Origin of the sequence: Nocardia sp. NPDC004654, from assembly GCF_040609595.1 — a bacterium.
In the GTDB taxonomy this organism is placed as follows: domain Bacteria; phylum Actinomycetota; class Actinomycetes; order Mycobacteriales; family Mycobacteriaceae; genus Nocardia.
In genome coordinates, this window is the sequence record NZ_JBEXKI010000006.1 from 107,073 (window position 1) to 221,521 (window position 114,449).

111 protein-coding genes and 4 pseudogenes (1 of these 115 only partly in view) are annotated in these 114,449 nt (G+C 69.1%); 60 read left to right on the forward strand and 55 right to left on the reverse strand.

The features are described from left to right. Positions 1–280 (reverse strand): hypothetical protein (locus ABZV58_RS20920; RefSeq protein WP_355001824.1); only part of this gene is annotated, 280 nt, incomplete at its 3' end. A gap of 159 nt (positions 281–439) precedes the next feature. On the opposite strand from ABZV58_RS20920, the gene ABZV58_RS20925 reads away from it, so the two are divergent. The 4 genes from ABZV58_RS20925 (at position 440) to ABZV58_RS20940 (ending at position 9,933) form a co-directional block, all read left to right on the forward strand. Continuing rightward, positions 440–4,204 carry an ABC transporter ATP-binding protein gene (locus ABZV58_RS20925; RefSeq protein WP_355001825.1) on the forward strand — a complete coding sequence of 1,255 codons (3,765 nt, stop codon included), beginning with the start codon at positions 440–442 and terminating at the stop codon, positions 4,202–4,204. 106 nt (positions 4,205–4,310) lie between these two features. Continuing rightward, positions 4,311–8,123: a multifunctional oxoglutarate decarboxylase/oxoglutarate dehydrogenase thiamine pyrophosphate-binding subunit/dihydrolipoyllysine-residue succinyltransferase subunit gene (locus ABZV58_RS20930; RefSeq protein ID WP_355001826.1), complete on the forward strand. Its 3,813-nt coding sequence runs from the start codon at positions 4,311–4,313 to the stop codon at positions 8,121–8,123. A gap of 271 nt (positions 8,124–8,394) precedes the next feature. Further along, a complete protein-coding gene (locus tag ABZV58_RS20935) occupies positions 8,395–8,901 on the forward strand; it encodes a TerD family protein (RefSeq protein ID WP_355001827.1) in 507 nt (168 codons plus the stop codon). After that, complete coding sequence (locus ABZV58_RS20940; RefSeq protein ID WP_355001828.1) at positions 8,902–9,933, forward strand: NAD-dependent epimerase/dehydratase family protein; 1,032 nt, start codon at positions 8,902–8,904, stop codon at positions 9,931–9,933. A 74-nt stretch (positions 9,934–10,007) separates the two neighbouring features. On the opposite strand, the gene ABZV58_RS20945 is transcribed toward ABZV58_RS20940, so the two are convergent. Beyond that, positions 10,008–10,640, reverse strand: coding sequence for a TetR/AcrR family transcriptional regulator (locus ABZV58_RS20945; protein WP_355001829.1), 633 nt, complete (start codon positions 10,638–10,640; stop codon positions 10,008–10,010). Between the two features lie 69 nt (positions 10,641–10,709). Here ABZV58_RS20945 and ABZV58_RS20950 point away from each other — a divergent pair, with 69 nt between their 5' ends. The 7 genes and pseudogenes from ABZV58_RS20950 (at position 10,710) to ABZV58_RS20980 (ending at position 18,246) form a co-directional block, all read left to right on the forward strand. Beyond that, a complete protein-coding gene (locus ABZV58_RS20950) occupies positions 10,710–12,233 on the forward strand; it encodes an NAD(P)/FAD-dependent oxidoreductase (RefSeq protein WP_355001830.1) in 1,524 nt (507 codons plus the stop codon). Between the two features lie 5 nt (positions 12,234–12,238). Beyond that, complete coding sequence (locus ABZV58_RS20955; protein WP_355001831.1) at positions 12,239–13,069, forward strand: SDR family oxidoreductase; 831 nt, start codon at positions 12,239–12,241, stop codon at positions 13,067–13,069. A gap of 5 nt (positions 13,070–13,074) precedes the next feature. After that, positions 13,075–13,991, forward strand: a pseudogene (locus tag ABZV58_RS20960) (alpha/beta hydrolase). Positions 13,992–14,117: 126 nt separating this feature from the next. Then, positions 14,118–15,911, forward strand: a complete 1,794-nt coding sequence (locus tag ABZV58_RS20965; RefSeq protein WP_355001832.1) for a long-chain fatty acid--CoA ligase — start codon at positions 14,118–14,120, stop codon at positions 15,909–15,911. A gap of 70 nt (positions 15,912–15,981) precedes the next feature. Then, positions 15,982–16,152 (forward strand): annotated as a pseudogene (locus tag ABZV58_RS20970) (ABATE domain-containing protein); the annotation flags it as partial. Positions 16,153–16,284: 132 nt separating this feature from the next. Continuing rightward, positions 16,285–16,359: pseudogene (locus tag ABZV58_RS20975) on the forward strand (CGNR zinc finger domain-containing protein); the annotation flags it as partial. A gap of 96 nt (positions 16,360–16,455) precedes the next feature. Continuing rightward, complete coding sequence (locus ABZV58_RS20980) at positions 16,456–18,246, forward strand: molybdopterin-dependent oxidoreductase (RefSeq protein ID WP_355001833.1); 1,791 nt, start codon at positions 16,456–16,458, stop codon at positions 18,244–18,246. Positions 18,247–18,419: 173 nt separating this feature from the next. On the opposite strand, the gene ABZV58_RS20985 is transcribed toward ABZV58_RS20980, so the two are convergent. The 3 genes from ABZV58_RS20985 to ABZV58_RS20995 all read right to left on the reverse strand — a co-directional run bounded on the left by ABZV58_RS20985 (position 18,420) and on the right by ABZV58_RS20995 (position 21,892). Next, positions 18,420–19,892, reverse strand: coding sequence for an MFS transporter (locus tag ABZV58_RS20985; RefSeq protein ID WP_355001834.1), 1,473 nt, complete (start codon positions 19,890–19,892; stop codon positions 18,420–18,422). A gap of 50 nt (positions 19,893–19,942) precedes the next feature. Continuing rightward, on the reverse strand, positions 19,943–20,623 hold the full coding sequence (locus ABZV58_RS20990; RefSeq protein WP_355001835.1) for a helix-turn-helix transcriptional regulator: 681 nt from the start codon (positions 20,621–20,623) through the stop codon (positions 19,943–19,945). Between the two features lie 369 nt (positions 20,624–20,992). After that, complete coding sequence (locus ABZV58_RS20995) at positions 20,993–21,892, reverse strand: glycine betaine ABC transporter substrate-binding protein (protein WP_355001836.1); 900 nt, start codon at positions 21,890–21,892, stop codon at positions 20,993–20,995. A gap of 177 nt (positions 21,893–22,069) precedes the next feature. On the opposite strand from ABZV58_RS20995, the gene ABZV58_RS21000 reads away from it, so the two are divergent. From ABZV58_RS21000 to ABZV58_RS21020, 5 genes are all read left to right on the forward strand, one after another. Beyond that, on the forward strand, positions 22,070–23,002 hold the full coding sequence (locus ABZV58_RS21000) for an ABC transporter substrate-binding protein (RefSeq protein ID WP_355002206.1): 933 nt from the start codon (positions 22,070–22,072) through the stop codon (positions 23,000–23,002). Between the two features lie 25 nt (positions 23,003–23,027). Next, complete coding sequence (locus tag ABZV58_RS21005) at positions 23,028–24,197, forward strand: ATP-binding cassette domain-containing protein (protein ID WP_355001837.1); 1,170 nt, start codon at positions 23,028–23,030, stop codon at positions 24,195–24,197. Positions 24,198–24,243: 46 nt separating this feature from the next. Then, complete coding sequence (locus tag ABZV58_RS21010) at positions 24,244–24,906, forward strand: ABC transporter permease subunit (protein ID WP_355001838.1); 663 nt, start codon at positions 24,244–24,246, stop codon at positions 24,904–24,906. After that, positions 24,903–25,607: an ABC transporter permease gene (locus tag ABZV58_RS21015; RefSeq protein WP_355001839.1), complete on the forward strand. Its 705-nt coding sequence runs from the start codon at positions 24,903–24,905 to the stop codon at positions 25,605–25,607. The genes ABZV58_RS21010 and ABZV58_RS21015 overlap by 4 nt, the downstream gene beginning before the upstream one ends. A 190-nt stretch (positions 25,608–25,797) precedes the next feature. Then, positions 25,798–26,223 carry a CBS domain-containing protein gene (locus tag ABZV58_RS21020; protein WP_355001840.1) on the forward strand — a complete coding sequence of 142 codons (426 nt, stop codon included), beginning with the start codon at positions 25,798–25,800 and terminating at the stop codon, positions 26,221–26,223. A gap of 115 nt (positions 26,224–26,338) precedes the next feature. Here ABZV58_RS21020 and ABZV58_RS21025 read toward each other — a convergent pair whose 3' ends face one another. The 4 genes from ABZV58_RS21025 to ABZV58_RS21040 form a co-directional block, all read right to left on the reverse strand. Continuing rightward, positions 26,339–27,526: an NADP-dependent malic enzyme gene (locus ABZV58_RS21025; RefSeq protein ID WP_355002207.1), complete on the reverse strand. Its 1,188-nt coding sequence runs from the start codon at positions 27,524–27,526 to the stop codon at positions 26,339–26,341. Positions 27,527–27,971: 445 nt separating this feature from the next. Further along, positions 27,972–29,651, reverse strand: coding sequence for an FAD-binding protein (locus tag ABZV58_RS21030; protein ID WP_355001841.1), 1,680 nt, complete (start codon positions 29,649–29,651; stop codon positions 27,972–27,974). 49 nt (positions 29,652–29,700) lie between these two features. Continuing rightward, positions 29,701–29,967 (reverse strand): hypothetical protein, encoded by a 267-nt coding sequence (locus tag ABZV58_RS21035; RefSeq protein ID WP_355001842.1) that lies wholly within the window; start codon positions 29,965–29,967, stop codon positions 29,701–29,703. Further along, a complete protein-coding gene (locus tag ABZV58_RS21040) occupies positions 29,964–30,818 on the reverse strand; it encodes a PHP domain-containing protein (RefSeq protein WP_355001843.1) in 855 nt (284 codons plus the stop codon). The genes ABZV58_RS21035 and ABZV58_RS21040 overlap by 4 nt, the downstream gene beginning before the upstream one ends. A gap of 101 nt (positions 30,819–30,919) precedes the next feature. Between ABZV58_RS21040 and ABZV58_RS21045 the strand changes: the two genes are divergently transcribed. Further along, the gene (locus ABZV58_RS21045; RefSeq protein WP_355002208.1) at positions 30,920–31,978 is read left to right on the forward strand and encodes a magnesium and cobalt transport protein CorA; all 1,059 of its coding nucleotides are present in this window, start codon (positions 30,920–30,922) and stop codon (positions 31,976–31,978) included. Positions 31,979–31,984: 6 nt separating this feature from the next. On the opposite strand, the gene ABZV58_RS21050 is transcribed toward ABZV58_RS21045, so the two are convergent. The 3 genes from ABZV58_RS21050 to ABZV58_RS21060 are packed head-to-tail and all read right to left on the reverse strand — an operon-like array spanning position 31,985 to position 34,028. Further along, positions 31,985–32,563, reverse strand: a complete 579-nt coding sequence (locus tag ABZV58_RS21050) for a suppressor of fused domain protein (RefSeq protein ID WP_355001844.1) — start codon at positions 32,561–32,563, stop codon at positions 31,985–31,987. A 4-nt stretch (positions 32,564–32,567) separates the two neighbouring features. Next, positions 32,568–33,059, reverse strand: coding sequence for a general stress protein (locus tag ABZV58_RS21055; protein WP_067788497.1), 492 nt, complete (start codon positions 33,057–33,059; stop codon positions 32,568–32,570). 12 nt (positions 33,060–33,071) lie between these two features. Beyond that, positions 33,072–34,028 carry a CoA ester lyase gene (locus ABZV58_RS21060; RefSeq protein ID WP_355001845.1) on the reverse strand — a complete coding sequence of 319 codons (957 nt, stop codon included), beginning with the start codon at positions 34,026–34,028 and terminating at the stop codon, positions 33,072–33,074. 26 nt (positions 34,029–34,054) lie between these two features. On the opposite strand from ABZV58_RS21060, the gene ABZV58_RS21065 reads away from it, so the two are divergent. The 9 genes and pseudogenes from ABZV58_RS21065 to ABZV58_RS21105 all read left to right on the forward strand — a co-directional run bounded on the left by ABZV58_RS21065 (position 34,055) and on the right by ABZV58_RS21105 (position 42,064). After that, on the forward strand, positions 34,055–35,338 hold the full coding sequence (locus tag ABZV58_RS21065) for a CBS domain-containing protein (protein WP_355001846.1): 1,284 nt from the start codon (positions 34,055–34,057) through the stop codon (positions 35,336–35,338). Continuing rightward, positions 35,331–35,957, forward strand: coding sequence for a DUF1003 domain-containing protein (locus tag ABZV58_RS21070; protein WP_355001847.1), 627 nt, complete (start codon positions 35,331–35,333; stop codon positions 35,955–35,957). Before ABZV58_RS21065 ends, ABZV58_RS21070 begins: the two co-directional genes overlap by 8 nt. A 359-nt stretch (positions 35,958–36,316) precedes the next feature. Further along, positions 36,317–37,582 (forward strand): lytic murein transglycosylase, encoded by a 1,266-nt coding sequence (locus tag ABZV58_RS21075; protein ID WP_355001848.1) that lies wholly within the window; start codon positions 36,317–36,319, stop codon positions 37,580–37,582. A 121-nt stretch (positions 37,583–37,703) separates the two neighbouring features. After that, entirely contained in the window at positions 37,704–38,543 is an 840-nt protein-coding gene (locus tag ABZV58_RS21080) for a lytic murein transglycosylase (protein WP_355001849.1), read from the forward strand. A gap of 19 nt (positions 38,544–38,562) precedes the next feature. After that, positions 38,563–39,699, forward strand: coding sequence for an Mrp/NBP35 family ATP-binding protein (locus ABZV58_RS21085; RefSeq protein ID WP_355001850.1), 1,137 nt, complete (start codon positions 38,563–38,565; stop codon positions 39,697–39,699). Positions 39,700–39,787: 88 nt separating this feature from the next. Then, positions 39,788–40,057: pseudogene (locus ABZV58_RS21090) on the forward strand (DivIVA domain-containing protein); the annotation flags it as partial. A gap of 257 nt (positions 40,058–40,314) precedes the next feature. Beyond that, positions 40,315–40,950 carry a DNA-3-methyladenine glycosylase I gene (locus ABZV58_RS21095; protein WP_355001851.1) on the forward strand — a complete coding sequence of 212 codons (636 nt, stop codon included), beginning with the start codon at positions 40,315–40,317 and terminating at the stop codon, positions 40,948–40,950. A 102-nt stretch (positions 40,951–41,052) separates the two neighbouring features. Beyond that, complete coding sequence (locus ABZV58_RS21100; RefSeq protein WP_011211259.1) at positions 41,053–41,220, forward strand: DUF3117 domain-containing protein; 168 nt, start codon at positions 41,053–41,055, stop codon at positions 41,218–41,220. Next, positions 41,207–42,064: a putative RNA methyltransferase gene (locus tag ABZV58_RS21105; RefSeq protein WP_355001852.1), complete on the forward strand. Its 858-nt coding sequence runs from the start codon at positions 41,207–41,209 to the stop codon at positions 42,062–42,064. Before ABZV58_RS21100 ends, ABZV58_RS21105 begins: the two co-directional genes overlap by 14 nt. A gap of 216 nt (positions 42,065–42,280) precedes the next feature. Here the strand turns inward: ABZV58_RS21105 and glgA are convergent, their stop codons facing one another. Beyond that, positions 42,281–43,450, reverse strand: coding sequence for a glycogen synthase (glgA, locus tag ABZV58_RS21110; protein ID WP_355002209.1), 1,170 nt, complete (start codon positions 43,448–43,450; stop codon positions 42,281–42,283). A gap of 137 nt (positions 43,451–43,587) precedes the next feature. On the opposite strand from glgA, the gene glgC reads away from it, so the two are divergent. After that, complete coding sequence (glgC, locus tag ABZV58_RS21115; RefSeq protein ID WP_355001853.1) at positions 43,588–44,802, forward strand: glucose-1-phosphate adenylyltransferase; 1,215 nt, start codon at positions 43,588–43,590, stop codon at positions 44,800–44,802. 12 nt (positions 44,803–44,814) lie between these two features. Here glgC and ABZV58_RS21120 read toward each other — a convergent pair whose 3' ends face one another. The 3 genes from ABZV58_RS21120 to ABZV58_RS21130 all read right to left on the reverse strand — a co-directional run bounded on the left by ABZV58_RS21120 (position 44,815) and on the right by ABZV58_RS21130 (position 46,234). Further along, positions 44,815–45,024: a hypothetical protein gene (locus ABZV58_RS21120; protein ID WP_355001854.1), complete on the reverse strand. Its 210-nt coding sequence runs from the start codon at positions 45,022–45,024 to the stop codon at positions 44,815–44,817. Positions 45,025–45,128: 104 nt separating this feature from the next. Then, positions 45,129–45,374: a hypothetical protein gene (locus ABZV58_RS21125; RefSeq protein WP_355001855.1), complete on the reverse strand. Its 246-nt coding sequence runs from the start codon at positions 45,372–45,374 to the stop codon at positions 45,129–45,131. A gap of 227 nt (positions 45,375–45,601) precedes the next feature. Beyond that, complete coding sequence (locus tag ABZV58_RS21130; protein ID WP_355001856.1) at positions 45,602–46,234, reverse strand: O-methyltransferase; 633 nt, start codon at positions 46,232–46,234, stop codon at positions 45,602–45,604. 342 nt (positions 46,235–46,576) lie between these two features. Here ABZV58_RS21130 and sigE point away from each other — a divergent pair, with 342 nt between their 5' ends. The 6 genes from sigE to ABZV58_RS21160 all read left to right on the forward strand — a co-directional run bounded on the left by sigE (position 46,577) and on the right by ABZV58_RS21160 (position 51,163). Continuing rightward, on the forward strand, positions 46,577–47,194 hold the full coding sequence (gene sigE, locus ABZV58_RS21135; RefSeq protein ID WP_355002210.1) for an RNA polymerase sigma factor SigE: 618 nt from the start codon (positions 46,577–46,579) through the stop codon (positions 47,192–47,194). Between the two features lie 58 nt (positions 47,195–47,252). Further along, positions 47,253–47,672, forward strand: a complete 420-nt coding sequence (locus ABZV58_RS21140; RefSeq protein ID WP_355001857.1) for a hypothetical protein — start codon at positions 47,253–47,255, stop codon at positions 47,670–47,672. Positions 47,673–47,682: 10 nt separating this feature from the next. After that, positions 47,683–49,245, forward strand: coding sequence for a trypsin-like peptidase domain-containing protein (locus tag ABZV58_RS21145; protein WP_355001858.1), 1,563 nt, complete (start codon positions 47,683–47,685; stop codon positions 49,243–49,245). Between the two features lie 33 nt (positions 49,246–49,278). Next, on the forward strand, positions 49,279–49,695 hold the full coding sequence (tatB, locus tag ABZV58_RS21150; protein ID WP_067788474.1) for a Sec-independent protein translocase protein TatB: 417 nt from the start codon (positions 49,279–49,281) through the stop codon (positions 49,693–49,695). 124 nt (positions 49,696–49,819) lie between these two features. After that, positions 49,820–50,677 carry a hypothetical protein gene (locus ABZV58_RS21155; protein WP_355001859.1) on the forward strand — a complete coding sequence of 286 codons (858 nt, stop codon included), beginning with the start codon at positions 49,820–49,822 and terminating at the stop codon, positions 50,675–50,677. A gap of 255 nt (positions 50,678–50,932) precedes the next feature. After that, positions 50,933–51,163, forward strand: coding sequence for a hypothetical protein (locus tag ABZV58_RS21160; protein WP_355001860.1), 231 nt, complete (start codon positions 50,933–50,935; stop codon positions 51,161–51,163). 1 nt (position 51,164) lies between these two features. Here the strand turns inward: ABZV58_RS21160 and ABZV58_RS21165 are convergent, their stop codons facing one another. The 4 genes from ABZV58_RS21165 to ABZV58_RS21180 all read right to left on the reverse strand — a co-directional run bounded on the left by ABZV58_RS21165 (position 51,165) and on the right by ABZV58_RS21180 (position 54,641). Beyond that, positions 51,165–52,103: a glucosyl-3-phosphoglycerate synthase gene (locus ABZV58_RS21165; RefSeq protein ID WP_355001861.1), complete on the reverse strand. Its 939-nt coding sequence runs from the start codon at positions 52,101–52,103 to the stop codon at positions 51,165–51,167. Next, the gene (folP, locus tag ABZV58_RS21170) at positions 52,100–52,984 is read right to left on the reverse strand and encodes a dihydropteroate synthase (RefSeq protein WP_355001862.1); all 885 of its coding nucleotides are present in this window, start codon (positions 52,982–52,984) and stop codon (positions 52,100–52,102) included. Before folP ends, ABZV58_RS21165 begins: the two co-directional genes overlap by 4 nt. A gap of 269 nt (positions 52,985–53,253) precedes the next feature. Next, positions 53,254–53,841 carry a TIGR00730 family Rossman fold protein gene (locus tag ABZV58_RS21175; protein ID WP_355001863.1) on the reverse strand — a complete coding sequence of 196 codons (588 nt, stop codon included), beginning with the start codon at positions 53,839–53,841 and terminating at the stop codon, positions 53,254–53,256. Next, on the reverse strand, positions 53,835–54,641 hold the full coding sequence (locus ABZV58_RS21180; protein ID WP_355001864.1) for a TIGR00730 family Rossman fold protein: 807 nt from the start codon (positions 54,639–54,641) through the stop codon (positions 53,835–53,837). The genes ABZV58_RS21175 and ABZV58_RS21180 overlap by 7 nt, the downstream gene beginning before the upstream one ends. A gap of 158 nt (positions 54,642–54,799) precedes the next feature. Here ABZV58_RS21180 and ABZV58_RS21185 point away from each other — a divergent pair, with 158 nt between their 5' ends. Next, positions 54,800–55,579: an SDR family oxidoreductase gene (locus ABZV58_RS21185; protein WP_355002211.1), complete on the forward strand. Its 780-nt coding sequence runs from the start codon at positions 54,800–54,802 to the stop codon at positions 55,577–55,579. Here the strand turns inward: ABZV58_RS21185 and dapE are convergent. Beyond that, positions 55,558–56,658 (reverse strand): succinyl-diaminopimelate desuccinylase, encoded by a 1,101-nt coding sequence (gene dapE / locus ABZV58_RS21190; RefSeq protein ID WP_355001865.1) that lies wholly within the window; start codon positions 56,656–56,658, stop codon positions 55,558–55,560. The genes ABZV58_RS21185 and dapE overlap by 22 nt on opposite strands. A gap of 87 nt (positions 56,659–56,745) precedes the next feature. Between dapE and dapD the strand changes: the two genes are divergently transcribed. Next, a complete protein-coding gene (dapD, locus tag ABZV58_RS21195) occupies positions 56,746–57,693 on the forward strand; it encodes a 2,3,4,5-tetrahydropyridine-2,6-dicarboxylate N-succinyltransferase (protein WP_355001866.1) in 948 nt (315 codons plus the stop codon). 190 nt (positions 57,694–57,883) lie between these two features. Here dapD and ABZV58_RS21200 read toward each other — a convergent pair whose 3' ends face one another. Together ABZV58_RS21200 and ABZV58_RS21205 are read right to left on the reverse strand one after the other, a co-directional pair. Continuing rightward, the gene (locus ABZV58_RS21200; protein WP_355001867.1) at positions 57,884–58,276 is read right to left on the reverse strand and encodes a PPOX class F420-dependent oxidoreductase; all 393 of its coding nucleotides are present in this window, start codon (positions 58,274–58,276) and stop codon (positions 57,884–57,886) included. Between the two features lie 41 nt (positions 58,277–58,317). Then, positions 58,318–59,745 carry an acyl-CoA synthetase gene (locus ABZV58_RS21205; protein ID WP_355001868.1) on the reverse strand — a complete coding sequence of 476 codons (1,428 nt, stop codon included), beginning with the start codon at positions 59,743–59,745 and terminating at the stop codon, positions 58,318–58,320. A 140-nt stretch (positions 59,746–59,885) separates the two neighbouring features. On the opposite strand from ABZV58_RS21205, the gene ABZV58_RS21210 reads away from it, so the two are divergent. Beyond that, the gene (locus ABZV58_RS21210) at positions 59,886–60,737 is read left to right on the forward strand and encodes an oxygenase MpaB family protein (protein WP_355001869.1); all 852 of its coding nucleotides are present in this window, start codon (positions 59,886–59,888) and stop codon (positions 60,735–60,737) included. Positions 60,738–60,905: 168 nt separating this feature from the next. Beyond that, positions 60,906–61,637, forward strand: coding sequence for a hypothetical protein (locus ABZV58_RS21215; RefSeq protein ID WP_355001870.1), 732 nt, complete (start codon positions 60,906–60,908; stop codon positions 61,635–61,637). A 33-nt stretch (positions 61,638–61,670) separates the two neighbouring features. Here the strand turns inward: ABZV58_RS21215 and ABZV58_RS21220 are convergent, their stop codons facing one another. Then, positions 61,671–62,303, reverse strand: coding sequence for a TetR/AcrR family transcriptional regulator (locus ABZV58_RS21220; protein ID WP_355001871.1), 633 nt, complete (start codon positions 62,301–62,303; stop codon positions 61,671–61,673). 196 nt (positions 62,304–62,499) lie between these two features. Between ABZV58_RS21220 and ABZV58_RS21225 the strand changes: the two genes are divergently transcribed. Continuing rightward, complete coding sequence (locus ABZV58_RS21225) at positions 62,500–63,369, forward strand: oxygenase MpaB family protein (RefSeq protein WP_355001872.1); 870 nt, start codon at positions 62,500–62,502, stop codon at positions 63,367–63,369. Positions 63,370–63,383: 14 nt separating this feature from the next. Here the strand turns inward: ABZV58_RS21225 and ABZV58_RS21230 are convergent, their stop codons facing one another. From ABZV58_RS21230 to ABZV58_RS21255, 6 genes are all read right to left on the reverse strand, one after another. Then, on the reverse strand, positions 63,384–64,352 hold the full coding sequence (locus ABZV58_RS21230; protein WP_355001873.1) for a proline dehydrogenase family protein: 969 nt from the start codon (positions 64,350–64,352) through the stop codon (positions 63,384–63,386). A gap of 64 nt (positions 64,353–64,416) precedes the next feature. Next, on the reverse strand, positions 64,417–66,051 hold the full coding sequence (gene pruA / locus ABZV58_RS21235) for an L-glutamate gamma-semialdehyde dehydrogenase (RefSeq protein WP_355001874.1): 1,635 nt from the start codon (positions 66,049–66,051) through the stop codon (positions 64,417–64,419). A gap of 59 nt (positions 66,052–66,110) precedes the next feature. Then, positions 66,111–67,724 (reverse strand): serine/threonine-protein kinase, encoded by a 1,614-nt coding sequence (locus tag ABZV58_RS21240; RefSeq protein ID WP_355001875.1) that lies wholly within the window; start codon positions 67,722–67,724, stop codon positions 66,111–66,113. A gap of 71 nt (positions 67,725–67,795) precedes the next feature. Further along, positions 67,796–68,905, reverse strand: a complete 1,110-nt coding sequence (dapC, locus tag ABZV58_RS21245) for a succinyldiaminopimelate transaminase (RefSeq protein WP_355001876.1) — start codon at positions 68,903–68,905, stop codon at positions 67,796–67,798. Positions 68,906–68,913: 8 nt separating this feature from the next. Further along, positions 68,914–69,234: a ferredoxin gene (gene fdxA / locus ABZV58_RS21250; RefSeq protein WP_011211287.1), complete on the reverse strand. Its 321-nt coding sequence runs from the start codon at positions 69,232–69,234 to the stop codon at positions 68,914–68,916. A gap of 233 nt (positions 69,235–69,467) precedes the next feature. Next, on the reverse strand, positions 69,468–72,062 hold the full coding sequence (locus ABZV58_RS21255) for a bifunctional FO biosynthesis protein CofGH (protein WP_355001877.1): 2,595 nt from the start codon (positions 72,060–72,062) through the stop codon (positions 69,468–69,470). 172 nt (positions 72,063–72,234) lie between these two features. Here ABZV58_RS21255 and ABZV58_RS21260 point away from each other — a divergent pair, with 172 nt between their 5' ends. From ABZV58_RS21260 to ABZV58_RS21270, 3 genes are all read left to right on the forward strand, one after another. Continuing rightward, a complete protein-coding gene (locus ABZV58_RS21260) occupies positions 72,235–72,732 on the forward strand; it encodes a PH domain-containing protein (RefSeq protein ID WP_355001878.1) in 498 nt (165 codons plus the stop codon). Positions 72,733–72,785: 53 nt separating this feature from the next. Continuing rightward, a complete protein-coding gene (locus ABZV58_RS21265; protein ID WP_355002212.1) occupies positions 72,786–74,420 on the forward strand; it encodes a PH domain-containing protein in 1,635 nt (544 codons plus the stop codon). 177 nt (positions 74,421–74,597) lie between these two features. Continuing rightward, positions 74,598–76,379 carry an amino acid permease gene (locus ABZV58_RS21270; protein WP_355002213.1) on the forward strand — a complete coding sequence of 594 codons (1,782 nt, stop codon included), beginning with the start codon at positions 74,598–74,600 and terminating at the stop codon, positions 76,377–76,379. Positions 76,380–76,651: 272 nt separating this feature from the next. Here the strand turns inward: ABZV58_RS21270 and ABZV58_RS21275 are convergent, their stop codons facing one another. The 5 genes from ABZV58_RS21275 to typA all read right to left on the reverse strand — a co-directional run bounded on the left by ABZV58_RS21275 (position 76,652) and on the right by typA (position 82,040). Beyond that, positions 76,652–77,134, reverse strand: coding sequence for a hypothetical protein (locus tag ABZV58_RS21275; protein WP_355001879.1), 483 nt, complete (start codon positions 77,132–77,134; stop codon positions 76,652–76,654). After that, entirely contained in the window at positions 77,131–77,289 is a 159-nt protein-coding gene (locus ABZV58_RS21280; protein ID WP_097245437.1) for a hypothetical protein, read from the reverse strand. Before ABZV58_RS21280 ends, ABZV58_RS21275 begins: the two co-directional genes overlap by 4 nt. Before the next feature lie 182 nt (positions 77,290–77,471). Beyond that, on the reverse strand, positions 77,472–78,362 hold the full coding sequence (gene mshB, locus ABZV58_RS21285) for an N-acetyl-1-D-myo-inositol-2-amino-2-deoxy-alpha-D-glucopyranoside deacetylase (protein WP_355001880.1): 891 nt from the start codon (positions 78,360–78,362) through the stop codon (positions 77,472–77,474). After that, on the reverse strand, positions 78,359–80,104 hold the full coding sequence (locus tag ABZV58_RS21290; RefSeq protein ID WP_355002214.1) for an ABC transporter family substrate-binding protein: 1,746 nt from the start codon (positions 80,102–80,104) through the stop codon (positions 78,359–78,361). The genes mshB and ABZV58_RS21290 overlap by 4 nt, the downstream gene beginning before the upstream one ends. Positions 80,105–80,141: 37 nt before the next feature. Further along, on the reverse strand, positions 80,142–82,040 hold the full coding sequence (gene typA, locus ABZV58_RS21295; protein WP_355001881.1) for a translational GTPase TypA: 1,899 nt from the start codon (positions 82,038–82,040) through the stop codon (positions 80,142–80,144). Between the two features lie 230 nt (positions 82,041–82,270). Here typA and ABZV58_RS21300 point away from each other — a divergent pair, with 230 nt between their 5' ends. Further along, positions 82,271–82,447, forward strand: coding sequence for a hypothetical protein (locus ABZV58_RS21300; RefSeq protein WP_097244929.1), 177 nt, complete (start codon positions 82,271–82,273; stop codon positions 82,445–82,447). 48 nt (positions 82,448–82,495) lie between these two features. Beyond that, positions 82,496–82,792, forward strand: coding sequence for a 4a-hydroxytetrahydrobiopterin dehydratase (locus ABZV58_RS21305; protein WP_355001882.1), 297 nt, complete (start codon positions 82,496–82,498; stop codon positions 82,790–82,792). A 188-nt stretch (positions 82,793–82,980) separates the two neighbouring features. On the opposite strand, the gene ABZV58_RS21310 is transcribed toward ABZV58_RS21305, so the two are convergent. Further along, positions 82,981–84,243, reverse strand: a complete 1,263-nt coding sequence (locus ABZV58_RS21310; RefSeq protein WP_355001883.1) for a mannosyltransferase — start codon at positions 84,241–84,243, stop codon at positions 82,981–82,983. A 326-nt stretch (positions 84,244–84,569) separates the two neighbouring features. Between ABZV58_RS21310 and ABZV58_RS21315 the strand changes: the two genes are divergently transcribed. Both ABZV58_RS21315 and ABZV58_RS21320 read left to right on the forward strand, forming a co-directional pair. Then, positions 84,570–85,352 carry a hypothetical protein gene (locus ABZV58_RS21315; protein ID WP_355001884.1) on the forward strand — a complete coding sequence of 261 codons (783 nt, stop codon included), beginning with the start codon at positions 84,570–84,572 and terminating at the stop codon, positions 85,350–85,352. 117 nt (positions 85,353–85,469) lie between these two features. After that, complete coding sequence (locus tag ABZV58_RS21320; RefSeq protein ID WP_355001885.1) at positions 85,470–85,826, forward strand: hypothetical protein; 357 nt, start codon at positions 85,470–85,472, stop codon at positions 85,824–85,826. Between the two features lie 19 nt (positions 85,827–85,845). On the opposite strand, the gene ABZV58_RS21325 is transcribed toward ABZV58_RS21320, so the two are convergent. From ABZV58_RS21325 to ABZV58_RS21340, 4 genes are all read right to left on the reverse strand, one after another. Beyond that, positions 85,846–86,559 carry a DUF1906 domain-containing protein gene (locus tag ABZV58_RS21325; RefSeq protein ID WP_355001886.1) on the reverse strand — a complete coding sequence of 238 codons (714 nt, stop codon included), beginning with the start codon at positions 86,557–86,559 and terminating at the stop codon, positions 85,846–85,848. Positions 86,560–86,723: 164 nt separating this feature from the next. Further along, a complete protein-coding gene (locus tag ABZV58_RS21330) occupies positions 86,724–87,860 on the reverse strand; it encodes a hypothetical protein (protein ID WP_355001887.1) in 1,137 nt (378 codons plus the stop codon). Between the two features lie 226 nt (positions 87,861–88,086). Then, entirely contained in the window at positions 88,087–88,686 is a 600-nt protein-coding gene (locus tag ABZV58_RS21335) for a CHAP domain-containing protein (RefSeq protein ID WP_355001888.1), read from the reverse strand. 33 nt (positions 88,687–88,719) lie between these two features. Beyond that, positions 88,720–89,376: a TIGR03086 family metal-binding protein gene (locus tag ABZV58_RS21340; RefSeq protein ID WP_355001889.1), complete on the reverse strand. Its 657-nt coding sequence runs from the start codon at positions 89,374–89,376 to the stop codon at positions 88,720–88,722. A gap of 86 nt (positions 89,377–89,462) precedes the next feature. Between ABZV58_RS21340 and ABZV58_RS21345 the strand changes: the two genes are divergently transcribed. Then, a complete protein-coding gene (locus tag ABZV58_RS21345; protein WP_355001890.1) occupies positions 89,463–90,452 on the forward strand; it encodes a WYL domain-containing protein in 990 nt (329 codons plus the stop codon). Positions 90,453–90,456: 4 nt separating this feature from the next. On the opposite strand, the gene ABZV58_RS21350 is transcribed toward ABZV58_RS21345, so the two are convergent. Next, positions 90,457–91,878: an MFS transporter gene (locus ABZV58_RS21350; RefSeq protein ID WP_355001891.1), complete on the reverse strand. Its 1,422-nt coding sequence runs from the start codon at positions 91,876–91,878 to the stop codon at positions 90,457–90,459. 75 nt (positions 91,879–91,953) lie between these two features. Between ABZV58_RS21350 and ABZV58_RS21355 the strand changes: the two genes are divergently transcribed. Together ABZV58_RS21355 and ABZV58_RS21360 are read left to right on the forward strand one after the other, a co-directional pair. Next, on the forward strand, positions 91,954–92,436 hold the full coding sequence (locus ABZV58_RS21355) for a MarR family transcriptional regulator (protein WP_355001892.1): 483 nt from the start codon (positions 91,954–91,956) through the stop codon (positions 92,434–92,436). A gap of 55 nt (positions 92,437–92,491) precedes the next feature. Beyond that, positions 92,492–92,833: a hypothetical protein gene (locus ABZV58_RS21360; protein ID WP_355001893.1), complete on the forward strand. Its 342-nt coding sequence runs from the start codon at positions 92,492–92,494 to the stop codon at positions 92,831–92,833. 4 nt (positions 92,834–92,837) lie between these two features. Here the strand turns inward: ABZV58_RS21360 and ABZV58_RS21365 are convergent, their stop codons facing one another. Next, positions 92,838–93,653 carry an AraC family transcriptional regulator gene (locus ABZV58_RS21365; protein ID WP_355001894.1) on the reverse strand — a complete coding sequence of 272 codons (816 nt, stop codon included), beginning with the start codon at positions 93,651–93,653 and terminating at the stop codon, positions 92,838–92,840. Between the two features lie 62 nt (positions 93,654–93,715). On the opposite strand from ABZV58_RS21365, the gene ABZV58_RS21370 reads away from it, so the two are divergent. The 3 genes from ABZV58_RS21370 to ABZV58_RS21380 all read left to right on the forward strand — a co-directional run bounded on the left by ABZV58_RS21370 (position 93,716) and on the right by ABZV58_RS21380 (position 96,690). Continuing rightward, positions 93,716–94,756 carry a DMT family transporter gene (locus ABZV58_RS21370; RefSeq protein ID WP_355001895.1) on the forward strand — a complete coding sequence of 347 codons (1,041 nt, stop codon included), beginning with the start codon at positions 93,716–93,718 and terminating at the stop codon, positions 94,754–94,756. A 414-nt stretch (positions 94,757–95,170) separates the two neighbouring features. Then, positions 95,171–95,728: a hypothetical protein gene (locus tag ABZV58_RS21375; RefSeq protein ID WP_355001896.1), complete on the forward strand. Its 558-nt coding sequence runs from the start codon at positions 95,171–95,173 to the stop codon at positions 95,726–95,728. Further along, on the forward strand, positions 95,725–96,690 hold the full coding sequence (locus tag ABZV58_RS21380; protein WP_355001897.1) for a hypothetical protein: 966 nt from the start codon (positions 95,725–95,727) through the stop codon (positions 96,688–96,690). Before ABZV58_RS21375 ends, ABZV58_RS21380 begins: the two co-directional genes overlap by 4 nt. Positions 96,691–96,699: 9 nt before the next feature. On the opposite strand, the gene ABZV58_RS21385 is transcribed toward ABZV58_RS21380, so the two are convergent. Beyond that, positions 96,700–97,293 carry an XRE family transcriptional regulator gene (locus ABZV58_RS21385; protein ID WP_355001898.1) on the reverse strand — a complete coding sequence of 198 codons (594 nt, stop codon included), beginning with the start codon at positions 97,291–97,293 and terminating at the stop codon, positions 96,700–96,702. A 79-nt stretch (positions 97,294–97,372) separates the two neighbouring features. Here ABZV58_RS21385 and ABZV58_RS21390 point away from each other — a divergent pair, with 79 nt between their 5' ends. Then, positions 97,373–98,437 carry an NAD(P)/FAD-dependent oxidoreductase gene (locus ABZV58_RS21390; RefSeq protein ID WP_355001899.1) on the forward strand — a complete coding sequence of 355 codons (1,065 nt, stop codon included), beginning with the start codon at positions 97,373–97,375 and terminating at the stop codon, positions 98,435–98,437. 17 nt (positions 98,438–98,454) lie between these two features. Then, a complete protein-coding gene (locus ABZV58_RS21395) occupies positions 98,455–99,066 on the forward strand; it encodes a methyltransferase domain-containing protein (protein WP_355001900.1) in 612 nt (203 codons plus the stop codon). A gap of 165 nt (positions 99,067–99,231) precedes the next feature. On the opposite strand, the gene ABZV58_RS21400 is transcribed toward ABZV58_RS21395, so the two are convergent. The 6 genes from ABZV58_RS21400 to ABZV58_RS21425 all read right to left on the reverse strand — a co-directional run bounded on the left by ABZV58_RS21400 (position 99,232) and on the right by ABZV58_RS21425 (position 103,401). Continuing rightward, positions 99,232–99,603 carry a hypothetical protein gene (locus ABZV58_RS21400; RefSeq protein ID WP_355001901.1) on the reverse strand — a complete coding sequence of 124 codons (372 nt, stop codon included), beginning with the start codon at positions 99,601–99,603 and terminating at the stop codon, positions 99,232–99,234. A 1-nt stretch (position 99,604) separates the two neighbouring features. Continuing rightward, positions 99,605–100,090 (reverse strand): roadblock/LC7 domain-containing protein, encoded by a 486-nt coding sequence (locus ABZV58_RS21405; RefSeq protein ID WP_355001902.1) that lies wholly within the window; start codon positions 100,088–100,090, stop codon positions 99,605–99,607. Further along, on the reverse strand, positions 100,087–101,082 hold the full coding sequence (locus ABZV58_RS21410; protein WP_355001903.1) for a hypothetical protein: 996 nt from the start codon (positions 101,080–101,082) through the stop codon (positions 100,087–100,089). Before ABZV58_RS21410 ends, ABZV58_RS21405 begins: the two co-directional genes overlap by 4 nt. Next, positions 101,072–101,464, reverse strand: a complete 393-nt coding sequence (locus ABZV58_RS21415; protein ID WP_355001904.1) for a hypothetical protein — start codon at positions 101,462–101,464, stop codon at positions 101,072–101,074. Before ABZV58_RS21415 ends, ABZV58_RS21410 begins: the two co-directional genes overlap by 11 nt. A gap of 989 nt (positions 101,465–102,453) precedes the next feature. Then, positions 102,454–102,930, reverse strand: a complete 477-nt coding sequence (locus ABZV58_RS21420) for a DUF488 domain-containing protein (RefSeq protein ID WP_355001905.1) — start codon at positions 102,928–102,930, stop codon at positions 102,454–102,456. A 75-nt stretch (positions 102,931–103,005) separates the two neighbouring features. After that, positions 103,006–103,401: a RidA family protein gene (locus tag ABZV58_RS21425; protein ID WP_355002215.1), complete on the reverse strand. Its 396-nt coding sequence runs from the start codon at positions 103,399–103,401 to the stop codon at positions 103,006–103,008. 135 nt (positions 103,402–103,536) lie between these two features. On the opposite strand from ABZV58_RS21425, the gene ABZV58_RS21430 reads away from it, so the two are divergent. The 4 genes from ABZV58_RS21430 (at position 103,537) to ABZV58_RS21445 (ending at position 105,905) form a co-directional block, all read left to right on the forward strand. Beyond that, positions 103,537–104,568: a WYL domain-containing protein gene (locus ABZV58_RS21430; RefSeq protein WP_355001906.1), complete on the forward strand. Its 1,032-nt coding sequence runs from the start codon at positions 103,537–103,539 to the stop codon at positions 104,566–104,568. Positions 104,569–104,741: 173 nt separating this feature from the next. Next, the gene (locus ABZV58_RS21435; RefSeq protein WP_355001907.1) at positions 104,742–105,209 is read left to right on the forward strand and encodes a hypothetical protein; all 468 of its coding nucleotides are present in this window, start codon (positions 104,742–104,744) and stop codon (positions 105,207–105,209) included. Between the two features lie 12 nt (positions 105,210–105,221). Continuing rightward, a complete protein-coding gene (locus tag ABZV58_RS21440) occupies positions 105,222–105,575 on the forward strand; it encodes a GNAT family N-acetyltransferase (RefSeq protein ID WP_355001908.1) in 354 nt (117 codons plus the stop codon). Positions 105,576–105,722: 147 nt separating this feature from the next. Continuing rightward, positions 105,723–105,905 carry a DUF6011 domain-containing protein gene (locus ABZV58_RS21445; RefSeq protein WP_141808942.1) on the forward strand — a complete coding sequence of 61 codons (183 nt, stop codon included), beginning with the start codon at positions 105,723–105,725 and terminating at the stop codon, positions 105,903–105,905. 92 nt (positions 105,906–105,997) lie between these two features. On the opposite strand, the gene ABZV58_RS21450 is transcribed toward ABZV58_RS21445, so the two are convergent. Then, entirely contained in the window at positions 105,998–106,228 is a 231-nt protein-coding gene (locus tag ABZV58_RS21450) for a Txe/YoeB family addiction module toxin (RefSeq protein WP_355001909.1), read from the reverse strand. A 988-nt stretch (positions 106,229–107,216) separates the two neighbouring features. Beyond that, on the reverse strand, positions 107,217–108,329 hold the full coding sequence (locus tag ABZV58_RS21455) for a MerR family transcriptional regulator (protein WP_355001910.1): 1,113 nt from the start codon (positions 108,327–108,329) through the stop codon (positions 107,217–107,219). On the opposite strand from ABZV58_RS21455, the gene acpM reads away from it, so the two are divergent. Then, entirely contained in the window at positions 108,295–108,600 is a 306-nt protein-coding gene (gene acpM, locus ABZV58_RS21460) for a meromycolate extension acyl carrier protein AcpM (protein ID WP_355001911.1), read from the forward strand. The two genes, ABZV58_RS21455 and acpM, sit on opposite strands and share 35 nt — an antisense overlap. Before the next feature lie 209 nt (positions 108,601–108,809). Here acpM and ABZV58_RS21465 read toward each other — a convergent pair whose 3' ends face one another. The 3 genes from ABZV58_RS21465 to ABZV58_RS21475 form a co-directional block, all read right to left on the reverse strand. After that, positions 108,810–109,418: a hypothetical protein gene (locus ABZV58_RS21465; RefSeq protein ID WP_355001912.1), complete on the reverse strand. Its 609-nt coding sequence runs from the start codon at positions 109,416–109,418 to the stop codon at positions 108,810–108,812. 392 nt (positions 109,419–109,810) lie between these two features. Then, a complete protein-coding gene (gene ychF / locus ABZV58_RS21470; protein WP_355001913.1) occupies positions 109,811–110,890 on the reverse strand; it encodes a redox-regulated ATPase YchF in 1,080 nt (359 codons plus the stop codon). Between the two features lie 252 nt (positions 110,891–111,142). Beyond that, positions 111,143–112,063 carry a zinc-binding dehydrogenase gene (locus ABZV58_RS21475; protein ID WP_355001914.1) on the reverse strand — a complete coding sequence of 307 codons (921 nt, stop codon included), beginning with the start codon at positions 112,061–112,063 and terminating at the stop codon, positions 111,143–111,145. Positions 112,064–112,237: 174 nt separating this feature from the next. Here ABZV58_RS21475 and ABZV58_RS21480 point away from each other — a divergent pair, with 174 nt between their 5' ends. Beyond that, on the forward strand, positions 112,238–113,074 hold the full coding sequence (locus ABZV58_RS21480) for a helix-turn-helix domain-containing protein (protein ID WP_355001915.1): 837 nt from the start codon (positions 112,238–112,240) through the stop codon (positions 113,072–113,074). Positions 113,075–113,084: 10 nt separating this feature from the next. Next, on the forward strand, positions 113,085–113,507 hold the full coding sequence (locus ABZV58_RS21485; RefSeq protein ID WP_355001916.1) for a VOC family protein: 423 nt from the start codon (positions 113,085–113,087) through the stop codon (positions 113,505–113,507). A gap of 11 nt (positions 113,508–113,518) precedes the next feature. On the opposite strand, the gene ABZV58_RS21490 is transcribed toward ABZV58_RS21485, so the two are convergent. Further along, positions 113,519–114,449, reverse strand: partial view of a carbohydrate ABC transporter permease gene (locus ABZV58_RS21490; protein WP_355001917.1) — the 3' portion only. It continues 56 nt past the right edge of the window; 931 of the gene's 987 nt are visible here — the last part of the coding sequence; its start codon lies beyond the right edge, outside the window; the stop codon is at positions 113,519–113,521.

Consider the following 114,449-nt stretch of genomic DNA (forward strand, 5'->3'; position numbering starts at 1 on the left):
CGTCGAGCCGCGAATCGATCCCGTCGAACCGCGAATCCATCCCGTCGAGCCGCGAATCGATCCCATCGAACCGCGAATCCATCCCGTCGAGCCGCGAATCGATCCCATCGAACCGCGAATCCATCCCGTCGAGCCGCATATCGATCTTGCCGAAGCGCTCGTCGACCTTGCGGAATCCCTCGTGTACCTGGCGTTGCAGTTCGCCGACCTGTTCGTAGACGTCATCGACGTCGTGCCTGAGCTGGTGAAAGCGTCGTGTGAAATCCCCCTGCGATGTCATAGCGGCGAGATTAGATCCGCGCTCGAGGACACGCCAAGACCGGTGGGCAGACTCCGGGAACAAGCGGTGTGTCGCCGCGCGTCGTTACCTTCGTAAGAAGTACCGCCTGCACACGCAGGCGTCCGGGGGAGTTCGAGAACAGGACGGTGAACAGCGCAATTGACTGAGCAGAGCACGGCGGGGCGGGGCTGGATACGTCGGCTGTGGGCCGAGAGCCGGTCGCATCCCGGCACCATCGCGGGTGTCGCGGCGGCGGTCCTGGCGGGCGCGCTGGTGGAGGTGGCCGCGCCGCTGCTCACCAAGCGCGCGGTCGACGCGGCCGGTGTCGGCGACACCGAGGTGATCGGCGTGATCGCGGCACTGCTCGCGCTGCTCGCCGCCGGGCGGTTCGCCGCGGCGTTCGGCAGGCGACTGCTCGCGGGCCGTCTCTCGCTCGACGTCCAGCACGGCCTTCGGGTGCGGTTGCTCGGATCGCTGCAGCGACTGGACGGCGCGGGTCAGGACGCGCTCCGCACCGGTCAGGTGGTCTCCCGTTCGATCACGGATCTGCAGCTGGTGCAGGGCCTGCTGGCGATGGTGCCGCTCTCCGGGATGGCGCTGTTGCAGTTCTTGCTCGCGGCCGGGGTGATGCTGTGGCTCTCGCCGCCGCTGGCGGTGGTCGCGCTGCTGGTGGTGCCCGGCATCGCCGCCGTGGTCTATCGGATGCGCCCGCGCCTTTTCGCGGCGACCTGGTCGGCCCAGCAGCGGGCCGCCGATCTGGCTCAGCACGTCGAGGAGACGGTCACCGGCGTGCGGGTGGTGAAGGGCTTCGGGCAGGAGGCCCGGATGGTCGATGTGCTGGAAGGGCACGGGCGCAAGCTCTACGCCGAACGCATGCGCGCGGCCTGGGTGGACGCCCGCTTCGCGCCGGTGGTCGCGGCGATACCGCAGGCCGGACTTGTCGGGGTGATCGCGTTCGGGGGCTGGCTGGCGCTGCACGGCTCCATCGGGCTCGGCACCTTCCTCGCCTTCGCCGCCTACGTGGCGACCATGACCTCGGCGACCCGCGCCATGTCCTCGGTGGTGATCCTGGCGCAGCTGACCCGCGCCGCCGCCGAGCGCGTCTTCCAGGTCATCGACTCCGCGCCGGTGATCGCCGATCCGCCCGTACCCGCCGCGCTGCCGGACGGCCCGCTCGGGATCGAGATGGATTCGCTCACTTTCGGATTCGATCCGGACCTGCCGATCCTGCGCGATCTCGACCTCACCGTGCGCCCCGGCGAGACGGTCGCGATCATCGGACCCGCCGGGTCGGGCAAGACGACGCTCTCGCTGCTGCTGCCGCGCTTCTACGCGCCCGACGCCGGGCACATCCGGCTCTTCGGCGACGGCCCCGACGCCGGGAAACCGGTCGACATCGCCGACGTGGCCGCCGCCGACCTGCGCGCCGCCGTCGGCGTGGTGTTCGACGATCCGTTCCTGTTCTCCGACACCATCGCCGCGAACATCGCCCTCGGCAGCCCGAGCGCCACCGACGCGGAGATCAGGCAGGCCGCCAAGCTGGCCGCCGCCGACGACTTCATCGGCGAACTGCCCGACGGATACGACACCGTCGTCGGCGAGCGCGGGCTCACCCTCTCCGGCGGCCAGCGGCAGCGCATCGCGCTGGCCAGGGTGCTGCTGGCCCGCCCGCGCATCCTGGTGCTGGACGACGCCACCTCCGCCGTGGACGCGGTCACCGAGGCCGCCATCTTCGACACCCTGCCCGACCGCGGCGGCCGCACCACGATCATCCTGGCGCACCGCGAGTCGACGCTCGCCCACGCCGACCGGGTCATCCGCCTGCCCGCGCCCGCTCACCGGCCGACCCCCGCGACGATCGAACCCGAGGAGCCGACGAGAACACCGCGCGCCACCGGGCGGGCGGGCGGCTTCGGCGCGGCGGCCGCGGACCTTGCCGAGACACCCGAACTGCGCCGGACCATCGAGGAACTCCCGCCCGCCACCGAGGAACCCGGCCTCGACGACCGCGCGCTGCGCGAACCCGACCCGGGCTTCCGCTTGACGCGGCTGATGCGCCCGGTGCGCTGGCTGGTGCTGACGGTGGTGAGCCTGCTCGCGCTCGACGCGCTCGTCGGCGTGGCCTTCCCGGCGCTGGTGCGCTACGCCATCGATACGGGTGTCAGCGCCGGACAATCCGACGCGCTCGTGCTGGCGGCGGTGCTCGGCGGCGGGCTGGTCGCGGCGGGCTTCGCGGTCGGCGCGGCGACCATCGTGCTCACCGCGCGCACCGGCGAACGCGTCCTCTACGGCCTGCGCGTGCGCAGTTACGCGCATCTGCAACGACTCGGGCTGGACTACTACGAGCGGGAACTGTCCGGCCGGATCATGACCAGGATGACCACCGACGTCGACGCGCTGTCGAGCTTCCTGCAGACCGGCGTGGCGACCACCCTCATCGGCGTGCTCACCTTGTTCGGCATCGCGGTGGCGCTGCTGGTCATCGATCTCTCCCTGGCCGTGGTCGCGCTGCTCGCCCTGCCGCCGCTGATCGTGGCGACGGTGATCTTCCGGCGCTTCTCCTCGACCGCCTACACGGTGTCGCGGGAACGCGTGTCGACGGTGAACGCCGATTTTCAGGAGAACGTCACCGGCCTGCGCGCGGTGCAGGCCAACCGGCACGAACCGCGCGCGGCGCGGCGGTTCGCCGAATACTCCGAGCGCTACCGCAACTCCAGGATGCGGGCGCAGCGAGCGATCGCGCTGTACTTCGCCTTCGTCATCGCCTGGGCCGACCTGGCGCTGGCCGCGGTGGTGTTCGTCGGCGCACGCGAGGTCGCCGTCGGCGCGACCAGCGCGGGCACGCTGGTCGCTTTCGTTCTGTATCTCCAGCTGCTGTTCGGTCCGATCCTGCAGCTGTCTCAAGTCTTCGACGGCTACCAGCAGGCCAGGGTCGGGCTGCGCCGCATCGGCGAGCTACTGCGCACGCGGTCCTCGATCGCCGCGGATCCGCCGGACGCGGTGGCGATCGCCGACGGTCTGCGCGGCGAGGTGGCGCTCGATCACGTGCGTTTCCGCTATCCCGGAACCGAGACTCCGGCACTGGACGATGTCGAGCTGCGCATTCCGGCCGGGTCCACGCTGGCGCTGGTCGGGCCGACGGGCGCGGGCAAATCGACGATCGTCAAGCTGCTCGCCCGCCTCTACGACCTGCCGCGGTCGTCCGGCGTCGCCGCTGTCACCGACGAGGCGGACACCGAACAACGCGATGCCGGGACCATCCGCGCGAAGTCCGACGCGGATGCGTCCGGCACAGCGACAAGCACCGGCGCGATCGTCGTCGACGACGTCGACCTCCGCGATTACCGCCTCGCCGATTACCGTTCCCGGCTCGGCATCGTCCCCCAAGAAGCTCACCTCTTCACCGGCGACGTCGCCAGCAACATTGCATTCGGACAACCATCCGCAACCCCGGAACAGATCCGCGACGCGGCGGCAGCGGTCGGTGCGACCGACATGATCGCGGCGCTACCCCTCGGACTGCGGCAACCGGTCGGCGAACGCGGGCGCGGACTGTCCGCCGGACAACGTCAGTTGATCGCCCTCGCCCGGGCCGAACTGGTCCGTCCGGACCTGTTGCTGCTGGACGAGGCCACCGCGACGCTCGATCCGGAAACCGAGTCGTCGGTGCTGGTAGCGAGCAGATCGCTGGCCCGAGGGCGCACCACGGTCGTCGTCGCGCACCGGCTCGGCACGGCCGCGCGAGCCGATCGGATCGCGGTCGTCGAGCGGGGCCGGATCACGGAATTCGGGACGCACGCCGACCTGGTCGCGGCGGGCGGAACCTATACCCGCCTCTGGGCGGCGGCCCGCGAAACGGGAGGAATATTCTCGGACCCGGACGAGTCTGCACAGAAGAGTTTGGGTCTGTCCGGTGGTGGGTAGCTTCGTCGATTTGCCGCTGGGCATATCCTCGACAGAGGGTCCATCGGCGCGCATCCGCTGATCCCCATGCCGGGCACGTCACAAACGTCGCAGCGCGAAGAACGAAATGAGGCGAACACCTGCTGTGAGCAGCTCAACTTCCCAGTTCGGACAGAACCAGTGGCTAGTCGACGAGATGTATCAGAAGTACAAGCAAGATCCATCATCCGTCGATGAGAGTTGGCACGAGTTCCTGGCCGACTACACCCCCGAAGCGAGCGGCGACGCCACGAACTCGCAGCCCACTGCGCCGACTCAGAACACTGCGCCGACCCAGACCGCTGCGCGCACCCAGACCGCCGCGCCGACCAAGAACTCCGCCCCGGCGCCCGCCCCGGCCGCGAAGCCCGCTCCGGCCGCCGCCAAGCCCGCGCCCGCTCCGGCTCCCGCCGCGAAGCCCGCGCCCGCCGCGAAGGCCACCGCCGCGCGCGCCCCCCAGACCACCCCGGCGCCGATCTCCAACGCCGCGCCGACCTCCGGCGGGCCGAAGCCCACCGAGGCCGCCGACGAGGCGAAGGTGCTACGCGGCGCCGCGGCCGCCGTCGCGAAGAACATGTCGGCGTCGCTGGCCATCCCGACCGCGACCTCGGTCCGCGCCATTCCGGCCAAGCTGATGATCGACAACCGTCTGGTCATCAACAACCACCTCGCTCGCACGCGCGGCGGCAAGATCTCCTTCACCCACCTGCTCGGCTACGCCATCGTGCAGGCGGTGAAGTCGTTCCCGAACATGAACCGGCACTTCGCCGAGATCGACGGCAAGCCGAACGCGGTCACCCCCGCGCACACCAACCTCGGCCTCGCCATCGACCTCCCCGGCAAGGACGGCAACCGCTCGCTGGTCGTGGCGGCCATCAAGGGCACCGAGGAAATGACCTTCGGTCAGTTCCACACCGCCTACGAGGACATCGTCCGGCGCGCCCGCGACGGCAAGCTGACCGCCGAGGACTTCTCCGGCGTCACCATCTCGCTGACCAACCCGGGCACCATCGGCACCGTGCACTCGGTGCCCCGCCTGATGAACGGTCAGGGCGCGATCATCGGCGCGGGCGCCATGGAGTACCCGGCCGAGTTCCAGGGCATGAGCGACGAGCGCATCGCGGACCTGGGCGTCGGCAAACTGATGACGCTGACCTCCACCTACGACCACCGCATCATCCAGGGCGCGGAGTCCGGTGATTTCCTGCGCACCATCCACCAGCTGCTGATCTCCGACGAGTTCTACGACGAGATCTTCCACGGCCTCGGCGTGCCGTACGAGCCGGTGCGCTGGCGCAAGGACATGAAGGAGCGCGGCGTCGACAAGAGCTCGCGCGTGCTCGAGCTGATCGCCGCCTACCGCAACCGCGGCCACCTCATGGCCGACACCGACCCGCTGCGCCTGATCAAGGACAAGTTCCGCAGCCACCCGGACCTGGACGTCACCCAGCACGGCCTCACCCTGTGGGACCTGGACCGCGAGTTCAACGTCGCGGGCTTCCACGGTCAGGAGCGGATGAAGCTGCGCGACGTGCTCTCGGTGCTGCGCGACGCGTACTGCCGCCACGTCGGCGTGGAGTACATGCACATCCTGGAGACCGACCAGCTGCAGTGGATCCAGGAGCGCGTCGAGCAGAAGCACGTCAAGCCGACCGTCGCCCAGCAGAAGTACATCCTGAACCGGCTGAACGCGGCGGAGGCCTTCGAGACCTTCCTGCAGACCAAGTACGTCGGCCAGAAGCGCTTCTCGCTGGAGGGCGCCGAGGCGGTCATCCCGATGATGGACGCCACCATCGACCAGTGCGCCGAGCACTCGCTCGACGAGGTCGTCATCGGCATGCCGCACCGCGGCCGCCTGAACGTGCTCGCCAACATCGTCGGCAAGCCGTACTCGAAGATCTTCACCGAGTTCGAGGGCAACATGAACCCGGCGGCCACGCACGGCTCCGGTGACGTGAAGTACCACCTCGGCGCGCGCGGCACCTACCTGCAGATGTTCGGCGACAACGAGATCGAGGTCTCGCTGACCGCCAACCCCTCGCACCTGGAGGCGGTCGACCCGGTGCTCGAGGGTCTGGTCCGCGCCAAGCAGGACCTGCTGGACAAGGGCGACGGCCCCGAGGGCTTCTCCGTCATGCCGCTGATGCTGCACGGTGACGCCGCGTTCGCGGGCCAGGGCGTGGTCGCCGAGACGCTGAACCTCTCGGGTCTGCGCGGCTACCGGGTCGGCGGCACCATCCACATCGTGGTGAACAACCAGATCGGCTTCACCACGGCACCGGAGAACAGCCGCTCCACCGAGTACTCCACCGACATCGCCAAGTTCATCGGCGCGCCGATCTTCCACGTGAACGGCGACGACCCGGAGGCTTGCGACTGGGTGGCGCGTCTCGCGGTCGACTTCCGCCAGAAGTTCCGCAAGGACGTGGTCATCGACCTGATCTGCTACCGCCGTCGCGGCCACAACGAGGGCGACGACCCGTCGATGACCCAGCCGTACATGTACGACGTCATCGACACCAAGCGCTCGGTGCGCAAGAGCTACACCGAGAGCCTGATCGGCCGTGGCGACATCTCCATGAAAGAGGCCGAGGACGCGCTGCGCGACTACCAGGGCCAGCTGGAGCGCGTGTTCAACGAGGTCCGCGAACTGGAGAAGTTCCCGCCGGGGCCGAGCGAGTCGGTCGAGGACGACCAGAAGGTGCCCGCGACCGTGCAGACCGCGGTCGACAAGGCCGTGCTGCAGCGCATCGGCGACGCCTTCCTCAACGTGCCCGACGGCTTCAACGTGCACCCGCGCGTCAAGCCGGTGCTGGAGAAGCGCCGCGAGATGGCCTACGAGGGCAAGGTCGACTGGGCCTTCGCCGAGCTGATGGCCTTCGGCACGCTGATCGACGAGGGCCGCGCCGTGCGCCTGACCGGTCAGGACTCCCGCCGCGGCACCTTCACCCAGCGGCACGCGGTGATCATCGACCGCAAGACCGCCGACGAGTACACCCCGCTGCACAACATCGGCAGCGAGAACCCGGGTTGGTTCGCGGTGCACGACTCGGCGCTGAGCGAATTCGCCGCCGTCGGTTTCGAATACGGCTACTCGCTGGGCAACCCGAACGCGTTGGTGCTCTGGGAGGCGCAGTTCGGTGACTTCGTCAACGGCGCGCAGTCCATCATCGACGAGTTCATCTCCTCCGGCGAGGCCAAGTGGGGCCAGCTCTCCGACGTGGTGCTGCTGCTGCCGCACGGCCACGAGGGTCAGGGTCCGGACCACACCTCCGGCCGCATCGAGCGCTTCCTGCAGTTGTGCGCCGAGGGCTCGATGACCGTCGCGGTGCCGTCCACCCCGGCGAACTACTTCCACCTGCTGCGCCGCCACGCGCACGACGGCATCCGTCGTCCGCTGATCGTCTTCACCCCGAAGTCGATGCTGCGCAACAAGGCCGTGGTGTCGGATCTCAAGGACTTCACCGAGTCCAAGTTCCACTCCGTGTTCGACGAGCCCACCTACGAGCAGGGCATCGGCGACCGCGGCAAGGTGAAGCGCGTGCTGATGACCAGCGGCAAGCTCTACTACGAGCTGGTCGCCGAGAAGACCAAGCAGAAGCGCGAGGACATCGCCATCGTGCGGATCGAGCAGCTCTACCCGCTGCCCAAGTTCCGCCTGAACGAAGCCCTCGAGGGGTACCCGAACGCGACCGACATCGCGTGGGTGCAGGAGGAACCGGCCAACCAGGGCGCCTGGCCCTTCTTCGGCCTCAACCTCCCCGAGCTGCTCCCCGAGCGCCTCGGCAAACTCCGTCGCATCTCCCGCCGCGCCATGTCGGCCCCGTCCTCGGGTTCGTCGAAGGTGCACGCCGTCGAGCAGGCGGAGATCGTCGCGGAGGCGTTCCTGCCCACCAGCTAACCCCCAGCTGCCTCGAACGCCGGGCGCGAAACCACTGGTTCCCAGTTGGTTTCGGCCCGGCGTTCGCCGTTTCCGGGTGCTGGGCGCGGCTTCGCTGGCGGGGGTGCGGGAATCATTTCTCTCGGCTCGATAGGAAATTGCGGGGCGACGCGGGTGGATGTGCCGACGGGACGGGGTCGCGGCTCATAGGGTGGGGGCGTTGCGCGCGTCGCGTGACGGAAGGGATTGGTGGAGCGTGGTTCCCGATGCGGGTGGGGGTTCCCTGGCCCTCGTGACGATGGGTATCGGCTGGGACGCGGCGGCCAAGCGGCGGTGGCTGCCCGGGAAACCGGCGGAGATCGATTTGAACGCGGCGGCATTGCTGTTCGCGAACGACGCGATCCTCGATGTGGTGTATCACGAGCAGCTGATGTCGCAGGACGGGTCGGTCCGCCATCTCGGCGACAGCACGAACGGCGAGGGGGACGGCGACGACGAGCTGATCACGATGGACCTGACCAGGATCGCGCCGCAGGTGAACACCGTGATCCTCCTGGTGACCTGCTACACCGGCCAGACCTTCGAGCAGATCGACAACGCCTACTGCCGGGTGATCGACGGCATGACCGAGACCGAGATCGCCCGCTACAACCTCAGCAAGCTGCACGCGCACACCGGCTTCCTCGCGGGCAAACTCGTTCGTTTCCAACAGGGTTGGGAGTTCCGCTCGATCGACGAGGAGATCCAGGCCGAGCATCCGGTCGAGGCGGTGCCACAACTCGCCCCGTTCCTCGTCTGAATGCGAATCCTCGTCACGGGCGCCAACGGCTACCTCGGCAGCGCCGTCGCCGGGTGGTTGCCACGCGACGGACACCAGGTCGTCGGACTGGCGCATCGCGAACAAGACCGTCTCCCAAAAGGATTGCCGATCCGGTTCGCCGATCTTCGTGAGCCGGAACGGCTTACGGCGGCCGTGCGGGATGTCGATGTCGTCTGTCACCTGGCCGGACTCACCCGCGCCAGGGAATCGGTCGCCGACCCGCTGCCGTACTTCCAAGTCAACGTCGGCGGCACCGTGGCGCTGCTCGACGCGATGGCACGGGCGGGCGTCGAGAAACTGGTGTTCGCGTCGACCGTCGCGATCTACGCCACCGATATCCAGCCGATGACCGAAGACCTCCCCGACGCACCGCCCCACCCGTACGCCGCGAGCAAGCAGGCGGCCGAATCCGCCATCGCCGCCCAGGCCGCGACCGGCCGCCTCGCCGCGATAGTCCTGCGCATGTCCAACATTGTCGGCGGCGCCGACACCGACCCCACCCGCCTGCTTCCCCGCCTGCGAGCCGTCGCGGCCGGGACCGGCGCCCGCCTCCCGGTCAACGGCGACGGCACCGCGACCCGCGACTACCTCCACATCGAGGACGCCGCCCGCGCCTTCACCGCCGCCCTCGCCCACCTCCCCGCCCCGGGCGCCTGCCACCGCTACAACATCGGCAGCGGAACCGGCACCAGCATCAACGACCTGATCGACCTCACCTCCCGCCTGACCGGCCGCCCCATCCCGGTCGACCACCACCCCGCCGCCCAGGAACCTCCCACCTTGATCGCCGACAACTCCCGCGCCGCAAGGGAACTCGGCTGGCGACCGACCTGGGATATCGATGCGATCGTGCGCGAGATGTGGGCCGATCGACCCGACGATCACCCAGCGCACGACGTCGATCCGGCTCGCCAGCGTTCAGCGCTCGATCAGCTCGCGGCCATGGACCACAACCCCTTCCTCACCGACGACGAAATCGCTGCCCGCGAGAACCGCGAGCGCCCGACTTAGCCGATCGCACGCGCCACCGACCGGTTCGGCTCCTCGAGCACACCCGTAGCGCAGCGTGGCGAACCCGAGTCCGCTCAGCCTCGGAGCGCGGAGGCCAGCTCCGGGCTCAACGCGAGCGCCAAGGTGAGCAGCGATTCCACCAGGAGTTCGACGAGTTCCTCGCGGCTGATCGGCTCCGTGCGCAACCAGGTGAGGGTGGTTTCCTCGACGAACGCGATCCATCCGCGCATGCCGAGCATCAGGCGCGGGTGGTCGGCGGGGTCGATGGGGGTCGGCGCCTCGGCGAGGATGATGCCGATGATGGCGTCACGGGTCTGGTCGACCAGCGGGACCAGGTCGGGGCTGACGCTGGTCGGGCCGCGCAACAGCGCGAGGTAGGACGTGCGGTTCTCGCTGACGTAGTCGACGTAGCGCTCGATCGAATCGCGCAGCATGTCGAAGATGCTCAGCGACCGGTCCGGCGCCACCCGCTCGAGCAGTTCGGCGTTCGCGTGCCGGACGACCTCGCGCTGAAAGTCCTGCTTGGTGGGGAAATAGTGGAACAGCAGACCGCGCGAGATCCCCGCCTGGGCCGCGATCTCGCTGACCGAGAGTTCCTCGATGGTGCGCTCGCCGAGCATCGTGGCGCCCAGCGCGAGTAGCTGTTGACGGCGTTCGTCCGGACTCAGCCGGGTCCGCTTGCCGTTCTCGCCGTGGCTCTTGCTCACGGACTCATGCTACTGAACGGAATTCAATTACTGTTGACTCACGCTCAATAAGCTCGTAGTCTCACTTACATGAGTCGCAAGGTTACAGACAAAGCTGTCGGCGACCGGTCCGTCCGCCACGCCAAGACGATCATCATCGGCAGCGGTTTCGCCGGTCTGGGTCTCGCCATCCGGCTGAGCCAGCAGGGCCGCAACGATTACCTGGTCCTGGAGCGCGGCAGCGATGTGGGCGGCACCTGGCGGGACAACACCTACCCCGGCGCCGCGTGCGACGTCCCCTCGCACCTGTACTCGTATTCCTTCGCACTCAATCCGAATTGGTCGCGCTCGTTCTCCCGGCAGGGCGAGATCCAGTCCTACATCCAGGGCGTCGCGAAGAAGCACAGCGTCCTCGACAAGCACATCTTCGACTGCGACGTGACCGGCGCCCGCTGGAACGACGACACCGCGCAGTGGGAAATCACCTCCAGCAAAGGCGATTTCACCGCCGACACCGTCGTCTCCGCGGTCGGCGCGCTCTGTGAGCCGAACCTGCCCGACATCAAGGGCATCAACACCTTCGAGGGCGAGATCTTCCACTCGGCCCGCTGGAACCACGACGCCGACCTGACCGGCAAGCGGGTCGCGATCATCGGCACCGGCGCCTCGGCGATCCAGATCGTGCCCTCGATCGCGCCGCGGGTCGCCTCGCTGGACGTCTACCAGCGGACCGCGCCGTGGCTGCTGCCCCGCATGGACCGGCCGTACCTGAAGGCCGAGCGGCTGGCGTTCAAGTATCTGCCCGGCGTGCAGCGGCTCTCCCGCGCGGCCATCTACGCCGCCCGCGAGACCCAGGTCGTCGGCCTCGCCAAATTCCCCGCGCTGATGCAGGGCTTCCAGCTGCTCGCGAAGGCGAAGTTGCAGTACGAGATCCGTGACCCCGAGCTGCGCAAGAAGGTCACGCCGGACTTCCGCATCGGCTGCAAGCGGATGCTGATCTCCAACGAGTACTACCCCGCGCTGAGCCGCGACAACGTCGACGTGGTCACCGACGGCATCCGCGAGGTCCGCGCGGGCTCGATCGTCACCAAGGACGGCACCGAGCGAGAGATCGACGCGCTGATCGTGGCCACCGGCTTCCATGTCACCGACTCGCCGACCTACGAGACCATCACCGGCAAGGACGGCCGGACGCTGAGCGAGGTCTTCGACGAGATCGGCCAGCAGGGCTACAAGGGCTCGACGATCGCCAACTTCCCCAACATGTTCTTCCTGCTCGGCCCGAACGTCGGCCTCGGCCACACCTCGATGGTGTACATGATCGAATCCCAGATCAACTACATCGCCGACGCGCTCGCCACCGTCGATCGCCTGGGTCTGCGCACCGTCGAAGTGCGCCGCGAAGTGCAGGACGCCTACAACAAGGACCTGCAGGCCAAGCTGAGCAAGACGGTGTGGAACACCGGCGGCTGCGCGAGCTGGTACCTGGACAAGCACGGCAACAATACGACGCTGTGGCCCGACTTCACCTTCCAATTCCGTAGGCTGACAAAGCATTTCGATGTCTCGGCCTACGCGACGACAACCGCGCCCGCCGATCTGAAAGCAGTGTGAAACCAGTGAGCAACGATGCTTACTTCCAGAACAAGGTCTGTGTCATCACCGGAGCCGGCTCCGGCATCGGCCGCGCGCTGGCCGAGAACCTGGCCAAGCGCGGCGCCAAGCTCGCGCTCTCCGACATCGACACCGACGGCCTCGCCGAGACCGTTCGCCGCTGCGAACAGCTCGGAGCCAAGGTCAAGTCGGATCGGCTCAACGTGGCCGAGCGCGAGGCGGTGCTGCTCTACGCCGACGCCGTGCAGGAGCACTTCGGCGTGGTGCACCAGGTCTACAACAACGCGGGCATCGCCTTCCACGGCGAGGTCCTCCGCTCGGAGTTCAAGGACATCGAGCGGATCATGGACGTCGACTTCTGGGGTGTCGTCAACGGAACAAAGGCGTTCCTGCCGATGCTCATCGAGTCCGGCGACGGGCACGTGATCAACGTGTCCAGCCTGTTCGGCCTGATCGCCGTGCCCGGCCAAAGCGCTTACAACTCGGCCAAATTCGCGGTGCGCGGCTTCACCGAGTCGCTACGCCAGGAGATGCTCGTCGCCAGGCATCCGGTGCGGGTGACCTGCGTGCACCCGGGCGGCATCAAGACCGCCGTGGCCCGCAACGCCACCTACGCCGAGGGCATCGACAGCAAGAACGCCGCGTCCATGTTCGACAAGAAGCTGGCCATCCACACCCCGGCGATGGCCGCGCAGACCATCACCGAGGGCGTGCGCAAGGGCCACGGCCGAGTGCTGATCGGCTGGGAGGCGAAGCTGCTCGATATGTTCGTGCGCGTCACGGCCTCCGGCTACCAGCGCATCGCCGCCGCGGTGAACCGGCCCTTCCTGCCCTGACGACCATGCGAGAGTTCGACATTCCGCTGCCCGTCGGCCGCGTGCTGCTGAAGCCGGTCTTCCGGATGATGCTGAACGCTCGGCTGCCGTTCACGGTGCAGCGCACGCTGATGGATCTCGGTGCGCCACTGCAATTGATGCCCTCGGGCGTCACGGTGCGCAAGACCCGGCTCGGCGCTCGTCCGGCCGAACTGCACATCGCCGACTCGACCAGCCCGACCACCGCCGTGCTCTACCTGCACGGCGGTGGTTACGCGGTCGGCTCGATGGCCACCCATCGCTCGCTGGCGGCGCGGCTGGCCCGCGACACCGGAAGCGCGGTGTACGTCATCGACTACCGGATGGCGCCGGAACACCCGTTCCCCACGGGCCTGGACGACGCGGTCGCCGCGTTCCTGGAGCTGGTGTCGGAGAAGAATTTCCGGCCCGATCAGATCGCCCTCGCGGGCGATTCGGCGGGCGGCGGCTTGAGCATGGCCACCGCGCAGCGGCTGATCGCCGAGCACGGGATGACACCCGCCGCGCTCGGCCTGATGCGCCGTGGACCGACCCCAACGAGATCCCCGATCGCGACGGCGACACGGTGATCAACAAGGCGTGGTCGCGCGCCTGCGCCGCCGCCTACCTCGGCGACGGCGACGGGAACGATCCCCGCTACGCGCCGCTGCGCGGAGTGCTGCACGGGCTGCCGCCGACCTACGTGCAGGTCGACGTCAGCGAGCTGCTGCACGCGCAGTGCGTCGCGCTGGTCGCGGCGCTGCGCGGCGCGGGCGTGCACGTGCGGTTCACCGAGAGCCGCGGGCTATGGCACGTCGCGCAACTGCAGGCCGGGCTGTTCCGGCCCGCCGCCGTCGCGCTGCGCGAACTATCCGATTTCCTGCGCGATGCCGTCCAACCGGTGTCGGCCAGCGACCTAGGATAAGACGACAAAAGGAGTCCTGGAAGTGTCGACCGATTACCGAGCAGCGAGATTTTCGGTGGTCGATGACACAGCCCGGCACAAGGTGTCGTAGATTACTGGCGAGTAAACCCACGTGGAAGGGCACTGATGCGAGAGTTCGAAGTCCCGGCTTCCTACACCATTCCGGATGACGCGAACAATTCCGACAACGTCTTCCGCCACGCCGAGCAGTCGCCGAACGCGGTGCTGTTCAACGTGCCGAATGGCAGCGGCGGGTGGCGCGACGTCACGGCGGCGGAGTTCGCCAAAACTGTCACCGGCGTGGCCAAGGGCATCATCGCCTCCGGCATCGAACTCGGCGACCGCGTCGCCATCATGGCCCCCACGCGTTACGAGTGGGCCGTACTCGACTTCGCCATCTGGGCCGCGGGCGGCTGCACCGTCGCGATCTACGACAGCTCCGCCGCCGAGCAGGCCAAGTGGATCCTGCAGGACTCGGCGACCAAGCTGCTCGTCGTCGACAACGACAAGCACCGCGCCACCATCGACGAGATCGAGGCGGGCTCGCTGCCCGATCTGAAGGAAACCCTGCAGATCGAGAAGGGCGCCGTCGACGAGCTGATCGCCCGCGGCGCCGAGCTGGACGACCAAGCCGTGCACGACCGCCGCGCGCAGGTCGGCGCGGCCTCGCCCGCCACCCTGATCTACACCTCGGGCACCACGGGCCGCCCCAAGGGCGTCATGCTCACCCACGCGAACCTCTACGCGGAGTCCAAGTCCGACCGGATCGCGCTGAAGCAGTACATCATCGAGGGCAGGAAGACCCTGATGTTCCTGCCGCTCGCGCACGTGTTCGCGCGCGCGGTGGCGCTGACGGCCTTCGACGCCAAGGTGATCGTCGCGCACACCTCCGACTGGTCCACCCTGGTCGACCAGTTCGGCAGCTACCGGCCGCACTTCATCCTCTCGGTGCCGCGCGTGTTCGAGAAGGTGTTCAACGCCTCCAAGCAGAAGGCGCACGACGGCGGCAAGGGCAAGATCTTCGACGCCGCCGCGGACACCGCCATCGCCTACAGCGAAGCGCTGGACAACGGCGGCCCTGGCCTCGTGCTCAAGCTCAAGCACGCGGTGTTCGACAAGCTGGTCTACAGCAAGCTGCGCGCGGCCCTCGGCGGGCAGTGCGAGGCGGCTGTCTCCGGCGGCGGCCCGCTGGGCGCGCGCCTCGGCCACTTCTTCCGCGGCGTCGGCGTGACCATCTACGAGGGCTACGGCCTCACCGAGACCACGGCCGCCATCACCGTGAACACCCCCGAGCACATCCGGGTCGGCTCCGTCGGCCGTCCGGTCGAGGGTCACGCGGCGAAGATCGCCGAGGACGGCGAGCTGCTGCTGCGCGGCTCCGTGGTGTTCGGCGGCTACTGGGGCAACGCCGAGGCCTCCGAGGAAGCCTTCGAGGACGGCTGGTTCAAGACCGGTGATCTCGGCGCCATCGACGCCGACGGCTTCGTGACCATTACCGGCCGCAAGAAGGAAATCATCGTCACCGCGGGCGGCAAGAACGTCTCCCCCGCGCTGCTCGAGGACTCGCTGCGGGCGCATCCGCTGATCAGCCAGGTGATGGTGGTCGGCGACGGCCAGCCGTTCATCGGCGCGCTGATCACCCTCGACCCGGAGGCGCTGCCCGGCTGGAAGGAAAGGCACGGGCTGCCCGCCGACACCGCGATCGAGAAGCTCATCGAGAACGTCGAGCTGGTCGCCGAGATCGACGCCGCGATCGCCGAGACCAACAAGAAGGTCTCGCACGCCGAGCAGATCAAGAAGATCCGCATCCTCGCGGTCGACTGGACCCAGGAGGGTGGCGAGCTCACCCCGAAGATGTCGCTCAAGCGCGCCGTCGTGATGAAGCAGTACGCCTCCGAAGTGGAGAAGATCTACAGCTGATCGGCTGATCGCCGAAGGGCGCTGTTCGCGGGTTCGTCTCGCGGACAGCGCCTTTCGCGTTTCGCAGCGTATTCACGAGGTACGCGACCACGTCGCGGCCGCTCTCGACGCGCTCCTGCATGGTGTCCGCCCGCCCGCCGACGCACTGCGCGCCCTCACCGCCGCCCAGTCCGCCGCCCCAGCCGTCCGCCGTCTGCACTGGGACGGCGCCGCGATCGTCGCTACCCCTCACCGGGCCGCCGCCTCCGCCGCGCGCCTGTCAGCGGTCCTCGCCGAAGCCGCGGCCGACCTCCTCACCGACTCCGCCCTCACCGAACTCGAGCGCTGCGAAGCCGACGACTGCGTACTCCTCTTCCTCCCCGCTCACCCCAAACGCCGCTGGTGCTCCCCCGACCGCTGCGGCAACCGCGTCCGCGTGGCGCGCTACTACCGCAAGCACAAGGAGTAAGCGGGGCTGGCGGGCCCGCCCGGTCGACGCGAGCGAAATCGTGGTCGGTGGACTTCGGGTCGGGCGCGGGCGGGGTGGGCGCAGTAGGCTCGCGGCATGGCCGTACTGCGGTGGCGGGTAGCTGCCGGGATACTGTCCGCCGGGTTGGCGCTCGGCGTGGCGGAGCTTGTCGCGGCGTTCATCAGGTCGGAGAGCGCGCCGATGTATGTGCTCGGCTCGACCGTGGTCGACCACACCCCCGACGGACTGCGCGAATGGGCGATCAGCACGTTCGGTACGGCCGACAAGACGGTGCTTTTCGTCTGCATGGGGATTGCCGCGGTTCTCGTCGCGGGTCTCGCGGGCGCACTCGAACGCGTCGATCGCGCGACAGGCTCCACGCTGCTCGTCTTCTTCGGCTTGGTCGCCGCCTTCCTCGCGGCCGAGCGCTACGGTTTTCTCGCCGCGATACCTACCGTAATCGGCGTGGCCGCAGGCGTTTACGCGCTCCGCGTGCTGACCGAGCAGATCGCTGACGCGTTTCCCGGCGCACCATCCGAAGTGTCCGCACCGGCCACGCCACCGTCCGGCCGCACGACTTCCCCATCACCGTTATCCCCTCAGGTTCACCCCGGCTCCACCGCGAGCATCGCATCCGAAACCTCTGGCGCACAGTCCGACTCGGATGCGCCCGAACGTGCCGATCGGTTGCAGGCACCGGGTTCGACGCGCAGCGATGCCGGAACCGCGGCTCACACGGACACCGCCGCGGCCGCGAGGGCCGACACCCCCGCCGACCCGCCCAGCGAAGCAGGGGACGGTTCCAGCCGCACAACGGGACCGCAGCGGCGGGATCTGTTGCGAGGGCTGGCTGTCACCGGGGGTGTGGCGGTGCTGGCCGGAGTGGGTGGGCGGTTGTTCGGAGCCCGGCGCGGGGATGTCTCCGCAGAGCGGGCGGCGGTGGTACTGCCGAGACCGACCGAGCCGGGGATCTCCTTGCTGCCCGACGCCGATCTGCGGGTGCCCGGGCTGACGCCGTACATCACCGCCAACGACGACTTCTATCGGATCGACACGGCGCTGTTCCTTCCGCAGGTGTCGATCGAGGACTGGTCGCTGCGCATCCACGGCATGGTGGACCGCGAAATCCGCATCGGCTGGGCGGATCTCGCGCGGCGGCCGGTCGTGGAGCGGCTGATCACGCTGGCCTGCGTTTCGAATCCGGTGAACGGCGATCTGATCGGGAACGCGCTGTGGCGCGGCTACCGCCTCGATGAGTTGCTCGCCGAGGCCGGTCCGCATGCCGACGCCGACATGGTGCTCTCCCGCAGCAAGGACGGCTGGACGGCGGGCTCCCCGCTGGCCGTGCTCACCGACGGCCGCGACACCCTGCTCGCGGTCGGCATGAACGGCGAACCGCTGCCGGTCTCCCACGGCTACCCGGCCCGGCTGGTGGTGCCCGGCCTCTACGGCTACGTCTCTGCCACCAAATGGGTGACCGAACTCGAGGTCACCCGGTTCGACCGCGCCACCGCGTACTGGACCCGCCGCGGCTGGTCGGCCCACGGCCCGATCAAGACCGGCACCCGCATCGACACACCGCGCGGCCGCGTTCGCCGACCACCCGGCCGCGTCCCCGTCGCGGGCGTGGCCTGGGCCCAGCACCGCGGCATCACCGCCGTCGAAGTCCAGATCGATGACGGCGACTGGCGCCCCGCCCGCCTGTCCACCGAACAGTCCATCGACACCTGGCGCCAATGGGTGTACGACTGGGACGCCACCCCCGGCACCCACACCCTCCGCGCCCGCGCCACCGACGGCACCGGCGAAACCCAAACCGCCGACCGCCGCGACGTCATCCCCGACGGCGCCACCGGCCACCCCACCCTGACGCTCACCATCGGCTGATCTTCGTGCTGGACCACCGCTGACCCAGTACCGGCCGCACGTCGTGCTGGAGCCGGGCGGGACCGAGATCATCGATATGCCCGTGCGTTTGAAGGTGGACTGGGAAGGACTTTCCGGGCTCGTACGTTGACCGCCGCATCTCGGAGTTCCGGGATGCGACGGTCAGCCGAGAGTCAGGCCTTGACAGTGTCGACCTTGGTGGGTTCGTCGGTGGGGGTGGCCGCGCCGTGGCGGATGAAGAGGGCCGAGGCCAAGACGCCGATCAGCAGGATGGCGGCGGGGAGGAGGATGGATTCGCTGAGAGCGGAGCTGAATTCGCCCAGGATCTGCGGGGGAATGGGGCCGTGGCCGACGCCTTCCGCGGTGGGCGCGCCGCCCGCGAGTCCGTTGGCGGACATGCGGGCCGCGATCAGGGCGCTGATGGCGGCGCTGCCGAGCACCGAACCGACCTGGCGGGTGGTGTTGTAGATGCCCGCGCCCGCGCCGGCCTGCTGAACGGGCAGGTTGTGGGTGGCGGTGGCGGCCAGCGGCGCCCAGATGCAGGCGTTGGCGAAACCGGCCACCGCGGCGGCCACCAGGAACCACGCGAGGTTCGAGTCCGGCGTCATGATCGCCGACCACCAGAAGATCGAGACCGCGAACAGCGCGAAGCCGAGGGTCGGCACGACGCGCGGGTGCAGCCGGTCGGCGAACTTGCCGACGAACGGCGCGAACACGCCGGTCACGATGGCCATGGGCGCGAACACCAGCGCCGACCTGGTCGGCGACATCTCCCGGACCGCCTGCAGATAGAAGTACGCGGGCACCATCACCGAGACGACCGTCGCACCCATCGCGGCGATGGCCACGTTCGACAGCGCGAAGTTGCGGTCACGGAACAGCGCGAGCGGCACCAGCGGCTCGCCGGTATTGCGCGCCTGGTTCAGCACGAACAGGCCGAGCACCACCAGACCCGCGCAGATCGTCAGCCAGATGCGGGCCGACCAGTCGTAAGTGTTGCCCTCCTGGATGCCGAACACGAGCAGAAACATGCCGACGCCGCTGAGCAGCACGCCGGGGATGTCGAACTTGTGCGGGTTCGTCGGCAGCGCGGGCACCAGCCACACCGCCAATACGAAGGCGATGATGCCGACCGGCACGTTGACGATGAAGATCCACTCCCAGCTCAGCCCATCGACCAGCACGCCGCCAAGGATCGGGCCGACCAGGGTGGCCAGACCCGCGACGCCGCCCCACAGACCCATGGCCGCGCCGCGCTTGTCCGGCGGGAAGGTGCGGGTGATCACCGCCATGGTCTGCGGCGTCATGAGCGCGGCGCCGAGGCCTTGCAGGGCGCGCGCCGCGATCAGCATGCCGACGGTGTGCGACAGCCCGCACCACAGCGAGGCGGCGGTGAAGACCGCGAGGCCGATCAGGTAGATGTTCTTGGGCCCGTAGCGATCACCGAGGCGGCCGGTGACCAGCAGCGGCACCGCGTAGGTCAGCAGGTAGGCGCTGGTGACCCAGATGACCTGGGAGATGTCGGCCTGGAGATCCCGCATGATCGCCGGGTTGGCGACCGCCACGATCGTCATGTCCAGCAGGATCATGAAGAAGCCGATCACCAGCGCCAACAGCGCCGGCCACGGATTGCGTTGGGTGGACATGGATTTCGTTCCTCTCCAGGAGGGTCGTCGGCTGCGGTCGGTCGTCGAGGTCACGGCGACCACCCAGTCGGGCGCCGCGGTGTGGGCGGCGGTGTCGGAGGGGTGCCGTCACCCCAGGGGTGTTCGGGCCCGTCGAGCCGTTCGCCGGTGCGCGGGTCGAACTCCTCCCACTCGAGTGCGCCGCCGGCGACTTCGTCGAGGAAGCCGACCAGCCACGCGTGCTCGGCCGCGACGGTGGCGCGCAGATAAGGCAGCACAATCCAGTAGCGGCGCGGCACCTCGTGGGCGCGGGCCCACTCGGCCATCGTGGCGAGGTCGGTGAGATCGTTCTCGAGGTGCGCGACGCGTTCGCGCACCAGCGCGAGCACCTCGTCCTTCGGCAGGTTGTGCGCTTCGCCCAGCGCGACGGGGAAGAGCGGGTATTCCCGGGTGGGATACCGCAGTATCTCGGCGATCCTGGCGCGCAGCGCCGCACGCCCGGACGCGGTGATCCGGTAGATGGTGCGCTCGGGGCGGTTGCCCGCGCGGTCGACGCCCTCGGCGCACACCAGTTCCTGGTCGGCCAGCCGGGCCACGGTGTGATAGAGCGAACCCGGCCGCAGCTTCACGACCAGGTTCTCGCCCCGCCGCAGCATCAGCTGATACATCTCGTACGGATGCATCGGCCGCTCCTCGACCAGCGCGAGCACCGAGACCGCCAACGCGGTCAACGTCGGACGTGCCTCGCCCATGTGATCACCTCCCGCTGGAATCCACCCGCCGCGCCGCGGGAGACGAGCCGCCGAACCTGAACGCGCACGGTAGTCGCGGGCTCCGACATGCTCCACACTGAATACTCCAGTTGGAATATACGGCCCGGAGCATTAGTGAGGCAAGAGTGTGAAACGCCAGTGAACGTGTGATCAGCGGCACCACATGGACGCGACTCGACTACCCGCCGCCGAGTCCGTCATGCCGAGCGGCGGAAGCGCGCGACACCCCGAGACAGCGGCGAACCGACCGATCCCAGCCGAAGCGACGTGACGAACGAAACCGGCGGTCCCGGCGAGCACGCCCGATAAGACACCGCGCACAGGACGACGACGGCGGCGGCGCGACGCCTACAATCCGTGCGCGTCCAACCAGGCTCGCGCGACTTCCCCCGCCGCAGCGCCGTCCCGAACCCGCCGGATCATGTCGACCAACTCGTCGGTCGTGAGCTCCCCCGCCACATAGTTCAACTTCCGAACGCGCTGATCGTCGAGCAGCCCCTTGCGGAACACCGGCACCACGTTCTCGGCGCGAACCGCGTAGTCGGCATCGGTCAACACCGTCAGCCCCTCGGTGACCGGGGCCGTCAGCGCGGACGGTCCACCGACCACGCCCGCTTGAATCGAATTGTCCAGCAGAGCGTTTCGCAGTGCCTCCGCATCGGCGAACGGCGTCTCCCCCGCGAAGTCGCACCCCGCCACCTGCGCCACCGCGGGACCACGCGACACATCCGGCGCGGGTGCCAGCCCGGCCCGCAGCTCCGCGCACCGCGGCACGAGCTCGGCGACCGAATCCACGTCGTCCCGACGCGCGGCCTCCGCCGTGACGAGCACCCGCGGCCGCAGATCGGTCCCGTCGGCCGGATCCGAGACGACCAAACCCTCCGGCAGCGAACGATTCAGATCCTTGACCACGTCGGAAGGTGTGCGCGCGGCGGACCCGCTGTTGTAGTGGGCCAGCAGCTCGCCGGTGTGCTCACCGACCAGCGCGACCCGACCGGCGTCGAGTGCGGCCAGATATTCGGCCCGCGCACCGAGATCCGGCAGCACGGCAACCGGCAGCCCGGTCCTGGACAGCGCACCGGCGTAGATCTCCGCGAGCACCCGCGATTCGACCGCGTCTCCCGCGCCGACCACGAAGGGCGGACCGGCATCGTCGTCTCCGCAGGATACGACCGTCGCCGCCGCGGCCGCGACGACCAGCACCCGGGCAAGCACCCGCCTCGACGCGGCCAGAACCACCGGCGACACCAACTCTCCGAAGACGACTACAGCCGACAGAAACACCCAGTTGCGGGCAGTATGGACAACCAGAATGTACCGGTGCCCGTCCGGCCAAGGCCGCACGCACCGTCCGCATCTGCCGGAAGGACTCCCGTGAAGACCACGATCACCCCCCTTGCCGGGCGATCGGCGCTGCGGCTCGCGCTGCGCGCCTCCCAGCTTTTCGCCGCCGCCACACTCCTCGCCGTCGGCATGATCCTGTCCGCCTGCGGCGATTCCGATCCGCTCGCCGCCGACGGCGACTGTGCGGGCGAGAGCTTGATCGTCGGCTCGGCGAACTTCCCGGAGTCCGAGACCGTGGCCCACGTGTACGCGGAGGTGCTGCGGATCAACGGCTTCCAAGTGGACACCCGGCTCAATATCGGCAGCCGCGAGGCCTACATTCCGGCGCTGCGCCAGTGCGCGATCTCGGTGATTCCCGAGTACACCGGGAACCTGTTGCAGTACCTGGACAACGACTCGACCGCGACCAGCGCCGCCGACGTCGAGGCCGCGCTGGCGGGCGCGCTCGGCGACCAGCTGGCCACCGCCGCACCGGCGCCCGGCCAGGACTCCGACGCGGTAGTGGTCACCGAGGCCACCGCCGAACGCTGGAACCTGCGCACCATCGCCGATCTCGCGGCGCATTCGGCCGAGGTGAAGTTCGGCGCGCCCGCGGAATTCCAGGAACGGCAGGGCGGCCTGCCCGGCCTGAAGGAGAACTACGGTCTCGACATCGCCGCGAACAACTTCGTCCCGATCGCCGACGGCGGCGGTCCGGCCACCGTGCGCGCGCTGGTGGAGGGGCAGGTGACCGCGGCCAACATCTTCACCACCTCCCCCGCGATCGCCGAGAACGATCTCGTGGTGCTGGAGGACCCGAAGCACAACTTCCCGGCGCAGAACGTGATTCCGCTGTTCAACTCCGCCAAGAAGTCCGACAAGGCCGTGGCCGCGCTCAACGCGGTCTCGGCAAAACTCACCACCGAGGAGCTGATCGAGCTGAACGAGGCCGTGTCGGGCAGCAGCAAGACCGAACCGGCGGCGGCCGCCAAGGCATGGGTCGCGGCGCAGGGGTTGAACACACCCGTCGGGTGAGCCCGCGGGTGAAGGGAGGGCAGCAGTGTCGGACATCGTGTTCCGCGGCGTCAGCAAGACCTATCCGGACGGCACGCACGCCGTCACCGACCTCGATCTGCACATCGAATCCGGCTCGTTCACCGTGTTCGTCGGACCGTCCGGCTGCGGCAAGACCACCTCGATGCGGATGATCAACCGGATGATCCAACCCACTGCGGGCACGATCACCGTTGCCGGACAAGACATCTCGACCGCGGATCCGGTCCGGCTCCGCCTCGGCATCGGTTACGTGATCCAGAGCGGCGGCCTGCTGCCGCACCGCACCGTGCTGGACAATGTCGCGACAGTTCCGGTGCTGCGCGGCGACTCGCGGCGGGCGGCGCGCAAGGCGGCGCTCGAAGTGCTGGACCGAGTGGGCCTGGACCGCGGCTTGGCCCGGCGCTACCCCGCGCAGCTCTCCGGCGGTCAGCAGCAGCGAGTCGGCGTGGCGCGGGCGCTGGCCGCCGACCCGCCGATCCTGCTGATGGACGAGCCGTTCAGCGCCGTCGACCCGGTGGTGCGCGCCGAGTTGCAAAGCGAAATGCGGCGGTTGCAAGCCGAATTGCACAAGACCATCGTGTTCGTCACCCACGACATCGACGAGGCCATCACCCTCGGCGACCGACTCGCGGTCTTCGGCCGCGCCGGCGTGCTCCAGCAGTACGATCCGCCGCAGCGCGTGCTCGCTGGTCCCGCAACGGATTTCGTCGCCGAGTTCGTTGGTCGCGATCGTGGTTATCGCGGTCTTTCCTTCCGCTCGGCCGACGACGTTCCGCTGCACGACATTCCGACCGCCACCGCGGGCGCGGTCGGCGCGCTGCGTCTGGAGCAGGGCGACTGGGTGCTCGTGGTGGACGAAGCGGTCAAGCCGCTCGGCTGGGTCGACGCGACCGCCGTCGAAGCGCGGCGGGCGGGCAGGCCGCTCGCGGACTGCATGTCGGCGGGCGGTTCGTTGTTCACCCCCACCGGCGACCTGCGTCAGGCGCTGGACGCCGCCATCTCCTCGCCATCCGGAATCGGTGTGGCCGTGGACGATTCCGGTCTGCTGCGGGGCGGCGTACTCGCCACCGAGGTGATCGCCCAGCTCGCCGAACAGCGCGGCGCGGAGGACGTCGAACGCCACCGGATCGCCAACGAGCAGGGGCTTTCCGACGGCGACGGGACCGGTTCGTGAACCGCGCCGACTTCGTCCCGGGTCCGGTCGAGGAGCGGGAGACCGCGTGCGATACCTGATCGACAACTTCTCCGAGATCCTCGAGATCACCAAGACGCACCTGTATCTCGCCTTGCTGCCCTTGCTGTTCAGTCTGGTGATCGCCATCCCGGCGGGCGCGGTGATCCGGCGAATCCCGTGGCTGCGGCGGATCACCGTCACCGCGGCGAGCCTGGCCTACACCGTGCCCTCGCTCGCGCTGTTCGTCATAATCCCTCCGCTGGTGGGCATTTCGGCGATCGACCCGTGGAACGTGATCATCGCGTTGACCATCTACTCGACCGCGCTGCTGGTCATCGCGGTGCCGGTGGCGCTGGACTCGGTGCCCGCCGCCGTGGTCGACGCCGCCGACGCCGTCGGATTCGGGCCGCTGCGGCGCACGCTGACCGTCGACATGCCTTTGGCCATACCGGTTTTCGTGTCGAACTTGCGCGTCGTGGTGGTCACCGATATCGCGATGGTCTCGGTCGGCGCGCTGATCGGCGTCGGCGGTCTCGGCAAGCTGTTCACCCAGGGCTATCAGCGCGACTACCCGGACGAGATCGTGGCGGGCATCATCGTGACGCTGGCGCTCGCGCTCGTCTTCGACCGGCTGGTGTACCTGCTCGGGCGCTGGGCGACGCCGTGGACCAGGGCCGACGGGCGAACCAGGCGAGGGGCGCGCGCGTGAACCTGTTCGTCGACGCTTGGCACTACTTCACCGACGGCGCCAACTGGGGCGGTCCCACCGGCATCGAATTCCGCTTGGCGCAACATCTTTGGTACACGCTGCTGGCCGTGGCCGGGTCCGCGCTGATCGCGGTGCCGCTGGGCCTCGTCATCGGCCATCGACGGCGGGGCGCCGCGGTGCTCGTCGGCTTCGCCAACGCGATGCGCGCGCTGCCCACCCTCGGCCTGCTCACCTTCCTGGTGCTGTTGCTCGGCCTCGGCCTGATTCCGCCGCTGCTCGCGCTGCTCACCGTCGGCATCCCGCCGCTGCTCGCCGGCGCGTACGCGGGCGTGGCCAACGTACCCGCCGACGTGGTCGACGCCTCGCGGGCTATGGGCATGACGGAGCGGCAGATCCTGTTCCGGGTGGAAGTCCCCAACGCCATGCCGATCGTGGTGAACGGCCTGCGCGGCGCCACCCTCCAGGTGGTGGCCACCGCGACGATCGCGGCGTACGTGAACCTCGGCGGGCTCGGCCGCTACATCTTCGACGGGCTCGGCCTGCACCGATACGACCGGGTGCTGGTGGGCGCGCTGCTGGTGGCCGCGCTGGCGATGCTGCTGGACGGGCTGCTCGCGCTCGTGGTCTGGGCGACGACGCCCGGGACCGGTCGGCTGCGCAGGACACCGGCCCAGGACGACGTGCCGCAAGCCGCACGGTGACGACCGCACTCCCGTAGCGAGCGCGGATAGACGCCTTGACCACGAGTGTGATCTAGGTCACGATGACTGTGGCCGTAGGAGTCGTCAGCCGTGCACGCGCTCGACGCGACTGTGGCACACCGTGTCGAGACCCTGCGCAACCTCGAGTCCTACGGGCACCCCAACCCGAGACAGGAGGATTGCCGTGAGCATGAACGCACCGATGAAGGCACGCGACATCATGCACGCCGATGCCACGTGTATCCCCGCGGACGAAACGCTCGACCGCGCCGCTCAACTGATGCGCAACCTGGACGTGGGCGCGCTGCCGATCTGCGAGAACGACCGCTTGGTCGGCATGGTGACCGATCGTGACATCGTCGTGCACTGCATCGCCGAGGGACACGATCCCGGCCGCGTCCGCGCCGGTGATCTCGCCAAGGGCACCCCGCGTTGGGTCGACGCCGACGCCGAACTGCGGCAGGTGCTGGACATGATGGAGCAGAACCAGATCAAGCGGCTGCCGGTCATCGAGAACAAGCGCCTCGTCGGCATGATCTGCGAATCAGACCTGGCCAGGAACGTCACCGACGCCCAGCTGGCCGAATTCATCTCGGCCGTTTCCGTGCCGCACTGACCGTCGCAGGATGCGGCAAACAACCACCGGGCGCAGACGACTAGCTGCGCGCAAAACGACGCAGGGCGCCTCGTTCGCCGTTGAACGGGGCGCCCTGTGATTGCGTAATCAGTTGTTACGCAACGCCCTCCGCACGCGCGGCGGCGGCGACGGCCTCGGCGACGGCCGGGGCGACCCGCGGGTCGAGCGGGCTGGGGACGATCTTGTCGGGGCCGAGTTCGTCGGCGACCACGCTCAGGATGGCGTCGGCGGCGGCGATCTTCATGCCCTCGGTGATGCGACGGGCGCCGGCGTCCAGCGCGCCCTTGAACACGCCGGGGAAGGCGAGCACGTTGTTGATCTGGTTCGGGAAGTCGCTACGGCCGGTCGCGACGATGGAGGCGTACTTGCGCGCCACGTCGGGGTGGATCTCCGGGTCCGGGTTGGACATGGCGAACACGATCGCCTCCGGCGCCATCGAGGCGATGAGTTCCTCGGCGATCAGGCCAGCGGAGAGCCCCAGGAACACGTCCGCGCCCGCGAGCGCCTCGGCGGCGCCGCCGGTGAGTCCGCGCGGGTTGGTGCGCTGGGCCAGGTCGGCCTTCACCTCGTTCAGGTCGGCGCGATCGCGGCTCACGACGCCCTTCGAGTCGAGCACGGTGACATCCTGCACACCCGCGGCGAGCAGGATGTTGGTGCACGCGATACCCGCCGCGCCCGCGCCAGACACCACGACCTTCAGACCGCTGATGTCACGTCCCTGCACGCGAGCCGCGCCGTTCAGGGCGGCGAGCACCACGATCGCGGTGCCGTGCTGGTCGTCGTGCATGACCGGGCAGTCGAGCGCCTCGATGACGCGCTTCTCGATCTCGAAGCAGCGCGGCGCGGAGATGTCCTCCAGGTTGACCGCACCGAAGCTGGGGCGCAGCCGGATCAGGGTCTCGACGATCTCGTCGACGTCCTTGGTGTCCAGCACGATCGGGATGGAGTCGAGTCCGGCGAACTTCTTGAACAGCGCGGCCTTGCCCTCCATCACCGGCAGCGAGGCGCGCGGGCCGATGTCACCGAGGCCGAGCACGGCGGTGCCGTCGCTGACCACGACCACCAGCCGGTCGGTCCAGGTGTATCGCTTGGCGAGCGTCTCGTCCTGAGCGATCGCGCGGCTGACCTGAGCGACGCCGGGCGTGTACGCGATGGAGAGGTCGCGCTGCGTCTCCAGCGGAGCCGAGAGCTCGACCGAGAGCTTGCCGCCGAGGTGTCCAGCGAAGATTTCGTCGTTGGTGATTTCGGACAAACTCGCGGTGGCATTCGGTGCGTCAGTCACAGGTGACACGATTTCACTCCTGCTCGGGTCGGGCTGAACCGGGGGACGGTTACCGCCGGGTATTTCGTAATAGGTGATTCATACCGCTCATCGAGTGCGCTGACCGGGACGTTTCGAGTCGGGATTGCGGTGTCGAAACCCGATGATCAGCTCGAGACGTGGCGCTGCACTGATCCGCAGAGCGGGAGCCGGACGGGTGGGTCCGGACGGAACATGCGGGGCGATCCTCGGGGCACAACGGTACGTTGCGCGGCTCGGAGCACCGTGATTCCCGAACCCGGCGGTGGCGTAGGAGGGGAATCCGACACATTCTGCCAGCCGGTCCGATGACTTGCCAAACCGGTGTGTCGGATCCCGGTTGCGCGTCATATTCCGAGGGTAGGTGGCTGTAATTACCCCGAAGTTAGGGGAAACTCGCATCCGCACATCAGGCGGCGGTGAGTTGTCATATCGCCAGACGGTCGGGCGGTGTGAGGTCCGGCCCCCGCTGGTCCGGGACGATCCGCGGGATCTCGGGCAGTCCCGGCGCGGGCTCCGAGCCGACCGGCACCTGGCCGCGCACGACGGACGGCGCGCGCACGATGGGCGCGGGCTCCGACGGTACTCGCCGCGATCGTTCGGCGCTCACCCAGACGCTGTCCATCCCACCCGACATCAAGTGGACTCGCCACTCGGCTCCCGCGTCGGGGTGGTCGGTGCGCCGGTGCATGCCGCGGGTCTCGGTGCGTGCCAGCGCGCTGTGCTTGGTCCATCTGGCCACCGCGAGCAGGGCCGCGGCCTGCCTGGCGCGCACCCGATCGGCGCCGATGCCGCCGAGGGCGTACGCCGCGCCGGGCCACATGCCGTCGAGTTCGGCGATGCTGTCCCGCAGGCTGCCCGCGCTGCGCCAATAACTACGGCGCAGCGGCAGCGTGTGCTCCTGAACCAGTCCGACGATCGCGCGCGGATCGATGCGCGCCCGCGCGGCGAGGCCCGCGCCGGGCACCGGACGCACCGCGCGCACCGGGCCCCTCTTCCGAGCGAAACGGGCGGCGCCCGCGCCCGCCCACACGCCGGACGCGATGGCCCACGCTCCGCTGTGACCGCCGATTCCGCTCACCGCGCCGGTGACCACCTCGCGACTCGTCGCGTCGCCCGCGCCGTACAGCCCCGCCACCGTGGTCGCGCAGTCCGGACCGGTGAGCGCCAGGCCGCCCGTTCCGCGCACCGTTCCCTCGAGCACCGCGTGCAGCGGCACCCGCCGGAATCGGTCGACCGCGCCCTGCCTGGCGAGCCAGTGGCGCGCCGTCTCCGGCACGTCCTCCAGCGCGGCGAACACCCGCCGCCCGTCGGCGATGGCCGCGAACGCCCCGTGCCGACCGCCCGCGACGACGTCGCCGTTCTCGTCGTAGAGCGTCCCGAGACGCAGCGCGAGACCCGAGGCGAAACTCGGATGAATGGCGGGTGTGAACGAATTCAGCGCGGGGCCGAGGGAATAGGCGCTGGAGAATTCCATGCCGGACAGTCGCGCGCCCACCTCGGCGGCGAGCAGCAGACCGTCGCCGGTGGCCACGTCGGTCCCCGCGCCACCCGAGAGGAACGCGCATCCGCCGGTGGCCACCACCACCGCGCCCGCGCGGATCGTCCAGGAACCGAAACCGTCGTTCTGCTGCACGCCCGCCGCACCCGCGATTACGCCGTCGCCGTCGCGCAGCAACTGCAACGCGGGATGGTGATCGAGGACGCGCACTCCCGCCTCGATCACGGTGCGGCGCATCCGGCGCAGGTATCCCGCGCCGTCCATGCGAACTCGCGGCGAGCCGCCGCGCGGGTCGTCGGGGAACCGGTAGCCCCAGCCGACCAGCTGTTCGATCCGCCGGTGCGTCTCGTCGAAAACCCGGTCGAGCCACTCCGGATCGCCGAGGTGTCCGCCGTCCGCGTGCGATCGGCGGACCGCCGCGTCCCTGGCCGCGCCGGGTGGGATGTTCCAGACCGTGGTGCTCCCGAACGCAGAAGGCCCGCTGCTTCCGCAACGGGCCTTGTCGACGAGCACCACCCTCGCCCCTCGGGCGGCAGCCGAGACGGCCGCCCAGGCTCCGGCGGGGCCGCCGCCGAGAACCAGCACATCCGTCTCGATCTCACTCACAAGAAAATGTTCGGCCACAATTCACCCGGCCGCAACCAGTACCGGACTATCAGCCCCACCACTGTGTCCAAAGCAATACACCGGTGACCAAGAAAACTACCGCGGACCCGAAAAAGGCGAGAAAACCCCGATGCCTATCCGAAAACATCTGCGCCGCAAGCACTGTCGCCGAGGCGATCAGATGCCAGGTTACCGATTCCGTGCCCGGGCCGGGGAAGCCGCGCTGCCCGCCGATCAACGCCGCGCCGACCACGACCAGCGTCAGCAACACCGTGCCCGCGGCGACCACGCCGCTGATCGCACGCAGATATCTCACGACGTGATCACGGGCACGCCCGTCGCCTTGCCCGCGAGCTCCTCGAATTGCGCTGGGTCGGTGGTGAATTCACCGAGACGGATGGTCTTGTTCGCGCCGTGGTAGTCCGACGAGCCGGTGGTGAGCAGGCCTAGTTCCTCGGCCAGGCCGGTGAGCACCGCGCGATCGGACGCGGAATGGTCGGGATGGTCGACCTCCAGGCCGCCGAGCCCGAGGGTGGCCAGCTCGCGGATGTCGTCGGTGGCGAGCAGCCGCCCCCGCTTGCGGGCCCTGGTGTGGGCGAGCACGCTGACCCCGCCCGCGCCCGCGATCATCTCGACGGCGCGGTGCAGCGGAGTGTCGGCCTTCTCCGCGTAGTACGGACCGCGCGGCGCGAGCAGCTCGGTGAAGGCGGCGTCCACGCTCGGCACCACACCCGCCTCGACCAACGCGCGCGCCAGGTGCGGCCGCCCAGCCGAGGGGCCCGCGGAGGCGAGCACCGCGTCCGGGTCGATGGGCAGTCCGTCGGCGGCCATCCGCTCGGCCATCGCGCGCAGCCGGTCCACCCGCTCGGCACGCAGCCGCTCGCGCTCCTCTGCGAAACCACGGTCGGTCGGATCGAAGAGGTAGGCGAGCAGATGCACCGGCACCGGCCAGCCGTCCTCACCGAGACCGACGCACGACATCTCCATTCCGCGTACCAGGGTCAGGCCCTTCGGTAGCGCGTCGACCGCCTCGGTCCATCCGGCCGTGGTGTCGTGATCGGTGATCGCGATCACGTCCAGACCGGCGGCCGCCGCGTTCCGCACCAGTTCGGCGGGGGTGTCGGTGCCGTCGGACGCGGTCGAATGGGTATGCAGGTCGATGCGCACGTCCTCCAGTCTTACAGTGCGTGATCCGCGGCGGGCACGGCAGCCGACGGCCTCGACCGGCCGCGGCCTCTACCATCGTCGTCGTGCCATCCATCCCGCCCATGCCGTCTTTCCGCGGGCAGGGCCGCGCGGCGATGCCGCGGCCGCGCATTCCGGTTCCCACCGCGCGCGCCATCGTCGACTGCGCCGTCTACGTCGACGGGCAGCGGCTGCCGGGGCGGTTCACCCACGCCGAGGCGCTGGCCGAAGTCCGCTCGCGCGGGACGGGCTTCGTGTGGCTCGGGCTGCACGATCCGGACGAGACGCAGATGGCCGATATCGCTTCCACCTTCGACCTGCATCCGCTCGCCGTCGAGGACGCGGTCAAGTCCCGCCAGCGGCCCAAGCTGGAACGCTACGACGACACGCTGTTCCTGGTGTTGCGCACGGTCTCCTATGTGCCGCACGAAATGGACAGCGTCAGCGAGATCGTCGAGACCGGCGACATCATGGTGTTCACCGGACCGGATTTCGCGGTGACAGTCCGGCACGGCGAGCACACCGGCCTCGCGGGGGTGCGCCGCGAACTCGAGGACCGCGCCGACCAGTTGAGCCACGGCCCGTACGCGGTGCTGCACACGGTGGCCGACCACGTCGTCGACTCCTACATCGAGGTGGCGGCGCTGGTGGAGAACGACATCGACGAGATGGAAGAGGCGGTCTTCACCCCGCGCGACCACGTCAGCATCGAGTCGATCTACCAGCTCAAGCGCGAAGTGGTGGAGTTGCGTCGCGCGGTGAACCCACTCGCCGCGCCGCTACGACTGCTGGCCCACAACCCGGATCTGCCGGTGCCCAAGGAGATTCGGCGCTACATGCGTGATGTGTCCGACCACCACACGACCGTCGCCGAGCGCATCTCCGATTTCGACGAATCGCTCAGCGAACTGGTCGGCGCCGCCATGGCCAAGATCACCATGCAGCAGAGCACCGACATGCGGAAGATCTCGGCATGGGTCGCCATCGCGGCGGTCCCGACCATGGTCGCGGGTGTCTACGGCATGAACTTCGACCACATGCCGGAACTGAGGTGGACCTACAGCTACGGCGTATGGTGGCTGCTGGTCCTGGCGGTGTGCATCGGACTGTTCATCACGTTCCGCCGCAACAACTGGCTCTGACCGCCGCTACAGCGTCGCCGCACCGCGACCCGGATCCCGCACGTCGATGCCCGCTTCGGTCCACGCGTCGCGCAGTGCCTGCGCACCGCGCACCCGCACCCAGGCCGCCTCGGTCGCGGTCACCGGCGTCACCGTCAGGTACTTGACCGGCTCGGCGGGCTCGGGCAGCACGATCTGCGGTATCTCGCTGTCGCCGAGCAGCGCCGCGGTGAACGTCGAGCCCTGCCACATCGGCTCCCCGAGATCGAGCAGCGCGTCGGCTTGCAGCACAACGCCTTCCACGGAGGGCGTGGCGACCAGGATGCCGAGTGCCTTGGGCAGCCCAGGCATCGCGGTGCCGGAGCGCAGCGTCAGCACCAGCTCCGCGCGCGGGCCGCGTATCGGATCGGCGTGCAGGTCACCGGGATCGCCCATCGGGTGGCGCGAGCCGCCGAGCGTCGCGTAGTGCACGACGTCGCCGTCGACGATGCGCAGGATCTCGATCGGCTCAAGCCCCAGGAACGTCACCGAGGCCGAATCCACGCCGCTTTCGGGCACGCCGTAGTGGTCGAGCACGCCGGTGCGGACCCTGTCCATCACGTTCATGCGTTCAGATCGCCAACCGCGCGAGCATGTCCCGCGCCTGCTCGGCCGACTTCGGGTCGCAGAGCACGTCGTAGCGACCGGCCACCAACTGCATGGTGGAGGCGAAATCGCGCTGACCCTTGGTGGCCGCGTACGGAATCGAGGTCGAGATGACGCCGAAGATGATGCCGCCGACCAGGCCGACCAGCAGCGGGCCGAACGCGCCGCTGGTGGTGAACAGGCTCAGCAGCAGGCCGAGGAAGAGGCCGAGCCACGCGCCGGAGACCACGCCGCCGCCGATCACTTTGCCCCAGTTCAGGCGGTAGAGAACCCGTTCGACCTGCATCAGGTCGACGCCGACGATCGTCACGTCCTGCACCGGGAACTGGTTGTCGGCCAGATAGTCGACCGCGCGCTGCGCCTCGGCGTAGGTCGGATAGGAGCCCACCGGCCAGCCCGACGGCGGGGTCGGCAACCCCTGGCGGGCGCGGTTCGTGTTCCCCAAGGGATTCGTCATGGCTCCATTCTGCTATTCCGAGCGGCCGTTCGGTGATGTGAAACGCGTGGTGCGCGTCATTCCGGCGGCGCGCCCCTTCTCGGCGATCACCTGGGCCATCTTGGCGCTGGCCTCGTCGATCATCTCGTCGCCGAGCATGACAGCGCCGCGCGCGCCGCCCGCGGCGGAGGTGTGGAAGGCGTAGGCGTCCAGGATTTCCTCGGCCCGGTCGTAGTCGGCCTGGCGCGGGCTGAAGATCTCATTGGCCGCGTCGATCTGGCCGGGGTGCAGCACCCACTTGCCGTCGAAGCCGAGCGCGGCGGTGCGCGCGGCGGCCCTGCGGAAACCGTCGACGTCGCGAATCTGCAAGTAGGGGCCATCGATCGCCTGGAGGCCGTGGGCGCGCGCGGCGAGCAGGATGGTCATCAGGATGTGGTGGTAGGCGTCGCCGGTGTCGTAACCCTCGGGCTGTTCACCGACCACCAGGGTGCGCATGTTGATGCTCGCCATGAAGTCGGCCGGGCCGAAGACCAGCGCCTGGACGCGCGGGCTCGCGGTCGCGATCTCATCGATATTGCGCAGGCCCATCGCGTTTTCCAGCTGCGGTTCGATGCCGATCCGCCCGACCTCCAACCCGTTGGCCTTCTCCACCTGGGTGAGCAGCAGATCCAGCGCGCGCACCTGGCCCGCGTCGGTGACCTTCGGCAGCAGGATCGCGTCGATGGCCCGGCCCGCGCCCTCGACGACCGTGATCACGTCGGAGTAGGTCCATTCGGTCGTCCAGTCGTTGACCCGCACCACGCGCAGCTGCGTGCCCCAGCCCGGCTGATTCAGCGCGGCCACGATATTGGCGCGGGCGGCGGCCTTGGCGACCGGCGCGACCGCGTCCTCCAGATCCAGGAAGACTTCGTCGACCGGCAGCCCCTTGGCCTTCTCGATCATCTTGGGGTTGCTGCCCGGCACGGCGAGCACCGATCGGCGCGGCTTCATGGAGCCTCCTGTCTAGTCTGGCAAGCATGGCAGCTACCAGGGTGTACGTCGCCAGGCTTGCCGGCCTGGCGGTGCTGGGACCGGACGGGGAGTCTATCGGCCGGGTCCGCGACGCGGTCGTGGCGATCCGCTACGACCGTCAGGTACCGCGCGTACACGGACTGGTCGTCGAATTGCCGAGCAGGCGCCGGATTTTCGTGCCGATGTTGCGGGTGACCACGATCGAACCGGGCAATGTCACGCTCAATACCGGCACCGTCAGCCTGCGCCGTTTCCAGCAACGACCTGGCGAGATGCTGGCGCTGGCGCAGATCGTGGATTCCAAGGTGCGGGTGGACGATCCGGATCTGCCCGACCTCGCGGGCGTCGACGTCTTCGTCGTCGATCTCGGCATCGAACTGACCAGGACCAGGGATTGGCGGGTCTCCCGGGTCGCGGTGCGCGGACACCGGCGCATCGGACGGCGGCGCACCGTGCACGTCGTCGACTGGACGACGGTGTCGGGTCTGACCCCGTACGAGATCGGCAGGCCGGGCCAGGACGTCACCCAGTTGCTCGAACAGTTCGAGGGCTTGCGGCCCGCCGACGTCGCGCACCTGCTGCGCGAGCTGCCGGAGAAGCGCCGCATCGAGGTGGCCGAGGCGCTGGACGACGAGCGACTGGCCGACGTGGTGCAGGAACTGCCCGACGACGATCAGGTCGACCTGCTCGGCCACCTCGAGGTGCGCCGCGCCGCCGACGTGCTCGAGGCGATGGACCCGGACGACGCGGCCGACCTGCTCGGCGAACTGCCGACGGGGGAACGTGAATCGCTGCTGGCGATGATGGATCCCGAGGAATCCGAGCCGGTGCGCAGGCTGCTCGCGCACTCCCCCGACACCGCGGGCGGGTTGATGACGACCAAGCCCGTGGTGCTGACGCCCTCGACCACGGTCGCGGAGGCGCTGGCCAGGGTGCGCAATCCGGACCTGACGCCCGCGCTCGCCTCGATGGTTTTCGTGGTCCGCCCGCCGACCGCCACGCCCACCGGGCCCTACCTAGGCTGCGTGCACATCCAGCAATTGCTGCGCGAACCGCCCGCGCATCTGGTCGGCGGCATCATCGATGCCGATCTCGCTCCGCTGCGCGCCGAGGTGCCGCTCTCCGCGGTGACCCGGTATTTCGCCACCTACAACCTGGTCTGCGGTCCGGTGGTGGACGACGAGAACCATCTGCTCGGCGCCGTCAGCGTCGACGACGTGCTCGACCATCTGCTGCCGGAGGACTGGCGCGAGGAAGAGCAGCACGAAGGAGTCGCGGCGCATGAGTGAGAAGAACCCGGCGGCGGGCGTCGGGAGAGTGGGGCCGGGCTCGGCGCGGCAGCGCTTGGAGACGCCGGTCGAGTCCCGTTTCCGATTCGACTGGGACGCCGAGGCATTGGCGCGCAGCTCCGAGCGGGTGGCCCGATTCCTGGGCACCGGACGCTATCTCGCGCTGCAGACGATCGTGGTGATCATCTGGATCCTGCTCAACGTCTTCGTCGTCGCGCTGCGCTGGGATCCGTACCCGTTCATCCTGTTGAATCTCGCGTTCTCCACGCAGGCCGCCTACGCGGCGCCGCTGATCCTGTTGGCGCAGAACCGTCAGGACAACCGCGATCGGGTGGCGCTGGAAGAGGACCGGATGCGCGCCGCACAGACCAAGGCGGACACCGAATTCCTCGCCCGCGAACTCGCAGCGCTCCGTATCGCGGTGGGCGAGGTGGCGACTCGTGACTATCTGCGCCGCGAATTGGAGGAGATGCGTGAGGTTCTCGACCGCATCGAGGAGGCGTCGGGCCAGGACGGCAACACGCCGCGTGAGTTGAAGTCCGGCAAGGCGAATCGCAAGAAAACCTCCGGTGGAAAGCAGTCCCAGGTTCAGGTTTCGCCGCCCGTTGCTGATGATTGACCGGAAATGCTCAACAACCTTCTGACCGCTGGGTAACCTGGACAACGTTGTCCTGAGCGGGCCGGGGTGTGGGATGTCCCGGACACCGCACCCATGACGTAGAGGATTGGTGTGGCCGAATGCGAGTTTCCGCTCCGATAACCATGTCGGCCCTCGTTGTCGCAGGTCTGGTCGCCTCCGGCTCGGCGCCCCACAACACGACCGCGAGTGCGCCGCCGCAGGCGCCGGAGGCGCGGCTCGCCGCGTCCAGCGGTCAGGGCGGCGCCGGCAACGGCACGGACACCGACCTAGAAGGCCCTCTGTCTCGGACAGTAGGTCTGTTGCCGGTCACACCGGAGACGCCCCGCAAACTTCGAGCAATGACTCCGCTGAAGGACGGGCTGCCGATGTTCGGTGGCACGATCCCCTTGCACGACGTCACGCTGCCCGCGGTCGGTGGGGCACTGGGCATTCCGGAGATCGTGCTCGCCGCGTACCGGAACGCGGAACTGGCGATGCAGTCCTCGATGCCGGGGTGCGGGTTGTCGTGGAACCTGCTCGCGGGGATCGGGCGGATCGAGTCCGGACACGCCGGAAGCGGTCGCACCGACGCGGCGGGCACGACGGTGACCCCGATCTTCGGACCGGCGCTGGACGGCACGTTGCCGGGCAACGAAGTCATCAAGGCCACGGACGGCGGATACGTGCGGGCGATCGGCCCCATGCAATTCCTGCCAGGGACTTGGAGTCTGTACGCCGCCGACGGCAACGGTGACGGAGTCTCCGACCCGCACAACGTCTTCGACGCCTCGCTTGGCGCGGGCAAGTACCTGTGCTCGGGCGGGTTGGACCTACGCGATCCCGCGCAAGAGCTACGGGCGGTGCTGCGCTACAACAACTCGATGTCCTACGCGGCCAACGTGTTGAGCTGGTCGACGGCCTACCGCACCGGCGGCCGACCGAGCCAGGTCACCATCTCGCCGGAGCTGGTTCCGCCCGGCTCGGCGCCGATCATCGCCGCGAACCCGGACATGAGCGCGGTCGAGAGGACCCTGCCGACCCCCACCTCGCCCGCGGACCAGCCTCCGTCGACGGCGCCCGCCGCGCCCGCCCCCGCGCCGGCCCAGGTGATGATCACGATCCCCGGCCTGCCGCCGATCCCGTGCGGAATCTTCTGCCCGCCACCGCCGCCGCCCGCCAACCCGTGCTCGCAGGTCGCGGTGCCCGCGCCGATGCCACGCCCCGGCGAGTCGGGACGTCCGCTCGGCCCGCGACAGGAATTCGGCGCCGATCCACTCGATCCGAACGACTCCGCGCTGGCCGAGGACCCTGCACGCGCCGAGGATCCCGCCCGGGCCGAGGCTCGGCAACCGCAGCCGTATCCGGCGTGCGCACCGCAGGTGCAGGCCCTGCCCGCGCCCATGCCGGATGCTCCCGCTCCCGCGCCCAACCCGGCGCAGCCGAATCCACCCGTCCAGCCGAACGCCCCCGAGCAGCCGAACACCCCGCAGCAGCCGAACCCGGAGCCGGAGGTCGCCACGACCCCCGAGCCCGCGCCCGCCGCGCCCGCCCCGACCGAACAGCCCGGCATCACACTGCCGTTCGGCATCGTGATCCCGCTGCCGCCCGCTCCGCCGCAGGGCTGAGACCAAACCCGAATCCAGATCACGAAGCAGTAACAAAAAGATCTCGAATACGGTAGCCTCTCCTTCGTCCACGAAGGGCTCGTCAGCGAGCCTTTGTGTAACCGAGGAGGGTCACCACACCGTGGGGCGTCACCGCAAGCAATCGCCTAACACCGTCAGGCGCGGCTCCGTAATCGCACTGACCGGATTGGTTCCCGCCGGATTCGTGGCCTGCGCCGCCGCATCCGATCTGGACTCCGATCAGGCCGCCGTTCAGCAGATCCCCGACGACCAGGACGCGCTCGCCGCCAAGCCCGTCGACTCGATCGAGTTGGTCGCGCACGCCATGGCCGAGCAGCGTTCCGTCGCCCCGCCAGTCGTGAAAACCGTTGCGCTGTCCGCCGATCGGACGAAGGCCGATCTGCCCGCCGGAGCGCTCGGCGTGCCGGGCGTCGCGATCGCCGCCTACCAGAACGCCGAGCGCACGCTGGACGCGGAGAACCCCACGTGCAACATGCCGTGGAACCTGCTCGCCGGCATCGGCCGCGTCGAGTCCACCCACGCGTTCGGCGGCAAGGCCGACACCGACGGCAATCCGCTCAGCCCGGTCTACGGCCCCGTGCTGGACGGCTCGCTCGCGGGCAACAACGTCATCCACGACAGCGACGACGGCGCCCTCGACGGACTCGGCGGCTACGACCGCGCGGTCGGCCCGATGCAGTTCCTGCCCGAGACCTGGAAGCGTTACGCCGCCGACGGCAACGGCGACGGCATCGCCGACCCGCAGAACCTCTACGACGCCGCGCTCACGGCGGGCAAGTACCTGTGCGCAGGCGGCTTGAACATGAGCGACCCGGCCCAGCAGTCCCGCGCAATCCTGCGCTACAACAACTCGATGGCCTACGTCGCCAACGTCATGGCGTGGGCGAATTCGTACGGCTCGGGGGTCGCACCGAAGCCCGCGCAGTTGCCTCGGATCTGACCCGCCTAAAATTTCCGTTATGCCAGTGGTAACGGAAACGGATGTACGGGGTGCGCTCGCGAAGGTCGACGACCCGGAGATCCGCAAACCGATCACCGAACTGGGCATGGTGAAAAGCGTCGCCATCGACGCCGAAAGCAATGTCCATGTCGAGGTCTACTTGACGACGGCGGGCTGCCCGCTGCGTACGGAGATCACCCAGCGGGTCACCAAGGCGGTGGCCGACGTCCCCGGTGTCGGCGCGATCTCCGTCGACCTCGACGTGATGAACGACGAGCAGCGCACCACCCTGCGCAAGCAGCTGCGCGGCGACTCCGCCGATCCGGTCATCCCGTTCGCCCAGCCGGGCTCGCTGACCCGCGTGTACGCGGTCGCGTCCGGCAAGGGCGGCGTCGGCAAGTCCTCGGTGACGGTCAATCTCGCGGCCGCCATGGCCGCGCGCGGCCTGTCCGTCGGCGTACTCGACGCCGACATCTACGGACACTCGGTGCCGCGCATGCTCGGCACCGACTCCCGGCCGACCCAGGTCGAGCGGATGATCATGCCGCCGGTCGCGCACGACGTGAAGGTCATCTCGATCGCCATGTTCACCCAGGGCAACACGCCCGTGGTGTGGCGCGGCCCGATGCTGCACCGCGCGCTGCAGCAGTTCCTCGCCGACGTGTTCTGGGGCGATCTGGACATCCTGCTGCTCGACCTGCCGCCGGGCACCGGTGACGTGGCCATCTCCATCGCCCAGCTGATCCCGAACGCGGAGATCCTGGTCGTCACCACCCCGCAGCTCGCGGCCGCCGAGGTCGCCGAGCGGGCGGGCTCGATCGCGCTGCAGACCCGGCAGCGGATCGCGGGTGTGGTGGAGAACATGTCCTGGCTGGACCTGCCGGACGGCAGCCGCATGGAGCTCTACGGCTCCGGCGGCGGGCAGACCGTCGCCGACAGCCTGTCCCGCGCGGTCGGCGCGACCGTCCCGCTGCTCGGTCAGATCCCGATCGAACAGAAGCTGCGCGAGGCGGGCGACGAAGGCACGCCGATCGTGCTGAGCGATCCGGACAGCGCGTCGGCCAAGGCGCTGATCGAGGTCGCCGACAAGCTCGCGGTGCGCCGCCGTGGGCTGGCCGGTATGTCGCTCGGCATCGACACCACGCGGCACCTGTAACCGCGCCTCCCGCGCCGCGTCGGTTCCGTCCTCGGGTTAGCGCTCGGTCGTGAACAAGCATGTCGGAGCGGCGGAATAAGCTCGTGTCATGCTCACGCTGCTGTTGTACGTGCTGATCGTCGGCCTGGTGGCCGCGGTGCTGTTCCTGCTCGCGAGTGCGGTCTTCGGGCGCGGGGAGGAACTCGGTCCGCTGCCCGAGGGCACGACGGCCACCGTGTTGCCCGCCGAGGGCATCACCGGCGCGGACGTGCGCGCGCTGCGGTTCCAGCAGGTGGTACGCGGCTACAAGGCGGGCGAGGTGGACTGGGCGTTGGCGAGGCTCGCCGCGCGCATCGACGAACTCCAGTTGCAACTGGCCCATGCCCGCGGTGAGACGCCGCGGATGAGCAAGGCGAGCGCGGAAGCGGCGGCGTCCCGTCAGGAGACCCCGGCACCGCATCGCGACACCGCGGATTCGGCGCGTCCCGACCCTGGGAATTCGGCGCGCCCCGACGCCGGGGGTTCCGCGCGTCTCGACGCCGGGAATTCCGCGCGTCCCGACGCGATGGTCACCTCCCGCGACGACACCGAGCGCACGGCGACGCCGTGGCCCGCGCCGAGCACCCGCGAACAGCCGTGACCGCCCCGCTCGCCGCCGACGGCAGGATCCGCTGCCCGTGGGCGGAGTCCTCTCAGCTCTACCGCGACTATCACGACTTCGAATGGGGCGAGCCGCTGCGCGGCCCCGACGCGATGTTCGAGCGGGTCTGCCTCGAGGCGTTCCAATCGGGTCTGTCGTGGATCACGATCCTGCGCAAGCGCCCGGCCTTCCGTGCCGCGTTCGCCGACTTCTCCATCGAGAGGGTCGCCGCGTTCGACGACGCCGATGTGGCCCGCCTGCTCGACGATCCCGGCATCGTCCGCAACCGCGCCAAGATCGAAGCCGCCATCGCCAACGCGCGCGCTGCCCGCGCGCTCGACCGCGGCCTCGACGAGTTGATCTGGTCGTTCGCGCCGCCGCCTCGACCGCGTCCGAAGATCATCGCCGACGTTCCCGCGACCAGTCCCGAATCCATCGCTCTGGCAAAAGAATTGAAGCGGCGCGGGTTCCGTTTCGTCGGACCGACCACCGCCTACGCGCTGATGCAAGCAACGGGAATGGTGGACGATCACCTGGCCGATTGCTGGGTCGGAAGTGACCCGCACAACACCGCCCGAGCGATCACATTTCGAACTCAGGTATCCGTCCACATCGGCGATAGGGAAGAATAGGACCGGTGTAGCTCGCCAAATACCGGTGAGCTACCTGGTTGGTGACAACTGTAGTTCCAAGAAAGTGCGCAGAAAACCGCGCAGATCTGGAGGGAGCAGAGGATGGCGGCCATGAAGCCCCGCACCGGGGACGGTCCCCTCGAGGCAACCAAGGAAGGGCGTGGAATCGTTATGCGGGTTCCACTCGAGGGTGGCGGGCGTCTGGTCGTCGAACTCACGCCGGATGAGGCAGCGGCGCTTGGTGACGAATTGAAGAGTGTCACCAGCTAGTCCCTCGGCACTCGCTGACGTGGCGGGTCTGCTGGCCTGCCCGGAATGCCGCCTCGGGCTCGAGGCGGTGGATCGGGCGCTGCGCTGCGACCGCGGCCACAATTTCGACATCGCCAAACAGGGCTATGTCAGCTTGCTGACCGGTGCGTCGACCAAAATGACCGGTGACACCGCGGCAATGCTGGACGCCCGCGCCGCTTTCCAGGGCGAGGGGCATTTCGCCCCGATCGCCGACGCGGTCGCCACCGCCGTCGGTCCGGTCGACGACCGGTCCGCGAGTCTGCTGGAAATCGGCGCGGGCACCGGCTATTACCTGGCCGCGGCCCTGGACGCCGCACCGAACGCCCGCGGCGTCGCCATCGACGTGGCCAAACCCGCCGCCCGCCGCTGCGCGCGCGCCCATCCTCGCGCCGCCGCGGTGCTCGCCGACGCCTGGCGCGGCCTGCCGGTCCGCGACGGCGTACTCACGGGAGTGCTCTCGGTGTTCGCGCCGCGCAATCCCGCCGAGGTGGCCAGGGTGCTCGACGCGGACGGCCGCTTCGTCGTCGCCGCGCCGACCGCGCGTCATCTCGGCGAGCTGATCGATCCGCTCGGCATGGTGACCGTCGACCCGGACAAGGACCGCCGCATCACCGAGGCGATGTCCGGGCTGTTCGAGCCGGTCGAGCGAGTCGCCGTGAAGTATTCGATGAAACTCGACCACGCGGCGGTGGCGCAGGTGGTCGGCATGGGTCCGTCCGCGCACCACGCGGAGAACGCGCGCGATCCGCGTCTCGCCACGCTGCCGGAGCAGCTCGAGGTCACCGCTTCGGTCACCGTGTCGACGTATCGCCCCCGCCGCTGACTTTCGGGCCCTGCTGGCAGGTGCTCTTGTGCCGCGACGGCGCTCGAGCAAGCCGTGCTCTCTCATCGCAGGTATTCGTCCAGAGAACCCCACCATAGGAAGGCTCACCTGCCCCTGCCGTGACGGCGCTCCAGCAGGCCATGCTCTCCCACCGCAGGTATCCGCCCGGAGAACCCCACCATAGGAAGGTTCACCCGCCTCCCCCGGGCGCGGCGTTCAGGGTTTGCGGACGTACTCGTACACCTCGACGGTCCGCTCGGCGATCCGCGACCAGTCGAATTCCGCGATCGCCCGCGCCCGGCCCGCCGCACCGAACTCGGCCGCCAGGATCGGATCGCCCGCGATCTCGTTGACCGCCGCCGCGAGGCCGCGCTCGTACTCCTCGGCCGCGCCCGCGTCGTAGTGCACGAGTCTGCCATTGCCGCCGTCGGCGACCACCTCGGGGATGCCGCCGACATCGGAGGCGACCACGGCGGTCGCGCACGCCATGGCCTCCAGGTTCACGATGCCGAGTGGCTCGTACACCGACGGGCAGACGAACACGCTCGCCGCCGCGAGGATCTGCCGGATCTGCTCGGTGGGCAGCATTTCCCGAACCCAGTGGACGTTCCCGCGCCGCCGCCGCAATTCGGCGACCGCCGCGGCCGTCTCGGCCTCCAGCTCCTTGGTGTCGGGCGCGCCCGCGCAGAGCACCAGCTGGATCTCCGGCTCGAACTCGCGCGCGGCGGCGAGCAGATGACCGACGCCCTTCTGCCGGGTGATGCGGCCGACGAAGGCGACGATCGGACGGTCGGTCCGTACGCCGAGTTCGTCCAGGATCTGCCGGTCGCCCTCGGCGGGCGGGCCGGGCCGCCACAGCGAGGCGTCGATGCCGTTGTGCACCACGTGGACCCGGCTCGGGTCGATCGCCGGGTAGGCGTCGAGCACGTCGTGGCGCATGCCCTCGCTCACCGCGATGACGGCGTCGGCGTGCTCCATGGCGTTGCGCTCCGACCACGAGGAGATGCGGTAGCCGCCGCCGAGCTGCTCGGCCTTCCACGGCCGCCGCGGCTCCAGCGAGTGCGCGGTGAGGATGTGCGGGATGCCGTAGAGGGTACCGGCCAGGTGCCCGGCCAGGCCGGTGTACCAGGTGTGCGAGTGCACCACGTCGACCTCGCCCGCCGCGTCGGCCATCCGCAGCTGCGCCGACATCATCTGCAGCGCGGCGTTGGCGGCGTAGAGCGTCGGATCCGATTGGTGCACCACGGCATCGGCGCGCTCGGCGCCCATGCAGTGCACGGTCACCTCGCAGAGCCGCCGCAATTCGGCGGTCAACTGGGTCACGTGTACGCCCGCGCCGCCGTACACCTCGGGTGGGTATTCGCGGGTCAACATCGCGACACGCAACCGGTCCTGGAAGCCCCCCGGCTCGCCGGATCCCGTTGCCGAGTGCCCGTCGTCCGTGCCGAAACTCACCGATCCAAACTAGACGCTCGGCTCGGCAGGGGCCACCCGCGGCCTGACGACACGGTAGTTTGGGCACTGTGAGGAGCCAGCCGCACGTACTCGGGATCGTGCTCGCCGGTGGCGAGGGCAAGCGCCTGTTTCCACTCACCGCCGACCGCGCCAAGCCGGCGGTCCCGTTCGGGGGCGCGTACCGGCTCATCGACTTCGTGCTCAGCAACCTGGTGAACGCGGGCTTCCTTCGCCTGTGCGTACTCACCCAATACAAGTCGCATTCGCTGGACCGGCACATCTCGCAGACCTGGCGGCTCTCGGGTTTCGCCGGCGAGTACATCACGCCGGTGCCCGCCCAGCAGCGCCTCGGCCCGCGCTGGTACACCGGCAGCGCCGACGCGATCATGCAGTCGCTGAACCTGATCTACGACGAGGACCCGGACTACATCGTGGTCTTCGGCGCCGACCACGTGTACCGGATGGACCCGGAGCAGATGGTCTCCCACCACATCGATTCCGGCGCGGGCGTCACCGTGGCGGGCATCCGGGTGCCGCGCAGCGAGGCGAGCGCGTTCGGCTGCATCGATTCCGACGAGTCCGGCCGCATCACCCAGTTCCTGGAGAAGCCCGCCCATCCGCCGGGCACGCCGGACGACCCGAACGTGACCTTCGCGTCGATGGGCAACTACGTCTTCACCACCAAGGTGCTCGTCGACTCGATCCGCGCCGACGCGGACAACTCCGATTCCGACCACGACATGGGCGGCGACATCATTCCCGCGCTGGTCGCGGCGGGTCAGGCCGCGGTATACGACTTCGCCGACAACGAGGTGCCCGGCGCGACCGAGCGCGACCGCGGCTACTGGCGCGACGTCGGGACCATCGACGCCTTCTACGACGCGCACATGGATCTGGTCTCGGTGCACCCGGTGTTCAACCTCTACAACAAGCACTGGCCGATCCGCGGCGCCGCCGAGAACCTGCCGCCCGCCAAGTTCGCCCAGGGCGGCCTCGCCCAGGAGTGCATCGTGGGCGCCGGCAGCATCCTGTCCGCCGCGACGGTGCGCAATTCCGTGCTGAGTTCCAACGTGATGGTCGACGACGGCGCCACCGTCGAGGGCAGCGTGCTGATGCCCGGCGTGCGCATCGGCAGGGGCGCGGTGGTGCGCCACGCCATTCTGGACAAGAACGTGGTGGTCGGCGAGGGCGAGATCATCGGCGTCGACTTGGAGCGCGACCGCGACCGGTTCGCGGTGAGCAAACGCGGTGTGGTGACCGTCGGCAAGGGCGTTTGGGTGTGACGCGTCCGCTGATCAAGGCTCGCTCGGCGGCGCGGTGCAGAACGGCTGGCAGGAGCCCGGCGTGCGCGGAACCGTCGACCGTGAGCCCTCGCCGAAATCGGCGGTGCTGACCAGAATCGCGAGCATGATCGCCAGCACGAGCAGGACGGCGAACACGACAGTCGCGCCCGCCCAGTCTTGTGCGCGGTTCCTCGATCGGTCATCGTCGTCGTTCCAGAACATCGGCTCGTCCTCCGCACGGCCCCGGCCCACCCAAGCACACCACGGGACACCCGGTTACCGAAACCGCCAATAGTGTGGCGCCCTACCAGAATTCCGGCCCGGAATCAGGGCGCGGGCGGTGGGGGCGTTCCGGTGCAGAAGGGCTCACACGGTCCGGTGGTCGGCACCACCTTCGCGGGCCCCGTGTCGAAATCGGCATTGCTCACCACGAGCAGCACGAGCACGACGAGCAGAATCGCCGCGGCGAAAAAGCCCAACCCGGCGACCACCCAATTCAGTGAACCCTTTTCCTCGACCACATGTCCGACATGGCCGTAATGGACGATATCCTCCGCCCGTTCCCAAGTCACCGCACACCTCCGAATTCGCTTGCGGCGCCGGGGTTTTTACGGCACGATTCGCACGACTGTCGCACGGGGTCGCCCGCACCCCGGCTGGTCGTCGGTTACCCGGAGCGGGCGCGCCGAATCAGCGGAATGTCAACTGCCCTACCGCCGAGGCGCTTTCCCGATCCGGTCAGCGGTCGTATCGGATGGATCACCGCGGAAATCCGAGCGGAGGTAGGCCCCGGCCCTGCCTAACCGCGTGAGGCGCAGAGCAATCCGTCGCCGACGGGGATCAGCACGCAGGTGAGTTCGGGATCCTCGGCGATGGCGCGGGTCGCGGCGCGCACCGCCTGGGTGGCGGCATCGCGCTGACTCGGGTCGGGGACGCGGCCGCCGAGCAGCGCGTTGTGCAGGATGATGGCGCCGCCGTCGCGCAGCAGCCGCACCGCCTGGGCGACGTACTGCGGGTGCTCCAGTGGAGCGGCATCGATGAAGACCAGATCGTAGGCGCCGTCGGCGAGGCGGGGCAGCACGTCCAGCGCGCGCCCGTTGATCAGCCTGGTGCGGGCGGGCGGGATGTCGGCGGTGCGGAACGCCTCCTTGGCCGCGCGCTGATGCTCCGGCTCGGAATCGATCGTGGTCAGCGTGCCGTCCTCGCGCATGCCGTCGAGCAGCCACAGGCCGCTGATGCCCGCGCCGGTCCCGACCTCGACGACCGCGCGCGCACCGAGCAGCTGGGCGTACATGCTCAGCAGGGCACCGACCGACGGCGGCACCGGTGCCGCGCCCAGCTCGGTGGCCCGCTCGCGCGCGCTGACGAGGATCTCGTCCTCCACGACGGATTCTTCCACGTAGGAGAGATTTCGCTCCAGGTTCGATGCCACGCCTAAGAGGCTAATGCGGCGCGCGTTGTCTCGGCGTTCCGACAACGCGCTTTCGCGGCGGATCGGTTTTCTCAGGTGTCCCTCAGGATCTCCATATCCCCGCCATATCGGGACAGGAAAGAGTAAGGGCACGCAAGACCAGCCGACCGCGATACGCGGGACGCGGGAACAACGACATACGGGTAGTCGGTTGTATTCCGTACGCGACGGTTCGAGATCCGGACCGAAACGGGAGTCCCGAGTTTACGGTCCCGAGCAGGAGGTAGCCCCATCCACATGGTCAAAGGTTCGTTTGCGGCTCCGCATGGGCACTCCGAGTACGCCACCCTCCCCGACCACATCATGCCGTTCGAGGCCGAGCAGGCCGAGGACCTCGATGTCGAGCTGACCGGCACGGCCGCGTTCGACGCGACGGGCGATCGCTCGGTCATGCCGTCCTGGGACGATCTGGTCCGCGAACACGCCGACCGGGTCTACCGGCTGGCCTACCGTCTTTCCGGCGACGCGCAGGACGCCGAGGATCTCACCCAGGAGACCTTCATCCGCGTGTTCCGCTCGCTGTCGAACTATCAGCCGGGCACCTTCGAGGGCTGGCTGCACCGCATCACGACCAACCTGTTCCTGGACATGGTGCGCCGTCGTAACCGCATCCGCATGGAGGCGCTGCCCGAGGACTACGACCGCGTGCCCGCCGAGGGCCCCGGCCCCGAGCAGGCCTATCACGACGCGCGCCTGGATCCCGACCTGCAATCCGCTTTGGACGCGCTGGCGCCGGAGTTCCGCGCCGCCGTCGTGCTGTGTGACATCGAGGGTCTGTCGTACGAGGAGATCGGCGCTACGCTCGGTGTGAAGCTGGGCACCGTGCGCAGCCGGATCCACCGCGGGCGTCAGGCACTGCGCGAGCATCTTGCGCATAATGGATCTCAGCAGCGGTTGGCCGCTGACACGAACATCGGGTGATTCGCCGGGCACCGGCGACGCCCGGGCCGAAGGATGTCGTTGGAAGGGTGAGCACCGCATGAGTGGCGAGTCCAGCACGTCCGGTCGTCCCGCTCGCGGGGACCGACGGACGCCAGGCAGGTCACCGCGCTTCGCGCCCACCGAACATCTGGCCAGCGAGGCCATCGTCGCCTACGTCGACGGCGAGCTGCGCATGAACGCCTATTTGCGCGCCGCCCAGCATCTTTCGGTCTGCCCGGAGTGCGCCGCCGAGGTGGACGCGCAGCAGCAGGCGCGGTTCGCGCTGCGCCAGTCCGGACCCATCGCGGTCCCCACCGGGTTGCACGACAGCTTGACCCGGATTCCGCTCGCCGAGTTGCCCGGCGGCGCGTCGAACAACCAGGGTCATCCGTCCGGGAACGCCCGCAACGAGGCAGTTTTCGGTTTTCTGCCGGATTCGTTCACCGCGACCCGGTGGACCACGTGGTGGCGCAAGTAGAGTTTGCCGCGTGACCACCGAATCGACGAACACCGGATCTGTGTCGGACTCGCGCCTCACCGCCAGTGACACCTCCGATTCGGCGGCCAGCAGGGGGAACCTGAGGCCGTCGGACGCGCCCGTGCTCGGTCCGCGGCCGGTCGTCCGGCCCCATGTCGACACGCATACCGCCCGCGCCTTCCGGCGCCCGACGGGCACGTCCGGTTCCTTCGCCGAGTACACCCCGCCGCGCGCGGGTGCCGGCGCGCCCGCGCTCGGCCCCGAGTTGCAGAACCGTCCGCCCGACGCGGTGCTCGCCGAGGCGTTCGGCAGGCCGGAGGGCTCCGACGAGCTGCTCCAGCGCGATCCCGACGCGGTCGAGAACGCTCCCGCGCCCGCGGGCCCCGCCGACCCCTGGCGCGATCCGACCGCGGGCGCCCGCCTCGGCGCGCCCGCGGTGCCGACGCCGCGGCCGGAGCCGCTGCCCCGGTCCCGCAAGCTGAGCGTGCGCGAGGTGCTCTTCGGGTCCAGGGTCGCGCCCAAGGCGCTGGCCCTGCTCGCCGCGATCGCGCTCGGCATCGGCGTGCTCGGCGGGCTGGTCGGCAGGCTCACCGCCGAGCAGACCACCAATCTCACCTCGCGTAAGGTCACGCTGGAGCAGACCGACGACATCGAACGTCCGCACGGTCAGATCGCGCAGGTCGCCAACGCGGTGCTGCCCTCGGTGGTCTCCATCCGCGTCACCGTCGGCGACAACGGCGCGACCGGCTCGGGCGTCGTCATCGACGGCGCGGGCTATGTGGTGACCAACAACCACGTCATCTCGATGGCCGCCCAGGACAAGAGCGACCGCGCCGCGATCCAGGTCACCTTCTCCGACGGCAGCCGGGTGCCCGCCGACATCGTCGGCCGCGATCCCAAGACCGATCTCGCCGTGCTCAGGGTCGACGTGAAGAACCTCACGGTCGCCAAGCTGGGCAAGTCCGAAGACGTGCAGGTGGGCGACGACGTGCTGGCCGTCGGTTCACCGCTCGGCCTGAGCAAGACCGTCACCTCCGGCATCGTCAGCGCGCTGCACCGTCCGGTGAAGCTGTCCGGCGAGGGCAGCGACACCAACGCGGTGATCGACGCCGTGCAGACCGACGCCGCGATCAACCCGGGCAACTCCGGCGGCGCGCTGGTCGACATGGACGGCCGGGTCGTCGGCATCAACACCGCCATCCGCAGCGAGACGGGCGGCTCGGTCGGCCTCGGCTTCGCCATCCCGGTCGACACCATGACCGAGGTCGCGCAGAACCTGATCCGGACCGGCAAGATGAACCACCCCGTGATCGGCATCTCGGCGCGCACCAAGACCGTCGCCAACGAAGTGATGAGCGGCGCGGCGGTGGCCGATGTCGCGCCGAACGGTCCGGCGGCGAAGGCGGGCATCGTCGAGGGCGACGTGATCGTGCGGGTCGGCGATCGGGAGGTCACCGGGCCGGAGGAGCTGACCGTCGCGGTGCAGTCCCGCGAGATCGGTGAGACGGTGAACGTGCAGTTGATCCGCGATGGCAGGCAGGTGGACGTGCCTGTGACGTTGGAATCCGACTGAACCGCTGGTCCGACGCACAGGTAGCCTGGATTCGTGTTCAGCAACATCGGCTGGCCCGAGATGATGATTCTGCTCGTCGCCGCCCTCGTCATCCTCGGCCCGGAGCGTCTGCCCGGCGCCGTGCGCTGGACCATCGACAGTCTGCGTAAGGTCCGCGACTACGCCAGCGGGGCGACAGCGCAGCTGAAGGACGAACTCGGTCCCGATTTCGAGGATCTGCGCAAGCCACTGGCCGACCTGAACGAACTGCGCGGGATGACGCCGCGCTCGATGGTCACCAAGCACCTGCTGAACGGCGACGATTCGGTGCTGCGCAACCTGGAGAAGGCCGTGCCGACCAAGGACGATCTGTACGGCACGAGCAGTGGCATGCCGGACTATCCGATGCCGAAGCTGGAAAAACCGTTGGAGCGCAACGAACGTCCGCCGATCGACTCCGACGCCACCTGATCGGCGTTTCGCCCGGCGAGTCCGCGCGAAACGCCGTCGAGCCGAAACAGACTGAGCCGTCTGGTAGTACGCGATGTCAACGAGACTAGACCCGCGAGGCTGTCGAGCTGTCTAGACTTCGCACATGTCGGCCGATGACGTGGCGCGAGTCTTCGCAATCGAGGACAAGGTCGAGAGACTCAAGGCGGCCACCGACGGGGTGGCGGCGGCGCAGCAGACGATCAACGAACTCACCAGGATCCGCAGGGCGGTCATCCGGGAACTTCACGCCGAGGGCTGGACCTTCGCCAGAATCGGTGCGGCGGCGGGTCTTTCCCGCGCCCGCATCCATCAGGTGAGCACCCAGGGCCCGGCCCCGGAAGGGCTGTTCTTCGGCCACGGGACGCTCACCGTGCTGGTACCGGAGGTGCGCGCGGGCCGGGTGCTCGGCGCGCCGGATCCCGGTGCGGCACACCGGCTTGTCGAGCTACTGCACGAACTCGGGTTCGCCGCCTCGATCGAACGGTTCCTGCCGGGCAGGCCGGTGGACCTGAACCGGGACGGGCTGATCGTCGTCGGCGGACCCGAATTGTCCCCCAGCGTGCGACAACTCATCGCCGCCGATCCCCGGCTGCGCCGTGCGGTGGCCAGGGCGGGCGACGCGCGCCGCGGCATCGAGGACAGGGCCGCTCGGCGCGTGTACCGCCCGGGCGGCCCCGACCCGCACGACATCGCGTACCTGGCCCGCCTGCCCCGGCCCGACGGTCGCGGAACGTGTCTGATCATCGACGGACTGCATCCGCCCGGATCACTCGGCGCGGTGCGGCTGCTCGCCACCCGGCTGGCCACGCTGCACGAGCGGGCGGCCAACCACCTCTTCTCGGTGCTCATCGCGGTGCGGTACGACCGAACCACCGGCGAGCCCGTGGACGTCGACCTGCTCACGCCCGTGTACCGGCACGACGCCGATCCCCGGCCGATCAACGCCCGGCCGCGGCGGTGATGCGGATCGATAACCGAGGACCGCCGTTTCCCTTGTCGCGTGCCGGGTTTGCGCGGAATGACCGGCTATTTCCGCAGTGTGTCGCATGTCACGCGACCCTGTGGGTTACAGATACCCGCTCGATGTTTAGATAGCTAGTAGATAACTATTTGTTCGAGTAGGTGAGTGCCCAATGTCTTCCACTATCGAAAGCCGCGCATTCCGGGGATCGGTTGCGCGCGAGGCTGATCCGGGCGCTCGTTCGGGGAGGACGCGATGAACACCATCGTGATCGTCGGTCTGGCCGTCTTCGTCGCCATCACCGTCGGCGTGCTCGTCGCGGTGCTGCGGCGGCCGAATTCTTCGGAGCAGTTGACCGTCGCGGCGATTCAAGCTCGGCTCGCCGACGAGAAGGGGCGGGACTGCGGAGAGGCGGGCGACTCGCAGGCCGAAGGCGAGCTGGCGGCGGCCGAGGTGTCCGGCGGGGAGTCTCGCAGCGAGTCCTGACTTACGCCGCTGCTCGCGATGGGCGCAGCGTGTTCATCGGCGGCCGGTCGGTCAGGCAGACCTCCGTGCTGTGCGCCGTGAACGCGTCACCAACGAGGGGAAATTGGGTGAGGGCGGCGCCGGAGTCGGCGATTCCGCTGCGGCCGAGAACGGTGCCGAGGATCTGGCGGCTCATCACGCCGAGATCGCCGAGCGGGCGGTTGCGGTGGGTCCGCACACCCAGGTTGACCTGGCCGATGGCCGACATGCCGACGCGGTCGTAGGTGTCGAGCAGCAGGCCGATCTCGACGCCGTAGCCGGGGGCGAAGGGCACCGAGGTGAGCAGTTCGCGAGTACCGGCGTATTCGCCGCTGAGCGGTTGCAGGACCGCGCAGAGTTCCGGGCGCAGCGCGGCGAGCAGCGGACGCGCGACCAACTCGGTGACGCGTCCGCCGCCGTGCGCGTCCACCGCGCCACCCTGCCGCAGCGGGCGGCGGTAGTAGGCCTTCACCAGGTGCATGTCGTCGTTCAGCAGCAGCGGGCCGAGCAGTTTCGGCACGAAGGCCGGGTCGGGGTCGATGAGATCGGAGTCGACGAACGCGATCAGGTCGCCGCCGGTGACCGCGAGCGAGCGCCACAGCACCTCGCCCTTGCCGGGCAGCGGCTCCAATTCGGGCACCGCCTGCTCGCGGCTGATGACCTCGGCGCCCGCAGCGCGGGCTCGTTCGGCGGTGGCGTCGGTGGAGCCGGAGTCGAGCACGACCAGTTCGTCGACCAGCGTGCCGAGCAGCGGCCGGATACTGGCCACCACCTCGGCGACCGTGCGCTCCTCGTTCAGCGCGGGCAGCACCACCGACACGGTGCGCCCGTCCTTCGCGTCGACCAGCTCGTCGACCGTCCACTCGGGGGTGTCCCAGGTATTCGTGCTTACCCAGGCGGACTCGCGGTGTTGGATTTTCATACCAGACCTCGCAGGGTTCGTGCGGGGGGCCGGATGCCCTGGATCGCGGCGATCATGTCCACGACACGCCGGGTTTCGGCGACCTCGTGGACGCGGAAGACTCGGGCGCCGACGGCGGCGGACCACGCTGTCGCCGCCAAGGTGCCCTCCAGCCGCTCGGAGAGCCCGACACCAAGAGTCTCCCCGATGAAATCCTTGTTGCTCAGCGCCATCAAGACCGGCCATCCGGTATTTACGAGAACGTCTACTCCCCGCAACAGTTCGAGCCCGTGATAGGTGTTCTTGCCGAAATCGTGGGTGGGATCGATCAGGATCGAATCCTTGCGCACTCCCGCCGCGAGCGCGTCCTCGGCGGCCCGGACCACCGTGTCGGTGACTTCGCTCACCACATCGGTGTAGCGGACCCGATGCGGGCGGGTACGCGGCACCGCGCCGCCGGTGTGGCTGCACACGATGCCGACACCGAGGTCGGCGGCCACCGCGACCAGATCGGGATCCGCGCCCGCCCAGGTGTCGTTGATCAGGTCCGCGCCTTCGGCCACCGCGGCCCGCGCAACCTCCGACCGCCAGGTGTCGACGCTGATCAGCAGCTCGGGAAAGGCGGCGCGGATCGCCGCGACGAACGGCACCACCCGGCGCGTCTCCTCGGCGGCGTCGACCACGGTGCCTGGTCCCGCCTTCACTCCCCCGATGTCGACGAGATCGGCGCCTTCGTCGACGGCGCGGGCGACCGCGTCCATGGCCGCCGCGTCGGTGAAGGTCGCTCCGCGGTCGTAGAACGAGTCGGGGGTCCGGTTGACGATCGCCATGACCAGCGCCCGATCCGTCGCCACCGGTTTGCCGCACAGCGTGGGAGGCGGTACGGCGGGCGGGCTGAACATGCCCTCGACTGTAGCGGCTCGGCTCTTCGGCACGCGGCCCGCGGCGCAGTCGTCGTACGCAGCACGATCGCCGCACCGCTTTTCGTCGTGCCGTCGACGCCGAACACCAGTGCGCTCGACGGCCTCGTGCCCGCCGAGCGCGCCCTCGACCTCGGCGGGTGGCCACGGCGTTCACCACACTGTCCAGCAGTACGCACAAGCACCTGGTCACGGTGGTGATAGTCGAGCAGCCGACCGTCGCGCCGTCTGCGCGTCTCGTCCTCGACGCGCTAGCTCAGGCCCGGCATAGGTTCCGGTTTCAGCGCCGCGAACGCGGCGGACAGGTCGTTGGCCACGGTGATCCGCTCCATGGCGAAGCGGGAGACGAACTTTCGCTCGTAGAGTTCGTCGATCCACCGGAAAAGGCCGTCGTAGAAGCCGTTCGGATCGAGCACGACCACCGGCTTGGCGTGCTGGCCGAGATAGCCGCCGGTCCAGGTCTCGAAGAACTCCTCGAGCGTGCCGATCCCGCCGGGCAGTGTGAGGAAGGCGTCGGCGCGGTCCTCCATGACCTGTTTGCGCTGGCGCATGGTGTCGGTGACCACCAGTTCGTCGGCGTCGACGTCCGCGACTTCCTTGTGCACCAGAGGTTTCGGGATCACGCCGATGGTGTTCGCGCCGCCCGCCCGTGCCGCGGTGGCGACGGCGCCCATCATCGAGACGTGGCCGCCACCGGACACCAATTGCCAACCGCGCCGGGCGATCTCGGTGCCGACCCGGGCGGCGAGCGCCAGTGCGCCGGAGTCGGCGGTGCTCGCCGAGCAGTAGACGCAGACGGCATACGGGACGGTGACCTCGAGCGGAACCTCGGTCACCACTTGTCCTCCGTGCCGAGGGTGTCGATGTCGGAGCGTTCGGCGGCCGCCCGCATGATGATCTCGACGACCTCGTCCACGTGATCGGTGACGTGGATCAGGTCGAGATCGGCCGGTGCGATCTTGCCCGACCCTTGCAGCGAACCGCGCAGCCAATCCACCAGTCCCGACCAGTATTTGGTGCCGAAGAGGATGATCGGGAAGCGGGTGATCTTGCGGGTCTGTACCAGCGTGAGCGCTTCGAACAACTCGTCCAGAGTGCCGAAACCGCCGGGCAGGCAGATGAAGGCCTCGGAATACTTCACGAACATCGTCTTGCGGACGAAGAAGTAGCGGAAGTTGATGCCGAGATCGACCCATTCGTTGAGGCTCTGCTCGAACGGCAGCTCGATGCCGAGGCCGATCGAGTAGCCGCCCGCCTCGCACGCGCCGCGGTTGGCGGCCTCCATCGCACCGGGGCCGCCGCCGGTGATCACCGCGAAACCGGCCCTGGCGAGCGCGCCGCCGATGGCCATGCCCGCCTGATATTCGGGGTGGTCGATCGGCGTGCGCGCGGAACCGAAGACCGTGACCGCACGCGGCACCTCGGCCAGCGCGCCGAAACCCTCGACGAACTCGGCCTGGATGCGCAGCACCCGCCAGGGGTCGGTGTGCACCCAGTCGCTGTCCCCGCGCTGATCGAGGAGGTTCCGGTCGGCGGTACCGCCGGGTTTGCGATCGCGGCGGAACATTATCGGTCCGCGGAATTTCGCTGTCGACTTCGGCTTACTGGCGACCTCGTGATCGGCGGCGTCGGTGGACATGCGCTCCACGCTACCGGGCCGTACGCGCCGCGGGCGGTGCGAGTCGGTGAACGTGCGGCACACCCGCGGTGTCGGATACCGGTGTCACACTCCGGGGTCCCGCGTCGTCGTCTTGGTGAGTCGGAACGACACCGGCGCAGCGAATCCGACGATGGGAGATCACCATGACCATTCTCGTTACCGGCGGCACCGGCACCCTCGGCAAGCACGTCGTCCCGCTGCTCCGCGCCGCGGGCCGCGATGTCCGGGTGCTCAGCCGCGCACCGCGTCCGGCCGCCGCGGGCATCGAGTACGTGACCGGCGATCTGCTGACCGGCGCGGGCATCACCGCGGCAGTCGCGGGCGTGGACACCATCCTGCACCTGGCGGGCGGGCCCAAGGGCGACGATGTGGCAACCCACAATCTGGTCCAGGCCGCGCAAGGGGTGCGGCACCTCGTGTACATCGGCGTCATCGCCGCGGAAGAGTTGCCGCTCGGCTATTTCCGCGCCAAGTACGAGGCGGAACAGGCCGTCATCGGCTCGGGTGTGCCGTACACCGTCCTGCGCGCGGCCCAGTTCCACGACTTGGCGCTGAAGACCGTGCGCGCCATGGCGAAGCTACCGGTCGTTCCGGCGCCGGGCGGGTTGCGGTGGCAGTCGGTGGATTCGCGCGAAGTGGCGGCGCGGCTGGTCGACCTGACCCTCGACGAGCCCGCCGGACGCGTCGCCGATCTGGCCGGGCCAGAGGTGCGCACGCTGAGCGACATGATCCGCGACTACCTGCGTGCCACGGGCAAGCGTCGCGCGCTGCTGCCGGTGCGCGTTCCGGGGAAGGTCGGCCGTCTCTATCGTGCGGGCGCGAACTTGAACCTGGACACCGCCGAACAGGGCAAGCGCACCTGGGCGGAATTCCTCGCCGAACAGCTCGCGAAGGATCAGGCTGCGCCTGTCAGGTAGTTGCGCAGCATGGCGGCGACCGCGGTGATCTGGGCGGTCGGCAGGTGCTCGTCGCGCTTGTGCGCGAGGTTGGGGTCACCGGGGCCGAAGTTGACGGCGGGGATGCCGCGGGCGGCGAAGCGGGACACGTCGGTCCAGCCGTACTTCGCGCGCACCCCGCCGCCGCCGTGGCCGTTCACCGAGGCGATCAGATCGGCGGCGGCGGGCGCGGTGAGACCCGGGAGCGCGCCGGGCGCCGCGTCGACGAGGTCGATCGTGGCGTCGATACCGTCGAAGACCTCGCGCACGTGGCCGATGGCCTGGTCGATATCGCGGTCGGGCGCGAAGCGGAAGTTCAATTCCATCTCGGCGGCGTCGGGAATGACATTGCCCGCCACACCCGCGAACATGCTGGTCGCCGAGAGGCCCTCGCGGTAGAGACAGCCATCGATGTCGACCTGCCGCGGCTGGTAGGCGGCCAGCCGTTGCAGAACAGGGGCCAGTCGGTGAATCGCGTTGTCGCCCATCCACGAACGCGCCGAGTGCGCGCGCACGCCCGTGGTGGCCAGCCTGGCACGCAGGGTGCCCTGGCAGCCCGCCTCGACCCAGCCGCCCGAAGGTTCGCCCAGGATCGCCAGGTCGCCCTCGAGCCATTCGGGCAGGTCGCGCTCGATGTGGCCGAGGCCGTTGTGTTCGGCGGCGATCTCCTCGCCGTCGTAGAAGATCAGTGTCAGGTCGTGCACCGGCTCGGCGATCGTCGCGGCGAGATGCAGGAACACCGCGTCACCGGATTTCATGTCGACGGTGCCGCAACCGTAGAGCAGCTCCTGGCCGTTCTCGTCCTTGTCGAACCGGCTGGGCACGTTGTCCGCGATCGGCACGGTGTCCAGGTGCCCGGCCAGGATCACCCGCGTCGGCAGGCCCCGATCGGTCCTGGCCAGCACCACATTCCCGTGCCGCACGACCTCGAAGCCCTTGGTCTGCTCGCGCAACGCCCGCTCGACGACATCGGTGATCGCCTTCTCGTCCAGTGACACGCTCGGGATGTCGACGAGCGCGGCGGTGAGAGCGATGGGATCGGCAGACAGGTCGATGGTCACGCTCTCAGCCTACGAGCGAGGTGCCGCGGCTCCCCAGCCCGGAGGTGGCGCACCGCTGGGAGCGATCGGTCGGTAACCTTCCATGACGTGAGCATTCAGGGAGCAGCAGCAATCGGTATCGCCAACGTGACCGCGGACGGAACCGTCCTGGACACCTGGTACCCGAACCCGGAGCTCGGTGAGTTCGGCGACACCGGCACCAAGCGCCTGGACGAGGCGCCCGCCGAATACGCCGCGCTGCTCGGCTTCGACGAGGCGCGCGGTGTCGACGTGGTCGCGGTGCGCACCGTCATCGCCGACCTGTCCGCCGCCCCGGTCGACGCGCACGACGTCTACCTGCGCCTGCACCTGCTCTCGCACCGGCTGGTCGAGCCGCACCAGGTGAGCCTGGACGGCCAGTTCGGCCTGCTCAGCAACGTGGTCTGGACCAACCACGGCCCGGCCGCCGTCGAGGGCTTCGAGGCGACCCGCGCCAAGCTGCGCGCCCGCGGCCCGGTGACCGTCTACAGCATCGACAAGTTCCCGCGCATGGTCGACTACGTGGTGCCCTCCGGCGTGCGCATCGGCGACGCCGACCGGGTCCGCCTCGGCGCGCACCTGGCCTCCGGCACCACCGTGATGCACGAGGGCTTCGTCAACTTCAACGCGGGCACCCTCGGCGCCTCCATGGTCGAGGGCCGGATCTCCGCGGGCGTCGTGGTCGGCGACGGTTCCGACATCGGCGGCGGCGCGTCCACCATGGGCACCCTCTCGGGCGGCGGCACCACCGTCATCTCCATCGGCCAGCGCTCCCTGCTCGGCGCCAACGCGGGTCTCGGCATCCCGCTGGGCGACGACTGCGTGCTCGAGGCCGGTCTCTACCTGACCGCGGGCACCAAGGTCGCCACCCCCGACGGCACCGTCGTGAAGGCCGCCCAGCTGAGCGGCCAGAACAACCTGCTGTTCCGCCGCAACTCCCAGACCGGCGCGGTCGAGGTCGTCCACCGCAAGGGCACCGGCATCGAGCTCAACGCGGACTTGCACGCCAACGACTGAGCGCGCGCCGAGTCGGGCGTCGCTCGTGAACAAGCCGACGCGGGCCTAGGCCTGGCCGTCCGACGGCGCGCACGCAGCGGATCGCGTCTCGGGACGAGCTACTTCGCAGCGGTCCGAAGCCAGCGCAGCACAGTGCCGCATCGCGGCCGACTGCTCCGCGGTGCGGCTCGTCGCCCTTCGACTCCGGAGCTCACGCGGTGTGGGCGACCTCGGGCAGGATGCCGAAGGCGATGACCCGCTCCGGGTGGATGCGGATCAGCTCTCGAGAGGCGCCGGACATGTAGGTGTCGACGTCGGTCAGCGCTTCGGCGGTGCCGCGGATTTCCAGGCAGCGCACGCGCCACGGCTGCACCGAGGCGATGTCGTCGACGACGAAGGCGATGCGGTCGTTGGTGGCGAGATTGCGGAACTTGTGGGAGGAGCCCATGTTCCAGCCCGCGACGTCGATGGTGCCGAGTTCGTCGTTGTAGCGGAAGCCGACCGGATTGTTCTGCGGCGACCCGTCCGGCCGCACCGTGGCGAGGCGGCCGAGGCGCTGGGTGCGCAGGTAGGCGATCTGGTCCGAGGTCAGCGTTGCGGTCATGTGAGCGACGGTAGAACCTCGAGCTGACTCGAGGTCAAGACCTATCCCAGCTGCTTCTTCTGCACCTTCCCCATCGCGTTCCGCGGCAGCGTCGCGACAACGCGCACCTCCCGCGGCCGCTTGTGCGCCGAAAGCTGCTCGGCCACGTGATCGATCAGCTCTTTCTCGATCGACGCCTCCGCCTCGCCCCGTAACACGACGAACGCGACCACCCGCTGCCCGAGATCGTCGTCGGGCAGACCGACCACCGCCGCCTCGGCGACCGCCGAATGCCCGAGCAGGGCCGTCTCGACCTCGCCCGCGCCGATCCGGTAGCCGCCGGACTTGATCAGGTCGACCGATTCCCGGCCGACGATGCGATGGAAGCCGTCGCCGTCGATGGCGGCCACGTCGCCGGTCTTGAACCACCCGTCCTCGGTCCAGCTTTCGGCCGTGGCGTCGGGCCGGTTCAGATATCCGCCGAACAGCATCGGCCCGCGCACCTGCAACCCGCCGATGCTCTCGCCGTCGTGCGGCACGGGCGCTCCGGTCTCGTCGCGCAGCCTCGTCTCCACGCCGCGCACCGGCGTGCCGACCCACCCCGGACGACGTTCGCCGTCGGCGCGGGTGGACAGCGTGATCATGGTTTCGCTCATGCCGTAGCGCTCGATCGGTGCGTGCCCGGTGAGTTCACGCAGCCGCTCGAACACCGGCACCGGCAGCGGCGCGCTGCCCGACACGAGCAATCGAGCGCTGGCCAGTTCGCGTGCGGCATCGGGGTTTTCGACGACGCGCGACCAGACCGTCGGCACGCCGAAGTACAGCGTGCCGTTCGCCTCGGCGTAGGCCTGCGGTGTCGGCTTCCCGGTGTGGATCAGCGGGCTGCCGACGCGCAGCGCGCCGAGCACGCCGAGGATGAGCCCGTGCACATGGAACAGCGGAAGACCGTGCACCAGAACGTCTTTCGCGGTCCAGCCCCAGGCTTCGGCGAGTGCGTCCAGTCCGGCGGCGATCGCGCCGCGAGTCAGCACGACACCTTTCGGCGCACCGGTGGTCCCGGACGTGTAGAGCACGAAAGCCGTTGTCGCCGGGTCGGGTTCGGGATAGGTGTGCCACGACCTCGCGTGCATGCGGACCGGAACCACCGGCAGATCGGTGCCCTCGGGCGCGTCACCCAGCCATGCCTGCGCGCCGGAGTCGGCCAGGATGTGCGCGAGTTCCGCGGCCCCGGAATCCGGCGGTACCGGCACCACCGTGACGCCCGCGATGAGGCAGCCGACCACCGCGAGGACGGTGCGCGCGGTCGGCCGGGCCAGCACCGCGACCCGGTCGGCGCGCGCGATGCGCTCGGCCACCGAGGTCGCCGCGCCGAGCAGGTCGCTGCGCGAGAGCGTCACGCCATCGATGGTGACCGCGTCCGGAATGTCCGCGCCCGCAGCGACCGCGGCCGGATTCAGGGAACGGAGCAGCAGGGAGGGACCGAACGACATTCGCCCAACCTACTGCGTGCGCGCCGCGGACCGTCAGCGCGTCGCAGCTCGGCTTCGACGCGTTGTGACCGTTGACACACCGAAGAGACGGTGAGAAGGTCATAGTACATCCTTCTCAACGAGGAGAACGGGGTCGAACGATGACCAGCCCGCTTCGCGCACCCGCGCTCACCAAGTCCGACGACGATTTCGACATCCGCGGCCACCTCGACGGCTCCGCCGCCTTCTTCGGCGCCGCCGCGAACGTCATCATGCAGCTCAGCGCCCGTCCCGTCGGCTACGGCGTGCTGGAGAGCACGGTCGACAGCGGCAAGATCACGCTGCACCCGGTGAAGCGCACCCGCACCACGCTGACCTACCTGGCCGTGGCGATGCTCGGCACCGACGACGAACGCGCGGCGTACCGGGCGGCCGTCGATCGCGCGCACCACACCGTTCGGTCCGGCCCGACCAGTCCGGTGAAGTACAACGCCTTCGACTCCCGGTTGCAGCTCTGGGTTGCGGCTTGCCTGTATTGGGGCGCGCGGGATCTGCACGAGCGCATGCACGGACCGATGGACGACGCCACGGCGGACGCGTTCTACCGCAACGCCGAACGTCTCGGCACCACGTTGCAAATGCGCCCCGGCCAGTGGCCCGCGGACCGCGCCGCGTTCGCTCGGTACTGGGCCGAGCATCTCGCGGCGACCGTCATCGATCCGCCGGTCCGCGACTACTTCTGGGACCTGGTGAACCTGCGGATGTTCCCGCGTCCGGTTCAGCTCGCCTTCGGCGGCCTGCACCGCTGGGTGACCGCGGGGCTGCTGCCGGAGCATTTGCGCGACCAGATGGGCATGACCTGGACCGAGCGCGACGACCGGCTCCTCGCCACGCTGCTCACCGCCGTCGGCGCGGTGGAGGGCCGGATGCCCAAGGCCGTCAAGGCTTTCCCGGTGAACGCCTTCCTCTGGGACATGCGCCTGCGCCGCCGCCTCGGACTTCCGCTCGTCTGAGCGAACCGCCGCCTTCGCTCCGGCCGTGCGTGGGCGCGCGCTTATATCAGTTAATACACAGCATCCCCATTACGCCACGCCGGAACCGAGCGCCCGCGTACGCTTTGCCTCCTGAATGAAGGCACGACATCGGAGGTCGAACGCCGGGAGGCAATCGTGATCCATCGGATGATCGTCGCGTCACTCGCCGCGGGAGCGCTGTACGCCCTGGGCGCCGCAGCATCGGGCACATCGCCCGCAAACGCTCAGCCAAATGGGGAGGAGACCCCGTCGCGCACCTCGATCGCCGTGCGATCGAGCGTCGGCGCGTCGTGGGGAACCGCGAACCAGCACGAGATTCGCGGCGCCCTTTCGCTGTCCAAGCTCTTCCTCGTCGACTACGCGCTGCGCCACGGCGACGGTTCCGCGACCGATCGCGAATGGGGCGAGCGCATGATCCGCTTCTCCGACGACGGAGCGGCCGGAGCCATGGAAGGCAAGTACCCGCAGGCCATCGATGCCATCGCCGCCGAGTACGGCCTCGCCAACACCCGTTCCGGCGCGGGCGACTGGAGTACCGCGACCACGACCAGCGCCGATGTCGCGGACTTCCTGCACGCCAAGCAACTCCAGGATCCCAGCTCGCCGATCTTCCAGTGGATGGCCACGGCGGGCGACACCGCCGCCGACGGCACCGTGCAGAACTGGGGCACCGCGCAGCTGCCCGGCGTGCTCGGCACCAAGTGGGGATGGTCGGATGTCGGTGCGCCCGAGGTGGCTTCGGCCTCCTACGGAACCGGGTTCACCGTGGCGGCGCTCACCTGGGGCACGTCCGCCGACCAGACCGCCGACGTGCTCGGCGCACTGCCGAGCGTGGTGGCCGATGTGCTCGGCGTGCCCGTCTGGCTCGTTCCGCGCTGAGTCGGCGCGGCTCGAATCGCTTGGTTCCGGGCGTCAGCGCACCCGGAACGAGACGACCACGTGGTCGCGGGCGAACTCGCGCAGGGCGGCGTCGTCGCCGAACGGGATGACGGTCTGCGGTGTCAGCGCCAGCGACACCGCGGTCCGCGCGATCATCTCGGCCAGCGGAGCCGGATCGTACGCGGGGAGTTTGCCCTCCTCTTGAAGGCGCGTGACGAACTCGGCGACGTAGTCGCGCCCGAGTTCGATGATCGGCGCGCCCTTCACGGTGAGGAACGGAAGCACCAGCTCGGGTTCGGTGGCGAGCAGCCGGTGCACCAGCTGGTTGCCGCGCAGGCCGTTCACGAACGCGACGAACAGCGCGACGATCTGATCTTCGGCGCTGGCGTCCCGGTCCACCTGACCCTGGAGCACGCCGTCCACCTCATCGATGAACTCGCGCGTCTGACGTAGCGCGACGCCCTGGATGAGATCGGATTTGCTGGCGAAGCGCCGATACAGCGTGGCCAGCGAGAGACCGCACCGCCGGGCCACTTCCACCATGCTCGTGCGCTTGATGCCGAAATCCAGGAAGGCCACCAGCGCGGCGTCCAGCACCCGCGCCTGATTGCGATCTTCCGGGCCGGAGTTGCGCACCAGCGGCAGCAATTTGGTGAAGCTCGCCATGTCTCCCACCCTATCGTCCGGCGAAACGATGACAACGTCAGCATCGCATACCTTCACCGCACGGGACCCGAGTGGCACGCGCCTTGGCGGTGCGAATGCGGAGGTCCGCAATTGACAGCGTCCGCCCTCAGATGACAAGGTGAGCCCCTGACCTTCTCATCACTTCACTCCGGTGAACGGAAAGACGAGGACGACGATGACCGCGCCCCTTCGTGCGACGACGCCCGAGCCGGTGCCCGGCAGCCGCTACGGCACCGCCGAGGACTTCGACATCGAGAAGTACTGGAGCGGCGTCGCCGCCTTCCTCGGCGGCACCGCGAACGTGATCATGCAGCTGAGCCTGACCCCGGTCGCCTACGGCGTGCTGGAGAGCACCGTGGATTCCGGCAAGGTCACCCTGCACCCGTGGAAGCGGCTGCGCACCACGCTCACCTATCTCGCCGTCGCCCTGATGGGCACCGAGGAGGAGCGCGCCGCGTACCGCGAGGCGGTCGACACCTCACACCGCAGCATTCGGTCCAGCGCCGAGAGTCCGGTGAAGTACAACGCCTTCGATCCCAAGCTCCAGCTGTGGGTGGCCGCCTGCCTGTACTGGGGCATCGTGGACCTGGAGGAACGGCTGCACGGCCCGCTCGACGCGGCGAGCGCGGACGCGTTCTACCAGTACGCCGCCCGGCTCGGCACCACCTTGCAAATGCGCGGGGAGCTGTGGCCCGCCGACCGCGCCGCGTTCGACGAGTACTGGACCACCAACCTGGCCACCAAGACCATCGACGCCCGCACCCGCGAATACTTCACCGGTCTCGTCGAGCTGAAGATGGTCGCGCCACCGCTGCGCCTGTTCGCACCGGTGCAGCGATTCATCGTCGCGGGCCTGCTGCCGCCGCACCTGCGCGCCGAGATGGGGATGCGCTGGACGCCGCGCCAGGATCGCGCGCTGGCTCTGCTGCTGCGCGCGATCGGCGCGGTGCACCGCCGACTTCCCCAGCGGCTCAGGCTCTTTCCGATGAACTTCTACCTGTGGGATCTGCGCAGGCGGCGCAGGTTGGGCAAGCCGCTCGTCTGAGGCGTACCGGTCCCTCAGGCTGTGTCCGAACGACCCGCCACCAGCGCGCGCAGGAAGAACCGCATGTTGGCCGGTCGCTCGGCCAGCCTGCGGGTCAGGTAGCCGTACCACTCGTCGCCGTACGGGACGTACACCCGCACCGCGTGCCCAGCCGCCGCCAGCCGCAGCTGCTCGGCGTCGCGCACTCCGTACAGCATCTGATGCTCGAATGTCCCTGCGCTCCGGACCGTTTCGGCGGCCAGGTGTTCGGCGGCCAGCACGAGTGCCGGGTCGTGGGTGGCCACCATCGGGTAACCCGCGCCGCGCATGAGGATCTCCAAACAGCGCAGGTACGAATCGGTCACCTCGACATCCCGCTGATACGCCACCGCCGCGGGTTCGCGATACGCGCCCTTGCACAACCGGATTCGCGAACCGGGACCCGCGAATTCGGCGCAGTCGTCCCTGGTGCGGTGCAGGTACGCCTGAAGAACCGCGCCGAGCAACGGGAATTCCGGCCGCAGCTCGCGCACGGTGGCCAGCGTGGCGTCGGTCGTCGTGTGGTCCTCCGCGTCGACCGTGACCCACACCCCCGCCTCGGCGGCCTTGGTGCACACGATGCGCAGGTTGTCGGTGGCGATGGCGGGACCGTCGCCCGGCAAGGCCTGCCCGAGCGCGGACAGCTTGACGGACACCTCCACCGGCACCGCGACGCCCTCCGGCTCGACGGGCCGGTCGGCCGCGGCGAGCTCGTTGATCAGCGAAAGATATTCCGCGACGGTCGCATCGGCGCGGGACCGATCGGTGGTGTTCTCGCCGAGGTAGTCGACGCTGATCAGCCTGCCGCTGCCGAGCAGCGCCCGCACCACCGGCGCCAATTCCGCCCGAGATTCACCCGGCACGAACCGGCGGACGATATCGGCGGTGAGCTTGGTCCCGGTGAGCGCGCGCTTCATCCGCGGCGAAGCGGCCGCCGCGAGAATCGCCGGGCGCAGCGGGTTCATCGGTCCTCGAGAATGTCACGCATCACGCCTCCCTCTTCCGGCCGACGTGTCGGCGCCGCCGGTCTCACGAGTCCATGTGCGGGTACCGGTGCTGCACCGGTGGCACGAATGTCTCCTTGATGGTGCGCGGCGCCGTCCAGCGCAGCAGGTTCAGCGGCGAGCCCGCCTTGTCGTCGGTACCGGAGGCGCGCGCACCGCCGAACGGCTGCTGACCGACGACGGCGCCGGTGGGTTTGTCGTTGATGTAGAAATTGCCCGCCGCGAAACGCAGTGCGGCGCCCGCTTGTTCGGCGGCGTTGCGGTCGTCGGCGAAGATCGCACCGGTCAGGGCGTAGGGCGCGGCCGACTCCACCTCGGCGAGAATCGCCGCGTACGAACCGGGTTCGGCGTCGTCGTAGACGTGCACCGAGAGGATCGGGCCGAAGTACTCGGTGGTGAACGACTCGTCGCGCGGGTCGTCGGAGAGCAGCACCGTCGGGCGGACGAACCAGCCTTCGCTGTCGTCGTAGGTGCCGCCGACCGGGATGGTGACGCCCGCGGCTCTGGCCCGTTCGATGGCCGCGACGTTCTTGTCGTAGGCACGCCGATCGATCAGCGCCCCACCGAAATTCGACAGATCGGCCACGTCGCCGTAGCTCAGCTCGGCGGTCGCGGTGAGGAAGTCGTCGCCGATGGTCCGCCACACCGAACGCGCGATGTAGGCGCGCGAGGCCGCCGAGCACTTCTGGCCCTGATACTCGTAGGCGCCGCGAATCAGCGCGGTGCGCAGGGCGCCCGGATCGGCCGACGGGTGCGCGACGATGAAGTCCTTGCCACCCGTCTCCCCGACCAGCCGCGGATAGCCTTGGTAGCGGCCGATATTCGCGCCGACCTGCTGCCACAGCGACTGGAAGGTCCGGGTGGAACCGGTGAAGTGGATACCCGCCAAGCGCGAATCGGCCAGCGCCACCTCCGAGAGCTGGATCCCGTCGCCGGTGACCATGTTGATCACGCCGGGCGGCAGGCCCGCCGCCTCCAGCAGCCGCATGGTGTAGAACGCGGCGAGCGTCTGCGTCGGCGAGGGCTTCCACACCACCGTGTTGCCCATCAGCGCGGGCGCGGTCGGCAGGTTGCCCGCGATGGCGGTGAAGTTGAACGGCGTGATCGCGTAGACGAACCCCTCCAACGGCCGATAGTCCATCCGGTTCCACACGCCGGGACTCGACTGCGGCTGCTGGGCCAGGATGTCGCGCGCGAACGCCACGTTGAACCGCCAGAAGTCGACCAGTTCGCAGGGAGCGTCGATCTCCGCCTGCGCGACCGACTTGGACTGGCCGAGCATCGTCGCGGCAGCCAGCGTCTCCCGCCACGGCCCGGCCAGCAGATCGGCCGCGCGCAGGAAGATCGCGGCGCGATCGTCGAAGGGCATGGTGCGCCACCCCGGGGCGGCCGCGATGGCGGCCTCGATGGCGCCGTGTGCTTCGGAATGAGTGGTATCGGTGTAGGTCCCCAGTACGTGCCGATGCCGATGCGGTGCGACGATCTCGTGCCGCTCGCCGATGCCCGGCCGGTGCTTGCCGCCGATGACCAGCGGCACGTCGACGGATTCGGCGGAGATCTCGGCCAGCTCGGCCACCAGCAGCTCGCGCTCGCGACTCCCCGGCGCGTACGTGTGCACCGGCTCGTTGCCTGGCGTAGGGACAACCGTGACAGCGTCCATAACTCAGGCTAGCCCCAAATCGACGTCCGGACGCCAGCCCTTCCGCGTGTCGGAGTCGATCAGAACGGAGCCTGCGCCCACCACAGGTCGCGGACCTCGTCGAAGGTGTGCCCCGGCCAGGCGACCTCGACCAAGACCGACGAGACCATGGGGGCCACCCAGCCGTGCGTGGCCAGCGCGAACGGCGCGGCGGGATCGGTCGGCCGGAAGACCTGGAGCCCGCCCGGCCTGCTGAATTCGCGCTCACCCGTCAGCGTGGCGTGCGCCGTCAGGTACGCCTGGACATCGCGGAATCCCGCGTACTCGGTGTACCACGCCGTGACGCCGTCCGGATCGGTGCAGACGATCTGGCGCAGCGGCACCGGGTCGCCGGGCTGGGTCACCACCGTCGCGGCCGCGTGACAGCGTGCGCCACGCCAGCCCGTTCCCTCCGGGCTCGCCGGGACGAGCTCGGGAAAGGCGATCGCGATGGAATGCTGCGCGCCCCACGGCAGGGGCTGCGGCCGGTTCGGGCGCACGAACTTCCAGTACACGCCGACAGCCGCGACCCCGCCCACCCCGAGCACCAGTGCCGAGACGAGCAGCAGGACGGAGAACGTCCGCCAGCCGGAGGAGACCTGCCGTCCTGGCGCTCGGCTCACGGCATCGCTCGCCCAGTTGTGCGCGGACGCAGGCCGGCGGGCGACAACCGCGTCGGCGGGATGCGGAACCGCGGGCGGCGTACTCGCAACTGACGCGTCCTGCCACCCCGGAGCGTCAGCCGAGTTCGACACTGACGCGGGCACCGGCGGCGAGTAGTCGGCTGGACTTTGCGACACTGCGGCAGCCGCGCGCCCGGCCAACGCCCGTGCCGCCGCGTCGGCGAATTCACCGCAGCCCGCGAACCGGCGCGCCGGGTCCTTTGCCATCGCCCTGGCGATGACCTCGTCCACCGCGGGCGGCAGACCCGGCACGAGCGCACTGGCATTCGGCACCGGTCGAGTCAAGTGGGCAGCGATGATCGCGCCGGGGTTGGTCGCGGTGAACGGCGCCTGTCCGGTCAGCAAGGCGAACAGCGTGCAGCCGAGCGCGTACTGATCCGCGCGCTGATCGACCGCCTCGTCCGAAAGCTGTTCCGGCGCGGCATAAGCCAGCGTGGCGAGCAGTTCGCCGGTCTTGGTCAGCTGGCGGGTGTCCTCGCGCATCCTCGCGATGCCGAAATCGCTGAGCAGTACCCGGTCGCCGCCGCCGTGCGCGGCGCTCAACAGGATGTTGGCGGGTTTCACGTCGCGGTGCAGCACGCCGCGGTCGTGCGCGTAGTCCAGTGCCGCCGCGGTCTGCGCGACGATCCCGGCGGCCCGCGCCGGGTCCATCGGCCTGCCGCGAAACGCGGCCGCGTCGCCGCCGTCGACGTACTGCATGGAAATCCACAGCACACCGTCGTCGGCGCCGCGATCGAGCACCGACACGATGTTCGGATGATCCAGCCGCGCGACCACATCGGCCTCGCGTTCGAACCGCCGCCGCGCCTCCTCGTCGGCGTAGAGCTCGCGGTCGAGCAGCTTCAGTGCGATCAGTCGCGGCAGCCGGGGATGACCGGCCAGGTAGACGGTGCCCATCCCGCCGCGACCGAGCACCCGCTCGATCCGGTATCCGGCGAACACCTCGCCGACGGCGAGCCCCACCCCCTGCATCGCAAACCTTTCGCCGAGCCGATCGAGCGCCTCGAGTGTAAGCGCACCGGAGCCAGCTCGACCGGGCGAAATCAATTCGCGCGCAAGCGCTCCGCGGCGGCGGCGATGCGTTCGTCGGACGCGGTCAGCGCGATCCGCACGTGTTCACGGGCCGTCGGTCCGTAGAAGTCGCCGGGCGCGGCGAGGATGCCGCGCTCGGCCAGCCAGTCCAGGGTGGTCCGGCAGTTCTCGCCGCGCGTGGACCACAGGTACAGCCCCGCCTCGGAGTGGTCGATGCGGAAACCCGCGCCCTGCAAGGCGTTTCGCAGCTGCTCGCGGCGGGCGCGGTAGCGTTCGCGCTGCTGGCCCTCGTGCGCGTCGTCGCCGAGCGCGGCCGTCATCGCGGCTTGGATCGGGTAGGGCACCATCATGCCCGAGTGCTTGCGCACCTCCAGCAGCTCGGCGACCAGTTCGGGATCGCCCGCCACGAAACCGGCGCGGTAGCTGGCCAGGTTCGAGGTCTTCGAGAGCGAGTGCACCGCCAGCAGACCGGTGTGGTCGCCGTCGCACACTTCGGGATCGAGGATCGAGAGGGGGCGGCTGTCCCAGGACAGGCCCAGGTAGCACTCGTCGGAAGCGACGATCGCGCCGCGCTCCCGCGCGAAGGCCACCACCTTGCGCAAGTGCTCGAGCCCGAGCACCCGGCCGGTCGGGTTGGACGGCGAGTTGAGGTAGATCAGCGCGGGCGACTGCGGGCCGAGCCGGGTGAGCCCGTCCGCACGCAGCACCTGGGCGCCCGCCAGCAGCGCGCCGACCTCATAGGTCGGGTAGGCGATCTCGGGAATGACCACCAAATCGCCAGAGCCGAGGCCGAGCAGCCGCGGCAGACCCGCGATCAGCTCCTTGGTGCCGATCACCGGCAGCACTGCCGCCGGATCGAGGCCGGTGATTCCGTACCGACGCTTGAGCGCGTCGACCGCGGCGGCGCGCAGCTCGGGCATGCCGTGCGTGGTCGGGTAACCGGGCACCTCCGCGACCGCGTTCAATGCCGCCCTGATCAGCGGGGCGACGGGGTCTACCGGGGTGCCGACCGAAAGATCGACGATCCCGTCGGGATGCGCCGCGGCTCTCGCCTTCACCGACGCGATGGTGTCCCAAGGAAAATCGGGCAGCAAAGCGCTGACCCGGCCACGCGAACTCACTTACGGTCTCACTCGCCCATCGGAGGAAGTTCTTTGATGAACGGCGGGTCGTAGTCCACCTTGCCGACCTTGGTCGCGCCGCCCGGCGAGCCCAGCTCGTCGAAGAAGTCGACGTTGGCGTTCACGTACCCGCTCCACTGGTCCGGCGTGTCGTCTTCGTAGAAGATCGCCTCCACCGGGCACACCGGCTCACATGCACCACAGTCCACGCACTCGTCCGGATGGATGTACAGCATGCGACCACCCTCGTAGATGCAGTCCACGGGGCATTCCTCGATGCATGCCTTGTCCTTCACGTCAACGCACGGTTCAGCGATGATGTACGGCACTGCCGCTCTCCTAGTCTGTCCTCACCTGCGGGGATGGTCCGCCACGCGAAACCCTATCCCGACCACCCCACGTTACTACTGGTCAGCCTGCCCTAACTTCACCGGCTCCGCCCCCGGTCGCGGCCGGTGTGCCGAGCCTTCGCATCCGCACCGACGTCCAGTGGACGATGGTAATCGCCCATCGACCCTTCCGTCGCGCGAGTGCGAGTTTCGCACCCGCGCGCGGCGGGGTCCTACCGCACCGACAGCGACAACGTGTGCGGCTTGCGCTCTACCCGCCCGTAGGTCGTCGTGCGCTCCCGGGCCGGGCGGCCGATGCCGGTGGCGATCTCGGTGAGCTCGGCGACCGTCTTCGCGGAGCCGTGCTGGGAGCCGGCCATGCGGGAGATGGTCTCCTCCATCAGCGTGCCGCCGAGGTCGTTCGCGCCGCCGTTGAGCATCATCCTGGTGCCCGCCGTGCCGAGCTTGACCCAGCTGGTCTGGATGTTGTCGATCCGGCCGTGCAGCATGATCCGTGCCAGCGCGTGGGCGGCGCGGTTGTCGCGGATCGTCGGGCCGGGACGTGCCGCGCCCGCCAGGTACAGCGGCGCGCTCTGGTGCACGAAGGGCAGCAGCACGAATTCGGTGAAACCGCCTGTCTCGTCCTGGATTCCGCGGAGGACGCGCAGGTGGCCGACCCAGTGCTTCGGGTTGTCGACGTGTCCGTACATCATCGTCGAACTGGAGCGCAGCCCGACCTGATGCGCCGTGGTGATCACCTCGATCCACGCGGAGGTCGGCAGCTTGCCCTTGGTGAGCACCCAGCGCACCTCGTCGTCCAGGATCTCGGCGGCGGTGCCGGGAATGGTGTCGAGCCCGGCCTCCTTCAGCGCCACCAGCCAGTCGCGGATGCTCTGCCCGCCGCGCGAGGCCCCGTTGACGATCTCCATCGGGCTGAAGGCGTGCACGTGCATGGACGGCACCCGCTGCTTCACCGCGCGCACCAGGTCGGCGTAGCCGGTGACCGGCAGGTCCGGATCGATGCCGCCCTGCATGCAGACCTCGGTGGCGCCGTCGACGTGCGCCTCCCAGGCCCGGTCGGCGACCTCGTCGGTGCTCAGCGTGAACGCGTCGGCGTCGCCCTTGCGCTGGGCGAACGCGCAGAAGCGGCAGCCGGTGTAGCAGATGTTGGTGAAGTTGATGTTCCGGTTCACCACGTAGGTGACGTCGTCGCCGACGGTGTCGCGGCGCAGTTGGTCGGCCAGCGCCGTGACCGCCTCCAGATCGACGCCCTCGGCGGTGGCCAGCGCCAAGTAGTCGGCGTCGGACAGCGCCGCGGGATCGCGTTCGGCGGCGCGCAGCGCGGCGAGCACGTCCCCGTCGAGCCGTTCGGGGGCGGCCAAGTCGCGCGCCTGTTCGCGAATGGTGTCCCAGTCGCCGAAGGCGCCGACCACGTCCTGGCCCAGCGCGGAGTCGCTGCGGCTCTCGGTGTTGCGGCCCTCGGTGTCGATCGAGGTGTTCAGGTCGATCCGGCCCGCCGACTCCCACGACTCGTCCGGCTCCTGCCACGGCAGGCCGACCGGCAGCGCGTCCGGGTTCGCCAGTCCGGTCGCGGGATCGGTCAGCGCGGCCACGTGCGCGCCGATCCGCGGATCCACCCACGGGTTGCCCGCACGCACGTATTTGGGGTGCGCCGAAGTCCTTTCGACGAGCTGGTAGCCCGCCGCCTCGGTGATCTCGCGCAACGTGTCCAGATTCGGCCACGGCCGTTCGGGATTCACGTGATCCGGGGTCACCGGCGAGACGCCGCCCCAGTCATCGATGCCCGCGTCGATCAGCGCGAGGCATTCCTCCAGCGACACCAGGTTCGGCGGGGCCTGCACCGGCACGTCCGGGCCGAGCAGCAGGCGGGTCACCGCGATGGTCGCGCGGAACTCCTCCAGACCGGCGTCGGGCGCGTCGCGCATGGCGGTGTCGTCCTTGGCGCGGAAGTTCTGGATGATCACTTCCTGGATGTGTCCGAAAGCCTTGTGCTGCTTGCGGATCGCCATGATGGACTCGGCGCGCTCGGTCAGCGTCTCGCCGATGCCGACCAGGATGCCGGTGGTGTACGGCACCGAGAGCCGACCGGCGTCGGTGATGGCGCGCAGCCGGACCGCGGGGTCCTTGTCGGGGCTGCCGTAGTGGCACTCCCCCTTGTCGGTGAACAGCCGCGTCGAGGTGGTCTCCAGCATCATGCCCATGGACTGCGCCACCGGCTTGAGCCGCGCGATCTCCTCCCAGCTCATGACGCCGGGGTTGAGGTGCGGCAGCAGACCGGTCTCCTCCAGCACCATGATCGAGACGGCGCGCAGGTAGTCCAGCGTGGAGTCGTAGCCGCGCTCGTCGAGCCACTGGGCCGCTTCCGGCCAGCGCGCCTCGGGCCGGTCGCCGAGGGTGAACAGCGCCTCCTTGCAGCCGAGCGCGGCGCCGCGGCGAGCGATGTCTAGTACCTCGTCGGGCTCCAGGAACATGCCCTTGCCCTCGGCCCGCAACTTGCCCGGCACGGTGACGAACGTGCAGTAATGACACTTGTCCCGACACAAGCGGGTCAGCGGAATGAACACGTTGCGCGAATAGGTGATGGTCTTCGACCTGCCCGCCGATTCCAGACCGGCGTCGCGCACCCGCGCCGCGCTGCGACACAACTCGACCAGGTCCTCGCCGCGCGCGTGCAGCAGCACGGCGGCCTCGTCCACGTTCAGTGTCACCCCGTCTCGGGCCCTGCGCAGCGCGCGGCGCATGGCCGACGGGCTGGGCGGGACTGGCGGGACGCTCGGTGTCGCTAGCTCGGTCACGCCCTCGATCATGCGCTACCCATCCTGGACTGTCTCCCTCCAGTGCTCGTGTGTGAGCGTAGTCAGCTCACCGCGACGGCGAGTTCCGCGAAGCCCGTCGTGAGCGTTCACAACCTCACCGCGCCTCACCGTTATTCCACCGGCGTGGCGCGGGGCGGTGAATGTTCGTGCAACCATGACAACCATGTCGCAGCCGCGCACGATCATGGCCGACCCGGCCTGGCGTCCAAGCCCCAAGGCGAAACTGCTGTGGACGGTGCAGGCGGGGCTGGCTTGGGTGCTGCCGTTCCTCGCGCTGCTCGTGTGGATGGCGGTGGACTCGGGCCACCGCGGCTTGCAGCTGACCGCGCTGGCGATCGGGCTGGTGTGCGCGGTGTTCAGCATCGCCGTCGTGCCGTGGTGGCGCTACGCCGTGCACCGGTGGGAGGTCACCGACGAGGCCGTGTACACCAGGGTCGGCTGGCTGGCCCAGGAGAGCCGGGTCGCGCCGATCTCGCGGGTACAGACGGTCGACACCGAACGCGGTCCGCTGGAGCGGCTGCTCGGCCTGGCGACGGTGACGGTCACCACCGCCTCGTCGGCGGGCGCGGTGCAGATCTCGGCGCTGGATCTGCCGGTCGCCGAACAGACCGTCACGCGGCTGACCGAGATCGCCGCGCGGCATCGCGGGGACGCGACGTGACCGAGCGCCTGCCCGCCGACGCCGTACCACCGTGGGCGCGCCTGGATCGGCGAATGCTGTTGGTGCATCCGGTCACCGAGGTGGTCAAGTTCATCCCGGTACTGATCGGTTCGATCATCCTCGGCACGAGCAGCGGCAATCCCGCCTGGAGCATCGTCCCGCTGGCGCTGATCGTCGGGTTCGCGCTGACCAGATGGTTCACCACGACCTACCGGGTCGGCCCGACACATGTCGAATTGCGCACCGGATTGTTGCAGCGCAGGGAGCTTTCGGTGCCGCGCAGCCGGATCAGGTCCGTCGACATCGAATCCGACCTGCTGCACCGAGCGCTCGGACTTTCCGTGGTGGTCATCGGCACCGGCCAGCAGGCCGACAGCGGTGAGAAGTTCAAGCTGGACTCGCTCGACGCGCGGGTGGTACCCGCGTTGCGCGCGGAACTGCTCGCGCACACAGCCCGACCGGCACCGACCACTCCCGCCGTCGGCGTATCGGACGACACAGCGGCACAAGAACATTCGGCCGCGCGCGAGATCGGCCACTGGCGGCCGCAGTGGGTGCGGTACGCGCCACTCTCGCTCACCGGATTCGCCGTCATGGCGCCGATAGTGGGCGCGGCGTTCCAATACGGGTTGGGCCAGCGGCTGTTCGAATCCGACGCCGCGCACGACATCGGGGAAGGCACCGCCGTCGCCATCGCGCTCGTCGTGCTCGGCTTGTTCGCCGCGATCGTGCTCGTGGTCAGCCTGGCGGCCTGCACGCGGTACCTGACAACCTATTTCGGCCTCCGCGTCCTGCACAACGGCCGCACCCTGCACGTGCGCCACGGCCTGTTCACCACCAGACAGATCACCCTCGACCTGGCCCGGTTCCGCGGCGCCACGGTGAACGAGCCACTGCTGCTTCGTCTTTCGGGCGCAGCCGAACTCGAGGCGATCATGGTCGGGGAGAACCCGCGCCAGAAGATCCTCCCGCAAGCCCCGCGCGCCGCGGTCGAACGGACGTTGGGGGAGTTGCTGGATGGGGGCGCGAAGCCCGATCGCACGCCACCGAGCGCCGAGCCAGGTGCGGCCGCTGTCGGGCTGCCGCTTCCGAGTGGACCGGCGACGCCAGAGCTCCACGATGCTGCGGCGAGTCCAAGTGCCACCGGTGCGCCCGTTGCTCCTGCGCTGAGCACTGGCGACGCGTCGCGCCGCACTTCCGCGGGCGAACCCCTGGCGCAGATGTCCGCGCGGCTCACCCGCCACGGTCCCGCCGCGCGCCGTCGCCGCTACTTCCGGGCGCTGTCGCCCGTCGTCCTGCTGACCTTCGCGGTGCTCGCCTTCGCCCTCGAAGGCCCGGTCCCGCCGTGGTGGTGGCTGCTGCCCGGCATTGCCGCGATCATCGCGATCGCCCTGGCCGAAGACCGCTACCGGGGCCTCGGCCACGCCGTCCTCCCCCGCACCGCCACCTCCCCCGCGTGGCTCATCACCCGTTCCGGAAGCCTCGACCGCGACCGCGACTGCCTCGAAGCCCCCGGCGTCATCGGCTGGACCGTCCGCCAATCCTTCTGGCAGCGCCGCGCCGGTCTGGCCACCGTCATCGCGGCCACCGCGGCGGGCAAGAAGCGCTACCTCGTCATCGACATTCCGATCGCCCAGGCCTGGGCGCTCATCGAATCCGTCACTCCCGGCGCGCTCGGCTCCCGCTGAAACCTCGCCACACGCGTCGCTGCCGAGGCGCGGCGTTCCAGAAGTTTGCGGCGCGGCCGATGAGGCACACCCCGGTGCGGGGACGTGTCGTTCGACGGTGGGCGCAAGGGTGCGGCGTTGAATGTGGGTGTGGTCGAGACCGTAGCGCGGGACGAGTCACGGATCGCCGATCGGCGGATGCGCCGGATGCAGCGCGGCGACGCCTACCGGCTCACCGCGTTCGGAGGTCTGGCGGCGTTGTCGCTGGACGCACTGTCCAGCGTCGCCTACGGGCCGGAGGCCATCGTCCTGGTGCTCGTCGCGGCGGGCGCGGCGGCGGTGCAGTGGACGTTCCCGGTCGCGCTGGCGATCGCGGCCCTGTTGCTGGTGCTCGTCCTGTCCTACCGCCAGGTGATCGCGGCGCACCCGGACGGCGGCGGGGCGTACGCGGTGGCGAAGAAGGATCTCGGCCCGGGGGCCAGCCTGTTGGCCGCGGCCAGTCTGGTGGTCGACTACGTGCTGACGGTCGCGGTCAGCCTTTCGGCGGGCGCGGCGAGCTTGGCCAGTGCGTTTCCCGCGTTGCGCGACCAGGAGCTGGCGGTCGCGCTCGCGGCGCTCACGCTCATCGCCGTGGTGAATCTGATCGGTGTCGCCGAATCCGCCAGGGTGCTGATGGCGCCGATGCTGCTGTTCGTCGGCTGCGTCCTCGGCGTGATCGCGGTCGGCCTGCTGCGCCCGGAGCCGGTGGCCGTGGTCGGCGACGCTCCCGGGCCACTGGTTCCGTACGAGGCGCTCGGAGTGTGGTTGCTGCTCAAGGCTTTCGCCGCGGGCTGTGCGGCGTTGACCGGTGTGGAGGCGATCGCGAACGCGGTGCCCTCGTTCCGCACGCCCGCCGTCCGGCGCGCCCAGCACACCGAGGTCGCGCTCGGCGTACTGCTGTGCGTCATGCTGCTGGGCCTGGCGCTCCTCATCCGCCTACATCACGTGGTGCCACGGGAAGGAGTGACGATCCTGGCCCAGCTCGCCGCGGGCGCGTTCGGCACGGGGTGGCCGTTCTACATCGTGAACGTGGCCGTCGCGATAACGCTCGGGTTGGCGGCCAACACCAGTTTCGGCGGACTGCCGGTGTTGCTCGCGCTGCTGGCCAAGGACCGCCGGATGCCCTCGCTGTTCACGCTGCGCTCCGAGCGGCCGGTCTTCCGATACGGCGTGACCGCCCTCGCCATCGCGGCGGGCGCGATTTTGATCGTGGTGGACGCGGAGACGCACGACCTGCTTCCTCTCTACGCGATCGGCGTCTTCATCGGATTCACCCTGAGCCAATGGGGACTCGTCCGGCACTGGAAGCGGCAGCGCGATCCGGGATGGGCGCCGCGCGCCGCGCTCAACGGATTCGGCGCGTGTCTCACCGCCGTCGCCGCCGTGGTGCTGCTCGGCGAGAAGTTCACCGAGGGCGCGTGGCTGCTGCTGGTGATCATCCCGCTGTTGATCACCTTGTTCGCGCGGACCGAGAACTACTACCGCACGGTGGCGGCGGAACTGCGCCTCGGCGAGATACCGGCGCGACCCGAAAAGGGCTCCGAGACAGCGGCTCTCGTCATCGTCCCGGTGGTGGCCGTCAGCGAGGCGACCGCTCGCGCCCTCGCCGCCGCCCTGCGCATGCGCGGCGAAATCGTCGCCGTCGCAGCGGAAATCGACCCGGACGCCACCAAACGCCTGAGCGCGCGATGGAAGGAATGGGATCCGGGCGTCCCGCTCACCGTGCTGCCGTGCCCGCATCGCAGCCTGATCGCCACCCTCGTCGGCTATGTGCGCAAACAATCCGCCGCTGGCCGCGACGTCACCGTCCTCCTCGCCCACGTGGAAGCCCGCCACTGGTGGCACCGCCCCCTGCACAACCCGCGCGGCCCCGTCCTCGGCGCCGCCCTGCGCGCCCGCACCGACGCCGTCATCGCCACCCTCCCGATCCGCGTCGACTGAACCGACCCGCTGGCCGCGCCCACCCAACGTCCTCACCGAGCCACCGCGCGCCCCGCCGCCCAGGCCATCACCACGAGGCGCGCAAAGGTCTGCGACCTCGGCCCGTCGTCGCAGAGTCACAACACTCCCGCGGCCCTGCTGCGCGGCACACAATGGCTGCGGTCGTCGACCGTTCGGCTATCGACCACCGGGGTCCGCGGCCAGATGCATCGGGCCCGCCCGATCCGCGGCGCGCCTCGCGACCCATGCGAGGCGCGCGAAGGTCTGCGGAGTCAGTCGTGGGCGGGGCGGAGGTAGATGTAGGCCAGCGGTGGGACCAAACCGCAGAGGAGCAGGAGCAGGGTGGGCCAGTCGCTCAACAGCATCAGGTCGCCGCCCGGGCCCGCGAAGGTGCACGCCAGAAAGCCGAAGGTCCAGACGATGACCGGGAGCAACGCGACGCGGGTGCTGTCGGTGAGGGTGCGCATAGCCGCGATCAGCAGGACGTTCAAACCGGCGGCGAGCAGAGCCGTCACCGGTAGAGCGAACGTGCCCGAGCTCGCGACCGCGGCCAGCGGCGCGGCCACCAGGGTGGGCTCCTCGGCGGGCGGCAAATGCGAGGTGCCCAGGTACACCGGCAGATAGAGGACCTCGAAGGCGAGGGTGAACAACCCGCTCAGGGTGAGCACGGCCATCAGCGCCAGCCGCAGGGGTTCGGCGATCCACCCTCGATCATCGGTACGTGGCGCGTCCACGCGCTTGTCGAGCGCCGTCACGGCACCGGCGGGTAGCCGAGGAGCGTCAGCAGGTGGCTCTGCATGTCGACGAAGGCGTACAGCACCGACATGTACAGCTCGTGCTGGTGCTCCGCGCCGGGGCGCAAGCTGTCCACGAAGGCCGAGATGGCGTTCTGGAGGTCCCAGTTGTACACGTCGAGGAGTCTATGCCCGGCGGCTCGGCTCGGATCACGCACCATCGACCGGGATGTTCGTGACCACCCGGAACTACCCCGTACAGCCGCGGCGAACCAGTCGTCGATCAGCGCCGGGACGATCAGCGCGATGGTCCAGCCGCCGACCGATCAGTCGAACACGGCCGGTGCGGACAGCGAATTCAGACAATCCCGGCAAACAGGTCGTGTTCGCGCCCATCCGGCCCGACCGGCCCGCGCGTGCCACGGACCAGCACGTAGTGCTCCTCGGGCAGCACCGGCTGGGCGATGTTGTTGGACAGCGCGAACTCTCGCCCCGAAGGGGCGACCGTCACCTGCGTCGCGTGCGCCCGCAACGCCGTCCGCTTGGCGGCCAACGCGTCCGACACCTCGACGGTGGTGGTGACGGTGTGACTCGGCACGCTCGCCAACTCCCCCGCCCCTGGCAGCCGCCACCCGCGCGGCAGCGCGCCGGGCAAGCCTTCGACGGTGCGGCGGGCCAGTGCCTCGGTGTGCAGCCGCAGCATGTCGGCGTCGGTCACCGTCCAATAGAACTTGGGCACGTCCCAGCCGCGCTCGGCCGCCGCCTCGACCGCGGCGGTGGCGACCTCGTGGGCCCTGATGTGATCGGGGTGGCCGTAGCCGCCGCGCGGGTCGTAGCCGATCACCACCCGCGGCCGCAGCTCGAGCAGAATCCCGACGAGCGCGTCCACTGCCTCGGCGCCGGAACTCACGAACGCCCTGGGGTGTTCGGCCGAGGGCGTCCCCGCCATGCCGGAATCCCGCCAGCGGCCCGCCCCGCCGAGGAAGCGCGGCGGCGCGGCGTCCAAAGCGGCCAGCGCCCTTGTCAATTCGAGAACGCGGTAGCCCCCGAGTTGATCGGCGTGCTCGGCGGTCAGCTGTGCCCACTGCTCGCCGATCACCTCGCCCTCCTCGCCGAGGGTGCAGGTCACCACGGTGACCGGAACGCCGCGGCGGCGGTAGTGCGCGATGGTGCCGCCGGTGGTGATGGATTCGTCGTCCGGGTGCGCGTGCACCAGCACGATGCCGCCGGGCCCGTCCGGTTTGGTCACGGGATCCTGCGCCACATCGAGGCATCACCGAAGATGCCCACCTGGATGGCCCCGCTCAGCGACGCGCCGTCCACCCGGGGACCCGCGGCGGCGACCACGTTGTCCTGCACGATCGGCAGCACGGTGGCAAGTCTCCACAGCGCGGGCTCGGCATCGGCGAGCACCTTGGGCACGTCGATACCGCGCAGCGCGGCGTCGATCGCGGGTTGCAGCACGGGATCGCACACCCCGGACAGGTTGCTCGGCGCGCGCCGCGCCGCCTCGACCGCGGCCTGCGCTTCACCGTCCCCGAGACCGGGATCCGGTGGCAGGCAGCTGTAGCGGGACGCCAGCACGGTGGCCGGATCGGCGCCCGCGACCTCCCAGCCGACGATCGCGTCCACGCCGCCCTCGACCAGTTCCTTGCCGTACAGCTCGTCGGCGGCGAGGCTGCGGACGCTGGCATCGATTCCGGCGCTGCGCAATTGGTCGGCGGCGGTGCTGGCCACCGCGAGCGCGGTCGCGTCACCGGTCACCGCGCCGATCCGCAGCGCGAGGGTCTTGCCGTTCTTCGCGATCGGGCGCGGTTGCGGCGCGGGCGAGGTCGGCGAGATCACCGGCGGCGGCTCGGGTGCGCGCGCGAAACCCGCCTCGGCGAGCAGCGCGAACGCCTCGTCGGCGGTGGGTCGCGGCGGCGCGGTCGGCGCGTAACCGGGATCCGACGGCGTCAGGATCTGCGCGCGCACGGGTTCGACCCACCCGCCGGTCTGCGCGCCTACGGTGGCGAGCAGCGCGGGATCGAGCAGCGCGAGCAGCCCGCGCCGCACCCGCGGATCGGCGAGTTCGGTCGTGCGCCCGTTCAGGACGAATTGCAGTTCGCGCGACTGCGGCATGATCACGGTGCGCACCGAGGGGATCGCGGCCAGCTGCGCCTGGGTCGCGACGCCGCCGTGCACGAGCGCCATCTGCGCGTCACCGGTGCGCAGCGACTCGGCCAGCTGCGCGGGAGTTCCGCCGCGGCGCAACAGGATCTGATCCGGCGCGGCCGGGGTGCCCCAGTAGCGGTCGTTGCGTTCCAGCAGGATCTCGTCGCGACCGGGATCCACCGACTTGATCGCGAAGTTGCCGCCGGACACCGGGATTCCCTCCGCGAGTCCGTTGGCGAAACCACCCGGCTGATCCTTGATCAGATGCGAGGGAAGCAGATTCGCGAACAGTTCGCGCCACGCGGGGTACGGCTGAGTCAGCACCACGGTGACCGTCTTGCCGCCGCCGGAGGAGTTCACATCCGAGATCAACCGGTAAGCGGCGGAATCCGCGACACCGGGCTGCGTCAGCATCTGCTGCCACAGGAAACGGAAGTCCTCGGCGGCGATGGGCGCTCCGTCGGACCAGTTGGCCTGGTTGCGCAGCGTGTAGGTGATGGTGAACGGCTCCTGGCTGGTGACCTCCGCGGCGGTCACCAGCGCGGTGTCCGGCACCCAGTCCGTGCCGCCCGGCACCGACGGACTCGGCACCGGACGGAACGGGCTCGGCAACACCATCGAACTCACCGCCGAGGTGGCGGGCGACTGATCGGAACGCAGGTGCGGGTTGAACCCGATACCGATGTCGTCGATCGCCACCACGACGGTGTTCTTGCCCGGCTTGGCGGGCGTCGTCTTCGGGCTGTCCGTGCTCTCGATGGGCGGGGGCGGGTTCGCGGTGCATCCGGCGAGCACCGTCGCGGAGGCCGCCAGCAGAACCGTCAGTGCGCGCAGCATCGCGCGTCGTCTTGCCCCCGAGCTCACGTTCGGCACTCTACAGCGCGGCCCGGTCCCGCGCCTTCCGCCTGGACAGCTCGCGGGCCCGCTCGTTCTGGCCGAGGATGACCTTGCGCACCCGGACCACCTCGGGGGTGACCTCGACGCACTCGTCGGCGGCGCAGAACTCCATCGCGCCTTCCAGGTCCAGCTGCAACGGCTTGGCCAGGGTCTCGATGACGTCGGCGGTGGAGCTGCGCATGTTGGTCAGCTTCTTCTCGCGGGTGACGTTGATGTCCAGATCCTCCGCGCGCGGGTTGATGCCCACCACGTGGCCCTCGTAGGTGTCCGCGCCCGGCTCGACGAAGAACTGGCCGCGGTCGGCGAGCTGGATCATCGCGAACGGCGTCACCGAGCCCGCGCGGTCGGAGACCAGCGAACCGGTGTGGCGCGCCCGGATCTCGCCCGCCCACGGCGCGTAGCCGTGCGAGACGGCGTTGGCGATGCCGGTGCCGCGAGTCTCGGTGAGGAAGTCGGTGCGGAAGCCGATCAGGCCGCGCGAAGGAACGATGAATTCCATCCGCACCCAGCCCGCGGCGTGGTTGTTCATCTGGACCATCTTGCCCTTGCGGGCGGCCAGCAGCTGGGTGATCGCGCCGAGGTACTCCTCGGGGCAGTCGATGGTCAGCTCTTCGTAGGGCTCGTGCACCTTGCCGTCGACCTGCTTGGTCACCACCTGCGGCTTGCCGACGGTCAGCTCGAAGCCCTCGCGGCGCATGGTCTCGACCAGGATGGCCAGCGCCAGCTCACCGCGGCCCTGCACCTCCCAGGCGTCCGGGCGGCCGATGTCGAGCACCCGCAGCGACACGTTGCCGACCAGCTCCTGGTCCAGGCGCGACTTCACCATGCGGGCGGTCAGCTTGTGGCCCTGAACCCGGCCGACCAGCGGCGAGGTGTTGGTGCCGATGGTGACCGAGATCGCGGGTTCGTCCACGGTGATGCGAGGCAGCGCGACCGGGTTGTCGATGTCGGCGAGGGTGTCGCCGATCATGATCTCCGGGATGCCCGCGATGGCGACGATGTCGCCCGCGACGGCCACCTCGCCGGGCTGACGCTCGACGCCGATGGTCTGGAGCAGCTCGGTGATCTTGACCTGCTTGACGCCGTCGGCGTGCATCCACGCCACGTTCTGGCCCTTGCGCAGCTCGCCGTTGTGCACGCGCACCAGCGCGAGGCGGCCGAGGAAGGCCGAGGCGTCGAGGTTGGTGACGTGCGCCTGCAGCGGCGCGGCGGCATCGCCCTTGGGCGCCGGGATGCACTCCATCAGCACGTCGAACAACGCGTCGAGATTCTCCGCGTCGGGGGCGCTGCCGTTCTCGGGGCGCTCCTTGGAGGCCTTGCCCTCGCGGCCGGAGGCGTAGAGCACCGGCAGGTCGAGTGCCAGCTCCGCGGCCTCGGCGGCGGCGTCGTCCAGGTCGGAGGCCAGATCGAGCAGCAGGTCGTGGCTCTCCTCGACGACCTCTTCGATGCGGGCGTCGGGACGGTCGGTCTTGTTGACGACCAGGATCACCGGCAGCGACGCGGCCAGCGCCTTGCGCAGCACGAACCGGGTCTGCGGCAACGGGCCCTCGGAGGCGTCCACCAGCAGCACAACGCCGTCCACCATGGACAGACCGCGCTCGACCTCACCGCCGAAGTCGGCGTGGCCGGGGGTGTCGATGACGTTGATTACGGTGACCGAACCGTCCGCGTTGTGCCGGTGCACCGCGGTGTTCTTGGCGAGAATGGTGATGCCCTTCTCGCGTTCCAGGTCGCCGGAGTCCATCACCCGGTCGACCGGTTCGGCCCGCTCGGCGAAGGCGCCCGACTGGCGCAGCATGGCGTCGACCAGCGTCGTCTTGCCGTGGTCGACGTGGGCCACGATGGCGACGTTGCGAAAATCGCGTGCAGACGACACGCCTGAATCCTCCTGCTGTTGGTGTTGGTGCCGACGGTGCTCGGTGTCCGGCGTGTGCGGGACCCTCCGTGGTTACGCAGGCTGCTGCCTCCGGGTCCTGACTCACACGCCGGGCCCCCTGCAAACAGGTGGAGAATGGAAACTCACCGGGCATCGCGGCCAGCTACACAGTACCGGCAACCGGGTGACCCCTCCGATTCAGGCGCTCGAGTAAGGGTATGCTAACCGTCGTGGGCAAGGTCAAAGCGAAGAAGGTTTCGAGTCTGAAACCGAAGAAGAAGTGCTGTCGTAAGAAGACGCGCTGCTTCAAATGCCCCGTTGTCATCATGCGGATGAAGAAGGCCGAGGCAGCGGGCCTGACCGGCAAGGATTTGAAGAAGGCGCTGAAACAGGCTCGCGCGGCCTGAGTTTCACCATTCCCGGTGCACCTCCGGCAAACGGGGTACAACCGGCATATGAGCACTCCACTGCTATCCGAAGCCGAGATCGCGGACGCGCTGGCCGGACTGCCGAATTGGAGCCGGTCCGGCGACAACATCACCCGCACCATCAAGGCCGCCTCGTTTCCGGCGGGCATCGATCTGGTGCGCCGGGTCGCCGACGCGGCCGAGGCCGCGAACCATCACCCCGACATCGATATCCGGTGGCGAAATGTGACCTTCACGCTGTCCACCCATTCGGCGGGCGGACTCACCGCCCTGGATCTGGGCCTGGCCCGCGAGATCGATCTGCTCGCGTCGCAGTCCGACTAGCCGCGGGGACAGCCCCGCACCGAACGGTCCCCTGACCGCCGCGCACCCGGACAACCGCCGACCCGGGAGGCGGCCGAACTACGCGCGCCGGACCACCGCCGCCGGGCTCACCTCCGATCGGCTGAGACGGGCCACCGCTGCCCAGCTCACCCCGATCGCCGCGCGCGCCGACCCCGGGCGGGGCCGGACTACGCCCGCGCGGAGTCCTCCGCCACCATCTCGCTCGCCGCGGGCTCACCCGACCGCTCGCGCCGCGCACCCGACCAGATGATCCACGCGAACAGGACGAGCACGCCGAGCACATCCACCGCACCCAGCCAGGACAGCACGCCGGGCCGGGAGATCTCCCAGATCGTCGGCTGGGCGAACGACAGCACCCACGGCACGCCGATCAACATCGTCACCAGCCAATAACCGGCCAGGATTCGCGCGCCCGGCGATCGCCGCAGCGGACCGTAGACCAGCCACAGCACCGTGGGCAGCAGCCAGACCCAGTGGTGCGACCACGAGATCGGCGAGATCAGCAACCCGAACAGCTGCACCATCAGCAGCGTGCCCATCCGGTCGTCCGGTTCCAGCGCCCGCCAGGCGAAGAAGGCCAGCACCGCGAACGCGAGCACCGCCGCGATCCACACCGGGCCGGACTCCACGTCGTGACCGAGGATGCGGCTCAGCGTCCCGCGCAGCGACTGGTTCCACACCGAGCCGACCGGGCCGATCCGGTCCGCGTCACCGAGCAGCGTGCCGAAGTAGCGGGTCGCCTCGTGGTTGTTGATGAGGTAGCTGATGCCGACCGTCGCGCCGAACACCACCGCCGACCACAGCGCGGTCCCCCAGCGCCGCCGCGCGACGAAGTAGAGGCCGGTGATCGCGGGCGTCAGCTTGATGCCCGCGATGATGCCGACCAACCCGCCCGAGACCCACCATCGCGAACTGCGCACCGCGAGCATCGCGCCGAGCACCAGGAAGACGTTGACCTGTCCGTAGTCGATCGTGGTGCGGACGGGCTCGAGCCACACGCCGACCGTCGTCCAGCCGATCGCCGCCGCTCGCCAACCGGGTTCGCGCAGCCGTCGGGCGCCGACGATCAATTCCAGCGCGATCCAGACGACGCCGTACAGCGCCGCCACCGTGGCCAGCAGCCAGCCCACCGCGATCACCTTGAACGGCAGGAAATGCAACGGGAAGAAGACCAGCGCGGCGAACGGCGGATAGGTGAACGGCAGCGGGAAATCCGGGGTCTTCTCCGCGTAGGTGAAGTCGTAGAGCCGGTCGGTGAGCAGCGCCGCCGAACCGTCCACGTAGACGTGCAGGTCGACCAGGTTCATTCCGTTGGGCGACACCAGCATCCACAGCAGCCTGGCCAGAACGGATAGACCGAGCAGCAACACCGCCAGTCGCAGGTGGGCAGCGGCCGGACGCTGGTCCGACCGAGCGCTGTCTCGGTTCAAATCGCGGGCTTTCGGGTCGGGGGGCGGTCGCGAAACGCGACTGGCCGGTGTCCGGTGTGTCGGCGACAAATGCCGAAGGCTGCGACTAGATTAACCGGAGCGCTGCTCTTCTCTGTGCACGCTATGCACAAGGGATAACATTTGCATCACCTTTCACACTGGCAACGCCCCGCCGCGCTACGTTCCGATAACACTGATCGTCCACAGCACAACGTGATAACGACCACGGCTGTACAACTCGGTGGTCGTGTCCTTAGAGTGACCCCCGAAACAATGGGTTTTCCCCCGTTGACCCAGATGTACCCGAGGTAAGGACGGCTAGACCAGTGCTTCGCACCCGAGGATCGCGGATCGCATTGACCGCACTCGCCCTGGCGGCGAGCGCTTCGCTCGCCGCGCCGACCGCAATAGCGGCACCGGCGCCCGCCCACGCCGCGGTTCCGAACAGCGTTCCGATGGTGCCCGAGGGCGTCCCGGTGGACGCGATCGCCGCGCTCACCCCCGCCATCGTCGGCGCCATCGCAGGCCCCGCCGATATCGCCAACGGGCCGCAGTCCGCGATCCTCGATCAGGCGCGCATCCTGCTCAACACCCTGAATCTGCCGCCGCAGATCAAGTCGACCCTGGAACGGATCATCACGTTCCTGGACGGCAGCGGTGGCGGCGGTCCCGAGCTGCCGCAGGACGGCCCCGTCATCGCGCAGTTCCTCTACCCGACCATCGGCAAGGGCTGCATCAGCCCGACCGCCGACTCGGTCGGCACCGCCCTAGCCGTGCCCGGCCCGGCCACGCTGCCCCCGCCCGGACCGGAGTCCGGCCAGACCGGCTTCGTGTTCACCGCGCTCGGCACCAAGGCGCCGACCGCGCAGCAGAACCCGCCGATGACCGTGCAGTGGCTGAACCTCGACACCCGGCAGTCCGGCGTGCAGGCGCTGACGGGCGAGTCGAAGATCAACCCGGACGGCCCCGCTACCCTGTCCGCCATCGTGAACACCGGCCGCGGCCGGATCGTCGCGGTGGTCGGCGGCTCGCTCACCACCCAGGCTCCCGACGCCGCGCCGCGCACCTGCTCGTTCCTGCCGACGCTCGGTTTCTTCACCGTCGCTTGATGTTTCGAAGCCCGGCCGGTCGTACGCGACCGCCGGGCTTCGGCATGTCCGGCCGACACACCGCGGCAATCGCGGCGATAGTCCCCGGCCGGGTCCGGGGTGTGGTAGACCGAAGGCATGCCGACTGTCGAAGGAACGGTACGACCCCGCTCGATCCGGAGCAGGCGCTCGCGCCGGTCGATCCTGTCCATCCGGTCCGAAGGCTCGATCCTGTCCATCGGATCGGCCTATTCGATCCTGTCCATCGGCAGCGTCGGTTCGGTGCTCTCGGTCGGATCGGTCGGATCGTTCGCGTCCGTGATCTCCTCCGGCTCCTTCGCCAGCCTCGGCTCGGCGCTGTCGGGCCTGTCCCGCTGGTCGCTGCTGTCCTGGATGGGTGATCACGAGGCGCCGGAGACGCGGCCGAATCTGCGCGTGGTGCCCGACGACGAACCGGATCTGCGCGTTGCCCCGGTCTGCCACTGCCAGACCTAGGCGTACCTCCGCCCCGCGCTCACCACTGCCCGTATTCGGGCTTCAGGATGTTGTTGAGATCGATGCCGACGCCGTCGATGGCGCGCTTGTCGATCTCGAACTGGTGCAGGTGCGCGGCGGGGTGCACATACCCCTTCGGGGTGCCCCAATTGTGCTGCCAGTACCAAGAACCCAGGCCTGCCGCCCGCGCGAGATCAATCGTCGGTGAGTTGGCGTAGACGCCGACGTTCTGCTTGCCGAGCACCGCTTCCCAGCCGAGCAGGTACGGCGCGATCATGGTCGCGAAGTCGACCGGGGTCGGATTGTCGTCGATCGAGGCGTAGATGGGTCTGCCCTCGGGGCCCCCCGCGGCCAGGTGCAGCTCCAGCCCGCGCTCGGCGTGCTCCTTGCCCGCCTCGAGTCCGCCGCGCCAGTCGGCGGTCGGCCCCTTGCCGAACTGATAGCAGGACACGATCTTCAGTCCGGCCTCGGTGAGCGCCTCGGCCTCGCGTGCGAGCAGTGGCTTGCCCACCATCCATTCCGCGCCGGGCCGCCGATCCGAGACATAACGAATGACGCCGACATGACCGGCTTCGAGAATCGCGTCGGCCGAGGGCACGCCACCGGAATAGTCGATCAGCGTGCCGAGTGATCCCGTCGCGGAGGCGGACGCGGCGGTGCCGGTTACCCCCAGCGCGGCGGCCGCGGCGGTATAGGCGAAAAGCTTGCGGCGGGACAGATCGACAGAACGCATCGCAGGACTCCTTCGCGCAACCCCCATTGGCTGGCAGCGGGCCCGGCGCACCTTCCCCAAGGCTCACACGCGCGCCGGGAGCCTCGAACGTGCACTCATTCCACCACATTTCACATTCGAACCGCTAGACCCATTCGACCCACTTACCCCACTTGTCACAGGAGTTACGCGACGCCGTCGATTCGAGCCGCGACGTCGATGGTGCGGCCGGAGCTGTCGCCGAGCTGCTCGCGCACCACCCCGGCCACCTGCGCGACGACCTGCTTCTTGATTCCGGCCAGCGCGCCGAGGGTCGCCGCGCGCACGCCCTTCGCCTTGAAGTCCATCCGGATGTCCCCGGTCGCGGGCGGCGGCACGTCGATGACGATCAGCAGCGGATCGGCCGCCCTGGCGATCAGTACCAGCGGAATCTCGACATCGGCGCGGTACTCGTTCGCCTTGAAGACCTGCACGGTGATGTCCAGGCCGACCGGCAGCGTGAGATCGAACGAGACGAGATCGTCCGGCCCTTCGGGCCGATCGACCAGACGCGGCTGGCGGATCGCGCCACGCACCGTGACGGTCGCCCGGTCTCTCGGCCCGGTTTTCAGCGGCCCGACCTCGATCGGACGCCCCGCCATCTTGTCCACCACCTCGAAGACCCGGTCCCTGGTCACGATGCGGGAGAAGAATCGGTGGCCGAACTCGCCGTAATCGATCCAGTCGAACTCCTCCTGCGCGCGGTGCCGCGACGGCGTGCCCGCGACCATGGCCTCGACGTCGAAGACTCGCCCGCTCTTGGCCTGCGGTTCGGCCAGCATGCTGTTGACCCGGTTGGCGACCTCGCGCTGCACCAGTCCGGCGATCGGGTCGAGCAGCCACTCCCAGGCCGACTCGACCGTCTGGGCGCGCAGCACGAAACTCACGTCGCGGGTGGTGATGGGCGGGATGTCGATGACGATCAGCAGCGGGTCGGCGGTGCGGGCGTGCAGTGTGAGGTCGATTTCGACGACCGCTTCCAGCCGCAGCTTCCGGCCGCCGAGCCGGACTTTGACCGCGAGGGTGAGCGGCACCGTCACCTGGAAGACGACGTGCGGATCATGGCGCAGAACCGTGGGTTCGCCGACTTTGCCCTCGGCGATGAATCCGGCGAGTCCGGGGGGACCGATGTTGAGGGGTCCGATGGCCATGCCGCGCCCCGCCATGGAGGACACCGCGGCCACGATGCGTTCCTCGGTCACCGCGTGGGTGACGAAGCGTTCGCCGAAGGCGGCGTAGTCGATCCAGGACGGGTCGTTCGTCGTTTCCTCGGTCGGCTGCATCAGAGATTCCGAAACCCTCACCTTTCAACGGACAACCGACACGGTACGCGACGAAAGTTTCCGGAGATCGGAACGTTAGGGAACCCTGTCCTGCTGATGAGGGGGTAGCAGGACAGGGTCCGCGATGGCAGCGCTGCCGGGCGCCGCCGACTCCATACTAAGGCTCCGGAAGGGACGCGCCGAGCAACGCGCTCGCCGAACGGGACGCCCTGAGCGGCAATGATTCTCAGAATCGCCCATACCCGACGACGTCCTTCACGTCGGCAACCCGGAATCGGTGGATACGCACCTCGCCGAACTCGTTGCCGCCGATCGTGGTCACCTCGCCGTTCGCCGCCGTGAGCACGATGTTGGTGTGTTGGGTGAACTGGCTCTCCGGGCCGTAGAGCAGCACGTCACCGGTACGCGGGCGATAGCCGCTGCCGATGGGCGCGAACCGGTCCGCGTCCTCGTAGTACTCCTGGAGGGTGTAGACACCGGGGATCCGCCACGATCCGGAGTTCGGATTCGAGAGCGGACGCCCGGCCTCCCGCATCGCCCAGCTCACGAAGTCGGCGCACCAGGGCTCGATCACTCCCTCGGCGTACTTCGGGCCCCCGCCCGGCTCGGCGAACTCGCGCTCCAACACCTCGACCAGCCGGATCTGCGCCGGGTCGAGCGCGGAGCGGTCGATGGCGGGGAAGGCGGCGGGACTCTCGCCGACCACGGCGGGGCGATCCGAGCCGGTCCACCACCAGACCGTGCCCGCGGCGACGGCCGCGACCACGGCCAGCCCCAGCGCCAGCAACAGACCGAGCCGCCCCCGGGTTCTCTGCGGTGCGGACATTCGCCCCCCAATCGCTTTTACGACCATTCATCCTTAAGACGAACGGACGCGGCTCACGGTTCCCGGATCGCGCCCCAGATAGCGCAACAGTTCCGCGACCGCGTCGTCATTCGGCGCTCCGTCGACGACCGCGGCATAAGCGCCCCACTGCCGCAGCGGTTCCACGATCGCCGTCTCCGGCCCGCCGCCGGGCGCGGGATTCGCCGTGCGGGCCGCCGTCAGTAGAGCCGCGGCCAGTTCCTCGTCGAGCGGCGAGGCCTGACCGGTGGCGACGGCGAGATCCCAGGCGTGCACGGCCGCGTCCAACGCGCACAGCACCGCGGCGACCGGTGTCGGAAGTTCGCCGTGCGGCAACGGCGTCGGCACCGTCGGCGTGTGCTCGGCGACGGTGTCCCACGCGGCGGCGGTCTGCTCGATCGCGTCGCGCACCAGCGCGGTCGGCGAGCCATCGATGGTGCCCGATGGCGCGAAGGGGTTCTCGGCCGGGCCGTTTCCGATGCCGAGGAATTTCGCGTACGCGAGCTGATCGCCCGCGGCGTGCTGAATCACCTGTGTCACATTCCATTCCGAGCACGGTGTCGGCAGGTGCCACTGGTCGTCGCGAATACCGGCGACGGTGTCGGCGAGCGCGCGGTGGGCGGCGGCGAGGGTCTCGCGCCAGACGGAGGTGAGGGCGACATCGGTATGCATGGCTGGCCTTTCGGGTTTCTCGGTGCTGATACCGAGCCTATGAGTCCATTAGGCTGCTTTCGTTCCTAATAGATCGGAAGATGTGCATGGCCGAGACAACCACCCGCGTCCTGCGCCTGCTCTCGCTCCTCCAGGACCGCGCCTATTCCGGCCGTGAGCTGGCCGAAAAGCTCGGCGTCACGGATCGCACGCTGCGCAACGACATTCGCAGATTGCGCGACCTGGGCTATCCCGTGCATGCCGAGCGCGGCGCCATCGGCGGCTACCGGCTCGGGCGCGGCTCCACCATGCCGCCGCTGCTGCTCGACGACGACGAGGCCGTCGCGGTGGCCGTGGCGGTCGGACTGGCCGAGGACGGCGCGACCGGCATCGCCGACATCACCGAGCACGTCGGCCGCGCGCTGGCCAAACTCGAGCAGATCCTGCCGAAACGCTTGCAGCGCAAGGTCACCGCGCTGCGCAGCGCCACCGCCGTCGGCCCGGCGACCACCGGCTCGCGCGAGCCGGACGCCCCCATACCGGCCGAGGTGCTCACCACCCTGGCGGGAGCGATCCGCGACCGCGCCGCGGTGCGGCTCGACATCGGCACGGCGGCAGACGAATTCGGCGATCCGACGGAGGTCGAGCCGTACCGGCTGATCAACTGGCAGCGCCGCTGGTACCTCGTCGCCTACGTCCTCGACAGCCACACCTGGCGCGCGATACCCGTCGCCAGGGTGCGCCGCGCGGCCGCGGGCACACGCCGCTTCGCCGCCCGCGCGCTGCCCGACGACGATCTCGTCGCCTTCGTCATGCGCCATGTCGCGAGCACCGGCTGGCGCGTGCACGCGCGGGTCACAGTGCTCGCTCCGGCCGAGCGCGTCATCGCCAGGATCAACCCCGCGGTCGGCGTGGTCGAGGCGGTCGACGCGGACACCTGCGTCCTCTACACCGGCGCCGACGCGCTCGAGACCATCGCCATCTACCTCAGCATGCTGATGATGGACTTTCGTGTAGACGGCCCACCGGAACTCGTCGCGCACCTGCGTACGCTGGCCCGCCGCTACACCGACTCGGTCCGGGAGGCGCCGGACTGATCGGTCAGTCCTTCTTGCCCATCGGAACGCAAGCCGTCAGCGCGATGGCCACCACCGCCGCCGCCATGGCGATGAAGAAGGTGGTGTGGAAGCCCTCGCGGGAGGGCAGCAGGTGCGCGCCGAGCGACATCGTCATGTGCGCGAGCACCACGCTCATCACCGCGGAGGAGGTGGAGGTGCCGATCGAGCGCATCAGCGAGTTGAGCCCGTTGGCGGCGGCGGTCTCGGTGATCGGCACCGCGCCCATGATCAACGCGGGCATCGCGGCGTAGGCCAAACCCACACCGCCCGCGACGATCACGGCGGCGAGCATGATCTCCCAGACGTTGTTCATCAACAGCACCGCGCACAGGTAGCCGACGCCGATCACGGCCGAGCCGAGCATCAGGGTCACCTTGGGTCCGCGCGCCGCCGACAAACGCGCCGACACCGGCGAGAGCGCCATCATCACCAAACCGGTTGGGGCCAGCGCCAATCCGGCGCTCACCATGGAGAGACCGAAGCCGTAGCCGGTCTCCTTCGGAGCCATCAGCAGCTGCGGGAAGGTCAGCGACATGCCGTACAGCGAGAAGCCGACGGCGATCGAGGCCAGATTGGTGAACAGCACCCGCGGTCGTGCCGAGACCCGCAGGTCGACCAGCGGCGCGCCCTGCCGAAGTTCGTAGTAGCCCCAGCCGAGGAAGACCACCACCGACACCGCGAACAGCGTCAGGATCGAGGCGCTGGACCAACCCCAGTCCGCGCCCTTGGTGATCGCGACGAGCAGCGCCAACAGCGCCACCGAAAGACCCACGGCCCCACCGAAATCGAATCGGGCCGGAGTACGCACCGGCGATTCCGGCACGAAAAGGAAGACCAGAACCAGGCACAGCACGCCGAGCGCCGCGGAGCTCCAGAACAGCACGTGCCAGTCCGCGTTCTGCGCGATCGCCGCGGCCACCGGCAGGCCGATCGCACCGCCGACGCCGAGCGTCGCGCTCATGATCGCCATCGCCGAACCGACCCGCTCGACCGGCAGTTCGTCGCGCATGATGCTGATCCCCAACGGAATAGCGCCGACGGCGGCGCCTTGCAGCGAGCGCCCGATGATCTCCGGCACCAACGAGGAGAAGCTCGCGCAGACCACCGAACCGGCGATGAGAGCGAGCAGATTCGCGAACAGCACGCGGCGCTTGCCGAACATGTCGCCGAGACGACCCGCGATCGGCGTGAACACCGCGCCCGCCAGCAGCGTCGAGGTGATCACCCAGGACGCGTTCGAAGCGGAGGTGTCGAGCAATGTCGGCAGCGCGGGAATGATCGGGATGACCAGCGTCTGCATCAGCGAGACGACCACACCGACCGCACCGAGCGTGGCGATGAGCAGGCGGGGGGCCGGGCGGCGGGTATCGGCCTCGGTGGCGGGCGAGGACGCGGCAATGGACATGCATGTGTACGGTACACATCGTGTGTATGCTGCACAATTTGTCATAGAAGTGATCCAGGCGACATAGTGAGTGCCATGCCAGACCGGGAACCCGCCGACCCAGCGGCGCTGACGCGCCTCGCCTTCGAGCTCGCGCTGCTCTCCCGGCACTTCCCCGCCTCGGTGTTGCGCCGCCCAGGGTTTCAGCTGGACCGCTCGGCCTTTCTGATCCTGACCAGGTTGGAGATCGACAACCCGCTCACCCTTCGCGAACTCGCCGACGCCTTCCGCCTCGACATCTCCACCATCAACCGGCAGGTCGGCGCCATGCTCAAACACGGTCTGGTGGAACGGGTTCCGGATCCGGAAGGCGGTATCGCGCGCAAGATCCGAGCCAGCGCCAAGGGCATGGAGCTGCTCGCCGCCGACCGCGCCCAGAGCCGCGACGGCATCGGCGCCGTGGTCGCCGAGTGGTCCGAGTCCGATATCGGTCAGCTCAGCGCGCTGGTCGCGCGTTTCAACGAGTCCATCGAACACCTCGAGCACAACCCGTGGCCGCGGCCGCCCGCGGCGCGCTGAGCTCGACTTCGCCGAATCCCCTGCGGCGCAGCAGGGGCGCACTATGCTCCCGACGATGGGAGAACTTCGGCATTCCCGGCGCCACGGCACGGTCCGACCGAGCTGGTTCGCCTGGGACAACTACCTGATCGGCGTCGTCGGTCTCGCCTTCGCCGTCGCTTTCGGCACGGCCGCCGCGATCCTCGCCCAAGCGGGGCACTATCCGCCCGCCTTCGCGGTCGCGGCGTTCGCGGCGCTGTTCGCCGCACCCGCCGCGGTGCAGGCGATCGGGGAACTGCTCTCGGGACTGATGCTGGTGGGCATGCTGCTCGGTTCGATCGTGCTACTGCCCGCGCTGTTGGTCAGCCCGGCCGTGCGCCGCTGGGCGAAACGGCGCTGGGCGCGGGCCACGGCCTGAGCGTTCAGCCCGCGCGCGAATACACGCCGGGCGTGATGCCGTAGCAGCGGCGGAACCAGCGGGTCAGGTGCGCTTGATCGGCGAAGCCAGCGGCCACCGCGGCCTCGGCGACCGGGCGGCCCGCCGCGATCAACCGCCGCGCCGCCCGCAGCCGCAGGATGCGCTGGTAATCGCTCGGCGCCAGACCGTAATTCGCGCGGAAGGCGCGGTAGAGCGCGAAGCGGCTGGCGCCCGTCGCGGTGACGAGATCGTCCATCGACAGCGTCTCCAGATAGCGCTCGTCCAGCACATCGCGCACGCGGCGCGCGATCGCGCCGTTGCCGCCGCCGATCACTGTTCTGGTGCGCGGAGTACGTGCGCCGCGCTGCACCAGCGCCGCCACCGTGGCGGAAAGCGCTTCGTCCCTCGCCAATTCGGTGGCGGGCGAGGTCAGGCTCGCGTACAGCCTGCCGAGCGCGCCCGCGAGCAACGGATCGTGCAGGACCGGTTCGGCGAACAGCGGCAGGCCAGCGGGGCGACCGGCCCGGTCGGACAGCAGGTCGGTGATCAGCTCGGTGCCGATGTGCACGATTCGATAGGTGAAACCCGCCTCGGTGGCGCTGTGCCCGTCGTGCGGTTCGTCCGGGTTGAACGCCATCACCATGCCCGCCGCGCTGACCCGGGCGGCGCCGCGACAGTCGAAACTCTGCGCGCCGAAGTCGGTGAGGCCGAACGAGTAGGTCTCGTGCGCGTGCGGGTGGTAGACGTGCCGCTCGAAGTGGGCGCGCATCACCTCCACCGGCCGGTCCGGCATCCGCCGATATTCGACCCATTCGCTCACCGCCCCATTCTCCCCGCACCAGCGTTCAAGACGCCGGGGCGGTCCGCGCCGAGTATCGAGACGTGCGTATCCGTCTGCTGTTGATCCTGGTCATGGCCCTGTGGGGCAGCGCTTTCGCCTCGTCCAAGGCCGCCGTCGGCGAAGTCCCACACGAGGTGGCGGGATTCCTGCGGTTCCTCGGCGGCACCCTCGTGCTGCTGGCCGTCCTGCGCGCGCCCCGGCTGCCCGCCGGCGAAGTGCCGCGCGTCGCGGGCGTCGGCATGGTCGGCGTGTTCGGCTACAACGCGCTGTTCTTCCTCGGCCTTTCCTTGGCGCCCGCGGCCGACGGGAGTGTGATCGTGCCGATGGCCGCGCCCATCTTCACGGTCGCGGTCGGCGTCCTGCTCGGGCGCGTCCGACTGTCCGGGATGCGGTTGCTCGGGCTGGTTCTCGCGGTAAGCGGCGGGTTCGTGTTCTTCCTCGGCATTCCGGATACCGGAAACACCCGCCTGCTCGGCGACCTGACCTTTCTCGGCGCAGCGGCCTGTTGGTCGGCCTACACGCTGCTCGGCGCGCCGCTACTGAGCCGAATGCCCGCGGCCACCGTCACCGTCTACGCGACCGCAGCGGGAACCGCCGCCCTCGGGCTGCTCGCCATACCCGCCTTCGGTGACGTGCGATGGTCGGAACTGGGCCCCGAATTCTGGCTCAACCAGGCGTATCTCGGCGCGCTGCCGACGGCGCTCGCGTACGTCCTGTACTACCGTGCGGTCGGCCAGGTCGGGCCGACCACCGCCACCTCCGCGATGTTCCTCGTCCCGGCCTTCGGGTTGACGTGCGCATGGATGATGCTCGGGGAGTCCATTGCTCCGTTGCAGGGGATCGGGGCGGGGTTGATGTTCGTTGGGGCGTGGGTGAATACGCGTCCGGCGATCGATGATTCGGTGCAGACGACGGCGGATCCTGGCCGAGTCGTCGTCGAAGACGATTGTGTGGCGGCCAGTTCCGAGAGGAGGTCGGACGAGCGCCTCGGCGGTCGATCCCGCTTCGGCGGCGGCCGACTCCGTCTCGGCGGCGACCGACTCCGTCTCGGCGGCGACCGACTCCGTCTCGGCGGCGGCTGATTCCGTGCGGCCGAACTAGATTCATCGGATGGATCGAACCGGTCCGGTGCAGGGTGGTGATCGCGTGGATCATCCTTGCTCGACCCCGTGCACATCCCGCTCATCGGACGGATTCCTGGCGTCTCGTTGCCGCCGCACTGAAGGCGGTGGAGCGGTCCGCGGTGGTGCGGGCTGCTGGACAACCAACCATCGAGTACTCCGGTCATCACCTGGCACTGACCGCGCCGGACACCGTTGCCGAGCAGCTGATCGCGGCCTTAGGCGCTTCGCTCCTCCGGGTGGTCGCAAGCGGCGGCGCGGCTGAGAATCGCCGCGATCGAACAGCATTCGAGACCGGTCGGTTCGAAGGTCGGAGGTTTGGATGCGGCGGAACGAGGCACTACCGCTTCGACAGACTCGTCGAAGGAGAAACCCGTGTCATCCGCAATGGTGGCCGTGGCGATCGTGGCGGTGCTCGTCGCGCTCACGGCCGTACTGCTCTTGTCCTGGCCTTTGCTGCGAACTCGCCGCTTGCGCAAACGATTCGGACCCGAATACGACCGGGCCGTCGAGCAGCGGGACGGCCGCCGCGCCGCCGAACGCGAACTACGCGAACGCGAACTCCGCCACGCCGAACTCGAGCTACGGGATCTCTCCGAGGACCAGCGGAAGCAGTACACCGCTCGGTGGGCCGACGTGCAGGAACGCTTCGTAGACGACCCCGCCGCAGCGCTCGCCGACGCCGACCGCCTCGTCACCAGCGTCATGTCCGATCGCGGCTACCCCGCGGAAAGCTACGACCAGCAGCTGGCCGACCTCTCCGTCGAGCACGCCCCCGCCCTCGGCCACTACCGCAGCGCCCACGCCATCGCGACCCGCAGCAATGGCGACACCAACACCGAGGACATGCGCACCGCCATCGTGCACTACCGCGAACTCTTCCACGACCTCCTCAACGGCCGGACCCGCCAGACCAAGGACGCCCTCTCATGAACACCGATCACACCGAAACCCGCCGCGCTACCACCGAATCGCGCACCGCTCCAAACGATCCCACGCCGGGCGACCACCGCGACGCGCGCGGCGCCAGCTCCGCGCCGCGCGACATCGAAGCTGGCGGCGCCAACTTCGCGCCCGGCGACAACATCGAAGCACGCAGCGCCAACCCCGCGCCCGGCGACAACATCGAAGCACGCAGCGCCAACCCCGCGCCGGGCAACAACAACGAGGCACGTGGCGCCACTTCCGCGCTGGGCGACAACGAAGCACACGGCGCCAACCCCGCGCCGGGCAACAACATCGAAACCCGTAGCGCGAACTCCGCGCCGGGCGACAGCAACGAATCACGCAGCGCCACTTCCGAGCCGAACGCCAACCTCGAAGCACGCGGCGCCACTTCCGCGCTGGGCGACAACGAAGCACACGGCGCCAACCCCGCGCCGGGCAACGCCATCGATGCGCCCGGTACCACCGACTCGGCATCGAGCACGGACCGCGAGGCGCGCACCGCCGCCCACCTCACGCCCACCGACGCGCACGTGAACACGTCGGGCGACATCCCGAACAGCGACCACGCAGCCCCGAGCACCGGCACACGCGATGCCAGCACCGCGGAGGCCGTGGGCGGCGACCGAGCCCACGACAACACCACCGCCGCGACCCCGAACGGCAAATCCACCGCTGCCCACGACGAACCCATCCCCCTCTTCACCGAAGCCGAGATCGAACGCCTCCGCACCGAATGGCGCACGGTCCAAGGCTCTTTCATCGACAACCCCCGCGACGCGGTCTCCCGCGCCGACAACCTCGTCGCCAACACCATCGACCACCTCACCGCGGCCTACTCCGAACACCGCCGCGGCCTCACCACCCGCTGGTCCCAGGACCCCGACACCGAGGACCTCCGCAACACCCTCCGCGCCTACCGCACCTTCTTCAACCAACTCCTGCCCTGAATTGAATTGTCACTCTCCGCGTTTCGACTTCGGTCGGACGCGGAAGTGAGCACGTTCGCCCTGTTTGCCGAAGAGGCTGAGGAATTCGACTGGTTCGGCGTCGGCGGCGCCGAACCAGTGGGGTATGTGGGTGTCGAATTCGGCCGCTTCGCCAGGAACCAGTTTCAGATCGTGCTCGCCGAGGATGACGCGGAGGCGTCCGTTCAGGACGTAGACCCATTCGTATCCTTCGTGGGTCTGGGGCCGAGGTTGCACGCGGGGGTCGGCGGGCGGCAGGACGATCTTGTATGCCTGGATGCCGCCCGCGCGACGGGTCAGCGGAACCATGGTCATGCCGTGCTGCGTGACCGGTCGCAGGTGGATGCGCGGATCGCCGGTGGGCGGCGCGTCGACGAGCTCGTCCAGCGTGACGCCGTGCGCCTTGGCGAGCGGCAGCAGCAGTTCGAGAGTGGGCCGCCGCGCGCCGGACTCCAGTCGGGAAAGGGTGCTCACGGATATCCCGGTGGTCGCCGAAAGATCGGCCAGCGTGGTTTCGCGCTGCCGACGCAGGGCACGCAGTCGGGGACCGACCGCGTCGAGTGCTCGGTCGAGGCCGTCGTCCATGGGACCAGTTTGCCAGACTGGCAAACTAAGTTGCCGGTTCGGCGGCGGGGCTCGCATAGTCGTCGCAGGAGGTGGTCACGTGACCGATCAACTGAGAGACAGCTATGACGTGGTAGTGATCGGCGGCGGCGCCGCGGGGCTGAGCGGCGCGCTCATGCTCGGCCGATCGCGACGCTCGGTGCTGATGATCGACGCGGGCGCGCCGCGCAACGCACCGGCCGACGGCGTGCACGGCCTGCTCGCGCGGGAGGGCATGCCGCCCGCCGAGCTGCTCGAACGCGGCCGCGCGGAGGTCCGGCAGTTCGGCGTTCAGCTCGTTTCCGGCGAGGTGCGCGACGCGAGCCGGGACGGCGACGGATTCACGCTCACGACGGCCGACGGCCGGACGGTCAGCGCCCGCAGGTTGCTGCTCGCGACCGGCTTGGTCGACGAGTTGCCCGACGTCCCAGGCCTGCGCGAACGTTGGGGTCGCGACGTGCTGCACTGCCCCTACTGCCACGGTTGGGAAGTGCGCGACCGAGCGATCGGCGTGTTCGCCACCGGTCCGATGTCGGTCCACCAGGCGCTGCTGTTCCGGCAGCTGAGCACCGACGTAGTGTTCTTCACCGACACGACCACACCGACACACGAGGAGACGGTGCAGCTCGCCGCGCGCGGCATCCGGTTGGTCGAGGGCGGGATCGCCGACCTGGTCATCGCCGACGATCGCATCACCGGCGTGCGGCTGAGCGATGGCACGGTGATCGAACGCGAGGTCGTCGCGGTCGGGTCGCGCATGGTGGCGCGGGCCCAGTTCCTCGCGACGCTCGGACTGCGCACCAGCGAGCACCCGATGGGCGAGTTCATCGCGGCAGATCCGACCGGCCGCACCGAGGTACCCGGCGTGTGGGCAGCGGGCAATATCACCGACTTGGCCGCCCAAGTCGGTGCTGCGGCCGCCGCGGGTGCCACGGCAGGGGCGCAGATCAACGCCGACCTGGTCGCCGAAGAGACCCGAAACGCGGTCGCCGCCTACTCGAGCGCCGACGGACGCGGTCCGGCACCGGACCACCGCACGTGGCCGAGGTATGCGGAACCGTTCTCGGCCGACACCGAAGCGCGCCTGAGCGAGGCGAACTCCGGCGCCAGCCGCCACGGCCTGTGAACGACGAAAGGAGCACCGTGTCCGAACAACTCGACCACGCCTTCTGGGAGAACCGCTACCGCACGACGACTCCGCACGTCCAACCCAACCCACACCTGACGGTGGAGGCGGCGGAACTGCCGCCGGGGCGCGCCCTGGATGCGGGCTGCGGCGAAGGCGCGGAAGCGGTTTGGCTCGCCGCGCACGGCTGGCGGGTGACGGCCGTCGACTTCGCCACCGCGGCACTCGAGCGCGCCCGCGAGCGCGCCGATATCCGCGGTCCCGAGGTGGCCGATCGAATCGATTGGCTCACAGCGGATCTGACCGAATGGACGCCGCCGGAGAGCAGCTTCGACTTGGTCTGCTCCCACTACGCCCACCCCGTCACCGGAGCCGAAACCTTGCTGCGCCGACTGGCCCCCGCGGTCGCGCCCGGCGGCACACTCCTCATCGTCGGCCATCATCCGACGGACGCGCATTCGACAGCGCACGCCTCCGGAGTGCACGTCACGGCGGAAAGCCTGGCGGCGGAGCTGGATCCCACCCGCTGGGAAATCATGGTGGCGGAGAACAGATCTCGAACGGTGACGCACGGCAGTCACCAAATCGAGCTTCGCGACGCCGTGCTTGTGGCCCGGAAACATCGCTGACTCGGCCGCTTCGGGCTACCTGGTGTGCCCTGCGCGTGACCGGTTGTGGCGGAACGACCTGGACGACATGCTTCGTCCACTTCCACACGGCCGCCGCCTTGCCCAACCCTGAAACCCCCAATGGTTCCCGGCCGCGGCGGCGGCGCACTGACCGCCGCGAGCGGGTCAGACCTCCAGGTCCTCTTCGATGCCGCGCAGGTGGTGCCTGGCGAGCGCCAGGTTGGCCCGTCCGCGGTCGAGGGCGAGATAGAGGAAGAGGCCTTTGGATTTGCGGCCGGTCATCGGGCGGATGATGTGGTACTGGCCGGAGAGGGTGATGAGGATGTCCTCGATGTCGTCATTGAGACCGAGCTGCTCCATGGTCCGCAGCTTGGCGCGCACCACTTCGGTGTTACCCGCCGCGGCGACCTGCAGGTCCAACGACTTCGAGCTCCCGAGCATTCCGAGCGCCATGCCACTGTTGTAGTCCACGACGGCGGCACCGACCGCACCGTCGATCACCATCATGTCCTTGAGCGCCAGATCGAGATTCGTCATTTCATTCCTTTCGATGGGTGTGCACTGCCCGGTCCTTTCCGGGCCTTGTCGCCAGCGCCGCCAGATGATCGACGATCGCGCGGGCCACCGGACGCGACTCCAGGTGGAGCCGGCCGACGTTCACTTCGGGTCCGGCCAGTACGGTCAGCGAGGCCCAGCCCGCCGCGTAGATCACCACGTGTCCCTCGGTGCCGCGCACCACGACCTCGTGGAAGCCGCCGCCGTTGGCGGTGGCGGACAGCCGGTACGACAGCGCCAGATGCGAAGCCGACAGCGCTGCCATTCCGTCGGGTTCAATGTGTGCGGGCAGGTCGTGGGCGATCAGCAATCCATCGCCGGAGGAGACCAGCGCGCCGGTCGATTGCGGCACCCGATCCCGCAGCATCTTCAGTTCCGCGAGCACCGCCGCGTTCGGTTCGGGTCCGGACATCGCCACCTTGGTAAACCTTCCCATCCAATCGCCGAGCAATTTCTTTCGCGCGGTCACGCAAGCTCCTCCAACGCCGCCCGCAGGCGAACCAGCACATCGCGGTCCACGGGCTCCCACTGTTCCGCGGTCGGCGGCAGGGCCGACCGCACCCGGCGGCGTAGTGGTGGCGCGGTGGGGTCGCTGATCCGAGGTATCGGCGCGGACGGCTCGTCTTCTCGCGCACAGCCGAAATCTCCAGCCGGCGACTCGATCTCGATGACGCGCCCTCCGGCGGGCGCCCCGGTGCGCGTGGCCAATTCGGTAGCGCCCGGCCCGGTCATCTTGGCGTGCTTGCCATTTCGCGTGTCGGTGCGAGCACCCTGCGATCCGCTGTACGGCTCGAACCCCGCACCCCAGTGGGCAGTGTGCCTTCCTCGATCGACGACTGGACTGGGCGGCTTGATCAAGCCCGCCGCGGTCAATTCCCGCACCGCCTCCAGACATCCGTACGTGGTGCGGCCGAGGTCGCGCGCGATTCCGGTGATACTGCGCTGGGTATCCGCCGCCGCGAGCACCTCGGCCTGGCCCGCCGTGAGCACCACCTGCCGCCGCCGGACGCGCCGCACCGGAACTACCGGAGCCCGGTCGACCAGCTCGGCAGGCCAGGGTCCGGACTCCGGATCACCGCGCCGCGCGCATTCCTGCACCAGTGCGCGCGGCGTGATGTGACAGACCGGGGCGAGCCAGTGCGGCGGAGCGGGCCGGAACTCGGGGACGGCGGACGACGCGAGCAGAAAATACGCCGCATCGAAAACCGAAAGCAGCGCAAGGGTTTCCAGTCGTGGGCGGTTCAGCACCTGACCCGGGTCGCCCGAACCCGCTTGCCGCCAATCCTCCGCGGTGGCCACGCCCGCCTCCACCACGAGCCGATCCAATCCGGTCGCCCTGCGGCAATCGGCGGAGGCGATCACGCCGCCGGTGAGATGAAACGCGCCATCGCCCGCGCGCAACACACCCGTACTCCCTTCCTTTTCCAGCCGCCGCAGCTCGACCGCGAGTTCAACGCCCATGACCGTCCTCGGCGAATTCCGCCAGAATCGCTCGCAGCTGGAATCGCGCCATAGCCAGATTCCCGGTGTCGTCGTCGCACAGGAGGTGCACGAAAAGCCGTCCGTCGAAATCGCCGTCCACCAGATTCAGCAAGTGAAATCCGCGGGTACCGCACACGATGATCTCGGTGAGATCGTCACCGTCGCGACCGGTGGCCAGCGCCGAGCAGCCGAGCACGGCGCGCACCACATCCGTTGTGGCCGCGGCATCTTCGTGCTCGTCGACCAGGTCGTGCTCCCCGGCAGCGGCGATCGCCAGACCACTCGCGCCGTCCACCATCGTCACGCTGCGCGCACCCGGAATGTCCATGATGCGTTTCAGGCAGCCCTCAATTCCGATCACCGTGCCACCGCTTGTCTGTGAGGGATTCAGCGAGTCCCGACGCTACACACGCCCGGTGACCGATGTACAGCTATCGCCGGGAAATTTCTCAGCACACAACGCATTTCCCATGGAAACGAGAAAAGAATACCCTCCGGTATTTGAAACCTACCGGTAGTTAAGGGACTTTTGTCATCTCGCTTTGCGAAATTAGGTTGCCCACAATGCGGAAGACTCGCGCTGCAGGATTCATTTCTTACCGGTAGGCTCTACACAGCTATCCATGCGCGCTCGTGCTCGCAAACTTTGTTGCCGCCCAGTGTTTTTGGGGAGTGCGCTGCGCAGCGGACGCGGACTCGCCGTGACGATGGCACAATTGCGCCGCGCAGCCTGAGGTGGCGTGGGCCGCGCATGGCGCGAGGGCGAACAGAAGAGCGAGTACGACGTTCTCGACCAGACTCGACGAGTTTTCGAACGGTCGAATTCGGCTGGCGCGGTGCAACGGTCTCGACCAACAGCAATCTCACCAATCACGCGGAGCGACCACTTCGTCGGTTTTGTCGCTGCCCTCGACCAGGGACACGGAGCCGACTCGAATCCATTCCGCCCAGCTTCGTCAACCGGCCGCTCCGACCTGCTTGCGCATCAGGCATCGGGATCTGATCAGCCCCCTCTACGCCGCGCCTCCTCTTCGGACTCGAGCAGTTGGACGCCGTCATGCGTCGCGAAACGGCGCGCTCGGCGTCAGCTCGGCGGCGGTTCGCGTCCGGCTCGGCGGCGGGCTCGGCCCCGAGTCGACGGCGGGCTCAGCCCCGACTCGGCAGCGGGTTCGCCTCCGGCTCGGCGGCGGGCTCGGCCCCAACTCGACGGCGGGCTCAGCCCCGACTCGACGGCGCTTGTTCGGCCCCAGCTCGGCGGCGGGCTCAGCCCCGACTCGACGGCGTTTGTTCGGCCCCGACTCGGCGGCGGGTTCGGCGTCGTCGGATCTGACGACCGGTGACAGGCCTGGCTCAACCCGGGCGAAGGTCCGTAATCGGCAGCCCGTGCTCGACACGCAGACGCTCGGCCACGAGCGAGCGGTGACATGCCTCCGGATCGCACTCGACACAGAAAAGCGCGGTCACCGCGTCGCTCGGAAGCTCGGCCACGAGCGCGCCGAGGTCGAACGGGTCGAGGATCTCACGGGTGTAGCGCTCGGCGTACTCGGGCGCGAGCGCGATGCGGTTGCGCTTGCCCACGCCTTGCCGGTCGTCCTCGCGATATTGGAGCTGACGCAGCTCGGTAGTCGGCGCCAGCCCCTTCACATGCCGGTAGCCGATGCCCGCCGCGGCGAGCATGCTCTGGAGCCGTGCCGAGTTCGCCCAGGAGTAGTCGGGGCCCCGCACCCCCCGGCGCTGGCGGAGGTCGAGTAGCAACCCCACGCCTGCGCCGGTGAGCTCGTCGAGGAAGGTTTCGGCGGTAAAGCCGTAGACGCCGATCGTCACCATTCCGACCACCGGATATCACCCACCTGCCTGCTATCGTGCCGGTTCCGCTTGTCCCGCCGAGGTGGCGCGATCGCCTCAGGCGACGGCGGTCCCCTCGAGCTCCACCATCAGGACAGGGATCGCCAACCGTGTCACCCCGAGCATCGTGGTGGCCGGCGCCACCCCGGCGGCGCCCAATCGCGACGCCAGCACTCCGTAGTGCTGGAAAAGCAGATCGACGTCGGTGGTGTAGACGTTGAGCCGGACGAGGTTCGCGAGGGACATGCCCGCCTCACCGAGAACGGCCTCCAGGTTGTCGAGGCTCAGCCCCAACTGCGCCGCCATGTCACCGGCGTGTTGCGGCTCGCCGTCACCGCTCATCGCGGTCTGCCCGGCGCAATACAGGGTCCGGGTGTGCCCCGAGACGATCTCACCCTGGTTGTACCCCAACTTCACCGACCACGGCCACGGATTGATCGCCGTCCGCTCCATCGCCCCGTCAGCGCCGGTCGAGTCCTCGAGAGTCCGTGCGTCCATCGGCTCGGTAACCATCTTCTTTGTCATGCTGGACAGCCTCTCAGCCAATACACGACATCTTGTGTCGTGTATTGCTGACATAATTTTCGTATGCGCGCTGACCGGTTGGTCTCGCTGGTGCTGCTGCTGCGCCAGCACGGTCGGCTGTCCGCGACCGCGCTGGCCCGCGAGCTGGAGGTGTCCACCCGCACCGTGCTGCGCGATATCGAGGCGCTGTCCGCGGCCGGTGTCCCGGTCTACGCCGAACGCGGCAGGCATGGCGGTTTCGCGTTGTTGCCCGGCTTCCAGACCGAGCTCACCGGACTGAACCACGACGAGGCACTTGCCCTGCTGGTGGCCGGATCCCGGCGTGGCGCACAGGCATTCGGCCTCGGCTCGGCGCTAGCGTCGGCCATGCGCAAGGTGGTCGACGCGCTGCCCGAAAGTTATCGGGCCACCGCGGCCGGTGCGGCCCAGCGATTGCTCATCGATCCCGAGACCGATCTCCTCTCGCGCCGGCTGGTCACCGAGGAGGCGCCCGACGCCGTGGTGACCGAGGTTCGGCGCGCGGTGTTCGCCGGACGCAAGCTGCGCATCCACTACGCGGCCGTGGACCAGACCCCGAAATGGCGCACGGTGGACCCGATCGGCCTGGTCACCGCCCGCGGGCAGGGCTACTTGCTGGCCACGCGGTCCGGCGCGGACCGCACCTACCGACTGTCTCGAATCTTGGCCGCCGAGGAACTCCCCGAACCCGCACAGCGACCGGACCGGGTCGACCTGGACCGGGCCTGGCAGGAACGCAGCACGCGGTTTCGGACCGGCGGCGACCAGGTCAGCGTGCTGGCACGGGTGGACCCGGCGCGGAGGGAGGAGCTGGTGGGCACCGCGCTGGCCGTCCGCTCCGAAGAAGCCGACGCAGACGGCCGACTGCGACTGGAAGCGACATTCCAAGATTCGAGACATGCGGAATGGGCGCTGTGGCAGCTCGCCGCCGACGCGGAAGTCCTTGCCCCGCAATGGCTGCGAACCTCCCTGCGCGATCGCGCCGCCGCGGTCGCCACCTGCTACGGAGAGTCATACGGCCCACCGCCGAACGCTTCCGAAAGTTCCGGCAGTGACTCTCCCCCGGCATCCCGCTGAGCGACCAGAAATGGGCAATGACGTTGGCGGGACTCGAGTTCCGCTTCCGTCTGCCTCGAAGCGCACCCTCGCCGACGACCAGCTGGCCGCCATCACCGCGCCCTGCTGCCCCTTTCGGCGCCGATAACAGATGCGCACCTCACGTACTGCGGTTCGCCTCTGTCGACAGTGCGATGCGCGGGCCGACCCATTGCACGAATTGGACTGTCCGGCAGCAGGAGTCGCAGTCGCATGTAACATCCCACGACACAGCGGCGGATACATCCTATGAAATCGACCACTACACGATCGGAGACTTCGTGAAGATCTCGCCACGGGCAGTAGCGATGTGCCTGACCGCCCCCGTTCTCGCACTCACCGCGACAGCGGCGATCGCCGGAACCGCCGTCGCCGACTCGTCCGGCTGCGAGGGGTCGATGAACGGTTCATGGGCCTACAACGGCGTGTGCCGAGGCGGAGAAGGCACCTACCGCCTCGAAATCGATTGCGTCGGATACAACTTCGCGGCCTTCCCACCGGCCATCGGCCTGTACACCACGCGCGTCGACTTGCCCGTCGGACAGCCGGGCACGGTCGCTTGCTTCGGCCCGAACTGGTCCAGCGCCGGATGGGCCGTGGGCTCGCGCATCTTCCGGCTCTGATCGCACCGGTCCGTGGTCGTCCACTGGCCCGCGTCCCGATCAGTGGACGACCACCGGTCCGCAGCAACCGCATCGTCGAAGGCGTCCACGCGGCGATGCCATGATCTGATGGATCAACGTCCAAGCAAGGCCGATAAGGCCACCGACAACCTGATCGGAACATTCGAGCTCAAACGGCGCGCCGCCGACGAGCCCGGCCACGTCACCGCCAACGGTCAGGGACTGGAACTGGGTTACCTGATGCGGCGCCACGCCTGGGGCGCGGGACTGGCGTTCGAGGCCGCTGCCGCCGTATTGCGCACGGCCGCAGCCGAACTCCCCGACCAGCCGGTCCTCGTCGCGACCCGAACCGCCAACAAACGCTGACTGCTCACGCGATCACCGAAGGTGTCCGAACGAAAACGCCTCCTACAAGCGTCCTTTCCTGATATCCAGCGGCCGTGATCGCCCAAAAGGTGTCGGCCCCCTGTGTCACTCTCGAGGTCGGAGCAGCAGCGGCCGAAGGAGCGCGAAGTGGCCGAGACCGACGATCGTCCCGAGATCAGGCTGGTAGCGCATTGCCGCCGCTGTCACGGCTGGCTGGTGTCGGCGGAATCGGTCGCGCAGGGCATCGGTCCGACGTGCGCCATCCGCGAGCGGGCCGAACAGCGCGCCGCCGCAGCACGCGAACTCACCCTGTTCGACATCGTCGCCTGAAGACGCGGGTGCTCGCGCTCGGTCGGGCAGACACTGTCGGAAACCGCCGAGGTCAGTCGTCGTAGTGCCCGCCAACTCCAACCACAACCAACTCACTGTCCGTGACAGTGGTAGATCAGCCGATGTTCGCGGGTGATTCGCCGCGACGAGTACCCCGCCAAATGATGCTTCAGCGGCTCGGCCTTGCCAATGCCGACGAACGGGTCCGCAAGCGCAGCGTTTATGACCTTGTTTGCCGCATTCAGGTTCGTGCGGTCGCGGGCCAACCATGAGGTATAGGTCTCCCACCCATAGGCGGTGAAGACCAATTTGCGATCAGACATCCGGATCGATCAGCTCGTGGGCCTCGGCCGCGCCGCGCCGCGTGCGCCGATTCGATCGACCGAGGCCGACTGCGTTTCCCATACGTGACAAGCCAGCGCATGACTGAGGTTGCGAAGATCCTATGGTGAGGTTCAGGTGCTGAGCGGAGTTCCGAAAATGCGGCGCAGCGAAGCGGCTGAGGGTAGAGCGATAGAGCCGGTTATCGTTGATTCATCACGTGAGCGACGGCCCGCAAGCCTGGCTCCGGCGCTCAGTGTGACCGATCAGGAAACGAGTGTCGCGGTTGAGGGAGAATTCGGACGTGATCGATGCAATCAGGAAGAAGTTGAGAGATCGACCCGGGGTGCCGTCGATCGTGACTCCGACGGGTGCGACGGCACTCGTCGGCTGCTAGCTCGATGTCGGACCGGGAAGAACCGGGACGCGGATCCCCTCCGGAGCCCGGCGGGACGAGGTTCGACGCGGTGGAACGGTTGCGCAGAAGGCTCGAAGGCCTGAGGGCTGCCGAGACCGGTTCCGCCGAGGCGGGAGACGGCACGTCGAAAGTCACCCGGCTCCCACGTCGACCGCGGCGAGTTTCAGAATCCGGTGAGCGTTCCAACCAACCTTGGCGTTCGGAAGGCGGCTCCGTCTACGATCCGGCTCCGACCAGGCCCGTGCTGCGCTCGGAACTGCAAGCCGAGACAGGACGGTGGCCGGTCGACCCGAGTGCCGCGCGGCACGCCGCTCCGGAGGATGATCCGGGCAGCGCCGACCAGCATGGGAGTGTCATCGATCTCGGCGCGATGCGGCGGAAACGAGCTGGCGAGGACGCTCCGGCCGCCGGCATTCGGCGCATCGCCAGACCGCGCCGCATTGGAACCAGGTCCAGCACCGACGATTCTCAGGACAGCGCCCCCACCGAGGCCACTGATCCTCCACACTCGGACGGACCTACTCGGGGGCACTGACTCGCCGATTTCGGCGTGATCGCTCGTTGCCCTGCCGCTAAGCCGCCGGGGCCTCGGCCACGTCGGTGGAGTGGGCCAATGCGGTGTACAGCCAGTTGTGTGCTCGCCCCACAGTGATACGAGTTCCGAGCAACTGGCCCGTCAGCGCCCAATAACGATGAATCCGGCAGTCGGTATCGGTTGCGTCGATCAGTAATTGCTCGCGGAACCGCAGGGAATCGCGTTCCCCTCGCGCGACGGCATGGGCGTTGACGAACCGATCGAGTTCGCTGCCACCACGCGGCCGCACACCGTCCGCGACAAGCGGCACCACCTCCCGCAGTGCGTGGTCCACGTCGGCATACAGATCTCGATGATCGCGGATCAGCTCTGGGCGATTCCGCAAAAGTTGCTGCTGCACAACACTCTTCATCTCGGGATCGGCGACAAGCCTGGCCAACTCGGCGTACGCGACAACCTCGTCAGCGGACGGGTCGGCGGGCGGCTCCGGGACATTCCAGCCCACGTAGATATCGACGTCGCGCCGAGGTATCCGCGCGAGGATTCGCCGCCAGAACCGTACGAGGGAATCGTGCACCGCGCTACCGTCCTGTGCGGCGGCCAGCAGCGCGAGTCGCTCGGTCCGCTGCGGCGGGGTGGCCGTCTCGACTGCCCGCAGTGAGGCCCGCCGCCATGCCAGCGATCTGAATTCGATGTCGAGTCGGGCACTTTCGGCGGCGATGACCTCAGTGATCGACCGCTCTCCTTGCAGCACTTCGGTGATCGAGCTCAGTCCGAGACCGAGCGCGCGCAACCGCCGGACCAGCAGCAGTCGTTCGGTGGCGCTGTCGGCGTCGAACATCCGATGCCCGCCGGCGCTGCGGCGGGATTCCAGAATGCCCTCGTCGCAGTAGAACCGGATTGTGCGCACCGCAAGCCCGGTGCTGCGCGCCAATTCCCCAATGCTCACCAGCACGTCGGCCTGTGTGTCGTCCGTCACAACCTGTTGAACCTCCACCCCGGTGGAGCTTTTAGCGTACTGGTACCGCCGTTCGGCCCCACACGGAGGAACCAATGCCGTGCTGGAAGGCGAGAGGCGTTGTGCGGATATGTGATTACACCGAGGAGGGTGATTCGTGGCTACCACGCGGGAAGAAATCGTCGCAGGCATCGCGGAGATCGTCGAGGAGGTGACCGGCATCGACGCTTCGGAGGTGGTGATCGAGAAGTCCTTCGTCGACGACCTGGAAATCGACTCGCTGTCGCTGGTGGAGATCGCCGTGCAACTGGAGGACAAGTACGCCGTGAAGGTCCCCGACGAGGACTTGGCGAGCCTGCGAACCGTCGGCGACGCGGTTGCCTACGTCCAGAAGATGGAGGCCGAGGAGCCGCAGATCGCTGCGGAAATGGAGGCGAAATTCAAGGAAGGCCAAGAGAATTAAATGCCATCGAGTAAGCCCCCACCGGCTGTCCGGATGGGGGCTCACGAAAACCTCTACCAACAGCGATAACGAGCTGCGCTACTTCTTCACAGGCGGTGATGCGCTGAAGCGCGATTCGACGCCGTCTCGGTTGGCGTCGCAGCCATCGTTGCGATTCCCGGCCGCAAACGCGCGGCCCACGCGCACGCACGTCCAAGGCGGCCGCGCCCCTACTTCCGCGCCGACAGCAGCATCGGCTCGTGCAGATCGAAGTAGGTGACCTCACCCATGAGCCTGCGCTCCTCCTCGAACAGAGGCCGCAGATCATCCGGAATCTCGACCTTCTCGTGTTCGCGGGCCTCCGCTTCGGACCGGAAGTACACCGCCTCGACGTACCCGTCGGTGCCATAGGTCGACAAGGTGCCGCCGAGAATCTCCGGGCGCAGCTCGTGCACGCGATCACCGGTCTGCGCCAGCAGCTCGCGCATCCGTCGCGTATCGGTCGTGTGACCCTCCATGACCTGTACGAAGCCGGCTTCGTCGGAGCCGCCGCCCATCCACTGCGTCACCTCGGGGCAGTCCATGAAGGTGACCGGCCCGTCGAAGCACCGTTCGGTTTCGGCCCACCAGGCACCCTGTTCTGGGCGCGCACTGTTGCGTCGCGCCGCCTCCTCGGATTCGAAACGGGCCAGCGCGATGAATGTGCCGTCATCGGACAGTCCGTATGTCGTGCCGAGATAGCCGACGGCCCCGGGTTCGAGTTCCGTCGTCCACCGATCCATGCACCGACGCAATTGGTCGACGTCGGACACCTTGCCTTGAATCACTTGGATGAACATCTGTCCTCCTCTGGTGGAGCGATCGCTCCGCGAAGGTCGCGAGGCCGAAGCGTCGCGGTCCACCGAGCGCGTGTGCCACCGCGCGGCCCGCGAACGCCGCCGTCGCCAGGTCAATCGTTCACCGACCACCAGGCCCGCGCAAGTACGATCCGGGTTTGGCGAACTCGCGGGCCTCTTCGGAAACGACCTGGACGAACGTTCGCTCGCGGCTCTCCGGTAATGCCGCCATTCACGGTTCGCGGCAGTCGACACGTCTTGAATCGCTGTTGGGGGTCAAAGGTTATCCGGATGAGGCGGGCGTCCTGTGCAGCTCGGTGAGTTCCCACCCGAATCTCCGGATGGGCTCAGTTGATGCCAGCTGGCTGCGCCGCGGCGCTGGACTCTTCGATCAGCTACACGTTGAAGCGGAACTCGACGACGTCGCCGTCGGACATGATGTAGTCCTTGCCCTCCATACGCACCTTGCCCGCGGACTTGGCGGCCGCCATGGAACCCGCGGCGACCAGGTCGTCGAAGGCGACGATTTCGGCCTTGATGAAACCGCGTTCGAAGTCGGTGTGGATGACGCCGGCGGCCTTGGGGGCGGTGTCGCCCTGGTGGATGGTCCAGGCGCGGGATTCCTTGGGGCCTGCGGTGAGGTAGGTCTGGAGGCCCAGGGTGTGGAAGCCGGCGCGGGCGAGGGCGTGCAGGCCGGGTTCGGTCTGGCCGATGGATTCGAGGAGTTCCATGGCGGATTCGGTGTCGAGCTCGAGGAGTTCGGCTTCGACCTTGGCGTCGAGGAAGACGGCGTCGGCGGGGGCGACGGATGCCTTCAGCTCGGCGACCTTGGCCTCGTCGGTGAGGACGGACTCGTCGGCGTTGAAGACGTAGAGGAAGGGCTTGATGGTGAGCAACGAAAGCTCTTTGAGCAGTTCGGTGTCCACCTGATCCTGCGCGGCGAAGAGCGTCTTGCCGCTGTTCAGGATCTCCTGGGCCGCCTTGGCCGCGTCGGCGACCGGCTTGCGGTCCTTCTTGACCTTGGCTTCCTTCTCCAGCCGCACGACCGCCTTCTCCAGGGTCTGCAGGTCGGCGAGGATGAGCTCGGTCTCGATGACCTCGATGTCGGCGGAGGGGTCGACCCGGCCGTCGACGTGCACCACGTCGTCGTCGGCGAAGACGCGCACCACCTGGCAGATGGCGTCGGCCTCGCGGATGTTGGCGAGGAACTTGTTGCCGAGGCCCGCGCCCTCGGACGCGCCCTTCACGATGCCGGCGATGTCGACGAAGGACACGGTGGCGGGCACGATGCGCTCGGAACCGAAGATCTCGGCCAGCTTGTCCAGCCGCGGATCGGGCAGCGGGACCACGCCGACGTTCGGCTCGATGGTCGCGAACGGATAGTTCGCGGCAAGCACGTCGTTCTTGGTCAGCGCGTTGAACAGCGTCGACTTTCCGACGTTGGGCAGGCCGACGATTCCGAGGGTGAGACTCACGAGGTACAGAGTCTACGCGCCGCGGACCTCTGCCCTCCTCGCGCCTGCCGCATCGTCCCAGCGGCCGCCGGACCCACGCCGCTGATCGTGCTCGATCTGGCGACCGACTCGCGGACGATTCACCGGCACGTCAACGTCGCGAGCTGACGGCGCGCGGCGGCCCGGCATGGGCGGTGCGGCCATGCCGATCGGGGGCAGCGATCACCTGTCGGCCGCACATTTGCGGCGCGGCCGACAGGCGGTCGGCGTCGATCAGGGAATCAGCACGACTTTGCCGAGGTTGCCGCGGCTTTCGATCAGCGCGTGCGCGGCGGCCGCGTCTTCCAGCGCGAACTCCCCGTGCACCACCGGCCGCACCTGGCCGGACGCGAAGTACTGCCACAGCTCCTGCCGCCAGTGCTCGTACACCTCCGGCGTCTCGCGCGCGACCCGCGCCATCTGGAAACCGATCACCGCTTTGGCGCCGGACAGCAGGTCGTAGGCCTGGATGGTGCCGCCGCCGGAGCTGTAGGCGACGAGACGTCCGCCCGGAGCGACGGCCGCCAGAGCGGGTCCGAGCAGTTCGCCGCCGACGGCGTCGAGCCCGTAATCGACGGGCTCGCCCCACGGCTCCCCGTAGACGACGACCTCGTCGGCGCCGAGTTCGCGCAGGAACTCACCCTTGGCGGGGTCGGAGACGGCGGCGACCACCCGCTTGGCCCCGCGCACCCGCGCCAGCTGCACGGCGAGATGACCGACGCCGCTCGCTGCCGCGGTGACCAGCGCCGATTCACCGGACTGCGGCTTCGCGGCGTCCAGCGCACCGAGCGCGACCAGTCCGCTGCGCACCAGCGCGACCGCGTCGACGGCGGAGGCCCCGTCGGGAATCGGCGACGCCATCTCCTGGCGCAGCAGGGCGTACTCGGCGTAGCCGTGGCCGAAGCACAGACCGGTGACGCGGTAGCCGGGCGCGAAGTCGGTGACACCCTCGCCCACGGCGATCACCTCGCCCGCGATCTCACCGCCGAGCGGGATCGGCTCGCGCTGTTCGCGCACCTTGCGCACCACCGGCAGGGTCACGCCGATCGCGTGGACCTTCACCAGAAGTTCGCCGGGCCCGGGTGTCGGTGTCTCGGCCGATTCCACCTCGAGCACCTCGGGACCACCACTGCGCTCGTATCGGATTCGACGCATGACACCTCCACTCCTCGTCTGAAGGCGTAACGGTAACCGGGTAGCAACCCGAACTCACACACTCGAGGCGCCCCGTGTGCGCGATCTCACCGCACCCCGCGCCGAGGTGTGCGCCACGTTCACACGGCGGGCGATCGGTACGCGAATTGCCCGCGCGGGCGTACCGTGACCCGTATGGAGCCGACCACGGAGGTGGTGACGGCCCGCCCCGCGCCCGCGCTGGCGGCGTTCATCGATCACTACCTCGGCTACCGGATGACGGGATACCGGCCCGGCACGCACCGGGGCCTGCCGTCGCGCCACCTCACGTTCATCGTCGCCATCGGACCGACCATCGATGTTGTGGCGCAGACCGATCCGTCCCAGGATCCACGCGACTATCGCTGCGTGCTCAGCGGCTTGCAGGCGAGTTCGGCCGCCATCGCGCACAACGGGACCCAGGAGGGCGTGGCCATCGCGCTCACTCCGCTCGGCTGCCGGACACTGTTCGGCCTGCCCGCCGCGGAGATCTGGAACATTTCGCTCGAATGCGCCGAGGTCGCGGGACCGACCGGCGACGAGCTGTGGGAGCGCCTACAGGGCGATGCCCCGTGGTCGCGTCGGTTCGCCGTCTGCGACGAGATCCTGACGCGCCTCGCCTGCCCGGATCGCCTCGTCATCCCCGAGCTCACCTGGGCCTGGCGTGCCGTGGTGGCCAGCGGTGGCTCCGCGAGCATCGGCCCGCTCGCCGAACGCATCGGCTGGACCCGCCAGCATCTGACCCGCAAGTTCGGCGCGGAGTTCGGACTGAGCCCGAAGCTCGCCGCCCGCGTCACCCGTTTCGAGCGGGCCAGGCGGATGCTCGAGCACACGCCGTCGTTCGTCTCCATCGCCCAGGTCGCCGCGACCTGCGGCTACTACGACCAAGCACACCTGAACCGCGATTTCCTCGACCTCGCCGGATGCAGCCCGACCACCTGGCTGGCCGAGGAGATTCCATCCGTCCAAGACGAGCCGGGCCTCGGCGGGTGAGGCTGGACGCATGACGAATCCCACGACGACAGACACCACCACCCGCACCGCTATCTGGCCCTGCCTCGCCTTCCGCGACGCACGGGCGATGACCGATTTCCTGGTGAACGCCTTCGGTTTCCAGGTCTCGGGCGTCTACGCCCGCGAGGACGATCCGTCGATCGTCGAGCACGGCGAGCTGCGCTGGCCGCTCGGCGGCGGCATCATGTTCGGTTCCGCGGGCAAGGACGACACCCCGTTCGGCCAGCGCAAGCCCGGCAACGATTCGATCTACGTGGTCTGCGACAAGCCCGACGAGCTCTTCGAGCGCGCCACCGCCGCCGGGTCCGAGGTGGTGCGCGGACTGCGCGACGAGGACTACGGGTCGCGCGGGTTCACGGTCCGCGATCCCGAGGGCAATCTCTGGAGCTTCGGCACGTACTGGGGTGAATGAGCGCCCAGCGTTCACCGACCGCCGAGACCGGACAGCGTGATGCCTCGGATGAACGCCCGCTGACCGATCGCGTAAACCGCGAGCAGGGGCAGCAGGATGACGACCGCGGCCGCCATCAGCAGCGGCCACTGGGAGTAGTACTGCCCCTGCAAGCGGACCAATCCGAGGGTGACCGTCGCCAGCTCGTTGCGCTGGATCATCACCAGCGGCCAGAGGAAGTCGTTCCACACGGTGATCCAGGTGAGCACCGCGAGCACCATGAGGGCCGGGCGGGTGTGCGGGAGCAGCACGCGCCAATACACCTGCCAGGTCGAGCAGCCGTCGAGGATGGCCGCTTCCTCCAATTCGATTGGCAGCGTGCGGAAGAACTGCCGCATCAGGTAGGTGCCGAAGGCGCTGCCGAACAGGCCGGGCACGATCATCGACCACGCGGTGTCCACCCAGCCGAAGGCGCGCATGAGCAGGAACTGCGGGATGACCGTGACGGTGAGCGGCACCATCAGCGTCGCGAGATAGGCGAGGAACAACGCCTCGCTGCCGCGAAAACGTAAGCGCGCGAACGCGTATCCGGCCAGCGAGCAGAAGAAGACCTGCCCGGCGGTCACGCACACGGCGTAGACGGTGGTGTTGAGCAGCATGCGCCCCATCGGCAACAGCTCGAAAACCCGGCCGAAGTTCGACCACTGCGGATCCTCCGGCAGCAAGGCCGGTTCGGTGATCTCGCCGTCGCGCTTCAGCGAACCCGACAGTGCCCAGAGGATCGGCGCCAGCGCGCACCACGCGACACCGGTGAGCGCGGCGTAGATCCCGATGCCGCGCACCAGCCTACGCACGGCCGCCCGTCGCGCGCGATCGTCCGGGCCGACTGAATCACGCCCCCGCTCAATGATTCCAACCGACTGAAGGTAACCACCGCCGCGTCCGACGCGGTGCAGGTGACCT

Coding starts and splice junctions, on each gene's coding strand:
- ABZV58_RS21100 (WP_011211259.1), top strand. CDS start 41,053: ATGGCGGCCATGAAGCCCCGCACCGGGGACGGTCCCCTCGAGGCAACC.
- ABZV58_RS21060 (WP_355001845.1), bottom strand. CDS start 34,028: ATGAAGCCGCGCCGATCGGTGCTCGCCGTGCCGGGCAGCAACCCCAAG.
- ABZV58_RS21465 (WP_355001912.1), bottom strand. CDS start 109,418: ATGTTCATCCAAGTGATTCAAGGCAAGGTGTCCGACGTCGACCAATTG.
- ABZV58_RS21215 (WP_355001870.1), top strand. CDS start 60,906: ATGATCGTCGCGTCACTCGCCGCGGGAGCGCTGTACGCCCTGGGCGCC.
- ABZV58_RS21120 (WP_355001854.1), bottom strand. CDS start 45,024: ATGTTCTGGAACGACGACGATGACCGATCGAGGAACCGCGCACAAGAC.
- ABZV58_RS21155 (WP_355001859.1), top strand. CDS start 49,820: ATGTCGGCCGATGACGTGGCGCGAGTCTTCGCAATCGAGGACAAGGTC.
- ABZV58_RS21260 (WP_355001878.1), top strand. CDS start 72,235: ATGTCGCAGCCGCGCACGATCATGGCCGACCCGGCCTGGCGTCCAAGC.
- ABZV58_RS21140 (WP_355001857.1), top strand. CDS start 47,253: ATGAGTGGCGAGTCCAGCACGTCCGGTCGTCCCGCTCGCGGGGACCGA.
- ABZV58_RS21330 (WP_355001887.1), bottom strand. CDS start 87,860: ATGCAGCCGACCGAGGAAACGACGAACGACCCGTCCTGGATCGACTAC.
- ABZV58_RS21325 (WP_355001886.1), bottom strand. CDS start 86,559: ATGCGTTCTGTCGATCTGTCCCGCCGCAAGCTTTTCGCCTATACCGCC.
- ABZV58_RS21335 (WP_355001888.1), bottom strand. CDS start 88,686: ATGTCCGCACCGCAGAGAACCCGGGGGCGGCTCGGTCTGTTGCTGGCG.
- ABZV58_RS21180 (WP_355001864.1), bottom strand. CDS start 54,641: ATGTCCACCGACGCCGCCGATCACGAGGTCGCCAGTAAGCCGAAGTCG.
- ABZV58_RS21435 (WP_355001907.1), top strand. CDS start 104,742: ATGCGCGGGCCGACCCATTGCACGAATTGGACTGTCCGGCAGCAGGAG.
- ABZV58_RS21450 (WP_355001909.1), bottom strand. CDS start 106,228: ATGTCTGATCGCAAATTGGTCTTCACCGCCTATGGGTGGGAGACCTAT.
- ABZV58_RS21065 (WP_355001846.1), top strand. CDS start 34,055: ATGGCAGCTACCAGGGTGTACGTCGCCAGGCTTGCCGGCCTGGCGGTG.
- ABZV58_RS21200 (WP_355001867.1), bottom strand. CDS start 58,276: ATGACCGCAACGCTGACCTCGGACCAGATCGCCTACCTGCGCACCCAG.
- ABZV58_RS20930 (WP_355001826.1), top strand. CDS start 4,311: ATGAGGCGAACACCTGCTGTGAGCAGCTCAACTTCCCAGTTCGGACAG.
- ABZV58_RS21420 (WP_355001905.1), bottom strand. CDS start 102,930: ATGGTGACGATCGGCGTCTACGGCTTTACCGCCGAAACCTTCCTCGAC.
- ABZV58_RS21410 (WP_355001903.1), bottom strand. CDS start 101,082: ATGGGCGTTGAACTCGCGGTCGAGCTGCGGCGGCTGGAAAAGGAAGGG.
- ABZV58_RS21055 (WP_067788497.1), bottom strand. CDS start 33,059: ATGACGAATCCCTTGGGGAACACGAACCGCGCCCGCCAGGGGTTGCCG.
- sigE (WP_355002210.1), top strand. CDS start 46,577: ATGCCGTTCGAGGCCGAGCAGGCCGAGGACCTCGATGTCGAGCTGACC.
- ABZV58_RS20940 (WP_355001828.1), top strand. CDS start 8,902: ATGCGAATCCTCGTCACGGGCGCCAACGGCTACCTCGGCAGCGCCGTC.
- ABZV58_RS21045 (WP_355002208.1), top strand. CDS start 30,920: ATGCCGTCTTTCCGCGGGCAGGGCCGCGCGGCGATGCCGCGGCCGCGC.
- ABZV58_RS21385 (WP_355001898.1), bottom strand. CDS start 97,293: ATGGACGACGGCCTCGACCGAGCACTCGACGCGGTCGGTCCCCGACTG.
- ABZV58_RS21265 (WP_355002212.1), top strand. CDS start 72,786: ATGCTGTTGGTGCATCCGGTCACCGAGGTGGTCAAGTTCATCCCGGTA.
- ABZV58_RS20965 (WP_355001832.1), top strand. CDS start 14,118: ATGCGAGAGTTCGAAGTCCCGGCTTCCTACACCATTCCGGATGACGCG.
- ABZV58_RS21050 (WP_355001844.1), bottom strand. CDS start 32,563: ATGAACGTGATGGACAGGGTCCGCACCGGCGTGCTCGACCACTACGGC.
- ABZV58_RS21290 (WP_355002214.1), bottom strand. CDS start 80,104: ATGCTGCGCGCACTGACGGTTCTGCTGGCGGCCTCCGCGACGGTGCTC.
- folP (WP_355001862.1), bottom strand. CDS start 52,984: ATGTTCAGCCCGCCCGCCGTACCGCCTCCCACGCTGTGCGGCAAACCG.
- ABZV58_RS21085 (WP_355001850.1), top strand. CDS start 38,563: ATGCCAGTGGTAACGGAAACGGATGTACGGGGTGCGCTCGCGAAGGTC.
- ABZV58_RS21320 (WP_355001885.1), top strand. CDS start 85,470: ATGCCGACTGTCGAAGGAACGGTACGACCCCGCTCGATCCGGAGCAGG.
- ABZV58_RS21400 (WP_355001901.1), bottom strand. CDS start 99,603: ATGACGAATCTCGATCTGGCGCTCAAGGACATGATGGTGATCGACGGT.
- ABZV58_RS21075 (WP_355001848.1), top strand. CDS start 36,317: ATGACTCCGCTGAAGGACGGGCTGCCGATGTTCGGTGGCACGATCCCC.
- ABZV58_RS21270 (WP_355002213.1), top strand. CDS start 74,598: ATGCGCCGGATGCAGCGCGGCGACGCCTACCGGCTCACCGCGTTCGGA.
- ABZV58_RS21360 (WP_355001893.1), top strand. CDS start 92,492: ATGGGAGAACTTCGGCATTCCCGGCGCCACGGCACGGTCCGACCGAGC.
- ABZV58_RS20990 (WP_355001835.1), bottom strand. CDS start 20,623: ATGGGCGAGGCACGTCCGACGTTGACCGCGTTGGCGGTCTCGGTGCTC.
- ABZV58_RS21205 (WP_355001868.1), bottom strand. CDS start 59,745: ATGTCGTTCGGTCCCTCCCTGCTGCTCCGTTCCCTGAATCCGGCCGCG.
- ABZV58_RS21255 (WP_355001877.1), bottom strand. CDS start 72,062: ATGATCGAGGGCGTGACCGAGCTAGCGACACCGAGCGTCCCGCCAGTC.
- ABZV58_RS21340 (WP_355001889.1), bottom strand. CDS start 89,376: ATGCATACCGATGTCGCCCTCACCTCCGTCTGGCGCGAGACCCTCGCC.
- ABZV58_RS20950 (WP_355001830.1), top strand. CDS start 10,710: ATGAGTCGCAAGGTTACAGACAAAGCTGTCGGCGACCGGTCCGTCCGC.
- ABZV58_RS21430 (WP_355001906.1), top strand. CDS start 103,537: ATGCGCGCTGACCGGTTGGTCTCGCTGGTGCTGCTGCTGCGCCAGCAC.
- ABZV58_RS21225 (WP_355001872.1), top strand. CDS start 62,500: ATGACCGCGCCCCTTCGTGCGACGACGCCCGAGCCGGTGCCCGGCAGC.
- ABZV58_RS21345 (WP_355001890.1), top strand. CDS start 89,463: ATGGCCGAGACAACCACCCGCGTCCTGCGCCTGCTCTCGCTCCTCCAG.
- ABZV58_RS20985 (WP_355001834.1), bottom strand. CDS start 19,892: ATGTCCACCCAACGCAATCCGTGGCCGGCGCTGTTGGCGCTGGTGATC.
- ABZV58_RS21350 (WP_355001891.1), bottom strand. CDS start 91,878: ATGTCCATTGCCGCGTCCTCGCCCGCCACCGAGGCCGATACCCGCCGC.
- ABZV58_RS21070 (WP_355001847.1), top strand. CDS start 35,331: ATGAGTGAGAAGAACCCGGCGGCGGGCGTCGGGAGAGTGGGGCCGGGC.
- ABZV58_RS21305 (WP_355001882.1), top strand. CDS start 82,496: ATGAGCACTCCACTGCTATCCGAAGCCGAGATCGCGGACGCGCTGGCC.
- ABZV58_RS21485 (WP_355001916.1), top strand. CDS start 113,085: ATGACGAATCCCACGACGACAGACACCACCACCCGCACCGCTATCTGG.
- ABZV58_RS21210 (WP_355001869.1), top strand. CDS start 59,886: ATGACCAGCCCGCTTCGCGCACCCGCGCTCACCAAGTCCGACGACGAT.
- ABZV58_RS21240 (WP_355001875.1), bottom strand. CDS start 67,724: ATGCAGGGGGTGGGGCTCGCCGTCGGCGAGGTGTTCGCCGGATACCGG.
- ABZV58_RS21455 (WP_355001910.1), bottom strand. CDS start 108,329: ATGCCTGCGACGATTTCTTCCCGCGTGGTAGCCACGAATCACCCTCCT.
- pruA (WP_355001874.1), bottom strand. CDS start 66,051: ATGGACGCTGTCACGGTTGTCCCTACGCCAGGCAACGAGCCGGTGCAC.
- ABZV58_RS21160 (WP_355001860.1), top strand. CDS start 50,933: ATGAACACCATCGTGATCGTCGGTCTGGCCGTCTTCGTCGCCATCACC.
- ABZV58_RS21380 (WP_355001897.1), top strand. CDS start 95,725: ATGAACACCGATCACACCGAAACCCGCCGCGCTACCACCGAATCGCGC.
- ABZV58_RS21165 (WP_355001861.1), bottom strand. CDS start 52,103: ATGAAAATCCAACACCGCGAGTCCGCCTGGGTAAGCACGAATACCTGG.
- ABZV58_RS21230 (WP_355001873.1), bottom strand. CDS start 64,352: ATGAACCCGCTGCGCCCGGCGATTCTCGCGGCGGCCGCTTCGCCGCGG.
- ABZV58_RS21020 (WP_355001840.1), top strand. CDS start 25,798: ATGAACGCACCGATGAAGGCACGCGACATCATGCACGCCGATGCCACG.
- ABZV58_RS21475 (WP_355001914.1), bottom strand. CDS start 112,063: ATGCGTCGAATCCGATACGAGCGCAGTGGTGGTCCCGAGGTGCTCGAG.
- ABZV58_RS21355 (WP_355001892.1), top strand. CDS start 91,954: ATGCCAGACCGGGAACCCGCCGACCCAGCGGCGCTGACGCGCCTCGCC.
- ABZV58_RS21480 (WP_355001915.1), top strand. CDS start 112,238: ATGGAGCCGACCACGGAGGTGGTGACGGCCCGCCCCGCGCCCGCGCTG.
- ABZV58_RS20980 (WP_355001833.1), top strand. CDS start 16,456: ATGGCCGTACTGCGGTGGCGGGTAGCTGCCGGGATACTGTCCGCCGGG.
- ABZV58_RS21220 (WP_355001871.1), bottom strand. CDS start 62,303: ATGGCGAGCTTCACCAAATTGCTGCCGCTGGTGCGCAACTCCGGCCCG.
- ABZV58_RS21425 (WP_355002215.1), bottom strand. CDS start 103,401: ATGGAGCGGACGGCGATCAATCCGTGGCCGTGGTCGGTGAAGTTGGGG.